This is a genomic window from Streptomyces sp. A01, from assembly GCF_059026195.1.
The window spans coordinates 230686-344741 of sequence record NZ_JBWLKN010000002.1; the positions used below are offsets into that span (position 1 = coordinate 230686).

General features: G+C 71.6%; 92 protein-coding genes, 5 tRNA genes, 2 pseudogenes and 1 riboswitch (1 of these 100 running past the window's edge). Of the genes and pseudogenes, 43 read left to right on the forward strand and 56 right to left on the reverse strand.

The genetic code is table 11. From position 1 onward, the window contains the following. Positions 1-52 precede the first annotated feature (52 nt). Entirely contained in the window at positions 53-961 is a 909-nt protein-coding gene (locus AC5P1B_RS03365; protein ID WP_493884650.1) for a LysR family transcriptional regulator, read from the forward strand. Positions 962-1582: 621 nt separating this feature from the next. Here the strand turns inward: AC5P1B_RS03365 and AC5P1B_RS03370 are convergent. Further along, positions 1583-3007, reverse strand: a complete 1425-nt coding sequence (locus AC5P1B_RS03370; protein ID WP_493884651.1) for a S28 family serine protease — start codon at positions 3005-3007, stop codon at positions 1583-1585. A 168-nt stretch (positions 3008-3175) separates the two neighbouring features. On the opposite strand from AC5P1B_RS03370, the gene AC5P1B_RS03375 reads away from it, so the two are divergent. Beyond that, the gene (locus AC5P1B_RS03375) at positions 3176-3634 is read left to right on the forward strand and encodes a hypothetical protein (protein ID WP_493884652.1); all 459 of its coding nucleotides are present in this window, start codon (positions 3176-3178) and stop codon (positions 3632-3634) included. A gap of 106 nt (positions 3635-3740) precedes the next feature. On the opposite strand, the gene AC5P1B_RS03380 is transcribed toward AC5P1B_RS03375, so the two are convergent. Continuing rightward, positions 3741-7910 carry an ABC transporter ATP-binding protein gene (locus tag AC5P1B_RS03380; RefSeq protein WP_493884653.1) on the reverse strand — a complete coding sequence of 1390 codons (4170 nt, stop codon included), beginning with the start codon at positions 7908-7910 and terminating at the stop codon, positions 3741-3743. A 172-nt stretch (positions 7911-8082) separates the two neighbouring features. Here AC5P1B_RS03380 and AC5P1B_RS03385 point away from each other — a divergent pair, with 172 nt between their 5' ends. Further along, the gene (locus AC5P1B_RS03385) at positions 8083-8445 is read left to right on the forward strand and encodes a hypothetical protein (RefSeq protein ID WP_493884654.1); all 363 of its coding nucleotides are present in this window, start codon (positions 8083-8085) and stop codon (positions 8443-8445) included. Positions 8446-8544: 99 nt separating this feature from the next. Here AC5P1B_RS03385 and AC5P1B_RS03390 read toward each other — a convergent pair whose 3' ends face one another. After that, positions 8545-8880 carry a helix-turn-helix domain-containing protein gene (locus AC5P1B_RS03390; protein ID WP_493884655.1) on the reverse strand — a complete coding sequence of 112 codons (336 nt, stop codon included), beginning with the start codon at positions 8878-8880 and terminating at the stop codon, positions 8545-8547. Positions 8881-9004: 124 nt separating this feature from the next. Between AC5P1B_RS03390 and map the strand changes: the two genes are divergently transcribed. Continuing rightward, positions 9005-9772, forward strand: coding sequence for a type I methionyl aminopeptidase (gene map, locus AC5P1B_RS03395; RefSeq protein WP_493884656.1), 768 nt, complete (start codon positions 9005-9007; stop codon positions 9770-9772). Positions 9773-10070: 298 nt separating this feature from the next. On the opposite strand, the gene AC5P1B_RS03400 is transcribed toward map, so the two are convergent. Both AC5P1B_RS03400 and speB read right to left on the reverse strand, forming a co-directional pair. Continuing rightward, on the reverse strand, positions 10071-12980 hold the full coding sequence (locus AC5P1B_RS03400) for a discoidin domain-containing protein (RefSeq protein ID WP_493884657.1): 2910 nt from the start codon (positions 12978-12980) through the stop codon (positions 10071-10073). A gap of 180 nt (positions 12981-13160) precedes the next feature. After that, positions 13161-14132, reverse strand: coding sequence for an agmatinase (speB, locus tag AC5P1B_RS03405; RefSeq protein ID WP_493884658.1), 972 nt, complete (start codon positions 14130-14132; stop codon positions 13161-13163). 323 nt (positions 14133-14455) lie between these two features. On the opposite strand from speB, the gene AC5P1B_RS03410 reads away from it, so the two are divergent. Next, on the forward strand, positions 14456-15265 hold the full coding sequence (locus AC5P1B_RS03410) for a phosphatase (protein ID WP_493884659.1): 810 nt from the start codon (positions 14456-14458) through the stop codon (positions 15263-15265). A gap of 102 nt (positions 15266-15367) precedes the next feature. On the opposite strand, the gene AC5P1B_RS03415 is transcribed toward AC5P1B_RS03410, so the two are convergent. From AC5P1B_RS03415 to AC5P1B_RS03425, 3 genes are all read right to left on the reverse strand, one after another. Beyond that, positions 15368-16270, reverse strand: a complete 903-nt coding sequence (locus tag AC5P1B_RS03415) for an acyl-CoA thioesterase (RefSeq protein ID WP_493884660.1) — start codon at positions 16268-16270, stop codon at positions 15368-15370. Between the two features lie 21 nt (positions 16271-16291). Then, positions 16292-17449: an acyl-CoA dehydrogenase family protein gene (locus AC5P1B_RS03420; RefSeq protein ID WP_493884661.1), complete on the reverse strand. Its 1158-nt coding sequence runs from the start codon at positions 17447-17449 to the stop codon at positions 16292-16294. 369 nt (positions 17450-17818) lie between these two features. Further along, positions 17819-18412 carry an SACE_7040 family transcriptional regulator gene (locus AC5P1B_RS03425; RefSeq protein ID WP_493884843.1) on the reverse strand — a complete coding sequence of 198 codons (594 nt, stop codon included), beginning with the start codon at positions 18410-18412 and terminating at the stop codon, positions 17819-17821. A gap of 262 nt (positions 18413-18674) precedes the next feature. Here AC5P1B_RS03425 and AC5P1B_RS03430 point away from each other — a divergent pair, with 262 nt between their 5' ends. The 7 genes from AC5P1B_RS03430 to glmS all read left to right on the forward strand — a co-directional run bounded on the left by AC5P1B_RS03430 (position 18675) and on the right by glmS (position 28463). Continuing rightward, complete coding sequence (locus AC5P1B_RS03430) at positions 18675-20321, forward strand: carboxyl transferase domain-containing protein (RefSeq protein ID WP_493884662.1); 1647 nt, start codon at positions 18675-18677, stop codon at positions 20319-20321. A gap of 247 nt (positions 20322-20568) precedes the next feature. Then, a complete protein-coding gene (locus tag AC5P1B_RS03435) occupies positions 20569-22878 on the forward strand; it encodes an acetyl/propionyl/methylcrotonyl-CoA carboxylase subunit alpha (protein ID WP_493884844.1) in 2310 nt (769 codons plus the stop codon). Continuing rightward, positions 22875-23825 (forward strand): hydroxymethylglutaryl-CoA lyase, encoded by a 951-nt coding sequence (locus tag AC5P1B_RS03440; RefSeq protein ID WP_493884663.1) that lies wholly within the window; start codon positions 22875-22877, stop codon positions 23823-23825. The genes AC5P1B_RS03435 and AC5P1B_RS03440 overlap by 4 nt, the downstream gene beginning before the upstream one ends. A 2-nt stretch (positions 23826-23827) precedes the next feature. Then, entirely contained in the window at positions 23828-24994 is a 1167-nt protein-coding gene (locus AC5P1B_RS03445) for an acyl-CoA dehydrogenase family protein (RefSeq protein ID WP_493884664.1), read from the forward strand. Between the two features lie 269 nt (positions 24995-25263). Continuing rightward, on the forward strand, positions 25264-26142 hold the full coding sequence (locus AC5P1B_RS03450) for a DUF4429 domain-containing protein (RefSeq protein ID WP_493884665.1): 879 nt from the start codon (positions 25264-25266) through the stop codon (positions 26140-26142). An 85-nt stretch (positions 26143-26227) separates the two neighbouring features. Then, positions 26228-26527 (forward strand): hypothetical protein, encoded by a 300-nt coding sequence (locus AC5P1B_RS03455; RefSeq protein WP_493884666.1) that lies wholly within the window; start codon positions 26228-26230, stop codon positions 26525-26527. A 115-nt stretch (positions 26528-26642) separates the two neighbouring features. Beyond that, positions 26643-28463, forward strand: a complete 1821-nt coding sequence (glmS, locus tag AC5P1B_RS03460) for a glutamine--fructose-6-phosphate transaminase (isomerizing) (protein ID WP_493884667.1) — start codon at positions 26643-26645, stop codon at positions 28461-28463. 531 nt (positions 28464-28994) lie between these two features. On the opposite strand, the gene AC5P1B_RS03465 is transcribed toward glmS, so the two are convergent. After that, positions 28995-29516, reverse strand: a complete 522-nt coding sequence (locus AC5P1B_RS03465; protein ID WP_493884668.1) for a universal stress protein — start codon at positions 29514-29516, stop codon at positions 28995-28997. Positions 29517-30726: 1210 nt separating this feature from the next. Here AC5P1B_RS03465 and AC5P1B_RS03470 point away from each other — a divergent pair. The 4 genes from AC5P1B_RS03470 to AC5P1B_RS03485 all read left to right on the forward strand — a co-directional run bounded on the left by AC5P1B_RS03470 (position 30727) and on the right by AC5P1B_RS03485 (position 33706). Beyond that, the gene (locus tag AC5P1B_RS03470; protein WP_493884669.1) at positions 30727-32025 is read left to right on the forward strand and encodes a helix-turn-helix domain-containing protein; all 1299 of its coding nucleotides are present in this window, start codon (positions 30727-30729) and stop codon (positions 32023-32025) included. A 5-nt stretch (positions 32026-32030) separates the two neighbouring features. Further along, positions 32031-32636 carry an oligoribonuclease gene (orn, locus tag AC5P1B_RS03475; RefSeq protein WP_493884670.1) on the forward strand — a complete coding sequence of 202 codons (606 nt, stop codon included), beginning with the start codon at positions 32031-32033 and terminating at the stop codon, positions 32634-32636. Between the two features lie 101 nt (positions 32637-32737). Beyond that, a tRNA-His gene (locus AC5P1B_RS03480) sits at positions 32738-32810 on the forward strand. A 428-nt stretch (positions 32811-33238) separates the two neighbouring features. Beyond that, positions 33239-33706 (forward strand): DUF6233 domain-containing protein, encoded by a 468-nt coding sequence (locus tag AC5P1B_RS03485; RefSeq protein WP_493884671.1) that lies wholly within the window; start codon positions 33239-33241, stop codon positions 33704-33706. Positions 33707-33916: 210 nt separating this feature from the next. On the opposite strand, the gene AC5P1B_RS03490 is transcribed toward AC5P1B_RS03485, so the two are convergent. The 4 genes from AC5P1B_RS03490 to AC5P1B_RS03505 all read right to left on the reverse strand — a co-directional run bounded on the left by AC5P1B_RS03490 (position 33917) and on the right by AC5P1B_RS03505 (position 36979). Then, positions 33917-34138 carry a hypothetical protein gene (locus tag AC5P1B_RS03490; protein ID WP_493884672.1) on the reverse strand — a complete coding sequence of 74 codons (222 nt, stop codon included), beginning with the start codon at positions 34136-34138 and terminating at the stop codon, positions 33917-33919. A 76-nt stretch (positions 34139-34214) separates the two neighbouring features. Then, entirely contained in the window at positions 34215-35267 is a 1053-nt protein-coding gene (locus AC5P1B_RS03495) for a LacI family DNA-binding transcriptional regulator (protein ID WP_493884673.1), read from the reverse strand. A gap of 220 nt (positions 35268-35487) precedes the next feature. Next, the gene (locus tag AC5P1B_RS03500; RefSeq protein ID WP_493884674.1) at positions 35488-36426 is read right to left on the reverse strand and encodes a spermidine synthase; all 939 of its coding nucleotides are present in this window, start codon (positions 36424-36426) and stop codon (positions 35488-35490) included. Positions 36427-36499: 73 nt separating this feature from the next. Then, positions 36500-36979, reverse strand: a complete 480-nt coding sequence (locus AC5P1B_RS03505) for a hypothetical protein (protein WP_493884675.1) — start codon at positions 36977-36979, stop codon at positions 36500-36502. 246 nt (positions 36980-37225) lie between these two features. On the opposite strand from AC5P1B_RS03505, the gene AC5P1B_RS03510 reads away from it, so the two are divergent. Then, complete coding sequence (locus AC5P1B_RS03510) at positions 37226-38788, forward strand: NsdA family TPR-like regulatory protein (RefSeq protein WP_493884676.1); 1563 nt, start codon at positions 37226-37228, stop codon at positions 38786-38788. Positions 38789-38839: 51 nt separating this feature from the next. Here AC5P1B_RS03510 and AC5P1B_RS03515 read toward each other — a convergent pair whose 3' ends face one another. Further along, positions 38840-39457 (reverse strand): histidine phosphatase family protein, encoded by a 618-nt coding sequence (locus AC5P1B_RS03515; RefSeq protein WP_493884677.1) that lies wholly within the window; start codon positions 39455-39457, stop codon positions 38840-38842. Positions 39458-39730: 273 nt separating this feature from the next. Here AC5P1B_RS03515 and AC5P1B_RS03520 point away from each other — a divergent pair, with 273 nt between their 5' ends. The 7 genes and pseudogenes from AC5P1B_RS03520 (at position 39731) to AC5P1B_RS03550 (ending at position 48427) form a co-directional block, all read left to right on the forward strand. Further along, complete coding sequence (locus tag AC5P1B_RS03520; protein WP_493884678.1) at positions 39731-40894, forward strand: phosphatase PAP2 family protein; 1164 nt, start codon at positions 39731-39733, stop codon at positions 40892-40894. Next, complete coding sequence (locus AC5P1B_RS03525) at positions 40809-42215, forward strand: hypothetical protein (protein ID WP_493884679.1); 1407 nt, start codon at positions 40809-40811, stop codon at positions 42213-42215. Before AC5P1B_RS03520 ends, AC5P1B_RS03525 begins: the two co-directional genes overlap by 86 nt. Next, positions 42206-43861, forward strand: a pseudogene (locus tag AC5P1B_RS03530) (hypothetical protein); the annotation flags it as partial. The gene AC5P1B_RS03525 and the pseudogene AC5P1B_RS03530, both read left to right, overlap by 10 nt. Before the next feature lie 359 nt (positions 43862-44220). Next, entirely contained in the window at positions 44221-45597 is a 1377-nt protein-coding gene (locus tag AC5P1B_RS03535) for an AAA family ATPase (RefSeq protein WP_493884845.1), read from the forward strand. A 191-nt stretch (positions 45598-45788) separates the two neighbouring features. Continuing rightward, the gene (locus AC5P1B_RS03540) at positions 45789-46154 is read left to right on the forward strand and encodes a DUF8844 domain-containing protein (protein ID WP_493884680.1); all 366 of its coding nucleotides are present in this window, start codon (positions 45789-45791) and stop codon (positions 46152-46154) included. A 944-nt stretch (positions 46155-47098) separates the two neighbouring features. Further along, positions 47099-47464, forward strand: a pseudogene (locus AC5P1B_RS03545) (hypothetical protein); the annotation flags it as partial. An 889-nt stretch (positions 47465-48353) separates the two neighbouring features. Then, positions 48354-48427: transfer RNA gene (locus tag AC5P1B_RS03550), tRNA-Lys, on the forward strand. Between the two features lie 91 nt (positions 48428-48518). Here AC5P1B_RS03550 and AC5P1B_RS03555 read toward each other — a convergent pair. Further along, positions 48519-49712, reverse strand: a complete 1194-nt coding sequence (locus tag AC5P1B_RS03555) for a M6 family metalloprotease domain-containing protein (RefSeq protein WP_493884681.1) — start codon at positions 49710-49712, stop codon at positions 48519-48521. A 442-nt stretch (positions 49713-50154) separates the two neighbouring features. Here AC5P1B_RS03555 and AC5P1B_RS03560 point away from each other — a divergent pair, with 442 nt between their 5' ends. Next, positions 50155-52260: a putative bifunctional diguanylate cyclase/phosphodiesterase gene (locus AC5P1B_RS03560; RefSeq protein WP_493884682.1), complete on the forward strand. Its 2106-nt coding sequence runs from the start codon at positions 50155-50157 to the stop codon at positions 52258-52260. Positions 52261-52765: 505 nt separating this feature from the next. Here the strand turns inward: AC5P1B_RS03560 and AC5P1B_RS03565 are convergent. The 3 genes from AC5P1B_RS03565 to AC5P1B_RS03575 all read right to left on the reverse strand — a co-directional run bounded on the left by AC5P1B_RS03565 (position 52766) and on the right by AC5P1B_RS03575 (position 55865). Further along, entirely contained in the window at positions 52766-53854 is a 1089-nt protein-coding gene (locus tag AC5P1B_RS03565) for an LLM class flavin-dependent oxidoreductase (protein ID WP_493884683.1), read from the reverse strand. A 240-nt stretch (positions 53855-54094) separates the two neighbouring features. Next, positions 54095-54811, reverse strand: coding sequence for a maleate cis-trans isomerase family protein (locus AC5P1B_RS03570; RefSeq protein WP_493884684.1), 717 nt, complete (start codon positions 54809-54811; stop codon positions 54095-54097). A 163-nt stretch (positions 54812-54974) separates the two neighbouring features. Next, positions 54975-55865 (reverse strand): maleate cis-trans isomerase family protein, encoded by an 891-nt coding sequence (locus AC5P1B_RS03575; protein WP_493884685.1) that lies wholly within the window; start codon positions 55863-55865, stop codon positions 54975-54977. 213 nt (positions 55866-56078) lie between these two features. Between AC5P1B_RS03575 and AC5P1B_RS03580 the strand changes: the two genes are divergently transcribed. Then, complete coding sequence (locus AC5P1B_RS03580; RefSeq protein WP_493884686.1) at positions 56079-57026, forward strand: D-2-hydroxyacid dehydrogenase; 948 nt, start codon at positions 56079-56081, stop codon at positions 57024-57026. Between the two features lie 123 nt (positions 57027-57149). After that, positions 57150-58550: an amidase gene (locus tag AC5P1B_RS03585; protein WP_493884687.1), complete on the forward strand. Its 1401-nt coding sequence runs from the start codon at positions 57150-57152 to the stop codon at positions 58548-58550. A gap of 245 nt (positions 58551-58795) precedes the next feature. Here the strand turns inward: AC5P1B_RS03585 and AC5P1B_RS03590 are convergent, their stop codons facing one another. After that, entirely contained in the window at positions 58796-59338 is a 543-nt protein-coding gene (locus tag AC5P1B_RS03590; RefSeq protein ID WP_493884688.1) for a DUF3830 family protein, read from the reverse strand. Between the two features lie 126 nt (positions 59339-59464). On the opposite strand from AC5P1B_RS03590, the gene ehuB reads away from it, so the two are divergent. From ehuB to AC5P1B_RS03620, 6 genes are all read left to right on the forward strand, one after another. Then, positions 59465-60370 carry an ectoine/hydroxyectoine ABC transporter substrate-binding protein EhuB gene (gene ehuB / locus AC5P1B_RS03595; RefSeq protein ID WP_493884689.1) on the forward strand — a complete coding sequence of 302 codons (906 nt, stop codon included), beginning with the start codon at positions 59465-59467 and terminating at the stop codon, positions 60368-60370. Then, positions 60367-61101 carry an ectoine/hydroxyectoine ABC transporter permease subunit EhuC gene (ehuC, locus tag AC5P1B_RS03600; protein WP_493884690.1) on the forward strand — a complete coding sequence of 245 codons (735 nt, stop codon included), beginning with the start codon at positions 60367-60369 and terminating at the stop codon, positions 61099-61101. The genes ehuB and ehuC overlap by 4 nt, the downstream gene beginning before the upstream one ends. Next, complete coding sequence (gene ehuD / locus AC5P1B_RS03605; RefSeq protein ID WP_493884691.1) at positions 61098-61748, forward strand: ectoine/hydroxyectoine ABC transporter permease subunit EhuD; 651 nt, start codon at positions 61098-61100, stop codon at positions 61746-61748. The genes ehuC and ehuD overlap by 4 nt, the downstream gene beginning before the upstream one ends. Before the next feature lie 22 nt (positions 61749-61770). After that, the gene (gene ehuA, locus AC5P1B_RS03610; protein ID WP_493884846.1) at positions 61771-62541 is read left to right on the forward strand and encodes an ectoine/hydroxyectoine ABC transporter ATP-binding protein EhuA; all 771 of its coding nucleotides are present in this window, start codon (positions 61771-61773) and stop codon (positions 62539-62541) included. 241 nt (positions 62542-62782) lie between these two features. Continuing rightward, entirely contained in the window at positions 62783-63544 is a 762-nt protein-coding gene (locus tag AC5P1B_RS03615) for an IclR family transcriptional regulator (RefSeq protein WP_493884692.1), read from the forward strand. Between the two features lie 163 nt (positions 63545-63707). After that, positions 63708-63781, forward strand: a tRNA-Lys gene (locus tag AC5P1B_RS03620). Between the two features lie 77 nt (positions 63782-63858). Here the strand turns inward: AC5P1B_RS03620 and AC5P1B_RS03625 are convergent. The 6 genes from AC5P1B_RS03625 to AC5P1B_RS03650 all read right to left on the reverse strand — a co-directional run bounded on the left by AC5P1B_RS03625 (position 63859) and on the right by AC5P1B_RS03650 (position 70504). Further along, entirely contained in the window at positions 63859-64947 is a 1089-nt protein-coding gene (locus tag AC5P1B_RS03625) for an ABC transporter substrate-binding protein (protein WP_493884693.1), read from the reverse strand. 138 nt (positions 64948-65085) lie between these two features. Then, the gene (locus AC5P1B_RS03630; protein WP_493884847.1) at positions 65086-65619 is read right to left on the reverse strand and encodes an ABC transporter permease; all 534 of its coding nucleotides are present in this window, start codon (positions 65617-65619) and stop codon (positions 65086-65088) included. A gap of 618 nt (positions 65620-66237) precedes the next feature. Then, positions 66238-67968, reverse strand: a complete 1731-nt coding sequence (locus AC5P1B_RS03635; protein ID WP_493884694.1) for a GMC family oxidoreductase — start codon at positions 67966-67968, stop codon at positions 66238-66240. 291 nt (positions 67969-68259) lie between these two features. Continuing rightward, positions 68260-68646 carry a hypothetical protein gene (locus tag AC5P1B_RS03640; RefSeq protein ID WP_493884695.1) on the reverse strand — a complete coding sequence of 129 codons (387 nt, stop codon included), beginning with the start codon at positions 68644-68646 and terminating at the stop codon, positions 68260-68262. A gap of 310 nt (positions 68647-68956) precedes the next feature. Further along, positions 68957-69550: a lytic polysaccharide monooxygenase auxiliary activity family 9 protein gene (locus AC5P1B_RS03645; protein WP_493884696.1), complete on the reverse strand. Its 594-nt coding sequence runs from the start codon at positions 69548-69550 to the stop codon at positions 68957-68959. 216 nt (positions 69551-69766) lie between these two features. Beyond that, on the reverse strand, positions 69767-70504 hold the full coding sequence (locus AC5P1B_RS03650) for a nucleoside/nucleotide kinase family protein (protein ID WP_493884697.1): 738 nt from the start codon (positions 70502-70504) through the stop codon (positions 69767-69769). 145 nt (positions 70505-70649) lie between these two features. On the opposite strand from AC5P1B_RS03650, the gene AC5P1B_RS03655 reads away from it, so the two are divergent. After that, positions 70650-70723, forward strand: a tRNA-Lys gene (locus AC5P1B_RS03655). A 125-nt stretch (positions 70724-70848) separates the two neighbouring features. Then, complete coding sequence (locus AC5P1B_RS03660; protein ID WP_493884698.1) at positions 70849-71532, forward strand: FadR/GntR family transcriptional regulator; 684 nt, start codon at positions 70849-70851, stop codon at positions 71530-71532. 213 nt (positions 71533-71745) lie between these two features. On the opposite strand, the gene AC5P1B_RS03665 is transcribed toward AC5P1B_RS03660, so the two are convergent. The 4 genes from AC5P1B_RS03665 to AC5P1B_RS03680 all read right to left on the reverse strand — a co-directional run bounded on the left by AC5P1B_RS03665 (position 71746) and on the right by AC5P1B_RS03680 (position 75430). Beyond that, on the reverse strand, positions 71746-72918 hold the full coding sequence (locus AC5P1B_RS03665) for a glycoside hydrolase family 6 protein (protein ID WP_493884699.1): 1173 nt from the start codon (positions 72916-72918) through the stop codon (positions 71746-71748). Positions 72919-73523: 605 nt separating this feature from the next. Beyond that, entirely contained in the window at positions 73524-74183 is a 660-nt protein-coding gene (locus tag AC5P1B_RS03670) for a class F sortase (protein WP_493884700.1), read from the reverse strand. Between the two features lie 21 nt (positions 74184-74204). Continuing rightward, positions 74205-74864, reverse strand: coding sequence for a hypothetical protein (locus tag AC5P1B_RS03675; RefSeq protein WP_493884701.1), 660 nt, complete (start codon positions 74862-74864; stop codon positions 74205-74207). Positions 74865-75097: 233 nt separating this feature from the next. Beyond that, positions 75098-75430, reverse strand: a complete 333-nt coding sequence (locus tag AC5P1B_RS03680; protein WP_493884702.1) for a hypothetical protein — start codon at positions 75428-75430, stop codon at positions 75098-75100. Positions 75431-75772: 342 nt separating this feature from the next. Between AC5P1B_RS03680 and AC5P1B_RS03685 the strand changes: the two genes are divergently transcribed. Then, positions 75773-76513, forward strand: coding sequence for an HAD-IIA family hydrolase (locus AC5P1B_RS03685; RefSeq protein WP_493884848.1), 741 nt, complete (start codon positions 75773-75775; stop codon positions 76511-76513). A gap of 154 nt (positions 76514-76667) precedes the next feature. On the opposite strand, the gene AC5P1B_RS03690 is transcribed toward AC5P1B_RS03685, so the two are convergent. The 9 genes from AC5P1B_RS03690 to AC5P1B_RS03730 form a co-directional block, all read right to left on the reverse strand. Further along, on the reverse strand, positions 76668-77750 hold the full coding sequence (locus AC5P1B_RS03690; RefSeq protein WP_493884703.1) for a 2-aminoethylphosphonate ABC transporter substrate-binding protein: 1083 nt from the start codon (positions 77748-77750) through the stop codon (positions 76668-76670). A 107-nt stretch (positions 77751-77857) separates the two neighbouring features. After that, positions 77858-78655 carry an ABC transporter permease gene (locus AC5P1B_RS03695; RefSeq protein WP_493884704.1) on the reverse strand — a complete coding sequence of 266 codons (798 nt, stop codon included), beginning with the start codon at positions 78653-78655 and terminating at the stop codon, positions 77858-77860. Then, a complete protein-coding gene (locus tag AC5P1B_RS03700; protein WP_493884705.1) occupies positions 78642-79634 on the reverse strand; it encodes a 2-aminoethylphosphonate ABC transporter permease subunit in 993 nt (330 codons plus the stop codon). Before AC5P1B_RS03700 ends, AC5P1B_RS03695 begins: the two co-directional genes overlap by 14 nt. Continuing rightward, positions 79627-80814 carry an ABC transporter ATP-binding protein gene (locus tag AC5P1B_RS03705; protein ID WP_493884706.1) on the reverse strand — a complete coding sequence of 396 codons (1188 nt, stop codon included), beginning with the start codon at positions 80812-80814 and terminating at the stop codon, positions 79627-79629. The genes AC5P1B_RS03700 and AC5P1B_RS03705 overlap by 8 nt, the downstream gene beginning before the upstream one ends. Then, positions 80811-81569 (reverse strand): phosphonatase-like hydrolase, encoded by a 759-nt coding sequence (locus tag AC5P1B_RS03710; protein ID WP_493884707.1) that lies wholly within the window; start codon positions 81567-81569, stop codon positions 80811-80813. Before AC5P1B_RS03710 ends, AC5P1B_RS03705 begins: the two co-directional genes overlap by 4 nt. Before the next feature lie 56 nt (positions 81570-81625). Next, a complete protein-coding gene (locus tag AC5P1B_RS03715; protein ID WP_493884708.1) occupies positions 81626-82747 on the reverse strand; it encodes a TIGR03364 family FAD-dependent oxidoreductase in 1122 nt (373 codons plus the stop codon). Positions 82748-82994: 247 nt separating this feature from the next. Beyond that, the gene (locus AC5P1B_RS03720; RefSeq protein ID WP_493884709.1) at positions 82995-83762 is read right to left on the reverse strand and encodes a GntR family transcriptional regulator; all 768 of its coding nucleotides are present in this window, start codon (positions 83760-83762) and stop codon (positions 82995-82997) included. A gap of 207 nt (positions 83763-83969) precedes the next feature. Continuing rightward, positions 83970-85121, reverse strand: a complete 1152-nt coding sequence (locus tag AC5P1B_RS03725; protein WP_493884710.1) for a hypothetical protein — start codon at positions 85119-85121, stop codon at positions 83970-83972. Positions 85122-85294: 173 nt separating this feature from the next. Continuing rightward, a complete protein-coding gene (locus AC5P1B_RS03730) occupies positions 85295-86689 on the reverse strand; it encodes an ROK family transcriptional regulator (RefSeq protein WP_493884711.1) in 1395 nt (464 codons plus the stop codon). 48 nt (positions 86690-86737) lie between these two features. Here AC5P1B_RS03730 and AC5P1B_RS03735 point away from each other — a divergent pair, with 48 nt between their 5' ends. After that, positions 86738-87880 (forward strand): Gfo/Idh/MocA family oxidoreductase, encoded by a 1143-nt coding sequence (locus AC5P1B_RS03735; RefSeq protein WP_493884712.1) that lies wholly within the window; start codon positions 86738-86740, stop codon positions 87878-87880. 92 nt (positions 87881-87972) lie between these two features. On the opposite strand, the gene AC5P1B_RS03740 is transcribed toward AC5P1B_RS03735, so the two are convergent. The 8 genes from AC5P1B_RS03740 to AC5P1B_RS03775 all read right to left on the reverse strand — a co-directional run bounded on the left by AC5P1B_RS03740 (position 87973) and on the right by AC5P1B_RS03775 (position 96545). Then, a complete protein-coding gene (locus AC5P1B_RS03740; protein ID WP_493884713.1) occupies positions 87973-88767 on the reverse strand; it encodes an SDR family NAD(P)-dependent oxidoreductase in 795 nt (264 codons plus the stop codon). Positions 88768-88862: 95 nt separating this feature from the next. After that, positions 88863-90680, reverse strand: coding sequence for a choice-of-anchor A family protein (locus AC5P1B_RS03745; protein ID WP_493884714.1), 1818 nt, complete (start codon positions 90678-90680; stop codon positions 88863-88865). A gap of 226 nt (positions 90681-90906) precedes the next feature. Continuing rightward, positions 90907-91764 (reverse strand): fumarylacetoacetate hydrolase family protein, encoded by an 858-nt coding sequence (locus AC5P1B_RS03750; protein ID WP_493884715.1) that lies wholly within the window; start codon positions 91762-91764, stop codon positions 90907-90909. 186 nt (positions 91765-91950) lie between these two features. After that, positions 91951-92688 carry a YidC/Oxa1 family membrane protein insertase gene (locus AC5P1B_RS03755; protein WP_493884716.1) on the reverse strand — a complete coding sequence of 246 codons (738 nt, stop codon included), beginning with the start codon at positions 92686-92688 and terminating at the stop codon, positions 91951-91953. Between the two features lie 90 nt (positions 92689-92778). After that, on the reverse strand, positions 92779-93087 hold the full coding sequence (locus AC5P1B_RS03760) for a DUF6412 domain-containing protein (RefSeq protein WP_493884717.1): 309 nt from the start codon (positions 93085-93087) through the stop codon (positions 92779-92781). Positions 93088-93174: 87 nt separating this feature from the next. After that, positions 93175-94725, reverse strand: coding sequence for a sodium:solute symporter family protein (locus AC5P1B_RS03765; protein WP_493884718.1), 1551 nt, complete (start codon positions 94723-94725; stop codon positions 93175-93177). Further along, a complete protein-coding gene (locus AC5P1B_RS03770; RefSeq protein WP_493884719.1) occupies positions 94722-94937 on the reverse strand; it encodes a DUF3311 domain-containing protein in 216 nt (71 codons plus the stop codon). The genes AC5P1B_RS03765 and AC5P1B_RS03770 overlap by 4 nt, the downstream gene beginning before the upstream one ends. A gap of 114 nt (positions 94938-95051) precedes the next feature. Continuing rightward, positions 95052-96545, reverse strand: coding sequence for a DUF445 domain-containing protein (locus AC5P1B_RS03775; RefSeq protein WP_493884720.1), 1494 nt, complete (start codon positions 96543-96545; stop codon positions 95052-95054). Positions 96546-96780: 235 nt separating this feature from the next. Here AC5P1B_RS03775 and AC5P1B_RS03780 point away from each other — a divergent pair, with 235 nt between their 5' ends. Beyond that, a complete protein-coding gene (locus AC5P1B_RS03780; protein WP_493884721.1) occupies positions 96781-98103 on the forward strand; it encodes an SGNH/GDSL hydrolase family protein in 1323 nt (440 codons plus the stop codon). Between the two features lie 277 nt (positions 98104-98380). On the opposite strand, the gene AC5P1B_RS03785 is transcribed toward AC5P1B_RS03780, so the two are convergent. The 4 genes from AC5P1B_RS03785 to AC5P1B_RS03800 form a co-directional block, all read right to left on the reverse strand. Next, a complete protein-coding gene (locus AC5P1B_RS03785) occupies positions 98381-99133 on the reverse strand; it encodes a DUF1707 SHOCT-like domain-containing protein (RefSeq protein ID WP_493884722.1) in 753 nt (250 codons plus the stop codon). 462 nt (positions 99134-99595) lie between these two features. Beyond that, positions 99596-100567 (reverse strand): ABC transporter ATP-binding protein, encoded by a 972-nt coding sequence (locus tag AC5P1B_RS03790; protein WP_493884723.1) that lies wholly within the window; start codon positions 100565-100567, stop codon positions 99596-99598. Between the two features lie 118 nt (positions 100568-100685). Further along, complete coding sequence (locus AC5P1B_RS03795; protein WP_493884849.1) at positions 100686-101450, reverse strand: ABC transporter permease; 765 nt, start codon at positions 101448-101450, stop codon at positions 100686-100688. A 172-nt stretch (positions 101451-101622) separates the two neighbouring features. Further along, positions 101623-102423: an ABC transporter permease gene (locus AC5P1B_RS03800; protein ID WP_493884850.1), complete on the reverse strand. Its 801-nt coding sequence runs from the start codon at positions 102421-102423 to the stop codon at positions 101623-101625. A 1075-nt stretch (positions 102424-103498) separates the two neighbouring features. Here AC5P1B_RS03800 and AC5P1B_RS03805 point away from each other — a divergent pair. Beyond that, complete coding sequence (locus AC5P1B_RS03805) at positions 103499-105994, forward strand: transglycosylase domain-containing protein (protein ID WP_493884851.1); 2496 nt, start codon at positions 103499-103501, stop codon at positions 105992-105994. A gap of 355 nt (positions 105995-106349) precedes the next feature. Here the strand turns inward: AC5P1B_RS03805 and AC5P1B_RS03810 are convergent, their stop codons facing one another. The 3 genes from AC5P1B_RS03810 to AC5P1B_RS03820 all read right to left on the reverse strand — a co-directional run bounded on the left by AC5P1B_RS03810 (position 106350) and on the right by AC5P1B_RS03820 (position 107817). After that, positions 106350-106670: a DMT family transporter gene (locus AC5P1B_RS03810; protein WP_493884724.1), complete on the reverse strand. Its 321-nt coding sequence runs from the start codon at positions 106668-106670 to the stop codon at positions 106350-106352. Positions 106671-106704: 34 nt separating this feature from the next. Continuing rightward, a riboswitch (guanidine-III (ykkC-III) riboswitch) is annotated at positions 106705-106764 on the reverse strand. 267 nt (positions 106765-107031) lie between these two features. Then, complete coding sequence (locus AC5P1B_RS03815; protein ID WP_425581558.1) at positions 107032-107334, reverse strand: GroES family chaperonin; 303 nt, start codon at positions 107332-107334, stop codon at positions 107032-107034. A 162-nt stretch (positions 107335-107496) separates the two neighbouring features. Next, a complete protein-coding gene (locus AC5P1B_RS03820; protein WP_493884725.1) occupies positions 107497-107817 on the reverse strand; it encodes a DUF3618 domain-containing protein in 321 nt (106 codons plus the stop codon). 134 nt (positions 107818-107951) lie between these two features. Between AC5P1B_RS03820 and bcp the strand changes: the two genes are divergently transcribed. After that, complete coding sequence (gene bcp / locus AC5P1B_RS03825) at positions 107952-108419, forward strand: thioredoxin-dependent thiol peroxidase (RefSeq protein ID WP_493884726.1); 468 nt, start codon at positions 107952-107954, stop codon at positions 108417-108419. 264 nt (positions 108420-108683) lie between these two features. On the opposite strand, the gene AC5P1B_RS03830 is transcribed toward bcp, so the two are convergent. Beyond that, the gene (locus AC5P1B_RS03830; protein WP_493884727.1) at positions 108684-110021 is read right to left on the reverse strand and encodes a sensor histidine kinase; all 1338 of its coding nucleotides are present in this window, start codon (positions 110019-110021) and stop codon (positions 108684-108686) included. Then, on the reverse strand, positions 110021-110566 hold the full coding sequence (locus AC5P1B_RS03835; protein WP_493884728.1) for a hypothetical protein: 546 nt from the start codon (positions 110564-110566) through the stop codon (positions 110021-110023). The genes AC5P1B_RS03830 and AC5P1B_RS03835 overlap by 1 nt, the downstream gene beginning before the upstream one ends. 307 nt (positions 110567-110873) lie before the next feature. Here AC5P1B_RS03835 and AC5P1B_RS03840 point away from each other — a divergent pair, with 307 nt between their 5' ends. The 3 genes from AC5P1B_RS03840 to AC5P1B_RS03850 all read left to right on the forward strand — a co-directional run bounded on the left by AC5P1B_RS03840 (position 110874) and on the right by AC5P1B_RS03850 (position 113530). Next, complete coding sequence (locus tag AC5P1B_RS03840) at positions 110874-112361, forward strand: MFS transporter (protein ID WP_493884729.1); 1488 nt, start codon at positions 110874-110876, stop codon at positions 112359-112361. A gap of 187 nt (positions 112362-112548) precedes the next feature. Continuing rightward, a complete protein-coding gene (locus AC5P1B_RS03845; RefSeq protein WP_493884730.1) occupies positions 112549-113385 on the forward strand; it encodes an HNH endonuclease signature motif containing protein in 837 nt (278 codons plus the stop codon). A 61-nt stretch (positions 113386-113446) separates the two neighbouring features. Then, positions 113447-113530 (forward strand) — tRNA-Leu (locus AC5P1B_RS03850). Between the two features lie 145 nt (positions 113531-113675). On the opposite strand, the gene rdgB is transcribed toward AC5P1B_RS03850, so the two are convergent. Beyond that, on the reverse strand, positions 113676-114056 hold the 3' portion of the coding sequence (rdgB, locus tag AC5P1B_RS03855; RefSeq protein ID WP_493884731.1) for an RdgB/HAM1 family non-canonical purine NTP pyrophosphatase. The gene runs 222 nt beyond the window's last position; the window shows 381 of its 603 coding nt (coding positions 223-603); its start codon lies off the right edge, out of view; it ends in the stop codon at positions 113676-113678.

Consider the following 114056-nt stretch of genomic DNA (forward strand, 5'->3'; position numbering starts at 1 on the left):
ACTTCATGATTGGATGAAGCAGCGCTACAACCATTCGCCTGTGGGGGGAAGCATGCTGGATCTGGCCCGGTTGCGTGCGCTGCACGCGGTATCCGTGCACGGCTCGGTCAGCGCGGCCGCCGTCGCCCTCGGCTACACCCCCTCGGCGGTATCGCAGCAGATAGCGAAGTTGGAGCGGGAGACCAAGACGGCGCTGCTCGAACGGCAGGGCCGGGGCATCGCCTTGACCGACGCCGCCCAGCAACTCGCTCGGACCGCTGAGCAGTTGCTGACCATCGTCGAACGCGCCGAGACCACCCTGGAGGAGCGGCGCGGGCAGCCCTCCGGGCGCCTGGCCGTAGGGGCCTTCGCGTCGGCTGCGCGCGGCCTGCTCCCCTCCGTGCTCGCCGAACTCATCGAGAAGCACGCCGCGCTGGACGTACGGCTGACCGAGGTCGATCCGCACTTGTCGCCCGATCTGGTGGCGCGCGGGGTGATCGATCTGGCGGTCACCCACGACTGGGACATCTCGCCACTGCCCGCGCCGGAAGGCGTGGAGCGGGCGGTGATCGGCGACGATCCGTCCGACATTCTCGTGCCGAGCGGCGGCCCACTCGCCTCGCGTACGGTGCTGCGCCGCTCGGAGCTCGCCGGACAGCGGTGGATCTGCCAGCCGCCCGGGTCCGTGTGCCACGACTGGCTGGTACGGACGCTGCGCGCGTCGGGCCACGAGCCGGAACTGGCGTACCAGGCCTCGGAGTACGACACCCAGCTCGCCCTGGTCGCCGCCGGTCTGGGCATCGCGCTCGTGCCGCGTCTCGGGCGCGGGCCCCTGCCCAAGGGCGTGACCGTGGTGCCCCTTGAGCCGACGCCGCTGCGGCGGCTGTACGCGCTGTGGCGGCCAGGTGCCGCCCGCCGCCCCGCCATCACCGAAGCCGTACGGGTCCTCCAGGACCACTGGCCCCGCCGCATGGCGGCCTGAGCCGGACGCGCCGCCGCCCCGGCGGCCTCCTGGCGACTGGCGGCCGACGCGCCCGCGCCGGCCTCCGGGGCGCCGAACCGGGCCCTGCGTGGCGAGCGACCACCTTCTCAATTCCCCGACCGGGCGCGCGTACAGGAACCTGTCGGACGCGCGGAACGTCCAATGGACAGACCGCTGGAGAGTCTCCGCAGAGCGGTGTCGGCCGCGCTGCTGGCTGCGTCGCCGACTACCCCTCTCCAACCGCCTGCGGCCAGCGGCGGACCGCCGCCGACGCGTCCCCCTCCGACAGCGTCGGCGGCGGCGCCCTTCCGCCCGCGCACCGCCGGATGGCCCACCCCCGCCCCACCGGCCGCGCACCGCGGGGCGCGTCCGCGGCGCCCCTGTACGTACCGTCGAACACGTATCGGACATACGCCGCATGACCAGGCGCCGCCCGCGCGCCTACGCGATCCTTCCCGCGACTCCCAGCCCGTCCCTCCCGGACGGCTGACGCCAAGGCCACGGCGCCCGGAAAGCCGGGCGGACACGCGAGAGGCGCCCGGTGGCCAACCGGGCGCCCCTCATCACGTCAACCAACCCGCATGGCTCATTCAGTGGGACGAGCCTGGGCGGATCACCGCACTACGGGCGCAGTATGTTCTCCCTCCGCACGTCGCGGCGGTCGAGCTGCTTGTCGAACGGAGCCAGCGGCTTCGCCGTCTCCTGGCCCGAGCTCACGGACTTCGGCTGAACGCCCGCCCAGTCCAGGACGCGCGCGGTCGCCTTGGCCTTCGTGTCAGCGGGCAGCTGCGCGATGTTCGCGCCGTGGTTGGCACCGGGGACCTTGTACACGTACGAGTCCTCGGCGCGCTTGCCCAGCCGGAACGGCTCGGCGGCCCACGGGTCGTTCCCACCGTTGACGAAGAGCATCTGCTCGGCGTTGTTCCGCACCCACCGGTCGATGTCAGGCATCGAGCGCGGGTCGAACCTCATGGGGATCTCCCGCGGCACCGCGTGCCGCGGCGCGTCGATGCCCGGGTACCGGAGGAGATCCTTCAGCTGCGAGTACTTGACCGTCGGCCAGCCCAGCTGGGTGCCCGCCTGGTAGTAGTACGGCGTGTACGCCTCCAGGCCCTGGTCGGTGGCGGAGTCGAAGCCGGAGATCTTGTCGACGTACTTGTACAGCACGTCGTCTGAGGCCGAGGCGGGGGGCACATCCGCGCAGTCCTTCGCCAGGCTGTACTGCCAGAACGCCCAGGCCAGGCTGATCACGGCGTTCTCGTACGCCTTGTCGGCGCTGCCCATCACCTTGAACGTCTTGCCCTCGGCGTCCGCCCACTTCTGGTAGCGGTCGACGAGCTTGCCGCGCCGCTCCAGCGCCGCGCGCTGCACGGCGGTCAGCTTGGCGCGGCACTCCTTGTCGCCGACCTTCGCGAAGAAGGCGTCGTACGCGGAGTCCTCCTTGTTCACGACATCGTTGGGCGCGACGTACGCGACGGTGCCGTCCATGTCGTTCGGGTAGAAGCGGCGGAAGTACGTCGCCGTCATGCCGCCCTTGCTGCCGCCGGTGGACAGCCAGTTCTTGCCGTAGATCGGCTTCAGCGCCTTGAAGAGGCGGTGCTGGTCGCTGGCGGCCTGCCAGATGTCGAGCTTCTTCCAGTCGGCGGGCTGCGGCCGCGACGGGGTGAAGAAGCGGTACTCCATGGACAGCTGGTTGCCGTCGACGATCTGGGTCGGCTCACTGCGGCGTGGCGTCGTGTTGACGTTGTAGCCGGAGGTGAAGAAGACCGTCGGGCGGTCCACGGACTTGTGCAGCAGGGTGATCCGCTGCTTGAAGGTTCCCTTTGACGGGTGCCGGTGGTCAATCGGCTGGGTGTAGTTGAGCACCAGGAATCGGTAGCCGTCGTACGGCTTCTCTTCGACGAAACTCATCCCCGGTATCGCGAGGACGCGTTCCTTGATGTCGTCCGGCGACGCGGCGGTGGCCGATCCTGCGGAAACGCCGCCCACACCTATGGTGCCGATGAGCACCACAAGCGCGAGCAGCCATCTGAGCGACTTGTGCATTCGCCCTCCCCTGGAGTCCATGATGGTCGCCGTGAACCTATAGGGGCACGTGCAGAGGCCGCTAGCCCCAGTTCAGGCTGGGGTCGGGGACCGTAGGCCGCAAGCCGAATCCCGTTACGCTACGTCGACCCCCTCCCCTCTCCGCGTGAGATGACCCATGCTGTCGGCATGGACCGAGAGGAACGCCGGGGACCAGACAGCCCCGAGCCGAGTGAACGGGCCGAGCGACTGCGCCGGTATTTGAGCGAGCTCGCGGAACGCGTCGATCCGCGCTCCCTCGAACTGCTGATGCGGCTGCTTCGCGAGCTCAGCGTCTCACCGGCCGCGCGAGGCGGCACGTACGAACTGGGCATGGGGCCGGAGGAGCGGGAGCTGTTCACCCCCGCTCTCCAGGCCGAGCTGCTCGTGCTGTTCGGATTGCTCACCTCGCAGGACGAGCGGGTCGTCGTCGATCTGGGGGACAGTCCGCACGCCAAGGGCATGAAGGTGCTCGTGCCTCATGAGCGGGCGCACGACCCCGAGTTCCTCCAGCGGCACAAGCAGCGCGTCGCCGCCGAGGCCGCCGAACGCGAGGCCGACCGCCGCGAGGTGGAGGCCATCGCACGGGCGAGCGGCATGGAGCCGTGACACGTCACCGTGACCTGACGCGTCACCGTGACGTGACCGTGGTCCCGACGGTCACCGTCACCGTGACCATCAAGACCACGGTGTGACGGCGTCTCCCGTCGACCGGTCACGCCACGGCGGCGGTCTCCCCCGAGAAGGCGCGCCACAACCGGGCGTAGCGGCCGTCGGCGGCCAGCAACTCGTCATGTGTGCCGTCTTCGACGACCCGCCCGTGGTCGAGGACCACCACCCGGTCCGCGCGGGCGGCCGTCGTCAGCCGGTGGGCGACAACGAGGGTGGTGCGCTTCCCGGCCAGCCGGTCGGTGGCCTGGTTGACCAGGGCCTCGGTGGCAAGGTCAAGGGCGGCGGTCGCCTCATCGAGCAGCAGTAGGTCCGGGTCGACGAGCTCGGCGCGGGCCAGGGCGATCAACTGCCGTTGACCAGCGGAGAGGTTGCGCCCGCGCTCGATGACCTCGTGCAGATATCCGCCACTGAGTGAGGCGATCATGTCGTGCGCGCCGACCGCCCGCGCCGCCGCCTCCACCTCCGCGTCGGTGGCCTCAGGACGCCCGTACGCGATGGCATCCCTGACCGTGCCCTGGAACAGGTAGGGCTCCTGCGGGACGACGCCGAGCCGGTGCCGGTACCCGGCGAGGTCCAGTTCCCGCAGGTCCACGCCGTCCACCGTGACCCGGCCCGCCGACGGATCGTAGAAGCGGGCGACGAGCTTCACGAGCGTCGACTTGCCCGCGCCGGTCTCGCCGACGAACGCGACGGTCTGTCCGGCCGGAATCCGCAACTCGATCCCGGACAGCGCCTCCTCGGGCTCGTCCGCAGGGCCGTAGTGGAAGTGCACATCCTCGAACGCGATGTCGCCGCGCACCTCGTGTACCTCGCGCGGGGCTTCGGCGACCGGTGTCGACGTCGGCTCGCGCAGCAGCTCCTGGATGCGGCGCAGCGAGACCGTGGCCTGCTGGTAGCCGTCGAAGACCTGCGAGAGCTGCTGTACGGGGGCGAAGAACAGGTCGATGTAGAGCAGGTAGGCGACGAGCGCGCCCGCCGTGAGCGTGCCGTCGCTGACCCGCCCCGCGCCGACGATCAGCACGAGGGCGGCGGCCACGGACGACAGGAGCTGCACGAACGGGAAGTAGACCGAGATCAGCCACTGGCCGCGCACCCGGGCCTGCCGGTAGCCGTCACTGCGCTCGGTGAACCGCTGCTGGCCGCTGGGCTCGCGCCGGAACGCCTGCACGATGCGCAGACCGGCGACGTTCTCCTGGAGGTCGGCGTTGACTCCGCTGACCCGCTCACGGGCCAGCTCGTACGCCTTGACGCTCTTCCGCCGGAAGAAGAACGTGCCGATGATCAGCAGCGGCAGCGTCGCGAAGACCACGAGGGCGAGCTCGATGTCGATCACGAGGAGCGCGACGAGGATGCCGAAGAACGTCAGCAGGCTGACCAGCGCGGTCACCAGACCGGTCTGCAGGAACGTGGACAACGCGTCCACATCCGTGGTCATCCGGGTCATGACCTTGCCGGTCAGCTCGCGCTCGTAGTAGTCGAGTCCGAGCCGCTGGAGCTGTGCGAAGATCTTGACGCGGAGGGAGTAGAGCACGCGTTCGCCGGTCCGGCCGGTCAGCCGGGTCTCGCCGATCTGTGCCGCCCACTGGCCGAGCACCACGAGCAGCGCCAGGCCCGAGGCGATCCACACGGCGCTGAGCGCCGCCTCCTGAACACCCTCATCGATGCCGTGCCTGATCAGGACCGGCAGCGACAGTCCGGCGAGCGCGTCGAGCGAGACGAGCAGCAGGCTCAGGGCGAGCGGCTTGCCGAAGCCACGCAGCAGCTGCCGGAGCCCGTACGACGACTCGGGGCGCGTGGCCTGGTCCTCGTCGATGTCGGGCGTATCGGTCGCGGGCGGCAGCGCCGCGACCTTCGCGAGCAGCTCGGGGGTGGCGGGCATCCCCGTGACCCCGCTCGCGGGGGTGGGCGGTGCGGTGGGCGCGGGCTCGCCGGAGGCGGTCTTCGCCGCAGGACCGGCCTCGGCTCCGCCCGGGTCGTTGTCGGTGGCACGGACCCACAGCTCAGGTGTGACGCCCGCCGGGCGACGCGCGTCGGCGGCGTCGCCTTGCCCCTTGCGCTCACCCTTGCCGGGCATACCGCTGCCCGGTATGCCGTCGCCGGGTACGCCGTCGGGCACGCGGGCGCCGGGGATGGCCAGGCCCGTCGCGGCGGACTCGCCGCCCAACGACGCGGCGAGCGAGCGCGCTCCTGGGGCCCGCCCGCTGGCCGGTCCGGCTCCCGCGCGAGAACCGGAACCGGGATGGGAACCGGGATCGGAACCGGCGTCCGCGCTGCCGTCCCGACCCGTGACGGGCACGTCCCCGCTCCCGTCGGCGTTATCGCTGTTCTCGCTGTTCTCGCTGTTCTCGCTTCTGTACGAGAGACCCGCCTCGTCACGCGGGACGTCACCCAGCTCGTCGGGGTCGGTCAGCAGCCGGCGGTAGAGCGGGCACCGCTCGGTCAGCTCGTCGTGCGTGCCGACGTCGGCGAGCCGGCCGCCGTCGAGAACGGCGATCCGGTCGGCGAGGGCGAGGGTGGACTGACGGTGGGCGATCAGCAGCGTCGTACGCCCCGCCATCACCCCGCGCAGCGCCTCGTGGATCTCGTGCTCGACACGCGCGTCCACAGCCGACGTGGCGTCATCGAGAAGCAGCAGCCGCGGATCGGTCAGGATGGCCCGAGCCAGCGCTACGCGCTGCCGCTGACCACCCGAAAGGCTCAGGCCCTGCTCGCCGACCTCGGTGTCGTAGCCCTCCGGCAGGTCCGATATGAAGCCGTCGGCCTGCGCGGCACGCGCGGCTGTGCGTATCTGTTCATCGGTAGCGTCCGGCAGGCCGTACGCGATGTTCTCGCGGACACTGGCGGAGAAGAGGAAGCTGTTCTCAGGGACCAGACCGATGGCGGCCCGCAGCGAAGCGAAGGTCAGCTCGCGCACATCGTGGCCGCCGACCGTGACCGCACCGCCCGTGACATCGTAGAAGCGCGGCAGCAGCAGCGAGAGTGTGGACTTGCCGCTGCCGGAGGCGCCGACGACCGCCAGCGTCTCGCCAGGTTCGATACGCAGCGACACATCGTCCAGGACGGGGCGCAGCCGTGCGCCGCCGTGCTGGTCCGCACCCGCGCCCTTCTGCCCTTCACCCTTGCCGTCGTCCTCATCCGCCGCGGCGGCGTAGCCGAAGGTGACGTGGTCGAACTCGACCGTCGCGGGCGCGTCGTCCGGGAGCTGATGCGCGTCGGGACGCTCGGCTATCGCCGGGTCGGTGTCGATCAGCTCGAAGACGCGCTCGACACCCGCGCGGGCCTGCTGCCCCACGGTCAGCATCATGGTGAGCATCCGGACGGGGCCGACGAGCTGCGCAAGATACGTGGAAAAAGCGACGAAGGTACCGAGGGTGACCTGGCCACGGGTCGCCATCCAGCCGCCGAGGGCGAGCATCGCGACCTGGCCGAGCGCGGGAACCGCCTGGAGGGCGGGGGTGTAGCGGGAGTTGAGGCGCACGGTCCGCAGTCGGCCGGCGAACAGGCGGCGGCTGACCGCGCGCAGCTTGCCGGTCTCCTGCTCCTCCTGCCCGAAGCCCTTGACCACCCGCACGCCGGTGACGGCGCCCTCCACGACGCCCGCGACGGCCGCGGCCTGCCCCTGGGCGTACCAGGTGGCGGGGAAGAGCCGGTCACGACTGCGGGAAGCGATGAACCACAGCGCGGGGGCGACGGCCAGAGCCACCACCGTGAGCAGGGGTGAGAGCACGGCCATCACGATGAGCGAGATGATGAACAGCAGCACGTTCCCGATCATCATCGGGACCATGAACAGCAGGCTCTGCACCAGTTGAAGATCGCTGGTGCCCCTGCCGACGACCTGTCCGGTGCTCAGCTCGTCCTGCCGCTTGCCGTCGAGGCGGGATATCGACTGGAACATCTCGGTGCGCAGGTCGTGCTGGACGTCGAGGGCGAGTCGTCCACCGTAGAAGCGCCGTACGTACGTGAGCCCGTAGACGACGACGGCGGCCACGATCAGCAGCGTGGCCCACGGCGCGAGCGGCCGCTCCTGATCCACGATCACGTCGTCGATGATGAGCTTCGGGACGAGCGGGACGAGGGCCGTCACGGCCATGCCCCCGAGCGACGCCCCGAGAGCGAGCAGCACGTTGCGCCGGTACCGCCAGCAGTAACGGGTCAGTCTGCGCGCCCAGCCCTCATTCACTGCGCTGGTCGTCGCGGCTGTCGCTGTCACTCCCGGCCTCCCCGCCTGATGGTCATTACCGGAAGGCTGGAACGCTCTGGCGTGCGGATTTCATTCCGCTGTGACAATCCGACGAGCGAGGAACCGCCGAAGGTCGCAGGAACCTCGGGCCGCGGACCTAGGTCCGGTTGACGCCCGGTGGCGCTGAGGCCGTCTCGGGCCGATGCGGGTGGTCCGGTCGCCCTTCACGATCCGGCTGGCCCGCCAGTCGCCGGACGAGCCGGACCAGCGCCGCGCGTTCCGCCTCGGGGCCGGGCGCGCCGAAACCCCGGCCCCAGCCGCCACCCCCGCGCACGCGCCGGGGCCGCCGCCCAAGCACCACATGGCGCTCATGATCTGGCTGTCGGTCTTTCCCACCCTCACCGTGCTGGAACTGCTCTTCCACCGGTGGCTGTGCCACCTCCCGCTCGTCCTGCGGACGCTGATCCTCAGCGCTCTTGTGGTGCTCACGGTGGTGTACGCGCTCATGCCCAGGCTCCAGCGCGTGCGCGCACGCCTGATGGGGCGCCGCCGCGCCCCGGCGTAGGCGGCTCGGCAGGCGGCTCAGCGTAGGCGCCCCGGCGCAGGCAGCTCGGCACGGCGACGCGCGGGACGGCGACCGCCCCATGACCGTGGGGACCGGCGATCAGGCCGCCACGCCAGCCCCCGCGTGCAGCACCCCGCCCGCGGCACCGACGCCGCCTGCGCTGCCCGTGCCGCCGGATTCCTCCGGCAGCGTCACCGCGGCGCAGACCGCGGCCACGTCGTCCAGGCGGAGGCCGAGCGCGACGGCCAGCGCGGCGACGGTGAAGAAGGCAGGAGTCGGGGCCCTGCCGGTTTCGATTTTGCGAAGGGTCTCGGCCGAGATTCCGGCCCGGCCGGCGATGTCGGCCATGCTGCGCTCGCCGCGAGCCTGCCGCAGCAGGGCTCCGAGATGACGGCCGCGTTCGCGTTCCAGCGGAGTGAGAGGGGTACGCACCATGCTCGTGATACTAATACCGGTATAGTAATGACGGTATAAGAATTGCTACGACACTCACGCCGCCCATGCCCTCACCGGCTGGGCAGGCGTCGTGCGCGTCAACGGCAAGGAAGGCTGTGGGCAGATGGTGGAAATCAAGACGGACAGCTCGCTGGATGCCATGCGCGAGGCGGGCCGCGTCGTCGCGCACGCGCTCGCCGCCGTGGAGAAGGCGGCCGCGGTCGGCATATCGCTGCTTGAGCTGGACGAGGTGGCACGGGAGGTGCTGCGCGAGGCGGGGGCCGAGTCGCCCTTCTTGAACTATCAACCGCACTTCGCGAGTACGCCGTTTCCCGCCGTGATCTGCGCTTCCGTCAATGACGCGATCGTGCACGGCATTCCCAACGGCTACCGGCTGCGCGACGGCGACCTGGTCAGCATTGACTGCGGGGCGCTGGTCGACGGCTGGGCCGGGGACGCGGCCACCACCTTCACCGTCGGCACGCCGCGCCCCGCCGACCTGAAACTGATCGAGACGTCGCGGCGCGCGCTGGAGGCGGGCATCGCCGCGGCCGTGCCCGGGGCGCGGATGGGCGACATCGGGCACGCCATCGGGAGCGTCGGCCGAGCCGCGGGCTACGGCATCCCCGACGGCTTCGGCGGCCATGGGATCGGGCGGCGGATGCACGAGGACCCGCCGGTCCCGAACGAGGGCCGTCCTGGCCGGGGCTTCCGACTGCGGCACGGCCTTGTGCTGGCGCTTGAACCGATGTTCCTCGCGGGCGGCTCGGACGCGTACACGCTCTGCCCGGACGGCTGGACACTGCGGACGGTGGACGGGAGCCGGGCCACCCACAGCGAGCACACGGTGGCCATCACCGACGACGGGCCGCGCGTACTGACCGCCCTCTGACCGAACCGGCACGCGTACGCGCACCCGCGTGCCGACACCGGAACCGGAACCGGAGCCAAGCCCCTGACCCGCCCTCGCCTCCGGCCTCACTCGGGGCGAGCCCTGCCATCCCTGCCGAGCGGGCCCGTACCAGCGCGTCTACCGCGTGGTACGGGCCCGCTCAGGACTCGCATGGGAAGGGACCGATTCGGCTCAGCCCCCGCCGACCGCCAACTGTCGACCGCCAGGCACGCAGGCAGCCCGCCAGCCAGGCAGTCGGTCAGGCAGTCAGCCGGGCCCGACCGGGCCTGGCCGTTGCTCAACGGCGGCCACGCTTCTCCCCCTCCGCGGCCGTCACTGTCAGCTCCGAGATCCCGGCGCGCTTCTCCTTGCCGGGCTTCTCGGTCTCCTTGGCGTCCGTGCGCAGCGATACCCGCACGTAGCGGGCGGTCCGCGACGCCTTGTCCGACTCGTCGCCGGAGCCGTTGGAGCTGCCGGAGCCGCCGGTCGCGGACGATCCGTCGGCGCGCCAGGTCCGCCAGTGCCTCCCGTCGAGGGAGGTCCGCACGGTGTACGCGGTGGGCTTGACGTCGGTCCAAGTGGGGGTGATGCGGGCGACGCGCTCGGGCTTGCCGAGGTCCGCGGTGAGCGTTCCCGAGGTGCTGTCGGGCACCCACGAGGTCGCGGCGCTGCCGTCGAGGGCGGCACCGGCGATCATGCCCGGCTCCTCCGAACTCGCGCGCGCCGACTCGCACCTGGCCAGGTTGCTGGTGGCTGCCAGGTCCGGGCGGCGGGTCTTCAGAACGGCGGGCGCCGACTCGCTGACGAGGTGCCTGCCCTGCGGCGTGTCGATCTCGAACGGCTTGCCGCCGGTCAGCCGGACGGTCGTGTGGTGCGCGCCGATCGCGACGTCGTACGTCCTGCCCTGCCAGCGCAGGCCGCGCAGGGTGACGCCGTCCTTGAGCTGCGGAGGCAGCATCGGGTCGAGCCGTACCCGGTCCTCCTCCATCCGCATCCCGGTCAGGCCGTGGGTGAAGACCTGGAGGAAGCCGCCCTTCCCGGTGAGGAAGTCCTGGGCGGGCGAACCCGAGAGGGGGTCCGCCGCCCCCGCCTTGTCCCCGCGCGCCTCGGAGAACTGCGCGAACGGTCCGCGCATGAACGGCTTGCTGGCGCGCTGGAGATACGTGTACGCCGAGCAGCCCGGTTCCCCGGTCTGCGCCGCGGCGATCGCGTGCACGGAGTCCGTCATGGCGGGGCCGTCGGGGTCGGTCCTGGCGGCGTAGTAGTCAAGGGTGTTGGTGGCCGCCTGCTTCGACATGGGCCATTCCAGGGGGTACATCAGCAGCACGGTGTCCGCCTGCTTGATCATTGATCCCTTGTACCCGTCGTACTGCTGGAAGACCTGCTTCTCCTTGTCGAACGGGATGCGCAGCCGGTCGGCGATCCGCTTCCACCCGGCGGGCGCCGACTCGCCGAGGACGGCGGCCGCGCGTGCGGCGTGTCGCAGCGTGGTGGCGGCGCCCGCGTTGGTGAACACGCCGTCGTTGACGCCGTTGCTGTACTCGTCGGGTCCGGCCACGTTCTTCACCGAGTAGCTGCCGTCGGCGTTACGGCTGGCGCGCCCGGCCCAGAACTCGGCGATCCCCTTGAGCAGCGGCCAGCCGCGTTCGCGCAGCCAGGTCTTGTCGCCGGTGGCCTGGTAGTACTGCCAGACGGCCAGCGCGATGTCGCTCTGGAGGTGGTTCTGCGTCTTGCAGTGCGGCGGGTCCCAGCTGTGGCACTCCTTCCACAGGTCGCCCTTGGAGCCGCTGGTCCAGGAGTAGAAGAGGCCGGGGTAGCCGAGGCGCCGCGCGTTGGAACGGGCGCCCGCCCGGGTCTTGTAGCGGTACTCCACGACGGACTTGGCGAGTTCGGGGTGCGTGGCGAGCAGCCCCGGGTACATCCAGGTCTCGGCGTCCCAGAAGATGAGGCCCGCGTAGTTGTCGCTGGTCAAGCCGGTCGGGGCGATGCTGTTGCGGGAGCCTTCGCGCGTGTTGGAGAGCAGCCCGTACTGGGCGGAGCGCACCCAGGTCCGGAGTTCCGGCTGCCCGTCCACGTCGATGCCGGTGCGCCACAGCTTGTCCCAGGCGGCGGTGTGCCCGGCCAGTGTGGTGTGCCAGCCGCGCTGGGCGGCCTGCCGGGAGGCGGTGATCGCGTCGGCGCGCGGTGAGCGGGAGGTGAGGGCGGTGTCGACGCCCACGTACTTGGTGAACTCGTACGCCCGGCCGCGCTGCGCGGGGAAGGACAGGGCCTGGCGGGCGCTCAGCCCGCGTTCCGTGCCCGCTCCTGCGCGGCGCGTGTCCGCGGCGCGCACGCCGTCACCCGCGCGCAGTGTGGATGCGAGCGCGCCCTTGGTCTTCGTACCGTCCGTACGGAACGACACCGCGACCGTCCGCCCGCTGGTGGGGGAACCTTCCCGCTGATCGTGTGCGGCACCGTCCTTGTCGGCGGCACCGTCCTTGTCGGCGGTCATCCGGCGTGCGCCACGGCCGTCGAGGAGGTCGGTGACGGTCGCGCGGCCGCTCCAGTGTGGGGTGACGCGCAGCCGTACGGCGCCGACGTGGGCGTGCGCCCGGTCGGCGATGACGTCGTAGACGAGGTCGGTGGCGCGGCCGTCGGACGCGGTCCAGGTGAGGGACGTACGCACCAGGCCGCAGCGGAGGAAGACGGTCTGCCGGTAGTCCGAGACGCGCCCGGCGGGCGTGCGGGAGTCGAAGGTTTCGGCGTTGTCGCCGCCGGTGCTGACGTTCAGCCCCGTCCAGGTCGGCAGTGCGGCAGCTGCCTGGAGGTTCTTCGCCGTCTTGCGGTTGTGGGCGTAGAGGCCGGAGACGAAGGCCCCGTCGTAGCGCGGCGTGTACAGCGGCCAGCCCGTCTTGTCCTTGGTCGCGGCGTAGCCCGTGCCGTTCGGCGGTATGCGCTGGCCGAGGTATCCGTTGCCGACGTAGGCGTGGTGGCTGTCCTCGGGGTCGATCCGGGTGGAGCTGAGTGCCCAGCCATCGCGCTGGTCGCGCCCGCAGGAGGCGGCGGTGGGCGGGGTTTCGGGGGCGTGGGCATCACGGCCGTCGCGGGAGTCGGCGGCTACGGGCGGCACGACGGCGACGAGGGTGCCCGCGAGAAGCGGCACGATCAGCCGCGCCGAGCGGACGCCGAAGGGTGGGCGGGCAGCCCGGGACAAGCGGGAGTACGTCATCGTTCTCCGTCGCATGGTGCCAGTGGGGGACGTGAGACAGCTGCGACCATAAATACTTGAACGCGCCCCGTCAATGATCGACGCAGCGCGTTCAAGAGATAAACAGATGACGTTGTCGGCGGATGGACGGGCGGCGTACCACCGCCCGACTCGGCGGCTCCGCTCAGCCCGCGCCTCCGCTCAGCCGCGAGCCTCCGCGATCTGCCGGGACATGATCGTCGTCAGCTCGTACGCCGTGTGCGAGGCAGCGACCGAGGTGATCTCCGCGTGGTCGTACGCCGGGGCGACCTCGACCAGGTCCGCGGAGACCAGGTGACAGTCGGACAGACCGCGCAGGATCTCCAGCAGCTCGCGCGAGGTGAGACCGCCGGCCTCCGGGGTGCCGGTGCCGGGCGCGTGGGCCGGGTCGAGGACGTCGATGTCGATGGAGATGTACAGCGGGCGGTCGCCGATGCGCTGCCGCAGCTGATCGGCCACCTCGTCCACGCCGCGCCGCATGACATCGGCGGAGGTGACGATGCCGAAGCCCATCTTCGCGTCGTCGTCCAGGTCCTTCTTCCCGTACAGCGGGCCACGGGTACCCACGTGGGAGAGCGCGGAGGTGTCCAGGATGCCCTCCTCGACCGCCCGGCGGAACGGCGTGCCGTGCGTGTACTCCGCACCGAAGTAGGTGTCCCAGGTGTCCAGGTGCGCGTCGAAGTGCAGCAGCGCGACCGGGCCGTGCTTACGGGCGACCGAACGCAGCAGCGGCAGCGCGATCGTGTGGTCTCCGCCCAGCGTCATCATGCGCGCGCCGGTGTCCAGCAGATCGTCGGCGGCGGCCTGGATGGTCTCGACGGCCTCGTCGATGTTGAACGGGTTCGCGGCGATGTCACCGGCGTCGGCGACCTGCGCGAGCGCGAAGGGCGACGCGTCCTGCGCCGGGTTGTACGGGCGCAGCAGCCGCGACGCCTCACGTATCGCGTTGCCGCCGAAGCGCGCGCCCGGCCGGTAGGAGACGCCGCTGTCGAAGGGAACGCCGACCACGGCGACGTCGGCCGTGCCGCCGACCTCATCGAGGCGCGGCAGCCGCGCGAAGGTCGCGGGTCCGGCGTAGCGCGGAATGCGGGACGAGTCGACGGGGCCCACAGGCTCCCGGGGCGCGGTGCTCATGCGACGGCCTTCCAGGCGATGCGGCGCCGCTGCCGGAGATCGTGCCGACGGCAGCGGAACGGGGCGGAGGACGACCCGTAGTGCGGCGGCGCGACGGCGGTGGCCTCCCGGCAGCGGCGTACAGGTGTCACTGGAGAGTACGAGCCTGGCGGACCAGTACGACATATACGTTCCGGGGCAGGCTCGGCCCTCGTTTTAGCCACCCTGTCCATGACGCTCATCACGGTGCGCGTACGCGGGGGGGCGTGAACGTCGCGCGGAGCCGAAGGCTTGCATCCATCGTTGATCAGACGTTCAGCCCATCTGGGGCCGCGCGCGGCACAATGGTCAGCATGCCGATACCCAGTCCCGTGCCCGACCGAGCCGAATTGGCCGATCACTTGGCACGCACCCGCATCGCGGGCAATGTCGCCACCCCTCGCGAGAACAACCTCGCCCACTACCGCAAGCTCGCGAACGGCGACCGGAACTTCTGGTTCGGCCTGGAGCTCGGCGACCGCTGGCGGGACGAGCAGGACGTGCTGGCCGTGATGGCGGAGCGGTGCGGCGTCATCGACGACCCGGAGTACCGCGGTGGCCAGGACACGATCGACCCCGAACTGACGATCGCCGCGCTCGACCGGATGGCCTCGGTGCTGCGCAAGGCCGCGGAGAGCCAGAGCCGGGTGCTGTTCGCCACCGGGCACCCGGGCGGTCTGATCGACGTGCACCACGCGGTGGCGGCGGGGCTGCGCGCCGAGGGCTGCGAGATCGTGGAGATCCCCGGTGGGCTCCAGGCCGACGAGGGGTTCGTGTTCCAGTTCGCCGACGTCGCGATGCTGGAGCGCGGCGCGACGCTGTGGCACACCCACTCCCCCGAGCCGATGGCGGCGATCCTCGACGGGCTGGCCCAGGAAGGGCGCCCGCTGCCGGATCTGGTGGTCGCCGACCACGGCTGGGCCGGGTGCGCCGGGCAGCGCGGCATCGACGCGGTCGGCTACGCGGACTGCAACGACCCCGCGCTGTTCATCGCTGAGGCGGAAGGCACGCTGGCGGTCACCGTGCCGCTCGACGACCACGTGACCAACCCGCGCTTCTACGACCCCATGACGGCGTACTTGCTGGACGCGGCCGGGCTGGTGGCACTGCCGTAACGGGCCGTCGTCACAGGCAGCCGTACCGGGCCTGCCGTACCGGGCCTGCCGTGACGGGCTGCCGCAGCGGGCTGCCGTAACGCCGTCGCGTCCGGCCCCTGTCTAGCCGTCGCCGGACGTCCGGGCGCGCGGGACGCGGATCATGCCCTCCTGGATCACCGAGACCGCCAGCCGCCCGTCCGAGGTGAAGATGCGGCCCTTGCCCAGGCCGCGGCCGCCGGACGAGGACGGGCTCTCCTGGTCGTACAGCAGCCAGTCGTCGGCGCGGAACGGGCGGTGGAACCACATCGCGTGGTCCAGACTGGCGCCCACCACGTCGCCGATGACCCAGCCGCCCCTGCCGTGCGCGAGCAGGATCGAGTCGAGCAGCGTCATGTCGGACACGTAGGTCACCAGGCAGATGTGCAGCAGCGGGTCGTCATGCACGCCGTCGAGCTTGCCGTTCGTACGGAACCACACCTTCGACCTCGCCTCGCGCGGCCGACCGGCGCTGACGAACGGCGGGTCGTCCACGTACCGCAGATCGACCGCGGCCCGCGCCTTGATCAGCCGGGGGATGACGTCCGGGTCGGGGAACCGGTCGGCATACCGGTGCAGCGTCTCCTCGGTGGTCGGCAGGGTCAGCGGGTCGGGCGCCGCGGGCATCTCCTCCTGGTGCTCCATGCCCTCCTCGTCCAGCTGGAAGGACGCGGAGAGGTGGAAGATCGGCCGCCCGTGCTGCACGGCGACGACCCGGCGGGTGGTGAAGGAGAAGCCGTCCCTGATGCGGTCGACGGTGTAGACGATGGGCGCCCCGGGGTCGCCTGTCCGCAGGAAATACGCGTGCAGGGAGTGCGGCGGCCGGTCGGGCGGCACGGTGCGGCCCGCGGCGACCAGCGCCTGGGCCGCGACCTGGCCACCGAAGACCCGCGGCACCAGCGAGGTCCGGCTGGTGCCGCGGAAGATGTCCCGGTCGATCGTCTCAAGGTCGAGCAGATCGAGCAGGTCCTCAAGTGCTTCGCTCATGGTCGGCGCAGTCTCGCAGACTCACAGGCCCATGGACTTGGCGATGATGGAACGCATGACCTCGCTGGTCCCGCCGTAGATGCGGGTGACGCGGGTGTCCGCGTACAGGCGCGAGACCGGGTACTCCTGCATGTAGCCGTAGCCGCCGTGGAGCTGGAGGCACTTGTCGATGACGACGGCCGCGCGCTCGGTGGTGAAGAGCTTGGCCGAGGCGGCGTCGGCGGCCGACAGCTCGCCGAGGTCGTGGGCCTCCAGCGCCCGGTCCACCACCGCCTGCATGGCGTCCACCTCGGACTTGCAGTCCGCCAGTACGAACTTGGTGTTCTGGAAGGAGGCCACGGACTTCCCGAAGACCTCGCGCTCCTGGACGTACTGCTTCGCGAACCCGACGGCGGCGGCCGCCTGCGCGTACGCGCTGAACGCGATGCCCAGGCGCTCCTGCGGGAGGTTCTGCCCGAGGTAGGAGAACGCCTCGCCCTCCTCGCCGAGCCGGTCCTCGACGGGCACCTTGACGTCGGTGAAGGACAGCTCGGCGGTGTCGGAGGTCTTCAGGCCGAGCTTTTCCAGCTTTCGGCCGACCGCGTAGCCCTCGGACGTGGTGTCCACGACGAGCAGCGTGATCCCGGCCCGGCGGTCCTCCGGGGACGGCGGCGCGGTGCGCGCGCAGACGATGACGCGGTCGGCGAGCACGCCGCCGGTGATGAACGTCTTGGAACCGTTGAGGACGTAGTGGGTGCCGTCCTCGGAGAGCCTGGCGGTGGTCCTCATACCGGCCAGGTCGGAGCCGGTGCCCGGCTCGGTCATCGCGATGGCCGTCATCATGTCGCCCGTCACGAACGGCGGCAGCCAGCGGCGCTTCTGCTCGTCGTTGGCGTACGACAGGAAGTACGGCAGGCAGAGCGCGGTGTGCACCCCGGAGCCGCCGAAGCTGACTCCGGCCCGTGCGCACTCCTCGGTGATCACGGCGTTGAACTTGAAGCTGGTCTCCCCCGCGCCGCCGTACTCCTCCGGCACCTCGATGCCGAAGACGCCCAGCTCACCGAGCTTCTTGTAGAACTCGCGAGGCGCCTGCCCAGCCTCGATCCACTCGTCGTAGACGGGGACGACCTCGGCGGCGATGAAGTCGCGGATCGTCTCGCGGAATGCCTCGTGGTCCTCGTTGAACACCGTACGGCGCACGGCACCTCCTCTTCGCGGCCGGCCGTCCCGGGCCCCTCGCCCGGCCTTCGGCCGGGAGGCGCCCCAGAGAAACCCCCCGCTGCGCGGAGGCGGCGCTCGCCGTCTGGGTTCGTCAATGGATGGTCGCGGTCCACGCCCCAACCACCTAAGCGCTTGCTCAGTGAAAGCTACCCGCGCGTTGACAAAGCTGTCCAGAGTCGAACGACACGCGGCGCCGGGGCAGCACGGAGCGCACCCGGCCCATTCGGATACGTGTTCGCCGGGCCACGCTCGACGCGGGGCGGGGCGGGGCGGAGCGGAGTGGCGAGCGAGGCCCGGCGCGGGGCCACGAGGGGCTCGGGCCACCGCGCCGGGGCAGGGGCGAGGGGGTCAGAGCGCGCCGAGGGCGCCGTGGGCCAGGCGGCGCAGCAGCGCCGCGGTCGCCTCACGGCCGGGCAGGATGCTGGAGTGCCCTATGTGAGGGGTGGAGTTCAGCAGCCCGAACACCGCGTGGACGGCCGCCCTGACCTGCGTTTCCGAGGCGTCGGGGCGCAGCTCACGCACCACCTCGACCCACAGCTCGACGTACTGCCGCTGAAGCTGGCGCACCAGTTTTCGGTCGGTGTCGCGCAACTGGCCGAGCTCGCGGTCGTGGAGGGTGATCAGCGGTCGGTCATCGAGGGCGAACTCGATGTGCCCGTCGATGAGCGAGTCGAGCACCCCCGCGGGGCCATCGTCCGCTTCGGCCGCTTCGGCGACGCGGCGCTTACCTCCGGCCAGCAGTCGGCCGCTGATGCCGACGAGTAGCTCGGCGAGCATCGCGTCCTTCCCGGCGAAGTGCCGGTACAGGCCGGGGCCGCTGATGCCCACGGCGGCTCCTATCTCATCGACGCCCACACCGTGGAAGCCGCGCTCGGCGAACAGCCGCGCCGCCTCGCTCAGGATCTGCTCGCGGCGGGTGGGTGCGGGAGCTTGGGTGCTCAGGACTGGTTTGCTCACACATTCATTCTAGACAGCGGCGTTAGTGGTCGTTAACCTGATGGCAACAGTTAACGCTCATTAACTGCGTGCCGATCAGTCATGCCGGTCGGTCAAGCCAACCAGCCATGCGACTGATCATCCGGATATCCGGCCACCCGCTGTCCGGTCACAGACATCCAAAGACCCGGACAGCGAGGACCCGGACAGCGAGTCGTCCAGTCAGTCATCAACCAGTCAGTCATCAATCGCAAGGGAGCCCGACGGTATGGGGCAGGCACCAGCGCTGACCAGCGGCGCCGATCCGGCGTCCGACGCATGGCGGGCCAACGAGGCCGCGCATCGCGAGCTGGCGGCGCGGCTCCGGGAGAAGCTCGCGCAGGCGCGGCTGGGCGGCGGCGAGCGCGCCCGCGCACGGCACGCGGCGCGCGGCAAGCTCCTGCCGCGCGAGAGAGTGGACGCGCTGCTCGACCCGGGCTCGCCGTTCCTTGAGCTGGCGCCACTGGCCGCCGACGGGATGTACGACGGGCAAGCACCGGCCGCGGGCGTGATCGCCGGTGTGGGCCGGGTCTCGGGGCGCGAGGTCGTCGTCGTCGCCAACGACGCCACGGTCAAGGGCGGCACGTATTACCCGATGACGGTCAAGAAGCATCTGCGCGCCCAGGAAGTCGCCCTGGAGAACCGGCTCCCCTGTCTCTACCTCGTCGACTCCGGCGGCGCGTTCCTGCCCATGCAGGACGAGGTCTTCCCCGACCGCGAGCACTTCGGCCGGATCTTCTACAACCAGGCCCGCATGTCGAGCGCGGGCATCCCGCAGATCGCGGCGGTCCTCGGGTCCTGCACGGCGGGCGGCGCCTACGTCCCCGCCATGAGCGACGAGGCCGTGATCGTGCGCGACCAGGGCACGATCTTCCTGGGTGGTCCGCCGCTGGTGAAGGCCGCGACCGGCGAGGTCGTCACGGCGGAGGAGCTGGGCGGCGGCGAGGTCCACTCCAAGGTCTCCGGGGTGACCGACCACCTCGCCGAGGACGACGCGCACGCGCTGAGCATCGTCCGGACGATCGTCTCGACGCTGCCGGAGCGCGGCGATCTGCCGTGGTCGGTCGGGCCTGTGGAAGAGCCCGCGGTGGACCCCGCCGGGCTGTACGGGGTGGTGCCCGCGGACTCCCGTACCCCGTATGACGTGCGTGAGGTGATCGCGCGGGTGGTCGACGGCTCGCGGTTCGCCGAGTTCAAGTCCGAGTTCGGGACGACGCTGGTGACGGGCTTCGCGCGGATTCACGGCCACCCGGTCGGCATCATCGCCAACAACGGCATCCTGTTCTCGGAGTCCGCCCAGAAGGGCGCCCACTTCATCGAGCTGTGCGACCAGCGCGGCATCCCCCTGGTCTTCCTCCAGAACATCTCGGGCTTCATGGTCGGGCAGCAGTACGAGGCGGGTGGCATCGCCAAGCACGGCGCCAAGATGGTCATGGCCGTGGCCTGCGCCCGGGTGCCGAAGCTGACCGTCGTCGTCGGCGGCTCCTACGGTGCCGGCAACTACTCGATGTGCGGCCGGGCGTATTCGCCACGCTTCCTGTGGATGTGGCCCAACGCCAAGATCTCCGTGATGGGCGGCGAGCAGGCCGCCTCGGTGCTGGCGACCGTCAAGCGGGACCAGCTGGAGTCGCGCGGCGAGGAGTGGTGCCAGGAGGACGAGGAGGCTTTCCGCGCCCCCGTCCGCGCCCAGTACGAGACCCAGGGCAACGCGTACTACGCCACAGCCCGGTTGTGGGACGACGGGGTCATCGACCCGCTGGACACCCGGACCGTGCTCGGCCTGGCCCTCACCGCCTGTGCGAACGCGCCGCTGCCGGGCACCCCGGGGTTCGAGCCCGCGGGCGCGGCCCCCGGCTACGGCGTCTTCCGGATGTGAGAGGCGCACCATGACAAGTACGGATCCCACAACAGACCGCCTGACGGCAGACCGTGTGACGACGGACCGCCTGACGGCGGGCCCGCCGGTGACGGCCCCCCTGACGAGCGGCGGCACGAGGGGAAGCACGACGAACTACGCGCCGGACAACACGACAGCCGACCCGACAGCCGATCCGGCAGCCGACATGGCGGGCCAGTCGGCGGGACAGATGACGGAGCAGGTGACGCAGCAGGTGACAGCGGCGATGTTCGACACCGTCCTGGTCGCGAACCGCGGCGAGATCGCGGTGCGCGTGATCCGCACACTGCGCGAACTCGGCGTGCGTTCGGTCGCCGTGTTCAGCGACGCCGACGCGGACGCCCGGCATGTGCGCGAGGCGGACACGGCGGTCCGTATCGGCCCCGCCGCCGCCTCGGAGAGCTATCTGTCCATCGAGCGGCTGCTCTCCGCCGCCGCGCGGACGGGCGCCCAGGCCGTCCATCCCGGCTATGGCTTCCTCGCCGAGAACGCCGCATTCGCCCGGGCCTGCGCCGAAGCGGGCCTGGCCTTCATCGGTCCGCCCGCGGCGGCGATCGAGCTGATGGGCGACAAGATCCGCGCCAAGGAGACGGTGCGGGCCGCCGGTGTGCCCGTGGTGCCCGGCTCATCCGGCAGCGGGCTGACCGACGCTCAGCTCATCGAAGCCGCCCGTGAGATCGGCGTCCCCGTGCTGCTGAAGCCCTCAGCGGGCGGCGGCGGTAAGGGCATGCGGCTGGTGCGCGACGAGGCGCTGCTCGGCGAGGAGATCGCGGCGGCCCGGCGCGAGGCACGCGGCTCCTTCGGCGACGAGACGCTGCTGGTCGAGCGCTGGGTGGACCAGCCCCGGCACATCGAGATCCAGATCCTCGCCGACACCCACGGGAACGTCATCCACCTCGGCGAGCGCGAGTGCTCGCTGCAACGTCGCCACCAGAAGATCATCGAGGAGGCCCCGAGCCCTCTCCTCGACGAGGCGACCCGGGCGGCCATGGGCGAGGCAGCCGTGCAGGCAGCGCGCTCCTGCGGATACACCGGCGCGGGCACGGTCGAGTTCATCGTCCCGGGCAGGACCCATGACCGGGGGCCCTCCCGTGAGCCCGGCGACTACTTCTTCATGGAGATGAACACCCGCCTCCAGGTGGAGCATCCGGTGACCGAGCTGATCACCGGCCTGGACCTGGTCGAGTGGCAGCTGCGCGTCGCCGCGGGTGAGCGGCTTCCCTACGAGCAGCGTGATGTCACGCTGAGCGGGCATGCCGTCGAGGCCCGTATCTGCGCGGAGACCGTGCGCGCCGCGGGCGCCGGTGACCGGGTCGACTTCCTCCCGTCCGCCGGGACCGTGGTCGCGCTGGGCGAACCGACCGGTGACGGCGTCCGGGTCGACTCGGGACTCACCGCCGGCACGGAGGTCGGCACCGCCTACGACCCGATGCTCGCCAAGGTCATCGCCCACGGCCCGGACCGGCCCACGGCCCTGCGGCGGCTGCGCGCAGCCCTTGCCGAGACCACGATCCTCGGCCTCGACACCAACACGGGCTTCCTGCGGCGGCTGCTGGCCCACCCGGATGTGGCCTCCGGCGCGTTGGACACCGGCCTCGTGGACCGGGCTGCGGCCTCCCTCACCCCGTCCACCATCCCGGCCGAGGTGTACGCGGCGGCGGCGCTGCTGCGGCAGGCCGCCCTGGAGCCGGATGCCGGGCAGGCGGCGGGCAGCGCGGGCCCGGGCTGGACCGACCCCTTCTCCGTGCCCACGGGCTGGCGGCTCGGCGGGCTGAGTGCTCAGACGGTGCACCACGTGCGCGTTCCCGGCCATGACCCGGTGGCCGTCCGGGTGCGTGGCCGCGCGGACGAAGCGGAGGTCGGCGTCGCGGACGCGGCGCCGGTCGCCGCCCGGCTGACCGCGACGGGCAGCACGGCGGGCACACCCCGGGTGCTGCTGGAGTGGGAGGGCGTGACGCATGTGTTCGCCCACGCCAGGGACAGCGCCGCAGGAGGCTACTGGCTCGCTCGCGACGGCGACGCCTGGCATGTCGCCGACCACGACCCGGTGGAGGCCGCCCTGCGCGGTGGCGCGGGAGGCGCGCACGCGGGCACGCTCACCGCGCCGATGCCCGGCACGGTCACCGTGGTCAAGGCCGCCGTCGGAGACGTGGTCACGGCAGGCCAGAGCCTGCTGGTCGTCGAGGCGATGAAGATGGAGCACGTCATCTCGGCCATACACGACGGCACGGTCACCGAGCTGGACGTCACCGCGGGCAGCACCGTCGCCATGGACCAGGTGCTGGCCGTGGTCACTCCGCACGAGACGGCGGGTGAGCCGGCAGCGGAGGCGCCGGGCGGCGCCGGCAGTACGACCGAAAGCGCCGACGGCCCCGGCCCGAGCGGCGGCGCGGACGGCAGCGGCAGCGCGGCAGTGGACGGTGTCGCGACGCGGGCCGCCGCGGCGGAGACCGTCGCCCCGGCCGGTGTGCCATCCGCCGCGCGGGAGTCCGCCCCCGCCGCCGGTCAGCATGGGCGTGAGGAGGGCAAGCGATGATCGATGGACGCCCCATGGCCGTCCACGCTCCTGGGCTCCCTGCCCGGGTCCGCATCCACGAGGTGGGCGCCCGCGACGGCCTCCAGAACGAGAAGACGGTCGTTCCCGTCGAAGTGAAGGCCGAGTTCATCCGGCGCCTCGCCGACGCCGGGCTCGGCACGATCGAGGCGACGAGCTTCGTCCACCCCAAGTGGGTCCCGCAGCTCGCCGACGCGGAACAGCTGATGCCCATGCTGGACGACGTCGGGGAGCGCGGCGTCCGGCTGCCGGTCCTCGTGCCCAACGAGCGCGGGCTCGACCGCGCGCTGGCCCTCGGTGTGCGCGAGATCGCCGTGTTCGGCAGCGCCACCGAGTCCTTCGCGAAGGCCAACCTGAACCGCACGGTGGACGAGGCCCTGGCCATGTTCGCGCCGGTCGTCGCCAAGGCCGTCGAGGCCGGGGTGCGGGTGCGCGGCTATCTGTCGATGTGCTTCGGCGACCCGTGGGAAGGCCCTGTGCCCGCCGAACGGGTCGCCGACGTCAGCCGTCGGCTGCTCGATCTCGGCTGCGACGAGCTGAGCATGGGCGACACCATCGGCGTGGCGACCCCGGGGCATGTCATGGCATTGCTGAGCGCGCTCAACGAGGCGGGCGTGCCGACCGGCAGGATCGGCGTCCACTTCCACGACACCTACGGCCAGGCCCTCGCCAACACGCTCGCCGCCCTCCAGCACGGCGTGACCACCGTCGACGCCTCCGCCGGTGGCCTCGGCGGCTGCCCCTACGCGAAGAGCGCCACCGGCAACCTCGCCACCGAAGACCTCGTGTGGATGCTCCACGGCCTCGGTATCGAAACCGGGGTCGACCTCGGCCGTCTCACCGCCACCAGCGTGTGGATGGCCGACCAACTGGGCCGACCCAGCCCCTCACGCACCGTTCGTGCCCTCTCCCACAAGGAGGAGTCGTAGCCATGTCGCTCGACCACCGTCTGTCCCCCGAACACGAGGAACTGCGCCGGACTGTCGAGGCGTTCGCGCACGACGTCGTCGCACCGAAGATCGGCGAGTACTGGGAGCACCACGAGTTCCCGTACGAGATCATCCGTGAGATGGGCCGCATGGGCCTGTTCGGTCTGCCGTTCTCCGAGGAGTACGGCGGCATGGGTGGGGACTTCCTCGCCCTGTGTCTGGCCATCGAGGAGCTGGCGCGCGTGGACTCCTCCGTCGCCGTCACCCTCGAAGCCGGGGTCTCCCTGGGGTCCATGCCGATCTACCTCTACGGCACCGAGGAGCAGAAGCGGACCTGGCTGCCGGGCCTGTGCGCCGGGGAGACGCTGGGCGCCTTCGGCCTGACCGAGCCCGGTGGCGGCTCGGACGCGGGCGGCACGCGCACCACGGCCCGCCTCGACGAGGACACGAACGAGTGGGTGATCAACGGCACCAAGTGCTTCATCACCAACTCCGGCACCGACATCACCTCGCTGGTCACCGTCACCGCCGTCACCGGCCGCAAGCCCGACGGCCGCCCGCTGATCTCGTCGATCATCGTGCCGTCCGGCACCCCGGGCTTCACGGTGGGCGCCCCGTACTCCAAGGTCGGCTGGAACGCCTCCGACACCCGCGAGCTGTCCTTCGCCGACTGCCGCGTCCCCGCGGCGAACCTGCTGGGCGAGAAGGGCCGCGGTTACGCGCAGTTCCTGCGCATCCTCGATGAGGGCCGGATCGCCATCTCCGCGCTCGCCACCGGCCTCGCCCAGGGCTGTGTGGACGAGTCCGTGTCGTACGCGAAGACCCGTGAGGCGTTCGGCAAGCCGATCGGCGCGAACCAGGCCATCCAGTTCAAGATCGCGGACATGGACATGCGCGCGCACACCGCCCGTACGACATGGCGGGACGCGGCCTCCCGCATGGTGCTGGGCGAGCCGTTCAAGAAGCAGGCGTCCCTCGCCAAGCTCTACTCCTGCGAGGTCGCCGTCACCAACGCCAGGGAGGCCACCCAGGTGCACGGCGGCTACGGCTTCATGAACGAGTACCCGGTGGCCCGCATGTGGCGCGACTCCAAGATCCTGGAGATCGGCGAAGGAACCAGCGAGGTCCAGCGCATGCTCATCGCCCGCGAGCTGGGCCTGGAGGACTGACCACCCCGACCGCCCCCGCAACCGCACCCGCACCCGCTGCCGCGTCCGCACCCGCACCCGCCACCACCGCTCCGGCCGGGGACCCGGCACCCGGAGGCCCCGCGCCGAAACCGCAGCGGGCGGGGCGGCAGCCCCACCGGGGCCGTCCCGCCGCTGGGGCGGCCACCGGCGAGTGGTTCAACACGCGTGCTCCGCGCGGGCGCTGACGCGCGGCTGACGGGGCGGGCAGGCCCCGCTCCGCTCCGGTGGCGCGTGGAAGAATCTGGGCCATGACGGAGATCATCCAGAAGGACGGCACGTGGACCTTCGACGGGGACGTCGTACGCGTCGTGCCGGGGCGGGACAAGGGCGTCAGCCTCGCCCGGCAGGCGCTCGGTGAACTCGTGGTGCCGTTGCAGGCGCTGGCCGGGGTGGCGTTCGAGTCGGGCCGCAAGACGGGGCGGCTGCGGATGCGGCTTCGTGAGGGCGCGGACCCGCTGCTGCAAGCGGCGGGCGGACGGCTGCCGGACGCCGCCGACCCGTATCAGCTGTCGGTCGAGGCGGACCGCTCCGGCGTCGCCGAGTACTTCGTGGATGAGCTCCGCAACGCGCTGCTGCTCGACCAGGTGCCGTCCACCCCCTGCGACCGGTACCTGCTGCCCGGTCCCTCGGTGCCGATGACGGCGTCGGCGGGCGACGGCACGGCCTCCTTCGACGGCGAGACCATCCGGCTGGAGTGGAACTGGAAGACGGAGGATTCCAAGAAGTCCGCCGGGACCCAGGTCTTCTCCGTGGCGGACGTCGACGCGGTGGAATGGCTCCCGGCCGTGGGCCTGGAGAACGGTTACCTGCGCTTCGTCGTGGCCAAGGCCGGGACGAAGGCACCGCCGAAGTACGACCCGCGCTCCGTCGAGCTGTACGGCTTCAAGAAGGACCCGCTGATGGCGCTGATCGCGGCAGCTGTCACCGCCCGGATGCCGCACCCCAGCGCGCCGCCCGAGCCCGCCCCCGCCCCGTCCGCCCTGTCGTCCGGCGGCAAGGACAGCGGTGGCGGCGACCACGACGCCCTCCTGCGGCGGCTGCGGGAGCTGGGCGACCTGCACCGCGAGGGGATACTGACCGACGACGAGTTCAGCACGGCGAAACAGGCCCTGCTGCGCCGCTTCTAGCCAGAAAATCCGCACATCCGCTCATCCCTGCCCGGTATCGGGCAGATTTCTTGCGAAACTCTCCGCATCCACGCACTATCGACGGGTGCTCGAACGCCGCAAGCGAAGTGATGGTGCCAGCCACGCTTCCCATGACGACCTCGTCGACCACCTGGTGCGCAGCTCTCCACTCAGTCGCGGTGAGGCCACCCGGGTGGTGCTCGACGTACTGGCGTACTTCGACGAGACGACGGAGGAGTACGTCCGCCGCCGCCACCGCGAGCTGCAGTCCGCAGGGCTGACCAACGCGGACATCTTCGAGCGGATCGCGGCCGAGCTGCCGCACCGCGCGGTGGCGCCACCGGACCTCTCACTGCGGCAGCTGCGCCGGATCGTCTACGGCTGAACGAGCCGCCTGCGGGCCCGGTCAGCCCCCTGCACGGCTCATCAGGCCGAGCAGGCGCCCACCACGTCGCCTCAGGCAACCGAAGACCACACACACCACGCGGGAGGGACTGCTCATGTGCGGGATCGTTGGATATATCGGAAAACGCGACGTCGCCCCGCTGCTGCTCGAAGGGCTGCAGCGGCTGGAGTACCGGGGGTATGACTCGGCCGGTATCGCCATCCACGCCAGCGCCAAGGGCGGCGGCCTGAAGACCGCGAAGGCCAAGGGCCGGGTCCGCGAGCTGGAGTCCCGGCTGCCCAAGCGCTTCGCCGGTTCGGTCGGCATCGCGCACACCCGGTGGGCCACCCACGGCGCCCCCAACGACGACAACGCCCACCCGCACACGGACGCGGACGGCAAGGTCGCCATCGTCCACAACGGCATCATCGACAACGCCTCCATGCTGCGCGCCAAGCTGGTCGCCGACGGCGTGGAGTTCACCTCGGAGACCGACTCGGAGGTGCTCGCGCACCTGATCGGCCGCTCCGAGGCGGCGACCCTGGAGGAGAAGGTCCGTGAGGCGCTCCGCCTGATCGAGGGCACGTACGGCATCGCGGTGCTGCACGCGGACTTCCCCGACCGGATCATCGCCGCGCGCAACGGCTCGCCCGTGGTGCTCGGCATCGGCGAGAAGGAGATGTTCGTCTCCTCCGACGTCGCCGCCCTGGTCAGCCACACCCGCCAGGTGGTCACCCTGGACGACGGCGAGATGGCCACGCTGAAGGCCGACGACTACCGCACGTACACCACCGAGGGCAGCCGCACCTCCGCCTCCCCGACCACGGTGGAGTGGGAGGCCGAGTCGTACGACATGGGCGGCCACGACACGTACATGCACAAGGAGATCTGCGAGCAGGTCGAGTCCGTGGACCGGGTGCTGCGCGGCCGCATCGACGACCGTTTCTCCACGGTCCGCCTGGGCGGCCTGAACCTCGACGCCCGTGAGGCACGCGGGGTGCGCCGGGTGAAGATCCTCGGCTGTGGTTCGGCGTACCACACGGGCCTGATCGGGGCCCAGTTGATCGAGGAGCTGGCCCGCATCCCCGCCGACGCGGAGCCGGCGAGCGAGTTCCGCTACCGCAACGCGGTCGTCGACCCGGACACGCTCTACATCGCCGTCAGCCAGTCCGGCGAGACGTACGACACGCTCGCCGCCGTTCAGGAGTTGAAGCGAAAGGGCGCACGCGTCCTCGGCGTGGTCAACGTCGTCGGCAGCGCCATCGCGCGCGAGACCGACGGCGGCGTGTACGTGCACGCGGGTCCTGAGGTCTGCGTGGTCTCCACCAAGTGCTTCACCAACACCGCCGTCGCCTTCGCCCTCCTCGCTCTGCACCTCGGCCGCATCCGCGACCTGTCCGTCGCCGACGGCAAGCGGATCATCGCGGGCCTGCGCAAGCTCCCGGAGCAGATCGCGGAGGTGCTGCGCGGCGAGGAGGAGATCAAGAAGCTGGCGGCGCTGTACGCGGGCGCGAAGAGCATGATGTTCATCGGCCGTGTGCGCGGTTACCCCGTGGCCCGCGAGGCGTCCTTGAAGCTCAAGGAGGTCAGCTACGTGCACGCCGAGGCCTACCCGGCCTCGGAGCTCAAGCACGGGCCGCTCGCGCTCATCGAGCCGGACGTGCCGACGGTGGCGGTCCTGCCGGACGACGACCTGCTGGAGAAGAACCGCGCGACCCTGGAGGAGATCAAGGCGCGCAGCGGCCGCATTCTCGCCGTCGCCCACCAGGAGCAGGAGAAGGCCGACCACACGATCGTGGTGCCCCGCAACGAGGTCGAACTCGACCCCATCCTGATGGGCGTCCCGCTGCAACTGCTCGCCTACCACACGGCCCTGGCGCTCGGCCGGGACATCGACAAGCCGCGCAACCTGGCCAAGTCCGTCACCGTCGAGTAGAGCCCCCGGATCGGACAGCCGCACCGGGGAGCGGTGGGTGACTTCCCGCGCGTGCCACCACGCGCGCGGGAAGCCACCTCCCCTGTGCCGGCGTCGCCCTTACGCCGGCGGTGCGGCCAGCCCGCGCGGGAACCGTCACTCCCGCGCGGGTGGCGCGTCGCGCTTCGCTGGCGCGTCCGCGCTGCCACGTGACTGGGGTGTACCCCTCACAAACGCACAATCCACCTTTGCGGGCAAACAAACTTACCGACCGTCAGACCCCGGATGAATTCCGCCCGTTGGCCACCCGACCCGGTCTCTTCAGGCGCGCCCGCAGACGTCCACACGGCGGTCCCCACGAGCGCCCTGGCGGCGCTCAGCCGGTCCGGGAGCACGATGAGTCGCGGAGCGCGCCAGCGGGCGCCTGGGGCATCAGGCTCGTACGTCTCAGGCTCAGACGTCCCAGGCACACACATCTCAGGCTCGTACGTCCCAAGCCCGCACGTCCCAGGTCGGGCTGACCAGACTCGTACGTACCGCAGGACAGGTCGCCTACGGGATGACGATGACCGGGCGCTGCGCGCGGCGTGCCAGTCGTCCGGCGACGGAGCCGAAGATGCGGCCGACCAGCCCGTGCGTGGAGCCGACGACGATGGCGTCAGCCGAGTACTCGCGGCCGACCTCCTCCAGTTCGTGGCAGATGTCGCCGCCCCGTTCGACGAGAATCCACGGCACCTCGGAGAGATGGTCGGCGCAGGCGAGCTCCAGGCCGAGCACTTCGGTGCGGTGGTCGGGCACGTCGACGAAGACCGGTGGCTCGCAGCCCGCCCAGACGGTGGTCGGCAGCCGGTTGGCGACGTGGACGATGATCAGGCCGGAGCCGGAGCGGCGCGCCATGCCGATGGCGTACGCGAGGGCGCGCTCACTCGACATGGAGCCGTCGAAGCCGACCACTACGCCGTGCTGGAACGCCGGGTCGCAGGATTGGCGCATCTCTTCCGCCGCTTCGGGGTGCGCCGTCTGATCGGCGACCCGCTCGCGGTCGGCGGGTTCGGGGATTTCGTGACCGGCCATCTGTGTCTCGGCGAAGAAAGTCCTGTTGCGGAGGGGTGCGACGGGGGCGGCTTGCGGTTGGCGACGGACTGTGGACGCTGGATCGGAAGGGACGGAATTCGTCCGGGATTCATCTTTCCAAGCCCCTCCCCCTAAGGGTACGGCGCCCCGCCGGGGCTGCCCAGGGGCCGCCCTGGCGGGGCGGGCCGCGCGAGCTTCATCGGAGCATGCCGGAGGGGCGCTCTGAGCGCAATGCCCCAAGTGGCCCTTCGCCGGACACCTGGCAGTGACCCTGTGGCGAACACGGCGTTGTAGTACCCGCCAGCCGTCACCTGGAGGGAACGCGTCGTGCCCCGACTCAGCGAGTACACCCCCGGTGACGCTCCGCCCACCCGGTCGGCCACGGCTTCGGCCTCCGCGCCCGCGGGACGGCCCGGCCGGCAACCGCACCTCGCGCCCAGTTCCACGGCCACGGCGGCCCACCGCGCGGAGACGCGGCTCGCGGCACGCCCTGAGCCCGCCGCCGCCCGCCACCGCTCATGTCCGGCCCCCTCCCACGCGAGGCCGGCCGCCGCGCCACAGCCGGACCCGGCGAGCGACGTGATCCGCTGGGGCACCTTCAGCTGCGCCCTGGTGCCCGTCGTCCTGGTGGCGTGCGGCTCCTCGTTCGGCGGCGCGGTGGGCACCGCGCTGGGGCTGACAGCCGTGACCGCCGCGTGCCGGGCGTTGCTCCGGCAATCAGAGCGGCGCGCGGCTCACGCGGCCGCCGAACGGGCCTCGCAACCGCGCACATCGCGTGCGTACGGCGCTCGCCGAGGCGGCTGGTAGCCACCTCTTCCAAGAGGCGTACGCCGGTCGGCTGACCCGCTCGTACGTTTGCGGCCAACGGTTTTCAGCCAACTTCGGAACAAGTTGTCCCTGTTGGCAAACACCCCCCCAATCCCCCGTCTGACCAGCTAGGAAAGGAGTGTTGGGGGTGCGTACCCCCTACGGGGAGTGGGCGTGGGCGAAAGGCGCACTTCCCAGCGGGCGCTCCGAGTGCAACGCTTCGTGATCGAATGCTTTACGCCAAGTTGTCATGTCGACTTACGGGCGGGTGGTGAACTGGTCACGGTGACCACACGCGACGCAGTAGATTCGATCTTGGCCATGACCGGCGGGGGAACCGTTCAGGACCGAGGGGAAACGTGCAGGACCGAGAGGACGCGACCACCCAGGGGGGCTTAGTTCCATGAGCCAGGACTCCACAACCGTACCGGAGGCCGCCCGAAAGCTCTCCGGACGCCGCCGCCGGGAGATCGTCGCAGTGCTGCTCTTCAGCGGCGGCCCCATTTTCGAGAGCTCCATACCGCTCTCTGTCTTCGGCATCGACCGGCAGGACGCCGGCGTTCCTCGCTACCGATTGCTGGTGTGCGCGGGCGAAGACGTACCACTGCGCACCACTGGCGGACTCGAACTGACCGCGCCGTACGGCTTGGAGGCCCTCTCACGGGCCGGCACCGTCGTCGTACCGGCTTGGCGGTCGATCACCCAGTCTCCACCCACGGCCGCGCTTGACGCGTTGCGCCGCGCCCACGAAGAGGGCGCCCGCATCGTCGGCCTGTGCACCGGAGCGTTCGTACTGGCTGCCGCCGGACTGCTCGACGGCCGCCCCGCGACGACGCACTGGATGTACGCGCCGACGCTCGCCAAGCGCTATCCGTCCGTCCACGTGGACCCGAGAGAGCTGTTCGTGGACGACGGCGACGTGCTGACCTCAGCGGGCACAGCCGCGGGCATCGACCTGTGTCTCCATGTCGTACGTACCGACCACGGCGCCGACGCCGCGGGGGCGCTTGCCCGCCGCCTCGTCGTCCCGCCGCGCCGGTCCGGCGGTCAGGAGCGCTACCTCGACAGGTCATTACCAGAGGAAATCGGCGCCGACCCGCTGGCCGAGGTCGTCGCGTGGGCGCTGGAGCATCTGCACGAGCAGTTCGATGTGGAGGCGCTGGCGGCTCGCGCCTACATGAGCCGCCGGACCTTCGACCGGCGATTCCGCTCACTCACTGGGAGCGCTCCACTGCAGTGGCTGATCACCCAGCGGGTGCTGCAGGCGCAGCGGCTGCTGGAGACCTCCGACTACTCCGTCGACGAGGTCGCCGGACGCTGCGGCTTCCGCTCACCAGTCGCACTGCGCGGCCATTTCCGGCGGCAGCTGGGGTCCTCCCCCGCCGCCTACCGGGCGGCCTACCGGGCGCGCAGGCCACAGAGCGGCCCACCGGACCGCATCGACCGGACGGAACGCCACGAACGTGCCGACCGGGCCGAGCTGATGGAGCAGCGTCCCGGCGAGCCGGTGCCGGTACGCCGGGCACCGGTGGCGGCGGCGGCCGCGCACGGCGGCTCGACAAGCACGTCGGCCTTCGGGCACGGCGGCGCCGAACCCGGGAAACCGGAGTCGGACGCGTACGCCCCGCGCCTTCCCGAGCAGTCCGGCCGGGGCGTCGGTCGCGCCAGCCTGCCCGGCCAGCGGGAACGCCCCGTAGGGTGAAGCACATGAACGATCGCATGGTGTGGATCGACTGCGAGATGACCGGCCTCTCGCTGTCCGACGACGCGCTCATTGAGGTGGCCGCGCTGGTCACCGACTCCGAACTGAACATCCTCGGCGACGGTGTGGACATCGTGATCCGTCCACCCGCCGAAGCGCTCACCACCATGCCGGAGGTGGTGCGCGAGATGCACACCGCTTCCGGGCTGCTCGACGAGCTGGACGGCGGCACGACGCTCGCCGACGCCGAGCAGCAAGTCCTGGCGTACATCAGGGCGCAGGTGCCGGAGGCGGGGAAGGCACCGCTGTGCGGAAACTCGGTCAGCACCGACCGTGGTTTCCTGCTGCGCGACATGCCCGGCCTGGAGGGTCACCTCCACTACCGGATCGTCGATGTCTCCTCCATCAAGGAACTGGCCCGCCGCTGGTATCCGAGGGCGTACTTCAACAGCCCGGAGAAGAGCGGCAACCACCGGGCGCTCGCCGACATCAAGGAGAGCATCGCGGAGCTCCGCTACTACCGTGAGGCGGTCTTCGTGCCGCAGCCCGGTCCGGATTCGGCGACCGCCAAGACGATCGCGGAGAAGTACGTACTGCCCTCGTCGCCCTAGTGACGCAGCTCGCTCCCAGCTCCCAGAAAAGCTGGGAGCGAGCACCCCTTCAGACCCTGTACACTTTTTCTCGGCCGGTACGGAAAGCACCGGACAACGTGGTGGGTATAGCTCAGCTGGTAGAGCACCTGGTTGTGGTCCAGGATGTCGCGGGTTCAAGTCCCGTTACTCACCCTTAATGATCAAGGGCCTGACCTGCGAAAGCAGGGCAGGCCCTTCGTCGTGCCGAAAATTTGGGAACACGATGGGAACACAGGCCGGTGTGTCCCCGCGCGACCGCTGAAGCTTCGGTGCCCGCAGCGCCCCTGACACGACGTCACGCCACATCACGGACTACCGCCGCCCTTCACCGTCCCATCACCGCTGTGTCGTATTACTCCCACATCGACCATTCGCCACCATGCCGCCCATGTCGGCTACGCGGGGTACGACCCCCTTTCCCCTCTCTCGGCCACCCTCCCCACCGCCCCCTCGCCCCAGCGTGGCGCACGTCACTGAACAGGAAGCCGCACCGGTGGCGGGCCCGGGCTCGCCGGGCTGGAGTGCGACGTCCGGGCCGCCGAGGGCCAGCCCAACTCGATTATCGAACTATTATTCGATACGTGGAAGCGGAGCAGTGGCGGACGAAGGTGGGGCCCTGGGCCCGGGCGACCATGCCCGACGGGCAGGAGCTCGACGTCATCGTGACGAGCCGCATCCGCACGGCGGACGGCCGCTGGTGGTTCGAGTGCGAGGCGATCCTGCCGAGCCGCTACGAAGGGGACGGCGGCCTCACCCGGCCCGCCGGGGCGCCGACGCCGATCAGCGTGCACTCCGAGAAGATCGCTCCCATCCCCGGCGAGGACTACAGCGCCGTGCCCACGCTGGGCGCTGTCGCGGGCCGGCAGTGGGTGGTGGAGCCGCTGCGCCAGTTCGGCGAGGGACCATGGCAGCGGCTGCACCGGCGGGACTGCTGGCAGGCGCGGGACGCGCACGAGCGGGTGACGACGGCGGACGCGGCGGGGTTGCTGCGTACGGGCGCCGCGTCCGGGTGCGAGGCGTGCCACCCGGAACGCGCGCTGGGGCCCTGACGCAGCCTGGCGCTCACACCGCCTGGCGCTCACGCCCCGACGCCGACGCCCTGACGCCGCCCGCGTTCAGCAGATCATCACGCCCGGCCGCAGCGCCCTGGACACCTGCCCCCTGTCGTGCGCGTCGCCTGTCGTACGTGTCCGCCCGCCTCCGCGCGCGGGCGTACGCGTGGCCCGTGCGAGGCGCCTCGTACGGGGCCGTACCGGCGGCTAGCCAACAGGAGGCGGCCAGTGGTCCATGTCGCCGCCGCGCCACTCGATCTGGGCCGGGTCGTCGAGCGGGACCTCGTCCGGGTCGGCCCCGGCCCGGCGCAGGAACTCCGCTACGTCTCCCCGGCCGTGCGCGAGGCCGACGATCACGCCGCGGATCGTGACGCGACGCCCGCCCGACGGCGAGGGCGGGTGGACGATCACGGGAGGGTGGTCAGCCATGCCTCCAGCGTGCGCTGGAGACGAGCGCACCGCACATCGACGGCCCCGTCCCCGCCGGCATCGCCGGGGGCGGGGCTCAGGACGAGGCGCGGCAGACCAGTTCGGTGGGCAGCACGAGTCCGGGGTGGGGGGCTGGGGCGTCGTCCGCCGGGTGGTCCTTGATCTGTTCCAGCAGCGCCCGGGCCATGGCCCGGCCCATCTCCTCCGTCGACTGCCGGACGCTGGTCAGCGGCGGGTCCATGTGGCGGGCTATGGGCGAGTCGTCGAAGCCGACGAGGGCCACGTCGTCAGGCACCCGGCGCCCGCTCGCCCGCAGCGCCTGGCGGGCGCCCGCGGCCATCACGTCGGAAGCGGCGAACACCGCGTCCAGGTCGGGGTGCCGGTCGAGGAGGGCGGCCATCGCGCGCCTGCCGCCGTCCTCGGTGAAGTCGGCGTGCTCAGTCAGCCCGGGGTCGCGGGGCAGCCCGGCACAGTCCAGGGCGTCGCGGTAGCCGTCGAAGCGGCATTGGGCGACGTACATGTCGAGGGGTCCTGTGATGGTGGCGATGGACCGGCGGCCACGTTCCACCAGATGCGCCACGGCCGCCCGCGCGCCGCCGATGTTGTCGGAGTCGACGTACGGGACCGTCTCGCGGGCGGTACGGCGGCCCCCGAGTACGGCGGGCATGTCGATGCGCTCCAGCAGGTCCGGCAGCGGGTCGTCGGCGTGGACGGAGACCAGCAGCACGCCGTCGACGCGGTGCGCGGCGAGGTAGTCGCCGAGGCGTTTTCGCTCCTTGGGGGTGCGGACGAGGGTGAGCAGCAGTTGCAGATCGGTGTCGGCGAGTTCGGTGCCGACGCCCCGGATGATGTCGGAGAAGTACGGCTCGGCGAACAGCCGGGTCTCCGGCTCGGGGATGACCAGGGCGACGGCGTCGGCCCGGTTGGCGGCCAGCGCGCGGGCCACCCGGTTGGGCACGTACGCGAGGTCGGCGACCGCCTGCTCGACGGCGGCCCGGGTCCGCTCGCTGACCCGGGGCGATCCGTTGATCACCCGGGAGGCGGTGCCACGGCCGACTCCGGCACGCGCGGCGACCTCTTCCAGGGTGGGCCTGGCCCGCCCCGTCCCGTGCCGTCTGGTCGCCGCCATAGCCACCTCCGCCTCATGCGGCGTACCTCCGCCGCGCCGACAATCGGGGGACATTCAACAGCAGTCGGGTGACGCCGGCGCCGCCTCGCGCGTTGCTTTCCGGTGCTGGTCAGCGCCGACGCTTCAACTCTTCACCCGATGGGCGTCCTTGGGAGCCTTCCGCGTTCACCCACCGCACTCAGGAGCGGGCCGCGCACCCGGCCCGCGGTGCCCGCGTCGCTCACTCGAAGACGGCCGCGGGCGGCGCCGGGGACGGTGTGGCGCCCGCGTCGGTGGTGGGGGCCGCGCCGCCGGTGAAGTCGGCCAGCGCCCGGCCGTGTTCGACGCGGCCCAGGTGGGGGTCGCCTGCCACGCGCCGGGTCAGCTCGGCGACCGGCAGCGCCTCGTCACCGGCCAGCAGTACGGCGTTGCCGAAGCGCCGCCCGCGGAGCACCGCCGGGTCGGCGGTCAGGCACACCTCCGGAAAGACCGCGCGGGCGGTGGCGATCTGGGAGCGGAGGTACGCCAGCGGCGGGCCGTCGGCGATGTTCGCCGCGTACAGCCCGCCGGGCCGCAGCGCGCGGCGGACCTCGGTCAGGAATTCGGTGCTGGTCAGATGCGCGGGGGTGCGGGCGCCGTGGAACACGTCGGCGATGATCAAGTCGGCCCAGCCGTCCGGCACCTTGCCGAGTCCGGCACGGGCGTCGCCCCCGCGCACGCGGATGCGCCAGCCGCCCTCCAGGGGCAGCTCACGCCGGACGAACTGGACAAGCGCGGCGTCGAGTTCGACGATCTGCTGGGTCGAACGGGGCCGGGAGGCCGCGATATAGCGGGCGAGGGTGAAGGCGCCGCCGCCGAGGTGTACGGCCTGGAGGGAGCGGCCCGGCGGCGCGGCGAGGTCGGCGATGTGCCCGAGTCTGCGCTGGTACGCGAAGTCGAGGTACCCGGGGTCGTCGAGGTCCACGTGAGACTGCGGGGCGCCGTCGAGCAGCAGGGTCCAGCCGCGCGGCCGGTCGCGGTCGGGTATGAGTTCGGCGAGCCCGCCCTCGACGGGAGCGGTGACCGGCTCCGCGGCACGCCCGCGCGCACGCGTGCGCCGCGCCCCGTCCTCTTCCGGGGCCCGCTCGCCGCCGCCTGGCCGTTCGCCCGTTCGCTTCTTCCCGCGCATGCCCTTCGCCACCTGACCAGTATCGCCGCCGACCGGGCCGCCCCGGGACGGCGATGAGCCGCGCCCCGGGGCGCGCGGTACGGCGTCAGCGGCAGCGGTCGAGCGCCTCGATGACGCGGGCGGCCTCGCCGAGCGCGGCGCGCAGCATCACGGGGTCGGTGGCGGTCGTGTAGGCGGCGGTGGGCGGCACCAGCCAGCCCGAACCGGCGAGGGGCGGCGGTTCGACGGGGACGCCGCGCTCCGCGCGCGCCCCCCGCCCGTGCACCTCCGTACAGGCGCTGCCGGGCACGTCCCAGCCGTCCGCCGTCCCGGCGGGCACGACGAAACCGAGGGTGTCACAGGCACCGTCATGGAGGACCGGGCCGACGCCGCCCGTCTCGCGCAGCCGCAGGATGTCCACCGCCTCGAACCCCTGCCGGGCGGGGACGGTGACGAGGTCGCAGGGTGGCGCTCCACACACATCGTCCGGCGATCGGCTACGGTCGCCGTCCAGCCGGTGGAGAAGCTGCGCGGGCACTCGCGATCCGCTGGTGTCTGCCCCGGTCGCTGTTGCGGCCTCCGGCATGGTGGCCCCTTCCTCCGCGCGTCGTTGCGTCGTTCACCCGGCTCAACGCGACGCCGCGTCAACAGCTACGGCGACGGGCCGCTGCAAATGATGGCACTTCATGGCAGATCGTGGGCGAGATATCCGGTTTGTTGCTAAACCCTGGGTGCTTGGACCGTTACAGCCGGTACGGTCGTGCCGCCGACACGGCAGCAGTTCCGCCCCGTGGCAGCGTCCGGGGCGCGGATCGCCAGGAGGGGCACGGCCATGGCGTCGACGCCGGGATCTTTGTCGCCGCAGTCGAACACGGCTTTCCGGAGGTTGCGCGGGCAGCTCTCCCCCGGTGAGTTCGCGGCGATCGTGCGACGCGCGGCCCGCGAGATCGGTGAACACGTCTCGTGCGACGCCCGGTATATCGGACGCGTCGAGTCCGGGGCGATCCGCTGCCCCAACTACGCCTACGAGCGGGTGTTCCGGCACATGTTCCCCGGCCGTACGCTCACCGACCTGGGATTCGCGGACCGCGAGACGGTACGCGGACACGGGACGCGCGGGGGCGCGGGCGTACCCCGGCAGGCCGCTCCCCCGGATCTCCCCGGCTCCCCCGGCTCCCCGGCAGGTCCGCTCCGCCAGCCGCCGCCTCCCCAGGTCCCGCTCGCGGAAGCCCCTCTCCGCGCGGGCACCGGCCCGAACGACAGATCCACCCGTAGCGACGAGGAGAGCGATGTGCTGCGGCGCGCGTTCATGACCATCGGCTCAGCCACGATCGCCGCCGCCTCCCTGGAACTCAGCTCGGCGTGGGCGTCCCCGGGCCCCGGCGGCGCGGACGGCACCGGCGGTACGGCGGCCGGGGGGCGCGCGGCGCGAGTGCCCCGCCCGCCCCGGTCGGCGCCGTCCCCGCTGCCGTACGTCCCCCGGCCGCGCGGCCGGGTCGGCGCCGCGGAGGCCGAGGCGCTGGAGGAGGCGGTACGCCACATCCGGCTGCTCGACGACCGGCACGGCGCGGACGACATCTACCGTGACGCCATGCAGCCGCTCAGCGCGGCGTACCAGTTGCTCGACGCGGGCGTCCGCCGCCAGTCGGTCACCGACCGGCTGTGCGCCGGCGCCGGGGAACTCACCATCTCCGTGGGATGGCTGGCACACGACTCCGGGCAGGTGTGCGAGGCCCGCTCGCACTACGCGGAGGCGCTGGCCACCGCGCGGGTCTCCAACGACCTGGCGCTTGAGGCGCACGCCTTCTGCAACGCGGCGTTCCTCGCGCGCGACGCGGGCAGGCCACGCGAGGCCGTGCAGTCCGCGCAGGCCGCGCAGCGAGCGGCGCGGCGGCTGGCTTCCCCCCGGCTGATGTCGCTGCTGGCGCTGCGCGAGGCGGGCGGCAGGGCCGGGCTCGCGGACCGGACGGGCTGCGAGAAGGCGCTGCTCAGGGCGCAGGCGCTGTTCAGCAGGGGGCCTTCGGACGACGATCCGGAGTGGATGACGTTCTACGGCGCCGCCGAGCTGGCGGGGCTGGAGGCGCAGTGCTGGTCGGCGCTGCGCGAGTGGGATCGCGCGGCCGAGCACGCGCGTCACGCGGTCGCCCTGCAAGACCCGCACTTCACGCGGAACATCGCCTTGTTCACCGCCGAGCTCGCGGGCGACCTGGTCGGCGGCGGCGCCCCCGACGAGGCGGCCGCGGCGGGCGAACAGGTGCTTGACCTGCTGGAAGAGGTCCACTCTTCACGTATCAGAGGCATGGTCGACAACGTGGCACGCGCATTACGCCCGTATCGGCGCAGCGCGGTCGTCGCCCGCTTCCTCACCCGCTACGGGGCCGCCCGCCGCGCGTGAAGCGGGCCTTACGGGAACGCGCGTAGCCGCCTGCCGGGGACCGGCACTCGGTCAGCCGAGGTGGCCCGTGTCGTTCCAGCGCTCGATGGCGGGCTCGCCGTACGCCCAGCCGAGGGTGGACAGGGAGGTCGGGTCGAGCCGGACGCGCGCGGCGAAGGACAGCTCGAAGCCCAGCCAGCGCGCGGCGAGCGAGCGCAGGATGTGGCCGTGCGCGAAGACCAGCACGTCGCGGTCGGCGGACCGGGCCCATTCCACGACCGTATCGGCCCGCGCCGCGACCTCATCCAGCGTCTCGCCGACGCTCACGGCCCCGGCGGCGCCCGTGGGCACGCCGTCGCGCCAGATCAGCCAGTCGGGCCGCCGCGCCTTGATCTCGGCGGGCGTGAGCCCTTCGTAGGCGCCGTAGTCCCACTCCTGCAGCGCGTCCCACTCCGTCGCCCGGTCGCCGAAGCCCGCGAGCTCGCAGGTCTCCTTGGCACGCACCAGCGGACTGGTGCGGACCTCCGTGTCCGGCAGTCCGTCCCAGGGCGCGCGGTGCAGCCGCTCGCCGAGCAGTTTGGCACCGCGCCGCCCCTCGTCCAGGAGCGGGACGTCCGTGCGGCCCGTGTGCTGACCGGCCAGCGACCACTCCGTCTGTCCGTGGCGGGCCAGCAGGATGCGGGGGGCCATGGGGGAGAGCCTTTCGCTCGTTCTGGGGAGGTTCGGGGGCAGATCCGGTGGACCGGACGCCCCTCGTCCATCATCGCTTACAGGTTCGGGACGCAACCCGTCGGGCGGTCTCGACGTCTTCCCTCCTGCGCACACGCCTGAGGGGGATGACAACACCAGGTGAACACGGGCTTTCGCTCGGCTCTCCGGGGGTGGTGCGCGGACCACTCCGCGGAGACCGTACGGTTGACTGCGCGCCTGTTGGCCGCCTGATCACATTGGGAGAGCGTCCGGATGCCCCACACCGCGCCCCGTACCGGGACACCACAGCGCAATCAGCCCCGCTGGTGGGCGGAGTTGCCGCTGATCGCTTTGGTGTACGTCGCGTACTCGGCTGGCCGACTGCTCGCACGCGGTTCCGTGGACAGCGCGGTCGACCACGGCCTGGGAATCCTCCGGTTCGAGCAGGCGCTGCACATCGACTTCGAGACGCCGCTGAACGATCTCTTCACCAGACACGCCTCGCTCGGCATACCGGCCGACTTCGCGTACGCGTCACTGCACTACGTCGTCACGCCCGCCATCCTGGTCTGGCTGTGGAAGCGCCGCCCGGCCAGCTACCGCGTGCTGCGCACCTGGCTGATGCTCTCCACCCTGATGGGTCTCATCGGCTTCATCACACTGCCGACCTGCCCGCCCCGGCTCCTCGCCAGCGGCCACGGGTTCGTGGACACCATGGCGCAGTACGGCTCGTACGGCTGGTGGGGCGGCGAGGCGAGCGCGCCGCGCGGGCTCGGCGGGCTGACCAACCAGTACGCGGCGATGCCCAGCCTCCACGTGGGGTGGTCGCTGTGGTGCGGCATGGCGCTGTGGCGGTACGGCCGGTCGGCGTGGACGAAGGCAGCCGGAATCGCCTATCCGCTGCTCACCACGATCGTGGTGATGGGCACCGCCAACCACTACTTCATCGACGCGGTGGCCGGTGCGGCCGTGATGGGCATCGGTCTCCTGCTGGCCCGTCCCGCGCTGCGGGTGGCCGACCGGGCACGGGACCGCTTCCTCTCGCGGCCTGCCCGGTCCGGTTCGGCGGCCCAGGACGAGGCGACCGCCACCACGGCCGGGGCGACGGCCGGGACGGCGGTCGGCGCGGCAGTCGGTACGACGGCGGCTGGGGAGAAGGCGAAGCAGGCGGCGGCACCGACGGGCGGCACGCCCGGGCCCGTGCACGTGTCCGCTCCCGACGCGACAGCGAGCGCGGACGCCACCCCGGACGCCACGCGCGACATCGCGGTGGCCGCCTCGACCAGCACTTTGCCCGCCGCGGCCGAGGCGACCGCGCCGATTGTCAGTGACGGGTGCGAGACTTCGCCAGGTGAACGCATCCCCCAACAGCCGACCCGGGGGTCCGACCGGGACGCCACCGCGCCAGCGGACGGCGCTCCGGCAGCGGCTCGCTGAGCTGCGGGGCCCGCAGGTCGCGCCACGTCCACTGGACGCCCGCGCGCTGGCGGCGCTCGCGGCCAATCCGGGCTGCCGTCGCCGCGCCCTGCTGGACGGCGTGGGAGTGGACAAGACCGCGCTCGCGCGTGCGCTCGGCGCCCCCGCGCCGTTCGGCCAGTCGCAGTTCGCCCACCAGCGGGGCAACATCTTCGAGGCGCGCGTCAAGGCGGACCGCGGCGAGCAGCTGGTCCAGCTGCTGCGGGAGCGGCTCAGCGACCCAGGGCCGGGCCCTGAGCCGGGCGGCATCGACAGGCCAGAGCTGACGGCCGACGGCCCCGAGGGCCGGGCGGCGCGCACCCGGCTCGCCCTCACGGAGGCCACCGCCGCCGGACGGTGGGCGCTCCTCGACCACCCGATGGTGAGCGTCGACGTGGCCGGGTCGCCCGCCTATCTGGAGCCCGACGCCGTGGTGGTGCACCCGGACGGCAGCTGGACGACCGTGGAGATCAAGTCCTTCCCGATGCTCGACGGGTCAGCCGACCCGGCGAAGGTGGGAGCGGCGGCGCGGCAGGCCGCTGTCTACGTGCTGGCCCTCAGCGACCTGGCGGACGCGGCGGCGCCGCCCGCACGGCCCGTACGGGCGGCGCCGCCCGGTGAAGGGCTCCCGGCCCCCGACGGGCCCGGGAGCGGCGGGCTCAGCGGCCCGGTGGACGGCAGGGTCGGCGCGGCCGGGCTCGTCCGCCAGCGCGCGCTGCTGGTCTGCCCGAAGGACTTCTCCAACCTGCCGACCGCCGAGCTGATCGACGTACGCAAACAGCTGTCCGTCACCCGTCGGCAGCTGGCCAGGCTGACCCAGATCGAGGAGATCGCCGCCGCGCTCCCCCAGGGCGCCACGTTCGATCTGCGGCTGGCGGACGACGGCAAGACCGTGACCCGGCCCGCCGAAGAGCTGGCCGCCGTCGTCGAGGCCGTCGAGGCGGCCTATGCCCCGGAGTGCCTGGCCGCCTGCGAGATGGCCTTCCACTGCCGGGAGCGGGCCCGCGCCGCGGGCGCTGTCGAGACCCTGGGCCGGGGCATACGGGGCGAACTGGGCGGCCTGGCCACGGTCGAGTCCGTCCTCACGGCCGCGCTCGGCTCCACGGAGGAGCCGACCGCCCCCGACGACGCCGCGGTCCTCGCCCTGCGGCGCGCGGCGGCGCTGCGCGCCGAGGCACTGGCCGCCGCACACGGCGGTACGGGCACGGGCACGGGCGCAGGCGTGGGCGTGGGCGGGGATTGCGGGCAGCCGTCGGCGGGCGGCGATCGGGCGGGCCGGCTCGGGGAGGTCTCATGTCGCTGATGACGACGCTCGCGCGGATGGAGGCCGTGCGCGGCGGGCAGGCGACACCCAGCGCGACGGTGCGGCACCGGCAGCTCACCGCGCGGCCGATGGCGTTCGTGCCGCTGACGACCGCCGGTGAGGCGGGCGCGCCGCTCGGGGCGCTCGTCGGCACCGACCGGGACGCGCCACGGCTGCTGGTCGTGCCGCAGCCGCGCGACCGCGACCTGCGGTTCGGCTTCCTCGCCGAGCTGGCCGAGGCGCTGCTGCCGCATTTCGACGCCTACGCGGACGACGTCGAGCTTGAGGAGCGCAAGGAGACGGACCCGGAGACCGGAAAGAAGGTCCCGGTCCAGGTCGAGCTGTGCGCGGACGCCCCGCAGTTGCTGGTCCCCAGCAGTCCCGGCATCGACTTCGTACGGCTGCTCGGCAGGTCCATGCGGTTCCGCAGGGCCGCCGAGCAGGAGCCGGAGGCCGCGGCCACGCCCGGCGCGCCCGCGAGCGCCGTGCTGTCCGGCCTGGACGCGGACTCCCCCGGAGCCGGAGGCGGCGACGGCAGCCTGGCGGACACGGATGGTGCGCCGCAGGCGACGCGGCTCTCGCCCGCCCGCGTCCCGCTGCTCGGCCGCTGGCTGACGCACTACGGCGAACGGGCCCGCGTTCCCGGGTCCTCGCTGCTGCTCGCGCTGACCGATCTGCTGGGGCGGCACTGGGCGACGGGCCAGAGCAGGCTGGAGGACCAGCACCTGGGGGCGCTCCTCGCGTGGATCGATCCCCCGCAAGGTCTGTCCGGCGCCGCGGCGGCCCTGCGCGCCGAGGCGGGCCGCGACGCCGCCGGGCAGTTGCTGTGCCCGCCCGCCGGGCCCGCTACGGACCCGGCGTTCGACAACCGGCTCCTCGCCCCGGCCATGGCGCGGTACGACGCGGCGCGCGGCAGGGGCAGGCCCCGGGAGATCGCGGCGGCCGAGCAGGAGGTGCGCGACCTGGTCGCCTCGCAGCTGCGCCCCACCTGGGACGCCCTGTGGCACGCCGTCGACCTGCTGCGGCAGCTTCCGGAAGGTGGCCACGTCGCCGATCGCTGGAAGCGGGACCGCTGGTCGTACACCGGCCACAGGGACCGGGTCCGCGCTGGTGAGCCGCCGCAGCCGAAGTGGGACGACGCGGTGACGGCGGCGCGGAAGCTCGCGGCGCGCGAGACGGCGCAGGCCCAGCTGGACGCGCAGGAGGCCCTGGACGACCCGCTGGTGATGGCGGGCCGTCGGCTCGCGGGCGAGGCGTTCGCCGGGGAGATCACCGAGGTGGTCATGGCGTACTCGGAGGCGAAGGTGCCGCGCCCGCGCCCGCTCGTCACGGTGCGCACGGCCGACCGCCCGCTGCTCGACGAGAACGCGAAGGTTTACCGCGCGCTGCCCGACGGCCGGACGCAGACGGCCGAGTTCGTGACATACGAGACGACCGCGCCGCACGGGGCCGATGCCTCACAGGGCCCGGGTCCCGCCCTTGTGCTGCGGATCACGGGCGGCATGGGCAGGGGCAAGGTCCCGGAGCCCGGTTCGGTTCCCGAGCCCGGTGACCATGTCTGCTGGACGTTGTTCGAGCACGCGCCGCGCGGCGGCCCGGAACTGCCCGATCCGGAGAACACGCCGTGGACGCATGGCGGCCCGCCGCTCTCCCTGATGTCCAGCACCGTCGCCAGTGCGGAGGCCGGGAGCGCCGGTGACCGCGCGGACATCGCAGGCGCCGGTGACCGCGCCGGTGCCGGTGGGCCTTCCGGCGCCCCGAGTGGCCTCAGGCTCGTCGGCTCCGGCTCCTCTGGAGCACCGGGCGCCGCGTCCGCCCCCGGCGCGACACGCGCGGCTCCCGGCGCCGCCGAATCCACCGCCCCCGCCGGTCCCCGTGTGGGCACCCGTGTGGGCGGCACCCGCTTCGGGGACGGCTCAGACGGCGATCCCGCCTTCAGCCCCGACCCCGTGACCGACGAGGACTTCCTGTGAGTGACGTGGGCGACGCGAGCGACGTGAGCGGCATGGGAGCCACCAGCGACGCCATCCGCGCGCGGCAGCCGTCCGCCGGGCGCACCATCGATCCCGGGGCCGCCGCGTCGGCGGCCACCGCCGCCATCCTGCGGGACACGCTGCACGGCACGCAGCGAGGCGTGGTCGTCGACTCGCCGCCCGGTGCGGGCAAGTCCACGCTCGTGGTGCGGGCCGCGCGCGAGCTGGCCGCGGCCGGACGGCCGCTGATGGTCGTCGCGCAGACCAACTCCCAGGTGGACGACCTGGTCGTCCGGCTGGCCAGCGCCGACCCCGAGCTGCCGATCGGCCGACTGCACAGCAGCGACGCCACCGCGTACGACCCGGTCCTCGACGCGTATCCCTCGGTGCGCAAGTCCGCCAAGGCCGCCGACCTCGGCGGGCTCGACGTCGTCATCTCGACGGCGGCGAAGTGGGCGCACACGAAGAACGTGGAGCCCTGGGAGCACGCCATCGTGGACGAGGCGTACCAGATGCGTTCGGACGCGTTGCTGGCCGTGGCGGGCCTCTTCGAGCGGGCCCTGTTCGTCGGCGACCCCGGCCAGCTCGACCCGTTCAGCGTCGTGAGCGCCGACCAGTGGTCTGGGTTGTCGTACGACCCCTCGGCCAGCGCCGTCGCGACGCTGCTCGCGCACAATCCGCAGCTGCCACAGCACCGGCTGCCGGTGTCGTGGCGGTTGCCCGCCTCCGCCGCCCCACTCGTCTCGGACGCCTTCTACCCGTTCACCCCGTTCCGCAGCGGCACGGACCACGGCGACCGGCGGCTGTCGTTCGGGGTGCCGTCCGACGGGTCGGGGGCGGACCGGGTGCTGGACGAGGCGGCGGCCTCGGGCTGGGGGCTGCTTGAGCTGCCCGCACGGCACACGCCGCGTACGGACCCGGAGGCGGTGCACGCGGTGGCGCTCGTGGTGCGCCGACTGCTGGACCGTGGCGGCGCGGCCACGAGCGAGCGGTCCCCCGACCCGGTGCCGCTGACGGCTGACCGGATCGCCGTCGGCACGGCCCACCGCGACCAGGCCGCCGCCGTGCGCGCCGCGCTCGCCGGTCTGGGCGTGTCGGGGGTCGCCGTGGACACGGCGAACCGCCTCCAAGGCCGTGAGTTCGACGTGACCGTGATGCTCCACCCGTTGTCGGGGCGGCCTGACGCGACGGCCTTCCACCTGGAGACGGGTCGGCTGTGCGTGCTGGCGTCCCGGCACCGGCACGCGTGCGTCGTGGTGTGCCGGGCGGGGGTGGCCGAGCTGCTGGACGAACATCCGTCGACGGAGCCGGTGCGGCTCGGCGTGACGGTGAAGTTCCCCGACGGCTGGGAGGCGATGATGGCCACCTGGGACCTCTGGTCCAGCCACCGCGTTCCCTGGCGCCCATGAGCCCGCCGACGACGCCTGCGAGTCGGCCCCCGCCGCCGGGCGGCCGGGTCTGGGCGGCGGGGCGGCCCGGGGCTGGGCAGGCGGCGGCGTGGCCTGGCAGGCGTGGCGGACCGCCGTGTCGGCCGCTCCGGACAGCGCTCTTGCGCGCAGCGGGACAATAGAACGCGGTACTCGATCCTGGAGGTACGTACATGTCCGAGCCGCAGTCGGCTGGCGACCCGCGCAGTGGCAGCGCGCGGCGTCTGAAACCCGCGCCCTTGCTCTTCGAGCCGTCCGAAGCCGTCGCGGACCCCGAGCATTTCTTCGACCTGGAATCGATAGAGGACCCGCGAGAGCTGCTGGCGCGCTCGACTGAGCTGACGCTCGCCTTCCGGTCGGCGGCGGAACGGGCGACGGAGTACCAGGCGATGGCAGCAGCCCAGCTGGCTGACCCCAAGCGCTTCGACCGGCTGTCCATGGCCATGATCGCGGAGCGTGCGGAATGGACCGAGGACTACGCGAAGAAGATGGTCGAGTTCGGCCGTGAGCTGCTAGGGGACGGCGCCGTGGCGGACTGACCGGGCTGGTGGCCACGCCGGTGGCACGGGCCCGGCCGCATGCCCCGGTCCGGCCGGACCGGGGCAGACGCGTGTCCGCATGGCGGAGGAGCCCGGTTGTGGCGGGCAAGATACTCCGCGCCGCCCCACCCCGTCATGGTTTCCGGGATATGCCCGAAACGGAGCCTGATAGCCCACTAGGCATATGCCTCATGAGCAGCACGAGCGCGAGGCCGAGCGGCGACAGGCACGAGATGCGGGACGGAAGGCTCACTGGCGAAGCAGGGGCCACGAGCACCACAAGAGCCACAGCCGGGACGGAGAACACGCGCCGTAGCGGCTTTTCCCAGGCGCCCGGTGCCGGTAGCCCCGGTGCCGGGACTTCCCCGGCCGAGTCGCCGGTCGCCGGACGCCCCAGAGCCAGGACGTCCAGGTCCACGGCCTCCGGAGCGAAGACCTCCGGCTCCGACCGCACCCCGGGGCTCCGCGTCCCCAGCCCCCGCTCGCAAGGGGCACACTCCAGCGAGCCCGGCGACCAGGCCCCCCGCGCGCGACCCCCGCGTTCCTCGGACGAGGGCCGTCCACAAGAGCGGGACCGCCCGCAAGACTGGCACCATCCGCAAGAGCGCGACCACCCGCAAGGCCACGGCCGGTCTCAGGAACAGAGCCGCCGCCAGGGCCAGGGCCGGTCCCAGGAGCTGGGCGCCCCCGAGGACAAGAGCCGCCTCCCGGAGCGAGGCCGCCCGCTGGTCGGCCCGCTGGTCGCCCCCCTGGTCGCGCGGTCCCGGCGGGACGGCGATCCGCCCGGTGAGGAGCGGCATGACCGACCGGAGGCCGACTCCGCGCGGGGCACTCGCACCGGGCCCTTACGCGGCCGCGAGCGCTCGCGGTCACCGCGCCGCGCCCCGGTCGTCAGCCGCCCGCGCGGGCCTCAGGAAGCGCGGAGCGCGGACCGGACCGGACCGCGCCACGCGGCGGCCCACGTCACGCGGGAGGGGGCGGACTGGCTCGCCTCCGCCAGCGCCTTTCCACGCAGCGTGCACGCGCTCTGGTCGGCCCGCCCCACCGCCCCGAGCGTGCTGCCGTGCGGCACCGCCTTCGACGTGGTGAGCGCGCCCGCCCTGTTCGGGCGCCGGATGGTCGACCAGCTGTGGTCCGTGGGCCCGGGATCAGGCCCCGTCGCCATGCAGCGCGGACGCGTCCTGATGTTCACCCGGCCGGGCGTCGCGCAGCGGCTGCCTTCCTTGCTCAGCTGGGAGGAGTGGAGCGCCGGAGTGCCGCCACTGCTGTGCCATGGCCTCGGCGACGCGGTGACCATCCCGCCCCTGTACGACCCGGAGCCCCTGGCCCCGGCGGCGTACGCGGAAGCCCTGTTCGCCGACAGCCCTCTCACTGACCCCTTCCTGGCCGACACCGGCCCAGCGGACCTGGTGGGCCCGCCCGCCCGTACCTACGCGGCGTACCCGGCGGACGCGCCTCCGGGACCGCCGGTGCCCGCCGCCGACCTGGCGACGGGGACAGGGACCGCCAGGGCAGGCACGGCCGTCCCGGGTGCGGCCTCGCCGGTCCCCTTCGCCGCCGACGGAGCCCTCAGGGACACGACCCTGTCGGGCACGTTCCTGGACGCGCCGATGGGCCCAGCGGAAGCCGCCGCGTACGGGCGGGACGGCGCGTACGAGCAGACCTCAGGGCACGACCTCGCCGGCAGGTACGCGCGGAGAGGCGAGGACACACGCGGCGACAGCTCCGGACAGGCCACCCCCTCCGGACAGGAACACCACCCCCGGCAGAACGTCGGACAGAACGACAGCCACAGTCATGAACAGAGCCACGAACAGCACCACGCACACGACCGCGAACCTGGGCACGTCCAGGGCCACAGTCACCACCACGAGCGCCTACGCGGTCAGCCCGCTCCCCATGACCGGACCGACGGACACGAGCAGGCAGGCGCGTACGGTCAGGCCGCCGCGCGCGAAGCCGCCGTACGGGGCGGCGCCGCGCCCGCGACCGTCTCCCGCTGGCTTGTCGCTCCCGAGGTCAGGCATCCCTGGCTGCCCGGGCCCGACGTGCTGCTGTGGGCCTGTGTGCGGGCCGCCCGTACGTCCTGATCATCTTGGCCCCGTACGCCCGTGACCAGCACGAGCACCGTCACACGTCCCCGACGGCTATCGATTTTCGCTCCTCCGGATCAGGGTGCTAAGGTCTCTACGTCAGCGCGCGCCGCTAGCTCAGTTGGTTAGAGCAGCTGACTCTTAATCAGCGGGTCCGGGGTTCGAGTCCCTGGCGGCGCACGTAAGAAAGGCCCCCTCACTTCGGTGCGGGGGCCTTTCGCTGTGCGCGCTGCCCGCTGGGACGGTTCACCCCCGGGCGCGCGGGGAGCTCTCACGCGCCCGGGGTGCCGGCGACCTTCACCGTCCAGGTGGCGCCCTCGCCCTCGGTGTCGCCGCCGGCCATGGTCATGTCCTCGACACTGATCCGTACGCCGTCCTCGTCGGAGACGTAGCTCTCACCGACATCGAGCGGCGCGTCAGCGAGCGGCGGGTAGACCGACGCGCTCTCGCACGCCCCGGTGTCGGGGTGGCCGTCGATGACCTTGACCGGTCCGTCGCCGGAGGCGGTCTCGCTGTGGACGCGGTAGATCAGCACGCCCTCGGTGCAGGACCCCGCGTCGTTGCCGTACGCGCCGCGCGCCTCGATGGCGAGCGCGCTGGCGGGGCCGGTGCGGACCACGACGAGCCGGGTGCGGCCGCCGATGCCGGAGATGCCGGGCGCGCCGAGGGGGTCGAGGGTGTGCAGGCTGGTGCCGGCCCGGTGGACGCAGGTGACCTCCCGGGTCGGGAGCCAGCCGAGCTTCCACTTGTGCCAGCCGAACGGGTCGGGTGCCATGCCGAACTGGCTGCCCATCAGGTCCCAGTCGCCGACGTGGGTGTCCCAGTCGCCCTGGCTGTCACCGGGGCGGTGGTAGAGGTCGGGGAGGTCGAAGACGTGCCCCGTCTCGTGGGCGAGGACGTTGTGATCGGGTGGGTGCCGCTCGAAGACGGTGACGAGGCGGCGCAGCCGGGTGTCGTCGACGGCCAGCGGGTGGTCGAGGTTGACGACCTTGGTGGCGTCGGCGTCCACGCCTGGGGCGTCGGGGTCGGCGACGAGGTAGACGAGGTCGTAGCGGTCGAAGTCGACGGCCGGGTCGGCGGTCGCGAGGGCGTCCCGCAGGTAGGCGCCGCGCCGGTCGCTGTCCCAATCGCGCTGGATGGCGTACGAGCGCGACGTGCCCGGCATGGCCAGCCACCGCTTGACGGGGTGCACGCGCAGCTTGAACTGCCCGTACGAGGCGCGCTCGAAGAACTGGGAGGTGGCGGGGAAGTGGTCGGCGGCCAGCTCGGTGGGGCTGAGCCCGGGGACGGAGTCCGGGAAGGACAGGAAGACCATCACCGCGTCGAGGCTGCGGGCCGGGCGCGGGTAGTGGTCGTTCCAGCTGTCGAGGCCCTCGGAGTGGTGGGCGTCGGTGCGCTCCAGGGCGCAGGGGCCGCCGGCGCCCGCGGCGTTGGCCGGGCCCGCGACGACGGTGGTCGCGATCACGGCGCTGAGCGAGGTCACAACGGCTGCCGCACGGCGCAGGGGGTTCGCGCTGGCGGGTACACGGGACGGCGCCACATCGACCTCCCCGGAGAGATTGGGGGCATCTCAACCACCCTGGGGGAGTTTGATCGGGAGCGTCCTGTTCCACTCGGCCAGTCGAGTGACAAGGCGGCCAGGCGGGTATGTAACAGAAAGTCACAGCCGGTCAATAGGAAGCCAAGATCGTGCACGGTCCGCCAAAAACAATCAATCTCTTGATCACGTTCGAAGGTAACGTCGTTGATCACGGCGGCGTCGCTGGAACGGCCGAAGTACAAACCTCTATGATCGCCACATTTCCAGCGCGGATTCCCCTCTCGGGTCGCCGCCCCCCGGCTGCCCAACGCCCGGTTACGGACTGACCCAGACCCTGTACGAGACGAGCGCCTTGCGGGAGCGAGCGGTGAGCGGATCTCTCGACGGCCAGAGCGGCGCGACCAGCGCGACCCTGCCGACGATGACGGAACGTAACGCGCCACTGAATGAGTACCGCGCCGCCTTTCATGCCGCGCATGTCGCGATGGCCATCGTCGACCACGAGGGGCTGGTGTTCGCCGCCAACTCCGCGCTCGGCGTGCTGCTGGGCGCCGACCCGGAGCGGCTGCGCGGCGCTGTCGCCGCCGACCTGGCCGATCTGCGCGAGGACCCGCGGCTGTGGAACGCGTACCGCGAGGTGCTGCGCGGCCGCCACGACCGGCTGCGCTGTACCCGGCGGCTGCGCGACAGCGAGGGCCGCGTCCTGTGGGCCGAGGTCACGGTCGAACCGCTCGGGAACGGCCGCTTCGGCAGCGACCGCCCCGACGGCCATCCCGGCGGTCGCGCGGAGCGGCATACGGAACGGCATACGGAACGACGCACGGACTGCCGTGCGGACTGTCATGCGGAGGGTCGCGCCGAGGCTCATGGGCAGGGCGGCGCGGAAGCCTGCGGCCTGCTGCTGACCATCGTGGACGTCAGCGAGCAGCACGACCTCCAGGCCCGGCTGCGGCACCTCCAGATGCACGATCCGGTGACCCGGCTGCCCAACCGCAGCCTGTTCTTCGAGCGGCTGGCCGGCGCCCTGGAGGCCGCCACCGTGGTGGCCGGGCGCGGGCAGCAGCCGTACGGGCCGGGCGGACCCGGCGCGCCGTTCGGGCCGGGCGCCCAGCGCCGATCGGCCGACGGGCCCACCGGGCTGACCGGCGGGAGGCCAGGGGCGTCGGACGGGCGGCCGAACCCCGCCGAGGGTCACCGGAGCCCCGCGGAGGGGCACCGGAACGCGGCGGACGGGCAGCGCGGCGGCGCGGCCTCGCCGAGCGGGCGGGTCGGGCTCTGCTATCTCGACCTGGACGGGTTCAAGGCGATCAACGACACCCTCGGCCACCGGGTCGGCGACGAGCTCCTCGACGCGGTCGGCCAGCGGCTGACCGAGTGCGCCGCGCCCGGCGGCCACCTCGTGGCCCGGCTCGGCGGTGACGAGTTCGCCCTGCTCGTAGCGGACTCCTCAGGCACCGAGGAACTGACGGAGCTGGCCCGGGGCTTACTGGCCGCCTTGCAGCGGCCGTTCGACGTCGCGGGGCACCGGCTGACGGTCTCGGCCAGCATCGGGGTCGTCGAGCGGCTGGCGGCGGGGACCCACACCACCGCGCTGATGCAAGCCGCCGACACCACGCTGTACTGGGCCAAGGCGGACGGCAAGGCCCGCTGGACCCTCTTCGACCCGGAGCGCAACGCCCACCGGATGACCCGTCAGGCCCTGTCCAGCACGCTCCGGCAGGCCGTGGAGCGCGGCGAGTTCGTACTCGACTACCAGCCCCTGGTCGGCCTCACGGACGGCGTGGTGCGGGGGGCTGAGGCGCTGGTCCGGTGGCAGCACCCGCAGTTCGGACTGCTCGCGCCGAACCGGTTCATCGGACTCGCCGAGGAGAACGGCGCGATCGTGCCGCTCGGCCGCTGGGTGCTGACCACCGCCTGCCGCCAGGCCCGGAGCTGGCAACTGGCCTACCCGGAGCAGCCGGTGCGCGTCAGCGTCAACGTGGCCGTACGGCAGGTCTGGGATTCCGACCTGGTCGCTGACGTCGCGGCGACGCTCGCTGAGACCGGTCTGCCGCCACGGCTGCTGCAACTGGAGCTCACCGAATCGGCCGTCATGGGCTCGGCGGGCCGCCCTTTGCAGGCATTGCAGCAGCTCAGCGACATGGGCGTGGCCATCGCCATCGACGACTTCGGCACCGGGTACTCCAACCTCGCCTACTTGAGCAGGCTGCCGGTCTCCGCGCTCAAGCTCGACGGGTCCTTCGTCCGGGGGTTCCGGACGGAGGAGCACCCCAATCCCGCCGACGAGACCATCGTGGAGGCGCTGGTGCAGCTCGCGCACCGGCTGGGGCTCACGGTGACCGCCGAGTGCGTGGAGAGCGCCGAGCAGGCGGAGCGCCTGGGACGGATCGGCTGCGACACCGGGCAGGGCTGGTTCTTCTCCCGCCCGGCACCTCCCGAACGGATCTCCGATCTGCTGCGCGAGGGCGGCTGAGCCGGGGACGGCGGGGCTGTGGACGGCTGAGCCAGGGATGACGGGGCCGGGGACAGCGGGGCCGGGGCGGCCCGGCTTCGCGGGACGCGCGCGTGAGCGCGCGTCCTTGCCACGGGGCGCGCACCGCGCGGCCGGGACCACGGGGCGCGGGCGGTGGCTCAGCGCTGCGCTCCGGGGCGCGGGCCGGTCGCTGCCGCCCGCGCCCCGGCGCGGACCGCCCCGGCGCGCGGGTTCCAGGCGCAGCTAGGCCGGGTCCGGCGAATCATGCTGGGGAAGCCCCTGTCCGTGCGTCGCGGACCGCGGGTGCGTCGTGGCTGGTCGCGCAGTTCCCCGCGCCCCTGACGGTGCACATCCCTTGCACTGTGCACGCATGATCCACCGGACATCCCCTGGAAGGCCGATGAAGATCTCACTCCGGCCGCCCGACCCGCCCCGAATTGCCGATAGACGCCAATCGACTCAAAGTGGAGCAATCCGGGCGCGACTTCAAGATCTTCGGGTACTTCTAGCCGGCCGTCTTCGGCAGCTCGTAGGCGTCCGCGATCAGCTCGTACGAGCGGAGCTTGGCGGCGCTGCCATGCGCATTGGCCGTGATCACCAGCTCGTCCGCTCCGGTGCGCTTGACGAGAGCGTTCAGTCCGTCGCGTACCGCGTCGGGCGTGCCGTGGACGACGTTGGGCAGCCAGCTGCTGACGAACTCCGCCTCCGCCGGGCTGAAGTCGTACCCCTCAGCCTCCTCGGGTGTCGGCACGAGCCCCGGCCGCCCCAGCCGCAGCCGGACCATGGCGAGGGCCCCGGTCATCACCTGGCGCCGGGCCTCGCGCTCGTCATCGGCGGCGAAGGCGGAGACCCCGATCGACGCGTACGGGCGGTCGAGCACCTCCGAAGGGCGGAACGAGGAGCGGTACAGGTCGAGCGCCGGGACGGTGTTGGCAGCCGAGAAGTGGTGGGCGAACGAGAACGGCAGGCCGAGGGCACCGGCCAACTGGGCGCTGAAGCCGCTGGAGCCCAGCAGCCAAACGGAAGGGCGGTCGGCAGCCTGCACCCCGCCGGGGACCTTGCCCTGGATGGGCCCGGGGATGGCGTGGATGCGCGCGTAGCGGTGGCCGTCGGGAAAGCCCGCGTCGAGGAAGCGGGTCAGCTCGGCGAGCTGCTGCGGGAATTCGTCCGCGCCCTCCGCCAGCCGGTCACTCCTGCGCAGGGCGGCGGCGGTCGCCCCGTCCGTGCCGGGTGCGCGGCCGAGGCCGAGGTCCACCCGTCCGGGGGCCATGGCCTCCAGGGTGCCGAACTGTTCCGCGATGACCAGTGGCGCGTGGTTGGGCAGCATCACGCCGCCGGAGCCGAGCCGGATGCGCTCGGTGTGCGCGGTGAGGTGGGCGAGGATGACCGCCGGGGAGGAGCTGGCGACGCCCGGCATGGAGTGGTGCTCGGCCACCCAGTAGCGGTGGAAGCCGCGCCGCTCGGCGAGCTGGACCAGCTCGACGGAGGTGCGCAGGGCGTGGCTCGCCGTGCGTCCGCTGCCGACGGTCGCCAGGTCCAGTACGGACAGCGGTACCGGGGCGTTTCCGCTCGCCGTGCCTCGAATCGTGTCCACCGTCGTCGTGCCTCCTGAAGTCGCTTACGTGCCGCAGAAGACAACCGGAGCAACACTCCGCTTATTCCTGGCCGGGGCGGACGCCGTAGAGAAAGGCCGGCTCCGACGGCCCCCGGCCTGGACCTGGCCCGGGGCTCTGGGCTCTGGCAGAGCGCACCGGACACCCCGCGCGCCTCTCCCACGCCCCCTCGCCTCTCTCCCCCCTCGCCCCTCACTCCTTATATACGCACCCCGCTCCCGCTACTTCCCCGCGAAGAGTGTGCCGAGGGCCGGGTGGACGACCGAGCGGTCCAGCAGGCGCAGCCCTTCCCAGACCGTGACCTGGTTCGCGGTGAGGACCGGCTTGCCGAGCGCCGCCTCCAGCGCGGGCAGCCAGGCCACCGTGTGCAGCGCGGTGTCGGGGAGCAGCACGGCCTGCGCGTCGGGGTGGTCCCCGGCTCTGGCCAGGCTCAGCACCTCTTCCTCTCCCCAGGTGCCGACCTCCGCCGCGGTGATGATGCCGCTGCCGCGCGTCGAGACGACCTCGGCGCCCGCGGCCTTGAGGAAGGCCGTGAAGTGGGTGGCGACGTCCTCCGGGTAGGTCGCCGCTACGGCGACGCGCTCGACTCCCAGGGCCCGTACCGCGCGGGCGAAGGCGAAGGAGGTGCTGGAGGCCGGCACGCCCGCCGTGGCCGCCAGTTCCCGCACCTGCTCCGCCGCGCCGTCCCAGCCGAAGACGAAGCTGGCGCTGGTGCAGGCCCACACGACGGCCTCGGCGCCACGCTCCTTGACCTCCTCGACCCGGGCGGCGAGCCGGGCAGCCGAGCCCATCTCCAGCAGGGCGTCCACGCGATGCGCGTCCTCACCGATGTCGGTATGGACCAGCGGCAGCCGGATATCGCCACCCAGCAGGGCCTCAAGGCGCGGGTAGTCGTCTTCGGCTGAGTAGCCGGGGTAAAGGAATCCGACCGTCGTCACGCACTGTCTCCTCTTCGCTGTTCTCCCTCGCCGTTCACGCGGGAGCGGGCTCTGTGGGCGTGCACTCGGTGCGTGCCCTACGTCGGAGCGCGTCACGCACTCCGTTCGCGCGCCCCAACGCGCCCCGTGACCGGGGCGCGGAACTGTCGGGACTGTCGGGGTTTCAGGTGCCGTAGGGCGGCTGCCCGCCGAAATCGTCCGGGAACACCGGCGGGTCGAGCCCGTCCACCGCCTCGGGTTCGGGTCCGCCCGGCTGCCCGGCGAACGCCTCCTCCGGCTCCGGTGGCGGCTGGGCGGCCATCGCCGCCGGGCCTCTCCGGGCCGCGAGGTCGATCAGTGCCTGGTACGGGCCGACCGCGTCGGCGCCGATCGCCCGGAGGGCCGCCCACATCGTCACCTGGTTCGCGGACAGCACGGGCATCCGCAGCTCCGCCTCAAGCTGCGGGATCACGTCGTAGGTGGGGAGGTTGGTGCAGCTGATGAACAGCGCGTCGACCGATCCGACGACGGCCTGCCGCGCCATATCGACGACGTCCCGGTAGGGCACTCGCCAGATTTCCCTGGTCAGCCCCAGATAGGCGCGTCCGGTGACGGTGATACCCGCCTCCGCCAGATACTCCTCAAGCGCGTCAGTGACGGACTTCGTATAGGGCGTGACCAGCGCGATGCGCCGCGCGCCGATCTCTTCGAGCGCTTCGAGCACCGCTCCCGAGGTGGTGAGCGCGGGAACGTCACCCGCCTGCGCCATCGCCGCGCACATCGCTCGTTCCCCTGGCACCCCGCCGACGAAGCTGCCGGACGCGCAGGCGTACGCGACGACCTCAGGGGAGACCGCGCACAACGCCTGAACGGCCGAATCCAGCGTCTCGTGCTCGCTGACGATCCGTGCCAGATCGAGGCTGACTTCGACGGGGACGAACGGGGTCCGCGTGAGATGCAGGGAGACCTCGTCGGGCACCCAGCGCCATAGTTCTCGGTCCAGCGCGAAATCGAAGGGAGCTACGACGCCCACACCGCGCTGATGCTGTGGGCCACCCAAAAAAGAGACGTCCATTACGAGCCCCAATACGAAACGGAGGGCTGGGCCATTGGCCAGAGGAAAGGAGAGCCGGCTAATGCCGGGGACGTCGGGATAGAGCCGTTGTTGACGACGGTAGTTTCTGCTGCCTAGCGTGGTCAATCAGGTCGGCAATTCTCATATCTCCGGCGACTTGCGGCTCGTCACGCACATCCAAGCGGATCAACGTTTCAGATCGGTTTCCCGCCTATGTCTGAAAGCACCGTCGTCGTCCTCGGCGATTCTCCCCCCGTGCGGCTCGACCGGCTCGCAGGCCGGGCCCGCGTCCTCGTCAGCGATGCGGAGTCGCTGCCCGAACTGCTGCCCGCCGCCGATGTGCTGCTGGTGTGGGACTTTCTCTCCGACGCTGTACGGGACGCCTGGCCAGGCACGGGACCCCGGCCGCGGTGGGTGCACACGGCGAGCGCCGGGGTCGACCGGCTGCTCTCGCCCGAGATCGTCGCCGCCGACGTCATCCTGACCAACGCACGCGGTGTCTTCGATCAGCCGATCGCCGAGTACGTCGCCGGTCTCGTCACCGCGTTCGCCAAGGACCTGGCGGGCACCTGGGAGCTGCAACGGCAACGCCGCTGGCAGCACCGGGAGACCCGGCGGCTGGCCGGCACCCGGGCGGTGGTCGTCGGGGCGGGGCCCATCGGCCGGGCGATCGAGGGCACGCTGTCGGCGCTCGGCGTGCACGTGGAGCTCGTCGGCCGGACCGCGCGCCCCGGAGTGCGTGGATCACATGAGCTGAACGCCCTGCTGGGTACGGCCGACTGGGTGGTCTGCGCTGCCCCGCTGACCCCGGCGACACGGGCGATGTTCGGCCGGGACGCCTTCCGGCTGATGCCGCCCACCGCCTACTTCGTCAACGTGGGACGCGGCCCGCTGGTGGTCGAGGAGGAGCTGCGGGCGGCGCTCGCCGAGCGACGGCTCGCCGGGGCGGCGCTGGATGTCTTCGAGCAGGAGCCGCTGCCCGGCGACAGCCCGCTGTGGGACACCCCCGGGCTGCTGATCTCACCGCACATGAGCGGCGACACCCTCGGCTGGCGCGACGATCTGGCCGAGCAGTTCCAGGACAACTTCGACCGCTGGCTGGCGGGCGAACCGCTGTTCAACGTGGTCGACAAGCGGCTCGGCTACGTCCCGGCGGACTGAGCGGGCCGCGAACCACCCCACCCACGGACCACCCGGGTGACCCCCGGCCCGGCGCGCGCGGGGCCGGACGGCGAGCCCGGGGCCGTACCGGCATCACTCGCGCCAACTCGCCCGGAGGGCTGGATGACCGATCTCTGCGACCTGACAGCTGTTCAACTCATGACGGCCTACGCGGCGGGCACCGCCTCCCCCGTGGAGGCGACCCGGGCCGCACTCGACCGGATCGAACGCGTCCAGCCCGAGATCAACGCCTTCACCCGGGTGGACGCCGAGACGGCGCTCCGGCAGGCGGAGGCGTCCGCGGAACGCTGGGCGCGGGGCGAGCCCGGTGGACTGCTCGACGGGGTCCCGGTGACGGTGAAGGACCTGCTGCCCCTGCGCGGCGGCCCGACGCTGCGCGGCTCGCTGACGGTCGAAGCGGACGGCAGGGCCTGGCCGGAGGACGCGCCCGCGGTGGCCAGGATGCGCGAACACGGCGCGGTCTTCCTCGGCAAGACGACGACCCCGGAGTTCGGCTGGAAGGGCGTGACGGACAGCCCCCGGCACGGCGTGACCGGCAATCCGTACGACCCGGGGCGCACCGCGGGCGGGTCGAGCGGCGGCAGCGCGGCGGCGGTGGCGCTCGGCGCCGGGCCGCTCAGCCTGGGCACGGACGGCGGCGGCTCGGTGCGCATCCCGGCGTCGTTCTGCGGGATCTTCGCGATGAAGCCGACGTACGGGCGGGTGCCGATCTTCCCGGCGAGCCCGTTCGGGACGCTGGCCCATGTCGGGCCGATGACGCGGGACGCGGCGGACGCGGCGCTGCTGATGGACGTGATCACCGGCCCTGACTGGCGGGACTGGTCGCAGCTCGCGCCGCCCGCCGAGAGCTTCCGGGAGGCGGCCACCGGCGGACTCGACGGGCTGCGGGTCGCCTACAGCCCCACCCTGGACGGGGCCGGGGTCGATCCCGAGGTGGCGGCGGCGGTGCGCCACGCGGTGGACCTGCTGGTCGAGCTCGGCTGCTCGGTGGAGGAGATCGACCCGGGGTTCAGCGACCCGGTGCGGGCGTTCCACGCGCTGTGGTTCAGCGGGGCGGCGCGCGTCGTACAGCCGCTCGGCGAGAAGCAGCGGGAGCTGCTCGACCCGGGGCTGCGGGAGATCTGCGCCGAGGGTGCCGGTTACAGCGCCCTGGACTACCTCGCCGCTGTGGACGTGCGGATGGCGCTCGGGCAGGCCATGGGCCGTTTCCATACCGTTTATGACCTGCTGGTCACTCCGACGCTGCCGATCACCGCCTTCGAGGCGGGGGTGGAGGTGCCGAAGGATTCGGGCCACCGCCGGTGGACGGGCTGGACGCCGTTCACGTACCCGTTCAACCTCACGCAGCAGCCCGCCGCTTCGATGCCCTGCGGGCTGTCGTCGCAGGGCTTGCCGATCGGGGTGCAGCTGGTGGCCGCACGCCACGCGGACGGGCTGGTGCTGCGGGTCGCGCACGCGCTGTACGAGGCGGGTCTCGCTGACGGGGTACGGGTGCCCTCGTAGGCCGTGTCCCGCGTGGGCCCTGTCCGGCGGATCGTGCGGAGGGGAGCGGGGGTCCGTGTCCGTGCGTCGCGGAGTACGGGTGCGTTGTGGCTGGGCGCGCAGTTACCCGCGCCCCTGGCGGGGCACATCCGTTCACCGCGCCAGGGCGACTGGCGTCTTTGTGTCCCGGCCATCGATCGCCGGACGGGCTCTCCGTCGAACCCGCCCGGAGGATCAAGCCCGGGCCTGGAGGCTGCCGGCGGGCGTCAAGCCCGGCGGAAGTTGAGGGTCTCGCCGATGGCTCCGGCGCGCCACAGGTCCTGGCAGGCGTCGGCCATCCGGTCGAGGCCGTCGACGACGGCGCCCCACACGATGCCTGGCACCCATCCGGCGTCTCCGTTGATCAGGAGGTTGTTGCGTTCGTAGAACAGCGCGAGGTCGATGACCTGGTGCTGCTCGGGGCGTTTGAGTGTCTCCCGGGGCGCGGCGGCCGCCGGTGACAGCGCGGCGTCGGCCGCCTCGTAACCGTAGGAGGCGGTGCCCAGCTGTGTCCCGGTGAAGGTGAAATAACACAGGTCGCCGGGGATGGGGGTGATCGTCGGGTTCTCCAGTGGCGGCTCCTGCGGGGCGAAGGGCGGCAGCAGGGTGTAGATCTCGTTGCGCGCGTACTTCGCGTGGTAGACGTCGTTGCCCAGGGGCAGCGCGTTCCACACGGCGTCGCAGGTGATGGGGGCGCGGTCGTCGAGCAGCTTCGCCGTGCAGCTCACTCCGCGCTTGTCGAGCGAGACTTCAATGAATCGGTCGGTCACCGACTGCTCCTCTCGTCGTTCCTCGTCAATCCTGCCGCAAGCGGAACGCAACGGTCTCAGCATCGCCTACATCAAGGGCTGGAAACGATCCGCATAACTTCATGAGAGCCGGGTAGCCGCGCGCCCATGGCTCCACCACGAGGGAACGACAACGGGAAAGAGATCGCGCGACGCTCGCTTCTTGCGGGCGGCGCGGCTCTGGGCTTGCTCGGAGCGGTCGGCTGCAGCCGCGTCTCCAGCGCTGACGCCAAGGACGGGGGCAATCTGCTGGAGCGGCTGAAGTCGCAGGGAACGGTGCGGCTCGGAATCGCCAGCGAACCACCTTTCGGGTACATCGATAAGGACGGTGAGATCACCGGCGAGTCGCCGGAGATCGCGAAGGTCATCTTCAAACGACTCGGCGTGCGCAGCTTTCAGCCCGTGCCGACCGAGTTCGGTTCGCTGGTACCCGGGTTGCGTTCTCAGCAGTTCGACGTGGTCTCGGCGGGCATGTACATCACTCCCGACCGGTGTGAGCAGGTGATCTTCACTGATCCCGAGTACCTCATGCCCGACCGGTTCATCGTCCGCAAGGGCAATCCGAAGAACCTCAAGAACTACGACGACATCGTCAAGTCCGGGGCCAAGATGGCCAGCGGCACCGCCTACGCGGAGATCGAGTACGCGGTGGCCGCGGGGGTCAAACGCGGTGAGATCACCGTTCTTCCCGACCAGCTGGCCGGCCTTCTCGCGGTGGAGCAGGGCCGGGTGGACGTCTTCGCCGGTACGAGCCTGACCGTGAGCCGCGTGGTGGACCAGAAGAACAGCCGCAAGGCCGAGGCGACCGAGGCGTTCCAGCCCGTCGTCGACGGCAAACCCGCCTACGGAGCGGGGGGTTTCGCCTTCCGGCCCGAGGACACCAAGCTGCGCGACGCCTTCAACGTCGAGCTGCACAAGATGAAGAAGAGCGGCGAACTGCTGCGCATCATGCGCCCGTTCGGTTTCACCAAGGCGGAGATGACCGACCTCACCGCAGAGGAGCTGTGTAAATGACAGCGGGACTGTGGGAACACTGGCTTCTCCCCGGCATCTGGATCACCATCCAGCTCACCCTGTACAGCGCCGCACTGGCCACGGTCATGGCCTTCGCCGCCGGTCTCGCCCGCACCCACCGGCTGTGGATCGTCCGGTTCGTGTCCGGCTTCTACGTCGAGGTCTTCCGCGGCACCTCGGCCCTGGTCCTGATGTTCTGGTTGTTCTTCGTGATGCCGCTGGCATTCGAGATCCAGCTGGTGCCCATGTGGGCAGCGGTGCTCGCGCTCGGACTCTCGTACGGCGCGTACGGCTCCGAGGTCGTGCGCGGGGCGGTCGCCGCCGTCGCCCCGGCCCAGCGTGAGGCGGGCATCGCGCTCAGCTTCTCGCCGTGGCAGCGGATGCGGCTGGTCATCCTGCCGCAGGCGATCCCCGAGATGATCCCGCCCTTCAACAACCTGCTGATCGAGCTGCTGAAGGGCACGGCGCTGGTCTCCGCGGTCAGCGTCGCCGACATCACCTTCGCCGCGCAGCTCTCCCGGCTGGCGACGGGCGACAGCCTGGAGATCTACACGATCGTCCTCGTTCTGTACTTCGTGCTCGCCTTCATCCTCACCCGGCTGATGCGGCTCCTTGAGCGGCGCGCCAAAGCGAACATCGGGCAGGCGCCCGAGAAGGGCGCCGGCGTCATGCGCAGGCTCGACATCCGCCAGCAGACCGACGTCTCCTCCAGCGCTGGAGGTGCCGTATGAGCTGGGACTGGGAGGTGGCCAAGGACTTCTGGCCCGAGCTGCTCGACGGCCTTCTCATCACGCTGCAGGCGACCGCGCTCGGTTCGGTGCTCTCCTTCGCGCTGGGCCTGGTGTGGGCGATGGCGTTCCGCTCGCCGAGCCGCTTCGTGCGCTGGCCGGTGGTGGCCGTCGTCGAGTTCATCCGCAACACCCCGCTGCTCGTGCAGCTGTTCTTCTTCTTCTACGTGCTGCCGACCTGGGACATCAAGTTCTCGGCGCTGACGACCGGCATCCTCGCGATCGGCCTGCACTACTCGACGTACACCGCCGAGGTCTACCGGGCCGGTATCGACGGCGTGCCCAAGGGCCAGTGGGAGGCGGCCACCGCGCTCAGCCTCCCCCGCGGCCGCACCTGGCTCGCCGTGATCCTGCCGCAGGCGGTCCGCCGGGTGATCCCGGCGCTGGGCAACTACGTCATCTCGATGCTCAAGGACACTCCGCTGCTGGCCCTGATCGGCACCGCCGACATGCTGCAGAACGCCCGCCAGTACGGCTCCACCTCCTTCCAGTACATCGAGCCGTACACGATGGTCGGCATCGCCTTCATCCTCATCGCCTATCCGGCATCACTTCTCATGCGAGCCTTGGAGCGTCGTCTTGGCCACTGAAGCCATCAACCCGAACCCCGCCGTGGACGGCGCCGAACTGATCCGCTTCGATCACGTGACCAAGCGATTCGGTGCCAACACGGTCCTGGACAATCTCGACTTCACCGTCGCCTCCGGCAAGCATGTGACACTGATCGGCCCGTCGGGCTCCGGCAAGACGACGATCCTGCGGCTACTGATGACCCTGCTCAAGCCGGAGGAGGGCACCATCAAGGTCGACGGGGACTACCTCACCCACGAGACCAAGAACGGCAAGCTGGTCCCGGCGGGCGAGAAACACACCCGCGAGGTGCGCAAGAAGATCGGCATGGTCTTCCAGCAGTTCAACCTGTTCCCGAACATGCGGGTGCTGCGCAACATCACCGAGGCGCCCGTACAGGTGCTCGGGATGAGCAAGGACGAGGCCGACCAGCGGGCGCGCGAGCTGCTCGATCTGGTGGGCCTCGGCGACAAGTGCGACGCGTACCCCACCCAGCTCTCCGGCGGGCAGCAGCAGCGCGTGGCGATCGCCCGCGCGCTGGCGATGCGGCCGCAGGTGCTGCTGCTCGACGAGGTGACCTCGGCGCTCGACCCGGAGCTGGTCGCGGGCGTACTCGATGTGCTGCGCGACCTCGCCCACACGACCGACATCACGATGCTGTGCGTGACGCACGAGATGAACTTCGCGCGCGACATCTCCGACGATGTCCTGATGTTCGACGCGGGCCGCGTGATCGAGTCCGGGCCGCCGGAGAAGATCTTCACCGAGCCGGAACACGAGCGGACCCGCGAGTTCCTGAGCGCGGTGCTTTAACGGCTGAAAATATCCGTCACCACGTCGGTGACATGACGGTGGCATATGCCACAGGTGACGTGCCCCTGCATATCGGCATGGGGTGCGTCACCAATTCGTTCAACACCCGCGCCACATCCACCGCTTGGCGGCTATCGTGGTACGAAGCTCAGCTGCCAGGAACGCGGTACGGACTGTCCCTCGCCCGTGACCAGCAGCGACAGCGACACCGCAAGCGGTCACAACCTGGTAGGGGGAAACCGTGGCGCCGAAGCCCGAGCCGACCGCACCACTGCATTCGGTGCAGTACGCCCTCCGCGTGCTGGAGATGGTCTCCAGCCATTCCGATGGTGTCACCGATGCCCAGATCGCACGCCAGACCAGGCTGCCCACCGGCCACCTGGCCCACATGCTGGCGATGCTGCGCCGCGAGGGCTATGTGGAGCAGGTCAGCGACGGCTCCTATGTGGCCGGCGAGGCGCTGCTCCTCCTCGGGGCGAGCGGCGGCGACCGCACCAAGGCCATCCACGACAAGCTCCAGCGCACCCTCACCGCGCTGCGCGACACCGTGGGCGCCGCCGTCTACATCAGCCGGTACATCGACGGCGAGGTGAAGATCACCCAGTATGCGGACGGGCCGCATACGCCCAAGGTCAACGAGTGGGTGGACTTCCGGTCCGCCGCCCACGCCAGCGCGGTCGGCAAGTGCCTGCTCACGCAGCTCGACCACGACGGGCGCCGCGATCACCTGTCGCGGCACAAGATCGTGCGGCTGACCTCGCGGACCACGACCAATGAGCGCGTCCTGTTCAGCAAGCTGGACAGCCAGCCCGCCACCGTTCCCGTCCTCGATCTCCAGGAGTACGCGGTGGGCACGGTGTGCGCCGCCGTCCCGATCACGGCGGGCCGGTCCGTGGGCTGTCTCGCGCTGTCGATGCCGATCGAGAACGCGCACCGGCTGCGGCAAGCGGCGTACGCGCTCAATCGCGAGGCCGCGCCGGTCCTGCTGTCCCTCACGCTCTGAGTCCTGCCGTCCCTCACGCTCTGAGACCGGCCCCCGCTCCCCCGGCCGGTCCGCCCTGGCCGGTGGGCACCCACCGGATGGCTGCCGGCTGCCGGGACAATGGCCGGAAAGTGCATGGTCAGGAGCACTCCCGCGGACCGGGTAGTATTTACGTCGTCAGCAGGCGCCGCTAGCTCAGTTGGTTAGAGCAGCTGACTCTTAATCAGCGGGTCCGGGGTTCGAGTCCCTGGCGGCGCACTTCGTATGACAGAAAAGCGAGACCTCCCCGAAGAGATTCGGGGAGGTCTCGCTTTCGTCGTTCCGCCGTTTCGTCGCTACTTCTTCTTCCCGGCCCGCCCCGACGTCCCAGGGGCCGGGAGGTACGCGTTGTCGTACGCGTCCTTGGCCGGGAGGGGCTTCTCCAGCAGGCCCGCTTCCTTCATGAAGGCGGCCATCCGCTGCCAAGCCTTCGGGTCGTTCTCACCGAGCGCGCCGTCCTCGTCGCGCAGCAGCGGCGCGGTGGCCTTGAGCACGGCGCGCGCGGTGTCCCGGCGCTTGGCGTCGGCCAGACCGGGCACAAAGGACTCGCTGTCCTTCACGGCCTGGTCCGGGTGGTCGATGGTGTATTGCACGCCGCGCATCGTCGCCGCCAGGAACTTCTTCATGTCGCCGGGGCGCTTGTCCAGGGTCTTCTCCAGGGCGCCGAGGCCGACGCCCACCAGGGACTGGCCGCCGCCGCGCGCGCTGAGCGAGACGGCCCGCACGGGCAGCCCCGCCCGGTCGAAGGTCACCTTGTCGTTGTTGACGTAGCCCATGACGCCGTCGACCTTGTCGCCCTTGAGCGCGGCCTGCTGGGTGAAGCCGATGTACTGGACGTCGGTGTCCTTCTTCGTCAGCCCGGCCTCCTTCAGCAGGGCGAGCAGGCCGAAGTACGTCTCGCCGAACGGGCCGGGCGTCCCCACCTTCTTGCCGCGCAGGTCGGCGGCGCTGCGGATCGGGGAGTCTTCCGGGACGAGCAGGGCCACCGGGTACGAGTGGTAGAGCGTGGCGACATCCACCACGGGCAGGTTCTTCGCCCTGGCCTGGAGCATTTCGTCCCCGCCCGCGTAGACCACGTCCTCCTTGCCGGCCTTCATGGCGCTGAACAGGTCCTCCGCGGCGCCGTGGTGCCGCAGGTCCACATTGATCCCGGCGTCCTTGTAGAAGCCCTGCTTCTGGGCCACGTAGAACGGCGCGAACTGGATGTTCGGGGTGTACGTGAGCCCGACCTTCACCGTCGGGGCGCCCTTCACCCGGTTCTCGGTGGGGTCATCGGCGCATGAGGTCAGGGTGGCGGCGGCCACCACGGGGACGAGTACCGCCCCCGCGAGACGACGGCCGCGCGCCCGCCCCGCTCCCCGCGTGAACGGCCTCAAGGTGCTCACCACGACGTACTCCTCACATCTGTCGGCAGTTGCCCAACACGTTCTCTGAGCTCTCTGAGTTCTCTGAAACACTTGGCCACCGGCCGGGGCGCCCCCCGTCGGCGCCTGGTGGCGGGGCCCGGCCCGCGGTGCGCCCGGCTACCGCCGCACATACCGTTCGAGCAGGCCGACCAGCCCGTACAGACCGGCGGCGAGCAGCGCGAGCATCACGAGGGTGGAGAACAGGCCGAGGGTGTCGGCCTCCCCGCGCTGCACGGACAGCAACTGGCCCAGGCCCTCGCCGCCCATGACGAACTCACCGACCACCGCGCCCGTGATGGACAGCGTCAGCCCGTTGCGTACACCGGCGAGAATGCTCGGCAGGGCCAGCGGCAGCTCGATGTGCCAGAGCATCCGCGCCCAGCCCACGCCGTCCACCCGGGCGGCGGCCAGCACGTCAGGATCGAGGCCGCGCAGCCCCAGCACGGTGGTCACCAGGATCGGGAAGAAGACCAGCAGCGCGCAGAGCACCGCGATCGGCAGCAGCCCGTAGCCGAGCCACAGCGCGAGCAGCGGCGCCAGGGCGACGGCCGGGATCGCCTGGGAAGCGGCGAGGTAGGGCTGGAGTGCGGCGGCGGCCAGCGGGCTGCGGGCGATGAGATAGCCGAGCGGCAGGGCGACACCGATGCCCATGGCGCTGCCCACCGCGCTCTCCCACACGGTCTGCCGGGTGTAGTCGAGCAGCGTGCCGTGCAGCAGCTCGTGGGTGAAGTGCCGGGCCAGCGCGCCCGGTGAGGGCAGGAAGAAAGCGGAAACCGTGCCGGTACGGGTCACCACGTCCCAGGTGGCGAGCAAGGCGAGCCCGAGAACGAGGGGCGCCAGCACCGCGCGGTAGCGCGTGCCCGGCGCCGCTGTGCGTGCCCGCCGTCCGGCCTCGCGGCCGTCCCCCTCCGCACCCGGCCGCTGTGCGGCCGTCTTCACCGGCTCGGGTCCGATGCCGACACGCGACATCGCGGTCCCACCCCTCTCCACCTGCGCCGCCTTACGGCGTCCTGCCCAAAGGAACCCTACGCCCACGGGGTGGATCACCTCCGGGCAGTTCCGGCAGGGAACAGGGTGATGTGACGGAAGTCCCTCCGGACCGCCAGGCCATGGGGCCCCGGCGGTACCGCGCGCGGCGCGGCGCGCACGCCGCGTGCGGCGGTGCCGGGGCCGCAGGTCACAGGTGGGCGCGTCCGGGCGGCGGGGCGGTGGAAGCGCAACGGGGCGCGGGGGCCGTGATCCGGGCGCCGACCGTGGTGCGCCCGGCGGTCATCCGGTGGCCTCGGGCTCGCGGTTCAGGCTCGCCCCCTCCAGACGGGCCTCCTGGATCAGGTCCGCCGCCCGCTCCGCGATCATCACGGTGGGGGCGTGGGTGTGGCCGCGTGTGATGACCGGCATCACGGAGGCGTCCACGACGCGCAGCCCGGAGACGCCGCGTACCCGCAGCTCCGGGTCCACGACGGCGTCGTCGCCGGTGCCCATGCGGCACGTACCGACCGGGTGGTACAGCGTTTCCGCGATGTTCCGGACGGTCTCGGCGAGCTTCTCGTCGCTCACCGTGCCGGGCCAGGGCGGCAGCGGCGCGCCGACATGCGGGCGCAGCGCCTCCGTGTCGTACAGCTGCTCGACGAACCGGAGGCCGGTGATGATGGCGGTCAGGTCGGCGTCGGAGGACAGATACCCGGGGTCGATCCTCGGTGCGACGGCCGGGTCGGCGCTGACCAGGCTGATACGGCCGCTGCTCGCGGGCTGGAGCAGGACGAGGCCGAGGGTCACGCCGTGCTCGGTGGGCGGGGTGAGGCCGTGGTTGATGTAGGGCACCGGAGCCCAGACCACCTCCAGGTCGGGGGCGGCCAGTTCCTCGCGGGACCGGATGAAGGCGACGGCCTCGGCGACGTTGGACGTCAGGGGACCCCGCCCGGTGAACAGCAGGCGGAGCAGGTTGGGGAAGGTGTCGGCCCCGGTGAGGGTGACGGGGCGGTTGGCGCGCATGGGCACCGGCACGGACAGGTGGTCCTGGAGGTGACGGCCGACGTCGGGCAGCTCGGAGCGCACGCTGATGTTGAGCGCCCGCAGCTCCTCGGCGTCACCGATGCCGGACAGCATGAGCAACTGAGGCGAACCGATGGCGCCCGCGCTGAGGATCACCTCACGGCGGGCGGTGATCCGGCTGCCGCCGCCGGTCTCCACGCCGATGGCCCGCCCGGTGCCGCCGCCCCGCAGGCCGCCGCTCGTCTCCCGTACGGCGTCGTCGAACAAGATCCGCTTGACCTGGCGGTTGGTGAAGACGGTGAGGTTGCGGCGGCGCCTGGCCGGTCGCAGATAGGCGTCGGCCGCGCTCATCCGGCGCCCGAGCCGCTGGTTGACCGGGTTGACCGCGTAGCCGCTGTGGTCGGGCCCGTTGAACTCGGTGACGTGTTCCAGGCCCCTTTCCGCGCAGGCTTCGAGGAACGCGGGGGTGAGCACATTGAGGTCACGCGGCGGGGAGACACACAGCGGTCCTTCGGTGCCGTGCGCCCCGCTGTCCTCCTCCTTGCCCATCCACCGCTCGGCCCGCCGGAAGTAGCTCACGATCTCGTCGTACGCCCAGCCCTTGCCCGCCCGCTCGGCCCAGGCGTCGTAGTCGTCGCGGTGGCCGCGTACCCACATCTGGGCGTTGAGGGACGAGGACCCGCCGAGGGTGCGGCCGCGTGGCCAGTACAGTTCACGGCCGCCGAGGTGCGGTTGCGCGCTGGTGCTGAAGTTCCAGTCGTACGCCGTCTTGAACAGCTTGGGGAAGGCGGCCGGAATGCGTATCTCCGCCTTGCGGTCGGACCCGCCCGCCTCGATCAGGGCGACCCGCACGGTGGGGTCCTCCGAGAGCCGGGAGGCGAGCACGCAGCCCGCCGAGCCCGCCCCCACGATCACGTAGTCGAAACCGCCGGTCCGGCGGCCACCCTCGTGGCCGCCCCCGCCCTGGACGCTGTTGCCACTTTCTCCGTCGCTGCTGCCACTGCCCATCACGCACACTCCTGGGATACGAGGGATGAAGGCATGTACCACCGAGGGCAGTCGGGTCCGGTCGGCGAGCACGCCGCGCCGGGCCCGGTCCACCCCGGAACTGGCCGGCGCCCCCGCGAGACCAGCGCCTCGGCGCGAGCCGTACGGCAAGGACGTGACCAGAGGACGAGACCTGGGGCTGCACCTGGGCCTGATTCACCGAGACCGGGTCAACGAGCTGGGTGTCAAGGGGCTGGTTGCCAACGAGCTTGATACCAACGGGCTTGCCAACGGGCCGGGCGTCGACGGGCGTTACCGCGGTGGCGCTCCGAAGGTGAGGGGCCCGGTGAAGTCCCGGCCCTGGATCACCGGGCCGGTCACGTTGCCGGACACGGAGTTGTGCACACCGCCGCTTCGCGCCTGCTCCGGCGCGTGCCGGCGCAGCCAGTCGGCGAGGTCGCTGCCGAACCGCGGGTCTTCCTGGGCCCGCAGGACCAGCAGGTCGGCGAGGTCACGCAGCCGCGCGGGATCACCGGCGGCGACGGTGACCGGCTCCGGTCCACCATCGTCACCGCGCCGGAGCGCGCGGCGGGTCAGGGAACTCAGCGCGTCCATCGCGCGCCTCCCCGCATCGCCCGCCGCACCGTTGCCCATCGCGGTGATCGCCGCGATCAGCACACCCGTTGTCACCGGCTCCATATGCCCTCCCCAAGTCGTCGTGAGCGTCACCGTAGCGAGGATGCCCGTCCGCGTCACGACGGCCTGAAGGGCCTCTCCGGGTGTGTGGGAGAGGCCCTTGCGGTTTCCGCGAGGTGGCGGGCGGCCGTGGCGTACGACGTCCGGAGACCGGTCCGCCCTGCCTGAGCTGCCCGGCGTGCCGCCCATGAGCTGAGCGGCCGGCGGCGGCACGCCGGGCCCGCGCACCGCACCGTGAGGTCACGGCGTCAGCGCGCGGCGGCCGAATTCGATCGTCGGAACCCGCCACCGGGGGCGCACGACGGGAGCCGCGTCAGAGCTGGATGTCCGAGCAGGCGTAGAAGGCGTTGCTCGTGTCGGCGACGTTCCAGACGGCGACGATGAGGTGCTTGCCGCTCTTCTGCGTGGGGACGGTGCCCTGGTGCACGACGGTCGCCGGGGGCTGCTGACCGCTGTAGGGGACGGTCAGGAAGGGCTGGGGCTCCAGGTCGGCACGGGTGACCGGCTTGCTGGGGTCGTACCCCGCCTTGGTGATGAAGTAGCGGAAGTCGGTGGTGGAGTGGCGTGCCGTCAGCCGCCACGTGAAGCTGTAGCCCTGCCCGGCGCTGAGCTTGGTGGCGGGCCACTTGCCACCGCGCGGGTCGTCGAGCTGGGCGAACCGGCTGTTGCCGCCGCTGCATATCTTGCCGTCGGCGGGTCCTCCACCGGGGAAGCCCTTGGGTCCTTCGACGCTCTGCGGCTCCCACTGGATGGCTCCGCAGTCCTTGACCGTGCCCTTGGCGCACAGCGCCTGGCGGCTGGGGGGCGCGTCGCTGTAGCCGTGGCCGGTGGCGGCTCCGCCGGTCACCAGGACGGACGCTCCCGCGATACCGAGCCCGACGAGGGCCGCACTGATCTTTTCGCGCATGCTTCACTCCTGAAAGCGTGGGGGGGGACGCGTGGGAGAGGGGTGGGGGGTTGGTGTGGTGACGCGTGTGGGGATGCGTGTGGGGATGCGTGTGAGGTGCGCGCGTGATGGGGGGTGCGTGATGGGGGGGGTTCGTGGGGTCTTGCATGGGGACGTACGCGGGGTCATACGTGCGGTCGCATGCGGGGTCGTACGCGGTCTAGACCAAGGCGCAGACTAGTCCTGCGGATTGGTCATGTCCATACCAAGCGGCGCGAGGACGCGGTCACAGTTCGCCCGGGACCGCTTGACCTGTTCGGCATTGGGCTCGTCGTTCCCCGCCACCCAGGCGCGCGCCGCCGCACCGCCCCTTCCCCCCGCCAATTGGCGCTCGACCAGCCGCTTCCGCCGCACCTCATCCGGCGTCTCCAGGTACCACACGGCCGCCATCGCCTCCCGCGCCTCCCGCCAGCCCGGCTCGTCGCACGCCAGGTAGTTCCCCTCCGTGATCACCAGCCGGGCCCCGGGTGGCACCAGATGCCGGGCCGCCACCGGTTCGTGCAGGGTGCGGTCGTAGTCGGGCACGTACACCTCCCGGTCCCGCTCCACGCGCACCCGGCGCAGCAGATCGGCGTACCCCCATACGTCGAAGCTCGGCGCCGAGCCCTTGCGCTCGGTCAGGCCGAGGCGCGTGAGCTGCGCGTTGGAGAGGTGGAAGCCGTCCAGGGGCAGGTACGCGGCGCGGCCCTCGCCGTGCGCACGCTCAAGCTCGGCGACGAGCGCCCGCGCGAGCGTCGACTTCCCCGCTCCCGGCGCCCCCGCGATCCCCAGCACACACCGCGCCGGTCCGGACCCCTCCCCCTCGGGGTCCCGCGCCCGCTGGGACGCCCGTCCCAGCCATTCCCCCTGGCCGCGCCGCTGCTCGTCGCGCGTGGCCAGCGCCCAGGCCTCGTCCGCCAGTCCCATGATGTCCATGCGCCCGCACGATAGCCCCGACCGCGGCGATCCGGGCGGGCCCGCATCGCGCTCCCTCCACGGCACCGCACCGTGCGGTCACCGCGGGGAAAGGCGGCGGTCAAAAGCACGCTTTTGCGTCGGGTAAGATTTTCAGTGTCAGCGCGCGCCGCTAGCTCAGTTGGTTAGAGCAGCTGACTCTTAATCAGCGGGTCCGGGGTTCGAGTCCCTGGCGGCGCACGTCACACTGTGGGCCTTCTCGTCTTCGACGAGGGGGCCCACAGTCGTTCCGCAGGGATGCCAGGTCACCCCCGTCAGCGGCCAGGGGATGGTCAAATCGGAGGTGGCGGGTGCACAGTCGCGGAATGGCGAGCGACATCCAGGAGCGGATCAAGCGGATCATCATCGACGGGCGGCTGCCCTCGGGGGCCCCGCTGCCCACGGAAACCGAGCTGATGGAGCTGCTCGGCGTCAGCCGGAACTCCGTCCGCGAGGCGCTGAAGGCGCTCCAGGCGATGGGAATCGTGGAGATCCGGCACGGTTTCGGCACCTACGTGGGACCGATGTCGATGGCGCCGATGATCGAGGGCCTGACCTTCCGTACCGTGGCCGGGCACTACCGCGGCGAGGACAGCCTGCTTCAGCTGCTGGAACTGCGGGAAGCACTGGAGACCGGGCTGCTGGCGCGCCTGGTCGGCCGGGTCCCCGCGGCAGACCTCGCCGAACTCGACACGCTGGTGAAGCGCATGGAGGCGGAGGCCGCCGAGGGTCCCGTCGGCGCCGACACGGACCGGGCCTTTCACGCCGCGCTCTACAGAGGGCTGGACAACCTGCTGCTCAGCGAGGTCCTTGAGGCGTTCTGGGACGCCTTCCACCGGGTGCGTACGGATCTGGTGGACGGCCACCCCGACCCGAAGGTCACCTACGAGCAGCACCGGGAGATCCTGGCGGCGGTCAGGTCGGGCGACACCATGCGGGCGGAAGCCGCCGTACGCGACCACTTCGACAACATCCGGACCCGGCTGCGCTCCTCGGCCCACCACAACTGACTCCGGCCCGCGAGAGGCCCACAGGCCCCACCACGGCCACTGCGGCCACCGCACCCGCCGCCCCCTCCCCCGGTCATCAGCCTGCGACGCGCCTTTTCGCCCTCGCGCGGACGACGCGACGCCAACCGGGACCGGCCCTGTGGGGGCAGCCATGACGCGTACCGCGGTGGCGTCAGCCGGGACCGGGGACCCGAGCCGACGACGGCACGCGTCTCACTTCGCGTTGCGTGCCAACTCCAGGGCGTATTTCGGCCACCACTTGCCGGCCTTGGGGCCGCCCTTGCACGGGCCGTCCGACTCACCCGGCCGCTTGACCCACAGATACGCGTCGACCAGTTTCTCGTCGGTGTCCGTCGTGGGTGGCTCGCCGAGCGCGCGGCCCTTCGGGTTGCACCACGCCTGCGGGTCCTCCTTGCCGGGCGCGGGCCCTCTGCCGTTGCGGCTGGTGTCGATCACGAAGGGCTTGCCGCCGACCATCGCCGACAGCTTCTTGCCGTATTTCCTGTTCTCCGCCGTTGTCTGGTAGTTGGACGTGTTCAGCGCGAAGCCGTCGGCCAAGTCGATTCCCGCCCGCCGCAGCGACCCGGCCATCCGGCTCGGGTCGGTGATCCAGTGCGGGTTGCCCGCGTCGAGATACACCTTCACGCGCGGGCGCGCCTTGAGCTTGCCGACCGCCTCGGTGAGCAGCGCGTACCGCTCCTCGTGGAACCGCCGCGGGGTGCAGCCGTCCTCCACATGGGGCAGCGCGTCCGGCTCAAGGATGACGGTGGCGGGGCGGTCCCCGATGCCCTTGAGCACCTTGTTCAGCCAGGCCCGGTAGGCGTCGCCGTCGGCCGCGCCGCCCTTGGAGTACTGGCCGCAGTCACGATGCGGGATGTTGTAGAGCACGAGCAGCGCGTCCCGCTTCGCGTTCACGGCGGCGTGGGTGAAGCCACGCGCCTGGCGCTTCGCGCCCTCGGCGCCGATCCACTCGGCGACCGGCTGGGCGGCGATCTTCTCGATCAGCTTGGCGTCCTTGACCCGCCCGTCCTCGCGGTACGCGGCGGCCTGCTTGGCCGCACCGCCGTCCGGGTTGACCCAGTACGGCACGACGGACTCCGGCCGCTGGCCGGGCGGCGCCGCACGCTTGCCGGGGTCCTTGCCACCGCCGTCCTTGCCACCGCCGTCCTTGCCGACGTCCTTACTGACGGCCCTGCTGACGTCTTTTCCGCCGTCCTTACTGACGTCCTCGCTGACGGCCCTGCCGACGTCGCTACCGCCGTCCTTGCCGCTGTCGTCGGCGGAGCCGGAGGAGCCGAAGCACCCCGAGAGCAAGCACAGCGCTCCCGCCGCCGCCAAGGACACGCGGACGAACGCTCGCTGACGGCCGGTATGACTGCCGTACATCCGCTCCCCCTTGGGTGTCTGTCGCGGGGTCTCACGGACACTCCACAGGATAAAACTGATTAAATCAATCCATACACACCTTTTCGGGCGCACAGGTGTCTGTCGGCAACCTGTACCCCGGCTTCGCCGCGCTACGGTTTCGCGACTTGGCGTCATCTCGCCCTATGTCCCGCTGGTTCACGGTTCTAGAGTCAGCAGACGACCCCAGTCCCCGGTCGTGGCAGCCTCCCGCAGCGCCGGGCCTCTCCCGCAGCCCTGGCGCCCGCGGTCGAGGCCGGCCCGGCCGGTGTTCCGGGGGGAGCGGCGTACCGGCCGGGCCCGGTTGCCGCCAGGCCCCCGCGTACCCCCGCGTACCGAACACAGCGCCCACCGAAGTGTGCGCCACTCCTGCGTGCCGCGCTGGAACCGGCGCGGACCGCCACCGCCGCACTCTGATGCGGCGTCAGCGACTACGCCCTACGCGCCGCATGGACCACTACCGGAGGGACCGGCGCACGGACGACGACGCTTCGGCGGACCCACCACGGCGATCCGTGCCTCGGCGTGCGGGCGGAACCATGACAGGGGTGCGGCGCCGCGGGCCGCGGGCGGCGTGCTGCCCGGGGTCAGCCGTGCCGCACGCCGGTCAGGTAGGCGGAGACGACGACGTTCGCGGTGTAGGAGCGGCTGGCCCGGTCATACCTTCCGCCGCAGGTGATCAGCCGCAGCTCCGCGCGGCCCTCGGTGCGCGGCCCGTAGACCCGCTTCGCGTCGAACTTGTCGCGAGCGACGACCTTCACGTCCTCCACGGTGAACTCGGCGACCGAGCCGTCGGACCGGGTGACCCGCACCCGCTCCCCCGGCTTCACGCTGCTGAGCCCGTAGAAGACGGCGGGTTCGGTCTTCGTGTCGACATGGCCGACGAGGACCGCCGCGCCCGCCGCGCCCGGCTGCGGGCCCCCTCGGTACCAGGCGACGTCCCCCGCCTCGCTGTACGGCGGGGGGTCCACCGCCCCGGTCTCGTCCAGCCCCCTGCCGACGACCTTGGCCCGTACGTCGGCCGACGCGATGTCCACGAGCTCAGGGCCGGAGGGGACCAGCGGTGCGTGGGGCGGGGGCAGCGAGGGCGTGTCGGGGCGGCCGACGGCGGCGACATCACCGGTCGTCGGGGCCGCCAGCACGCCGTCACCCGCCTGCCGTCCCCACAGCCACAGCGCTACGAGCAGCACTGCCCAGGCGAGTCCGATGAGGAGTCTCGTACCGTTGGAAGAACCCGCCTTCGTCATCTGCCGTCGCTCCCGTGCCGCTCAGCCGGCCGACCGGTCGGCTGGGTGCCTGCGCCGGTACAGGGCGAGCGCGGCGAGCGTCAGCGCGGTGCCGCCCGCGAGGGACAGCCCGTACGCCTCGGCGACGCCCACCTCACCCGAGGCTGTGTTCTTCTCGGCCTCCTCGGCCCTCTCCGCCCGCTCGGCCTTCTCCTCGGCGAGCTCCTTGGCGGCGGTGCCACCGCCCCCGGCCCGGACGGGCGCCATGGGAGGCACCTCCTCCGTGGCGGGCTTCTTCTTGCCGTCGTGCTGCTGCGCGTCGCCCTTCTGCCCCACCCCGCCGACGTGGATCTGCGCCTCGGCGACCTTGTCCCTGTCATCACAGCGCACCGTGACGTCGTACGTGCCGCCTGCGGCCGCTGAGCGGACCATCACTTCGGCGTAGAGGCCGCCGCCGTCGGCGCCGGCGCCGGGTGCCAGCCGGGCGTCCACGACGAACGCCTTCGACACGGCTTCGCCCGTCCGCCCCTCGCAGCCCCAGGCCCGCAGTTCGACCTCGTCGCCTGGCTGCGCGTGGGCCGGGCTGATGAAGAGCGTGCCGGGTGGCAAGGGGTTGTCGGCGGCGGATGCAGAGGCCGGTGCGGTGACGGCCGCACTCGTCGCGGCCAGTGCCGCACACAGGGTGAGGGTTGCAGAGCGCATAGTGAACCTCCTGTGTTCTCAGGGTTCGGTCCACTTACCCGGCCCGCATCCGCTGCGGGCCCGCGTTACTCCGTTCGGTGGCCGATCGGAGTGCCCGGACCCGCCCGGCCCGTCCCCGACGCGGTCCACGAGGTCGGCGGTCGGGTCCCCGCCCCAGGAGGCCGGAACGGGTGCCGGTCGACCTTCTTCGGTGCGCGCGAGGCCAGTGAGGACCAGCAAGGTAAGTGCCGTGCTCAGCGTGTCTTCAGGCCCCGGTCCCGGAGTTCGTCCCCGCACTCCTCCGGCACCGCTACGATCTTGAGGTCGGCTGTGCCCCGATGCCGAGGCGTCGCGGAGGGGTTGAGCGCTTCCTGCCGCTCACGTCTGGCCTTGGCGCGGTTTCGTTCGATCTCGTCGGCGATCTCCTGGCAGTCGACGGCGTACGTGCCCGTCACCACCGGCGTGGGCTCCTCGGCGGGGGAGTCCGACGTGTCCGTGGGGGACCCGCCGTTGAGGGCGGAGGTGGCGGCGATGCCGGCCAGGCACAGCCCCGACCACACGGCGATGATCCGCCAGCGGGCGCTCACCTTCCCGCCGTCCCGGCGGCGGGGCCGACGCAGGCGAGCACGGTGGAGGTGAGTAACGCGGAACGCCCGACCTTCATCGAAAGTCCTCTCTCGCAGGGGCCGGTGCGGCCCCTGCGCTGTGCCAGGTCTGCTTCCCCTGGGCCTGGTGGTCCGGGTGCCGTGCGCAGCCCGTTGCCGTGGCGGGTGCACCGCCAGGTCCTCGGTGAATGGGGACCGGCTTTCGTCGCTGGCTAGGCTGGGGGCGTCGCGGCACACAGTCGTCCCGGCGCCCCAGCAAGCCCTTGCGTACAGGAGACCGGCAACATGGCAGAGCGTAAGCCCATCGAATCGTGGCTCACCGACATGGACGGGGTGCTGATGCACGAAGGCGTTCCGGTCCCTGGGGCGGATGCCTTCATCACCAAGCTGCGTGAGTCGGGCCGCCCGTTTCTGGTTCTCACGAACAACTCGATCTACACCGCGCGGGACCTTCACGCCCGGCTGAACCGCATCGGTCTCGACGTGCCCGTGGAGAACATCTGGACCTCGGCCCTGGCCACCGCCCAGTTCCTGGACGACCAGCACCCTGGCGGCAGTGCCTACGTGATCGGTGAGGCCGGCCTGACAACGGCTCTGCATGAGGCGGGCTACGTGATGACTGACGTGGAGCCCGATTTCGTGATCCTGGGGGAGACCCGCACGTACTCGTTCGAGGCCCTGACCAAGGCCATTCGCCTGATCAACAACGGCGCCCGGTTCATCGCCACCAACCCGGACAGCACCGGGCCGTCGCCGGAGGGCGCGCTGCCTGCCACTGGATCGGTAGCCGCGCTGATCACCAAGGCCACCGGCAAGGAGCCTTACTTCGTCGGAAAGCCCAACCCGCTGATGATGCGCACCGGCCTGAACGCGATCGGTGCGCACTCCGAGAGCAGCGCCATGATCGGCGACCGGATGGATACCGATGTCCTGGCGGGTCTGGAGGCGGGCATGGAGACCTTCCTCGTCCTGACCGGGCTCACGGGCAAGGACGACATCGCGCGCTACCCGTACCGGCCGACCCACGTCGTGGACTCGATCGCGGACCTGGTCGACCTCGTCTGACCGTCGCTGGCTCTGGCTCTGGCTGCGCGGGCGGACTGCCACGCGGCCGGAGCCAGCCAGCTCTTCAAGCCCCAGAGCCCCAAAGGCCCATGGGATCGGCGCTTCCGAAGGCCAGGCCCAAGACGAGCCCTGGTCCACGGGGAGAGCCCTGCCGTCAGTTGCCCGTCGCGGACTTCCAGGCGTCGATGTACTCCTCGTAGTTCTCGTCGATGTCCTTCCAGTCCGGCCTGAAGACCTCGACGCCCTTCATGATCCTGGTGAGGGCAGCGGCGTTCGCGTCCGTCGCCTTGATGTCGCCGCGCGCCGAGAAGCCGCCGCCGACCTCGCTGACCTGCTTCTGCGCGGTCTCGCTGAGCAGGTAGTCGAGGAACTTCTTCGCGTTGGCGGTGTGCGGCGCCTTGTTGACCAGGCCGGCCGCGTACGGCAGCGCGAACGTGGTCGGCTTGCCGCCCTCCTTCGCCGGGAACCAGATGCCGAGGTTGGGCATGGACTTGGACTGCGCGAAGTTCATTTGGACGTCGCCGTTGGCGGCGTGGATCTCGCCCTTGTCGACCTTCGGGGCGAGCTTGCTCGTCGAGCTGGACGGGCCGACGTTGTTGGACTGGAGCTTCTTCAGGTAGGCCATCGCCGGGTCCTTGCCGCCGAAGTCGTGCATCGCCTTGATGACGACGGCCGTGCCGTCGCCCGCGACACCCGGGGTGGAGTACTGGATCTTGTTCTTGAACCTTTCGTCCAGCAGGTCCTCCCAGGCCTCCGGGGCCTGCTTCAGCTCCTTCTTGTTGTAGACGAAGCCGAAGTAGTTGTTCACCACGGACGTCCACCTGCCGTCCGCGTCCTTGTCGCCCGCGGCGACCTTCTCCGCGCCCTGCGGCGTGTACTCCTGGAGGAGGCCCTTGCCGTCGGCCTGTTGGATGAACGGCGGCAGCGTGATCAGCACGTCGGCCTGGGTGTTGGACTTCTCCCTGACAGCGCGCTGGACCATCTCGCCCGAGCCGCCCTCGACGTACTTGACCTTGATGCCGGTCTTCTTCTCGAAGTCCTTGAAGACCGTGTCGTACCAGCCGTCGCCGCCTTCCCCCTTGAGTCCGTCGGCGCTGTAGACGGTGACGACCTTGGCGTTCTTGTCGGCGGTCGTACCGCACGCCGTCAGCGATCCGGCGAGGGCGAGGAGGCCGCTGACGGCGGCGACCGGCTTGAGGTACGTGGAGTAGCTGCGCATGACGTGTCGTATCTCCATGACGGGGAGGGGCGGGGTAAGGCGCGTGGGACCGAGAGGCAGACGTGGGGATGTAGGGGATGTAGGGGATGTAGGGAGGCCGGTGGCAGGGAGGTGAGGGGCCGGGGTCAGCGGTAACCGGCTTTCGTACGGATACGGGAGACCGCGAGCAGCGCCAGCAGCGTCGTGCCCATGAGGACCACGGCGAGGGCAGAGCCGGTGAACAGCGAGCCCCGGTCGGTGGCCGTGAAGATCCGCACCGGCAGCGGCATCCAGTCGGGCGGGTAGAGCATCATCGTGGCGCTCAGCTCGCCCATGGACAGCGCGAAGCACAGCCCGGCGGCGGCGTTGAGGCTCGGCAGCAGCAACGGCAGCCTCACCCGCCACAGCACCAGCCGGGGGCGGGCTCCGAGGCTGGCCGCGGCCTGCTCGTACGCCGGGTCCAGGCGGCTGACCGCTGCCGAGACCGACTGGTAGGCGAACGCCGTCACCAGCACCCCGTGCGCCAGGATCACGATCCAGCGGGTGCCGTTGAGCAGCATCGGCGGCTTGCTGAAGGCGACCAGTACGGCGAGGCCGACGACCACCGACGGGACGGCCACCGGCAGCATGAACAGCGCGTCGAGCACGCGGCGGCCGCCCTCGCGCAAGCCGGAAGCGGCCAGCGCCGCCCAGGTGCCGACGGTCAGCGCCAGCACGCTCGCGGTGAGCGCCGTGACCAGGCTCGTGGTCAGCGCCTCCAGCGACTCGCCGCGTACGGCCGCGCTGTAGTGCCCGGTGGTGGGGCCGGACGGGAACGTACCGCTCCAGTGGGTCGCGAACGACGCGCCCACGATGACCAGCAGGGGCAATGCGAACAGCGGCAAGAAGAGGACGAAGAAGACGGCCCAGGTCGCCCAGCGGCCGGTTCGGCTATGCACCAGCACGGCTGGCCTCCTTCGCGGGGCCCGCACGCCCGGTGCGGGCCACCAGGACCCGGTACAGCCCGAACAGGCCGACCGAGAGGGCGATGTTGACGACAGCGACGACGCAGGCGGCCGGGTAGTCCGACTCCAGGATCGTCTCGCTGTAGACGAGCATCGGCAGTGTGGTGACACCCTTGGCGCCGGTGAACAGGACGATGCCGAACTCGTTCAGGCACATCACCAGGACCAGGCTGCCGCCCGCCGCGAGTGCGGGCAGCGCCTCGGGCAGGATCACCTGTCGGATGATCCGCGCCGGTCGCGCGCCGAGCGACGAGGCCACCTCCAGCTGGGCGGTGTCCAGCTGCGAGAACGCGGCGAGCAGCGGGCGCGTCACGAACGGCGTGAAGTAGGTGATCTCGGCGAGCAGCACGCCCCAGGGCGTGGTGAGGAAGTCGAACGGGCCGCTCGCCGCGCCGGTCGCGTTCGTCCATACGCCGTTGGCCATGCCGACCGTGCCGTAGACGAACAGCAGAGCGAGCGTGATGAGGAAGGACGGGAAGGACAGGAAGACGTCGATGAACTTGGCGACCGCCCGCCCGCCGGGGAACGGCACGAACGCGATGACCAGCGCGAGGACGAAGCCGAGTACGAGGCACCCGGCGGTGGCGGCGACGGCGATCCACACGGTGGTCCACAGCGCCTCGCGGAACGCCTCCGAGGCGAACACCTCGCGGTAGGGCGCGAGCGAGGTGCCGCCCTCGTCCGGGGTGAAGGACTGCTCGATGACGAGCCACAGCGGATAGAGGAAGACCAGACCGAGCACGGCGACCGGTGGCAGCGCCCACAACCAGCGGGCCACCGTCCGTCCGCGCGGGGGCTGTCCCCCGGGAGCCGCGGTCCCCCCTCCGGCCCGCCGCGCCCCTGCCCCCGTGTCCTGGCCGCCGCCCGCCGCCCCCGGCGCCGCCTGCCCGGGGCGTGGGGCGGGGCTCGCGCTAGCCATGCGCGCCACCGCCCCCCGCGCTCGCGCGACCGGCGCCGACGGGCACCGTGCCGCGTACGGTGGCGGCACCGGGCCCCGGCCGCGCCGTCTCCCCCGCGCCCGCCGGGAGCAGCACCGCGTCCCGCGCGGCGAAGCGCAGCGCCACCCGGTCGCCCAGCTGGGGCGTCTCGCGCAGCTCGCGCACATCGGCCGTGACCCGGTGCCCGTCGACGTCGACGGACAGCCGGTGCGTGGAGCCGCGCCACTGCACCTCGGTGACGGTGCCGCGCAGCGTGTTCTCGCCCGCGCCCTCGCCCTCGCCCTCGCCGAGCCAGACCAGGTGCGGCCGTACGCACAGCGTCGCCCCGGCACCCGGCGCCGCGTCCCCGGTGGCCGCCGTGAGGTCCGTACCGCCGAACCTGACGCCGCCCTCCCGCACCGTGACCGGCAGCAGGTTCGCGTCGCCGACGAAGGACGCCGTGAACTCCGTACGCGGCCGCCGGTAGAGGTCCTGCGGGGTCCCGCAGTCCTGGAGGCGCGCCTTGTCCATCACGGCGATGCGGTCCGCCAGGGTCAGCGCCTCGACCTGGTCGTGTGTGACGTACAGGATCGACACCTCGGGCAACTCCCGGTGCAGCCGCGCCAGTTCGGCGAGCATCCCGGAGCGCAGCTGGGCGTCGAGCGCGGACAGCGGCTCGTCGAGCAGCAGCACTCCGGGCCGGATGGCCAGCGCCCGCGCGATGGCGACGCGCTGCTGCTGGCCGCCGGACAGCTCCCTGGGGTAGCGCTTGGCGTACGCGGCCATGCCGGTCATCTCCAGCGCCTCGGCGACCCGCCCGGCGATCTCACCGCGTGGCACGCGCTGCGCCTTCAGACCGAAGGCCACGTTCTGCTCGACCCGCATGTGCGGGAACAGCGCGTACTGCTGGACGACCATCCCGATGCCCCGCCGGTGCGGCGGCACCCCGGTCACGTCGCGGCCGCCGATGAACACCCGGCCCGAGACGGGCTGGACGAACCCGGCGACGGCCCGCAGCGCGGTGGTCTTGCCGGACCCCGACGGCCCGAGCAGGGCCATCACCTCACCGGGCCCGACGGTCAGGTCGAGCGAGTCCAGCGCGGTGGTCTCGGCCTTCTTCCCGTACGCCACCGAGACCCGCTCGAAGCGGATGCCGCCGGCAGGCGCCCTCCCCCCGCTCACGGCGCGGTCCCCGGAGTGCCGTCGCCGCGCTCGTACGCGGCGATGAGGGCGGGCAGTCCGGCGACCGAGCCGAGCACGTGGGTGGCGCCCGCCTCGGTCAGCTGACGCGCGTCGTGCGCGCCGGTGAGCACCCCGGCGACGAGGCTCGCGCCGGAGCGGCGGCCGGAGAGCATGTCGTAGGCGGTGTCGCCCGCGACCGCGATCTGCTGGACGCTCTCGGCGGCGTGGGTACGCAGGAGGGCGCTGAGCACCATGTCCGGATACGGGCGGCCACGGCCGCCCGCGTCGGCGGGGCACAGCGTGAGCGCCACGAGGTCCTGCCAGCCGAGCGCCGCGAGGATCGCGTCCTGTGTGGGCCGGGCGAACCCGGTACTCAGAACGACCGTGCGGCCCTGCGCCGTCAGCTCCTCGATGGCCGCGCGGGCACCGGGGACGGGGGCGCACCGTCCGCCGTCGACGAGTTGGCCGTACGCCGCCTCGAACGCCTCGTTCGCGCGCCGCGCGTCGCCTTCCGCACCGAACAGGTGCCGGAAGACGGAGATCTTCGACTCGCCCATGGTGGCGCGCACGTAGGCGAGCTTTTCGGCGTGGTCGGCGCTGCCCGGTTCGACGCCGAGGTGCTGGGCGGCGGCGCTGAACGCCTGCTCGACCAGGCCGCCGTCGGTGACGGTGGTGCCCGCCATGTCCAGCACGACGAGCTTGATGCTGCGGGGCGCGGGAGCGGAGCCGGGAGTCCGGGGTGTCGCGGGGGTCATGGCTGTCGCGGGTGGCGATGGCGTGGGTGGCGTGGGTGGCGTGGGTGTCATGGGTGTCACCAGCCCAGTTCGTTCGCTGTGGTTTCGGCGATGGCCGGGGAACAGGTCATGCCGCGCCCGCCGGGCCCGGTGACCAGCCACACGCCGTCGGCGACCCGCTCCCGGTGGACGACGCGCGTGGTGTCCACGCACTGCGCGTACACCCCGGCCCAGCGGCGGCGGGCGGGCGGCACGGGTCGGCCCAGGAGGCGCTCGACGACGCCCGTCAGATGCTCGTACGGGTCCTCGACCACGTCGAAGGAGAACGGCGCTTCGTACTCGTGGGTGTCGCCGATGGTCAGCCCGCCGTCCGCGCGCTGCACCATCAGCAGCTGCGTCCTGTGTTCGGCGGCGACCGGCGGCTGCCGCTGGGCGGCGGCCAGCGCGGTGAGCGCGGCGCCGCCGTACGCCGGGTAGTAGCGGAAGCTGTCGGCGTCGGCGACCGAGGTGGTCAGCTCCTCGCCGAGCGGAGCCGTCTGCATCATCTGGAGCCTGACCCGGCGCACCGGCAGGCCCGGCGCCAGCTCACGGACCAGGCCGCCCAGCCAGGCGCCGGTGCACAGCACGACGGCGTCGCCGGTGTGCGTGTCGCCGTGGTCGTCGCGCACCGCGCCGGTGCCGACGACATCGCGGACCTCGCGGCCGCCGAGGAAGGTGTAGCGGCCGGAGGCCAGCAGCGCGTTCTTCAAGGCCCGCTGCGCGACGCGGGGTTCGACGGCGCCGTCACGCTCGCACCACAGGGCGCCGAGGAGTTCGCCGCGCAACGCCGGATTGACGGCCCGCGCCTCTTCGGGGCCGAGGAGCTTGTAGCCACGCGCGGCGGCGTCGGGCAGGCCGAGCGCCGCCTCGGCGACGGCCAGCTCCGCCTCGTTGGTGACGACCGTGAGCGAGCCGTTGGGGCGGAACCCCAGCCCGGGCACGCGCGCGCCGATGCCCTCCCACAGCTCGCGGGCACGCAGCGCGGTCTCCAGTTCCTCGCCACCGGCCCGGCCGCTGACCCAGACCAGACCGAAGTTGCGGACGGAGGCTCCACGGGCCTCGGCTTCGCGCTCGATGTGTACGACCTCGTGGCCGCGTTCCACTGCGTGCCAGGCGTGCATGGTTCCCACTACGCCGGCTCCGACGACTATGACTCGCATGGCCCTGACGGTCCTGGTGCCGGGTGGCGCGGGCGCATCCGTACGGCGGCGCCGTGGTGAACAGGCCCCGAAACGTGGCCTAGACCCGTTATCTGCCCGTGATCATATGTGGGTGCGTTTGGTTGGCTTACGACCCCCGTTGTCGCTTTTTCGCAGCGCGACCGGGGTGCGTTCGAGCTGCTGCGGTGGCGGGGTGGTCGGCGACCAGCACTCGCGGGGCGGAACGGACTGCTCCGCCGGTCTGGACCTACTTCGCGCCGCCCTTCAGGTGGGTGGTGAAGCTGAACCGGTCGCCACGGAACAGCGACCGCACCCGCTCCAGCGGCCGCTCGCGCGTATCCCGCGAGACCCGGTGGATGAGCAGCATCGGCAGGGCGGGCGGCGTACCGATCAGCAGCGCCTCGCGCGGCGTCGCCAGCACGGTCTCCAGGCGCTCGTCCGCGTCACCGAAGCCGATACCGCACCGCTCGTGGAGATACGCGTAGAAGGACGAGTCCGGTGTGAAGTCCGTGTCGAGCTGAGGCACCCGCGCCACCTCGACATAGGTGCTCTCCAGCCCGACCCGCTCGTCATCGGCGAGCAGCACGCGCTCCATGTGCCAGACCGGAACGTCCCGTTCGAGGCCGAGCTCCGTGGCGAGGCCCGGTGGACACGGGAAGCGGTCAAGGCTGATGAGCGCACGGCCGGGGCGACGCCCCTGCCGCCGCACACCCTCGGTGTAACTGGCCAGCGACAGCGGCTGCTCCAGCTTGGGCCCGGCGACCACCGTGCCGCGCCCCATCCGCCGAAGCCGTCCCTCAAGCAGCAGTTCGCGCAGCGCCTGTCGCAGGGTCTCCCGCGAGACCTCGAACCGCACCGCCAGATCCCGCTCCGTCGGCAGCAGCTCCCCCTCCCCCAACTCCTCTATCAGGGCGGACACGCGCGTCTTCACGGCGTAGTACTTGGGGACGCGCCCATGCTCGGGCACGCCCGCTCTGACCGGTGCGCCAGGTGCCTGGTCGTTCGGGTAGTCCACGCCGTGATCCTCGCATCACCCAGCGGCACGGGAGCAACGAGCCGCTGGCCAACGGGCTGCGGCGGGCGGGCACGGGTATCGCGTGGCGGATGGCTGGTTTTCCGTGGGCGTCCGGGGTGACGGTGACTGCGGCGGGGGCGGGAGCGCTACGGCGGCGGGGTGGCCCATGGCCGGGGGCAGGGCCGGGGCAGGGCGGCGTCCCGGCGGTCAGCCGCCCCGGCGGACCAGGCGCCGTGCGCCCACCACCAATGCCCCGCCGCCGATGAGCAGTACGGCGGAGAGGGCGCCCAGCCACCACAGGGTGCCCGAGCCGGTCTCGGCGAGCTGCGCGGGGCCGTGGGAACGCCCACTGCCGTGGTCGCTCCCGGCCCCCGCGCCGTCCTCACCGCCGTCCCCACCGTCACCGCCACCACCGCCATCACCGCCACCGCCATCACCGCTGGCACGGCCGTGATCGCCGTCGGCGGCCCGGGCGTCTCCCTCGGTCTCCTTGCCTTCGCTCTCGGCGCGGTCGCCGCCGTCCCGCGTCGGGCGGGGCTTGATCGTGAACGCGTACGCGCCCGACTGGCCTACCCAGTTCCCGTCGTCCAGCTGCCGCTGCACCGTGGTCACGGCCGCGTTCGCCGGGCCGCTGGGGGCGTCGGCGGTGAACCGCGCCCGCATCGTCACGGTGACCTTCTTGTGCGCGGGCACCGCGAAGCCCTTGAACCCACCGGCGAAGACGCCGACGTTCTCGTCCCGGTCGGTCGTCTCGAAGCGCACCGGCCGCCAGCGCCGCTCGTACGGGTCGCGGAACTCAAGCCGCACATGCCGTGGGCGCAGCTCGTGTGCCCGGTCGGTGATCACGGCGACGGGGTGGATGTCGTCGCAGGTGACGCGGGTGGAGTTCCGCAGTTCGAGCCGCCAGGTCCGCCAGCCGCCACCGCTCTCGTACGCGGCGGGCCCACCACGCAACCGCGCACCGAGGGGAAAGCCGGTGTCACCCGGATCGCCGCACGCGGGAGCACGCGCCGGGAGACGGGCCGCACCGGGCTGGTGTCCGCCGTACCGGGCCGACTCGACAGGCTGCCCGGCCGCGTGCGTGACGGCGTCATGCGCGACGGCGTCGGCGACCATCCGGGGGGTGACCTGACCAGCCGCCTGAGCAGGCGCGCCGGAAGCCAGCAGCGCCGCCACCACACTGGCGACACCGACGGCACGGGTGGTGCGTGCGGTAGCGGTGGCGCGTACGGCACGGGCGGCGCGTACGGCATGCGGGGGGCGTACGGCAGGCAGCGGCCGGGGCGGGCCAGAAGGGCGGGCGGCGGCGGGAGAAGCCGGGGCGGGACGAGTACGGTGCGGAGCGCTGGGCGGACGCATAGGTGGCCTTTGCTGCTGGGCTATCCCTCGGTCCCAGCAACATGCCATGCCGCACCGGCCGTCCCGCGCGGCACGGCCGGTCCTCTGCGGCACCTCGCCGAAATCCCACCCGATCGGCCTATTTTCTGGTGATCATCTCGCCTACGGGCCTACGGGCCTACGGGCCTACGGGCCTACCGGCCGAAGAACGGCGCGAGCACCAGATGCGCCGCCCCCTCGACGACGATCCGCTCGCCCCGGTCAACGACGGCGACGGGGATCACTTCGCCACCGCCCCGCACCACCGCCGCTGCCAGCGCCCCGGCGACTCCGCGCTCGAACACGCCTGGCCCGGCCAGTACGGACTGGCCGCCGAGCAGCACCCGGTCGATGTCAAGCAGCCGCACGAGGTTGGCCGCGCCCACGCCCAGCAGCCGCGCCGCGCCGCCGCCGTCCCCCTCGGCCACGGCCGCCAGGCACAGCGCCTCCAGACAGCCCCGGTCCCCGCAGGCGCAGCGTGGCCCGTCGAGCTGGACCACCTGGTGCCCGAACTCACCGGCTCCGGTCCGCACCCCCCGGCGCACCCCGCCATCCAGCACCAGTCCGGCGCCCAGGCCGGTTCCCAGATGCAGATACGCGAAGGACTCGGTGGCGGGGGCGCACACCGCGAGGCGGAGGGCGGCGCAGTTGGTGTCCTTGTCGAGGAGGACGGGGAGGCCGAGGCGTTCGGCTAGCGCGTCGCGCAGCGGAAAGCCGTCCCATCCGGGGTAGCCGGTGACGCGATGCAACACCCCGCTGCCGTGGTCGAGCGGCCCTGGGCAGGCGAGGCCGACCCCGAGCAGCACCCGCCCCTGACCCCGCCCCCGTGCCGGGCTTCCGGACCGGCCCGGTGGCCGGCCCCTCCCCTCATGCGCCGACTCAGACCCCGCACCATCCGGCACACACTCGCCCAGCGCCTGGCCCCCCGACGCCCCGTCAGGCCGCGACTGACGCGTCAACGAGCGGTCGCCCGACGGCGACTGACCACCCGGCACCTGGCCACGCAGCGCCGTCACCGCGGCGACCGCAGGCCCGAGGAGTGCGTCCACGTCCCCGCCGAAGTCGCACGGCGCGGAACGCTCGGCGACCACCCCTCCGGTGAGGTCGGTGAGCACGGCCGTCAGGCCGTCGCGGTCCAGGTGCAGCCCGATCGCGTATCCCGCGTCGGGCACCAGCCGGAGCACCGTACGCGGCTTGCCGCCGGTGGAGGCGCGTCGGCCCGCCTCGGCCGCCAGGCCATCGCCCCGCAGCCGCGCGGTGATCTTGCTGACGGCCTGCGGGGTGAGGCCGGTCCGCTCAGCCAGCTCAAGGCGGCTCACCCCGGCCGCGCCCGCGTCGCGCAACAGCCCGAGGACGAGCGCGGCATTATGGCCGCGCAGTACGTCGAGGTTGGCGCCGCGAGGCCCGGCGGCACCGCCGCCTCCGCCTCCGGCGCTTCCCACGCCACCCCCGGCGTCTCCCGGCCCTGCCCCGGCCCGCGCGTACGAACCTGAGCCGCCCCTTCCGTACGGACCGGCCGACCCGTTGTTCTCACTTCTCACACTCGCCATTGTGCGCCCTGCTTGCACTTTCGCAACAGCATTGCCAAAGTGGCTCCCATGGATGGAACCACCGGCAATCTCCCTCCTCGTCCGCCCGTGACGCGCAGTGGCCCCCTTCGCGTCGGCCTCATCGGTTACGGCCTCGCAGGCTCGGTCTTCCACGCCCCGCTGATCACCGCGACCGAGGGGCTGACCCTCGACACGGTCGTCACCTCGCGCCCCGAGCGGCAGCAGGAGGCCCGCGACGCCTACCCGGGCGTGCGCACGGTCAGCACCGCGGACGAACTCCTCGACCGCGCGAGCGAGCTGGACCTGGTCGTCATCGCCTCTCCCAACCGCACCCATGTGCCACTCGCCCGTACCGCCATCGAGGCCGGGCTCGCCACCGTCGTCGACAAGCCGCTCGCGGCGACCGCCTCCGAGGCGCGGGAGCTGGTCGCGCTCGCCGGAACCCGGGAGGTGCTGCTGAGCGCGTTCCAGAACCGCCGCTGGGACAACGACTTCCTTACTCTCTGCGACCTCGTCGGCGCGGGCGCGCTCGGCGACGTGCAGCGCTTCGAGTCCCGCTTCGAGCGCTGGCGCCCCCGCCCCAAGGGCGGCTGGCGGGAGTCCGGCGACCCGGCGGACATCGGCGGGCTGTTGTACGACCTCGGCAGCCACCTCGTCGACCAGGCCCTCACCCTCTTCGGGCCGGTCGGCTCCGTCTACGCCGAATCCGATGTGCGCCGCCCCGGCGCCGAGGCGGACGACGACACGTTCCTCGCCCTGAGCCACACCAACGGCGTCCGCTCCCACCTGTGGATGAGCGCGACCACCGCCCAGCTCGGCCCCCGCTTCCGCGTCCTTGGCAGCACAGCGGGCTATGTGAAGTACGGGCTCGACCCGCAGGAGGCGGCGCTGCGCGAAGGCCGCCGCCCCGGCGACGACGGCGACGGTGACGGCGCCGGATGGGGCGTCGAACCCGAGTCGGCATGGGGACGGCTCGGCTCCGGAGAGTCCCCGCTGTCCGGTGGCGGCGAGGCGATCCCCACGGTGCCCGGCGACTACCCCGCGTACTACTCGGCCATCGCGGACGCGCTCCGCACCGGCGGCCAGCCGCCCGTCACCGGCCCGCAGGCCGCCGCCGCGCTCGATGTGCTGGAGGCCGCGCGCCGCTCGGCCGCCGAGTCCCGCACGGTCCAGGTCGAACCCGCGCCCTGAGCGCGGCGGGGGCGAGCGAGGGAGAAGCCGGGGTTCGAGCGAACGGGGCAGCCGGAGGAGGCAGCGAGCCAGGCGGGCAGCGGACGGGACGCTTACGGAAGGATGGAGTCCACGTAGCCTCCATCCACCCGGAGCGCTCCGCCGGTGGTCGCAGACGCCTGGTCCGAGCTGAGATAGACGACCATGTTCGCGATCTCTTCCGGTTCGATCAGGCGTTGCAGCAGCGACTGCGGCCGGTGTTGCCGCATGAAGACGCGCTGCGCCTCGTCCCAGGGCAGGTCCGTGTCGACCAACTGGTAGACGAAGTCCTCGACCCCGCCTGTGTGCGTCGGCCCGGCGACGACGGAGTTGACGGTGACGCCACTCCCCGCGGCCTCCTTGGCGAACCCCCTGCTCACCGCCAGCAGCGCGGTCTTCGACATGCCGTAGTGGATCATCTCGGCGGGAACGACCACCGCCGAGTCACTGGCGATGTACTGGACGCGGCCCCAGCCCCGCTCGGCCATGCCCGGCAGATGCGCACGGGTCAGCCTGACGGCCGACAGGACGTTGACCTCGAAGTAGCGCCGCCACTCCGCGTCGCTGATCTCCAGGGCGGGCCGGGAGCCGAAAATCCCCAGGTTGTTGATGAGGATGTCCACGTCGGGCAGCGCCTCGACGGCGCGCGCGGCCCCCTCCTCCGTCGTGACGTCGGCCGCCACGGAGACGAACTCCGCGCCAGGGGCGTCCTTGCTCAGCCGCCCCACGGCCTCATCGACGCGCCCGGCGTTCCGCCCGTTCACCCCCACCCGGGCACCGGCACGCGCCAGCCCCAGCGCGATGGCCGACCCGATGCCCTGGGTCGATCCGGTGACCAGCGCGTTCCGCCCCGCCAGGTTCAACCGCATCAGCACGCTCCTCGCCGCGTCATGCCGCGCACGCGCCCCTCACGGGTGCGGCGCTCCTCGTGCTCACGGTGCCCCCTCCCCCGCGGCTCTGGCGGCTAACTCCGGCCCCGCGTGCGGAACATCACCATCAGGGCGAGCCCGACGCCGGCCGCCGTCAGAGCGGCACCGGCGACGGCCAGCCCAGCCATCGGTGTTCCGGAGTCGGCCAGCGCACCACCGGTAGCGGGAGGCCCTCCGGCTCCCGGTCGGCTGTCCGCACTCGATGAGGAAGAGGTCGGCTCCTGCGTGGCCGAGTCCGACGGAGACGGCTCATCGGACTCGTCCCTGGACTCGGGCACGGATGGGGACGGCGCGGGGGAAGAGTCCTCCGACGCGGAGGAAGAGGGGGAGGCGCCCGCCGACGTGGACTTCGGCTTTGACGCAGAGGGGGACGGGGATCGCGGCGCACCCTCGCGCTCCGGCCCAGCGGCCGGCTTCCCCGACTTCGATGTGGGCCGTGACGCTGAGGGAGCTGGCTTCTTTGCTGCGGGCTTCGCCTTCGCGGGTGCGGGAGAAGGCTTCTTCGAGGCGGATGCCGACTCCGGGTGGGACACCGACGCCGACCCGCTATCCGCGCCCCCGTCCGCGTCCGCGTCCGTACCCACCTTCGTACCCGCGGCCGCGTCCATATCCGTATCCGCATCCATGTCCGTATCCGTATCCGAGGGAGAAGGGGTCGGCGTCGACGTCGAGAACGGTGTCGTCGCCTGCGAGGCGGACGTGTCCGCGCACTCAGGAAGGGCGCCGTGGAAGGCGTAGGCGTGGGATTCCCGGTGGTCGCCCCCGCTCTTCCGTGCGGCGGGGCGGGGGGCGGCGTGGTGGAGCGAACCGGAGGTGAACAACCGGTCGTTCATTTCCGGGAGGGTCACCGTGGTCGTACTGACCGGGTTGCCGACCAGCACCGTGCCGTGGAGTCGGCCGCTGCCCGCCAGCGACACGGTGGCGGCTTCGGGGATGTTCCACAGCAGACGCTCGCGCAAGCCGCGTGGCAGCGCGCCGGTACGGGGGCTGATGACGCGTCTGTCGCCGGTGACGTTGACGACTACGGTGGCGTCGGCCGGGACGCGCCGGAAGGTGAGGCCCTGCTGGCCGTCGCTGGGGCTGGTCAGGTCGAAGTCGACGTGGAAGACCTGGATCGCCGAGGTGCCGTCACCGGTGAAGACCGTCGCGTCGCCCCGGTTGACGGCGGTGCCGGTGGGCTTACGGGGCACGCCGTTCTCGTACGCGTAGCAGCGGCTCGCCTCGGTGAGCCCGGGCCGCAGCCCGCGGTAGGCGTCGGCCGCCCCGGGCTCGGATACGGCGGTCGGCCTGACGGTGCCGGACAGCCTGCCGCCATGCCGCACCGCTCCGGCGGCGCTGCCCTCCTTGGTGAGCAGCCGCTGGCCTGGCGCGATGGTCACCTTGCCGCCGGTGGTGAGGGGCCCCGTCTCGCCGGTCTGCGGCCGGGAGCCGGCTTCGGGGACGCGCACGGTGTAGAACGGGGCGACGCCAGAGCGCTTGTCCATGTCGAAGCCGCCGAGGACGACGGCCTTGCCCACCGCCCCGGCTGCCGCCTCCCGCACCCGGAAGTCGCCGCCGACGAAGAGATGGATACCTCTGTCCCACCCGGCGGCCGCTCCGTCGCCGACCTCTCGGTGCCCGTCACCGGCCGCCGGTTGCCCGCTGTTGACCGCTGGGAGCCGGTCCGGACAGCCGCCCGGGGCGCCGCAGCGCTCCGGTCCGCCGGGCAACGGCTCGGCGGAGCCGGAGGCGGCGAACACCCCGACAAGGAGTGCGGCTCCCAAGGACGTGGCGGTCGCCGCGCCCCAGCGCAGCCGCCGGTCGTGGAGCACGGTCTGCGACGGCTCAGCCGACTGAGCGGATACCTCGTACATATGTGGAAATATGTGGGCACATCGCTATAGACCGGCGCGGACACGCCCGCACCTCACACCAATGCGTACGACCGGTCCCCCGATGGACTCACCCTGCCCGCCCCACCGGCACCAGCTGAACCTGGAGCCGCACCCGACCAACATCGAAACCAAAGCCGAAGCCCATGCCGAAGCGCAAGAGGCACCGACACGCACGCGCGGGAGCCGCGCCGGAGGCGATACGTCGTCAGGCGGGCGCCAGGCGCTGGCGCTGGCGGCCGAGTCCGTCCACCTCAAGCTCCACGACGTCGCCCGCGCGCAGATACGGCTTGGGTTCGGGCTGGCCCATCGCGACGCCCGCCGGGGTGCCGGTGTTGATGACGTCACCGGGGTACAGCGTCATGAACTGGCTGATGTACCTGACCACCTCGGCCACCGGGAAGATCTGCTCGGCGGTGGTGCCGTCCTGGCGCAGCTGACCGTTCACCCACAGCCGCAGGCCCAGCGCCTGCGGGTCGGGCACCTCATCCGCCGTCACCAGCCATGGGCCCAGCGGGTTGAACGTCTCGCAGTTCTTGCCCTTGTCCCACTGTCCGCCGCGCTCGATCTGGAACGCGCGCTCGGAGACGTCGTGGGCGACCGCGTATCCGGCGACGGAGGCGAGCGCCGCCTCGTCCGACTCCAGGTAGCGGGCCGTACGTCCGATGACGACGGCCAGCTCCACTTCCCAGTCGGTCTTCACGCTGCCGCGCGGCACGAGCACCGTGTCGTCGGGGCCGACGACCGTGTCCGGCGCCTTCATGAAGAGGATGGGCTCGGCTGGAATGGCGGCACCGGTCTCGGCGGCATGGTCGTGGTAGTTCAGCCCGACGCACACCACCTTCCCTATCCGAGTGACCGGCGGGCCGACCCGCAGGCCCGTCGCGTCGATGGCGGCCAGCTCGCCGGACGCGGCAGCGGCCCGTATCCGGGCGAGCGCCGCCTCGTCGGCGAGCAGCGCGCCGTCGATGTCGGTCACCAGGCCGGACAGATCGCGCAGCGTCCCGCCCTCGTCGAGCACCGCCGGGCGTTCCGCCCCAGGGGTTCCGACACGCAGCAGCTTCATCCGTACAACTCCCGTGGTCGAAGGTCGGTCCAGGCATGGCGCGCCAACGTCGGTCGCGCCGCCGTGGACTGGCCGATGAGGGACGGTCATCGACGCCGGTCATCAGGGGCGCCCGCAGCGCCCCGAGTTGGTTGATCGTCCAAGAACGGGGTCCAGTCCGCAAGACCCCGTTCACAGACTGGACCGTTACCGTGAGGTAGCCAGCGGCTGCGGGGCGGGCAGCGGGATCAGCAGCGCCCGCTCCACCGCCGTCCACGTCGTTGTCGTCACCAGGTAGAGCCCTGCTGCCAGCGGGACCACGGCCGCCGTGACAAGAGTGCCGAAGGACAGCAGTGGAAGGATCTTCACCAGCCCCGCCATGCCCGGGGCCGCACCGGACGACGCCTGCGGGACGGGGGTGACGGCGGCGGCCCTGCGGGCGCGCGTGTAGTTCCAGGTGGCGACGGCGGCGATCATCGCGAACAGCACCAGGTACACCAGCCCGTGCGGCCCGGCCAGGCCGCCGTCACCGAGCGCGTCAGCCCAGCGGCCACCGAGCGGGGCGCCGAGCAGCGTGTGGTCGAGGAGGTCCCGGTCGCCGGTCGAGAAGAGGTGGTACATGACGAAGAAGAACGGCAGCTGGACCAGCGTCGGCAGGCAGCCGGCCAGCGGTGATGCCTTCTCCTTCGCGTACAGCTCCGTCATGGCCCGGCGCAGCCGCTCCGGGTCGTTCTTGTGTTTGCGGTTCAGCTCGGCCATGCGCGGGGCGAGCTCGGACCGGGTCCGCTGACCGCGGGCCGCGGCCCTGGCCATCGGATGCAGCGCGAGCCGCACGCCCAGCGTGAAGACGACGATCGCGGCGGCGGTCGCCGAGGCGCCGAACAGCGGGTCGAGGGCGTCGGCCAGGTGGGACAGCAACGCACCGAGGGATGCGAAAACAGACATGCGGGGAGCCCTCCACGGGTCTCGTCGTGCCGGAGTGGTGAATCGGCGTGACGAGCCGCGCGGGCGCGGAGCAAGAAGCTGGGAAAGCGCCTACGCGGCCGTCAGGAGGAGACGGCCAGGCGCTCGGGGCCGGGGACGGCCGGAGGCATCGGGATCACGCTGCGGCAGGAACGCCGTCCGGCGCTCCCTGTCACGTATCGCTGTACGGACGCGGCCTGGCGGGCCCGGCCTGGCGGTGGCCCGCGTCGCGAGCACGGCACTGGCCAACATGGCCGCGGCGAACGCGGTGGTCGCGGTCAGCGCGACCGCACTCAGCGGCCCGCCCTCCACCAGCAGCTGGGCCAGCGAGAAGAGGAGCACGCCCACGTGCGTACGCACCGTACCGATGAACTGACCCACGCGACTCCCCCCTCCCAAGATCACTCAGGAACCCCCGCAGACTGCCGCGGACACCGCCGTGCGGGTGCGGCCCTCGTGGCAAAGATGCTAACCCCGCCCACTGACAGCCGGAGCGTCCGCCCCCGAGTCCTGCCGGCTCCCCGGGTCGGCGCTCCCCTCCGCGTCCTCCCAGCCCTCGTCCGTCGCCAGCACCTCCGCGTCCGGCCGGTCGTCGCGCTCGCGCGGTCCGAGCCAGCTGACGGCCAGCGCGACCGCCACGTTCACGACGAGCGCGACGAGTCCCGCGTTCACGCTCCACAGCGGGTCACGGTCGGTGAAGACCAGCACGCTGACCAGGGTGGCCCCCACCACCAGGCCGCTCACCGCGCCGTACAGCGTCAGCCGTCGCCACAGCAGCCCCAGCAGCAGCATCGGTACGAGTTGCGCCATCCCCTCGTACGAGATGAGGGACAGCCGCACCAGGGTGTTGGGGGCGGTGTAGGTCAGCAGCAGTGCCACCGCTCCCGCCACCACGACGACCACCTGCGACCCCAGCTTCTGCCGACTCGCCAGCCGTGGCACGAGGCCCAGCACACTGCGGCCCCACATCGTGCCGATGACCAGCATGAACACCGCCATCGGCACGATCGACGACAGCGCGGCGGCGACCCCGATGACCCCGACAGCCCAGGCGGGCAGCGAATCGACCACCAGCTTGAACAGCGCGAGATTCGAGTCGGCCCCGGCCAGCCCCGGCACGACGAACAGCGCCGCCATGCCCAGCAGCATCGGCACGAACAGCAGCACGTTGTACACCGGCAGCGCGATGGCGTTGCGGCGCAGCGTGTCCGCGCTGCGCGCGCCCAGGTACCCGGCGACGGTCGTCGGGAAGATCACGACAGTGAGGGAGTTCAGGAAGCTGGTCGAGATGAACCAGCCCTGCCCCAGACCGCCCGACGCGTGCCCGGGGAACGTCAGCCACTGCGACTTCTCGTCCACGACCCGGTCCAGGAAGTCCCCGTAGCCGCCGAAGTAGTGCAGCGGCACGTAGACCGCAAGAAAGCCCAGCGTGCCGATGACCAGCACGTCCTTGAGCACCGACACCCATGCGCTGCCGCGCAGCCCGCTGACCACGACGAAGCCCGTGGTCACGGCGAAGGCGAGGAAGTAGGCCCAGTTGAGGCTGATCGCCCCGTAGGAGATGGTCGAGACGACCACGCCCATGCCGGTGATCTGGAGCTGGATGTACGGCAGCAGGCAGACGGTCGCCCCGATGGCGACCACCGCGCCGAGCCAGGGCCGCCCGTAGCGGTGCGCGACCATGTCGGTGATCCCGACGAGCGAGTGCTTGCGCGCGTACGCCCAGAGCAGGGGCCCTACGACGTACCCGACGGCGTAGCCGCAGGACATGTACGCGATGACGTACAGCACCGGCGCGCCGAAGTTGTAGCCCCAGCCGGCAGCGCCGAGATAGCTGAAGCTGGTGTAGCCCTCACCCGCCATCAGCACCCAGATGAACACGGGCCCCATGCTGCGACCGCCCACCGACCACTCGGCGAGCCCGCCTCCGCCGCCGCGCCCGCGCACGGCGAACAGCCCGAGAGCGACGGTGAGGACCATGAAGACGCCGAAGACGGACGTCGCGACAGCGGCGTTCACGCCTGCCCCCGCTTCACGGCCCCATGCCGCTTCTTGTCGCCGCGCCACGCCAGCCACACGGCCACCGGCGTCAGCAGTGTCGCGAGCAGCAGCCAGCAGACGAGGAAGGGCAGGCCGAGGACAGTGGGATGGACCCGGTTCACGAGGGGGAGCGCGCCCAGATAGAGCACGTAGGGCACCAGGAGCCACAGCAGGGCAGGTCGTCGAAGCACGGCGTACGACCCTACGCGGTGTCTCCACCCGCACGCGCCGAACGGTCGCTTGGGCATCCCAGGTCTCGGCCGTCACCGCCAGGCGAGTGGGCCCACAACAGCCGGCAGACCGGCTCAGCCGACCAAGCCGTGCGTCACCGTGTAGATCAGCAAGCCCGCCAGCGCACCGACCACCGTGCCGTTGATCCGGATGAACTGGAGGTCACGCCCGATGTGTGCCTCGATCTTCCGCGAGGTGTGCTCGGCGTCCCAGCTCGCGACCGTCTCCGTGATCAGCGAGGTGATCTCGTTGCGGTAGGTGGTCACCACGTAGACGGCGGCGTCCTCAAGCCAGCCGTCGACCTTGGCCTGGAGGCGGCCGTCCGCCGCCATCCGCGCGCCGAGGGAGAGGATCGCGGCCCGGGCCCGCAGCCGCAGTTCGCTGCGCTCGTCCTCGGCGGCCGCGACGATCATCGCGCGTACGGAACTCCACGCCGAAGCGATCAGGTCCTGCACCTCGCCCCGGCCCAGCACCTCGCTCTTGAGCCGCTCCACCCTGGCCCGGGTGTCCGTGTCGGACTGGAGATCGCTCGCGAAGTCGGCCAGGAAGCGGTCCACGGCACCGCGCGCCGGGTGGTCGGGGATGTCGCGCATCTCGGTGACGAAGCGCAGCAGCTCCCGGTACACCCGGTCGCCGACCTTGCGGTCCACGAACTTCGGTGTCCAGCCGGGCGCGCCGCCGGTCACCGCGTCCATCACCGAGTCGCTGTGCACCACGAGCCAGTCGTGGGCGCGGACACACACGAGATCGACCATCCTGCGATGGCCGCCGTCCGCGACGATCTTCTCCAGCATCGTGCCGAGGCCCGGTGCGATCTCCTGCGCGTCCGCCCGCCGCGTGATGGCCTCTCCGACCACGGCCTGCACATCCGCGTCGCGCAGCACCGTCAGCGCGCCCCGCACGGCGGTGGCCAGCTCGGCGGTAACCCGGTCCGCGTGCGCGGGCTCGGCCAGCCAGGCACCGAGCCTGCCGCCGATACCGACGGCCCGCAGCCGCTCCCGTACGACGTCGCCGGACAGGAAGTTCTCACCGACGAACTCGCCCAGGCTGTGGCCCAGCTGGTCCTTCTTCGTCGGGATGATCGCGGTATGCGGAATGGGCAGGCCCATCGGGCGCCGGAAAAGGGCGGTCACCGCGAACCAGTCAGCGAGCGCGCCGACCATCCCCGCCTCGGCGGCGGCCGCCACGTACCCGGCCCAGCCGCCCAGTCCGGCCGACTGGGCCCATTTGGCGAGCACATAGACGAGGGCCACAGCCAGCAGCAGACCGGTCGCCAGCGCCTTCATCTGCCGTACGCCACGCTGCTTCTCCAGGTCAGCCGGACTGAAGCCGACGACACCACGCACAGCAGGCCCGCCCCCACCGCGCGCCCCGTCGTCACCCGCGGCCCCCACACCCGCGTCGACACCCACACCCACACGCTCATCGCGCGCGGGCGCGCCAGGGCCCGACCCGCCGACCGCGTCCGCACGCGCCCCGCCGCCCAGCTCACCACGCGTCTCAGCGCTCATGTCCCTGTTCGCCCGTTCCATCCACTCCACCCGATCGAGCCGGTCCCTCCAGGCCATTGTCCCTTCCTGGCCTCCTTGTGGAACGAACCACCGGTTCCCGGCGTCTGACCACGCGGGCGAACAGCCGTCCACGCCACGCGCAAGGCACGGCCAGGCCGGGCCACCGGGCAGACGCACCCCCCGCCGTGGGATCATGAAGGGCCGATCTGAGTTTGCGACGGCGCTGCTGATCACCCCGCAGTCCCCGACCTGCGGAGTCACTGGCTCCGCCCTCCCGAGGAGATCCGCGCACATGACCGTGCACCCCATGCCCAGACGTACGGCCTATGCCGTACTCGCTGCGCTGGCGGCCGTGGTGATCCTCGTGTCGACCGCCATATTCATCGGTGTCGGCCACAGCAGCGGCGACGTGGACACCCCCGCCCGCAAGGGCAACGAGCCCGCCGAGCCCGCCTCATCGGGCAACTGGGTCGGCTCCTGGTCCACCTCACCCGCCGCCGCGGAGCCGAAGAGCATGAACGGCCTCTCGGGCATGTCCATACGCAACGTCGTGCGCCTCAGCGTCGGCGGCAACCAGGTGCGCATCCAGCTCTCCAACCTCTACGGGCACCGGCCGCTGACGATCAGCCACGCGTCCGTGGCCCTGGCGGCGGCCCCCAGCAACCCGACCGCGGCGGCGGACAGCATGCGGCGGCTGAGCTTCGGTGAGCGCGGCGCCGTGACCATCCCGGCCGGACAGCAGGTCACCAGCGACCCGGCCAGGCTCAGCGTCCCGGACGCCAGCGACCTGCTGGTCACGACCTACTCCCCGGCCCCGTCCGGAGCCGTCACCTACCACCCGCACGCCCGCCAGATCTCCTACCTCGCGCGCGGCGACCGTACGGAGGACACCGCCGGTCTTGCCTACACCGAGCAGAGCCCCTACTGGCGCTACCTCACCGGCGTCGACGTCTGGACGAACAAGGCACGGGGTTCCGTCGTCGTGCTCGGCGACTCGATCACCGACGGCATCACCTCCACCTCCGGAGCCAACCACCGCTGGCCCGACTTCCTCGCCGAGCGACTGCGCACGGAGCGCGGCGCGCCCCGCCTGGGCGTCCTCAACCAGGGCATAAGCGGTAACCGTGTACTCACCGACGGCAACCAGTCGCCACCGGACAACCCCAGCGGCCTTTCCCGCTTCGACCGCGACGTACTCTCCCGCACCGGCGTCCGAGCCGTGATCATCGAGCTGGGCGTCAACGACATCCTGCGCAACCCACACGAGACCAACCCGCACCGCATCGTCGGCGGCCTCAAACAGCTGACAGAACAAGCCCACGCCCGCGGACTGCGCGTCGTCGGCGGCACCTTGATGCCCTTCCACGGCCACCGGGGCTTCACCCCCCGGCTCAACGCGGTACGCGAGGCCGTCAACCAGCAGATCCGCTCCGGCGAGGTCTTCGACGAGGTCGTGGACTTCGACACGGCCCTCCGCGACCCGATGAACCCACTACGCCTGCGCCCCGCCTACGACTCAGGCGACCACCTCCACCCCAGCGACGAGGGCTACCGAGCCATGGCGAAGGCACTGGACCTCCAGCACCTCCGAGGCTCAGCAGCCGCCGAACTCTGACCGCGACTCACCGCGCCCCGCGCACTCCCCCAAACACACCACCGAACAGAGACACCCCACGCGAGGGACAGCCAGGGGACAGCCGAAACAATCCACAACACGCACACCGAGGCCCAGTCCCCGAACACCAGGCACCACCGGGCCGGAACTCACAACGGACACCAACCCCACACCACAAGCCCACAGGACCGGAACTCACAACGGACACCACCGGGCCACGAGGGCCGGAACTCACAACAGACACCAACCCCACACCACAAGCCCACAAGACCGGAACTCACAACTCCTTACGACGCTTCTCGCCCTCGCCCTGGCCCTCAACCTGACGCTCTTGCCGCAGCCGCTTCAGCTCCGCCTTCTCACGCTGCCGCTCCGCCTTCTCCAGCCGACGCTCTTCCTTCTCGCGCCGCAGGTCAGCCTTCCGGCGCTTGCGCTCGACACCCACCCCGCCCCAAAAGGCGAGCCCGGTGACAGTGACCCGGGGCGCCCCCGGCGCTTCCTCGCCACCACCGACCGCGCTGTGATCAAAACCGCCCATGATGCCGATCCCGCTGACCTGCACCTCAACGTCGGGCGGCACGATGATCGACACCCCACCCATGATCGCGAAGCAGCGGATCACCACGTCACGCTCCTCGAACCGCGCCTCACGCAAATCGATCTCGCCGCCGCCCCAGAAGGCCAGCGACGTGAAACTGCGCGGCACGGTCCAGCCACCGGCACGCTGGAACCCTCCCATGACGGCGATCGCCCACCGCGAGGTCGGACGCCCACCGATCCGCTCCGGCCGCGCCGCGTCGCTGTCCACCGCCCGCGCGGGCACACCGGAAGGCACAGCGGAAGCCGGCACCGGCAGGTCGCGTACCAACGGCTCCAGGTCAGCATGCGTACGAGCGGTGTACGCCCGCTCCAGCCGCTCCTCGAACTCCTCCATGTCGAGTCGCCCCTCGGCGACGGCTTCCCGCAATGCCTCAGCGACACGCTCACGTTCAGCATCGGAAGCCCGCATCTCGGGGAGTTCACCGGTCATGGCGAACAGCCTACGCGGGCATACCCGTTCGAGCATGCACCCTCGACCCCACCCAAGCACCCCCAAACCACCCCCCGGTCAGCCCAAAGGGAACGGCCCGCAGCCACCACCAACGAAAGAGACCGAGAACCCGCAGCCACCACCAAACAGAGGGGACCGAGAACCCACCGCCACCACCAAACGGAAGAGACAGAGAACCCGCAGCCGCCAACGAACGGAGGGGACCGGGGCCGCAGGGCGGGGTCCTGGACGCTGACGTGTATTTGTGGCGCCAACGGGAGGCCCACCCCACGTATCGGGTCAACGGCGCCGTAAATATGCGGTCCAGGACCCCGCACCGGAGGTCACGGTCCCCGGCCCACCGGCCACCGGCCACCCGCCACCGGCCACCGGCCACCGGCCACCGGCCCACGCTCGGGCCACGGGCCCACGCCCACGACCCGACCCCACCCAGCACCACGCTCAGCCCACCCGCCCCGCGTACATCTTCGCGATCACGTCCTCGATCTCCGGCTCCCGCACCGACAGGTCGACCAGCGGATAGGCAGCCACGACCGCCGCCACGATCGGGGCCGCACTCGCCGTGGCCGGGAACGCCAGCCACTGCCGAGGCCCCTCGACCTTGACCGTACGGGCGCCCGGCACGCCCTCGATGGGCGCCATCTCCCGCTCCAGGTCGACAACGAGAGTGCGCTCGCTCTCACCGACGGCGTGCAACCCGTCGAGCCCGCCGTCATAGACCAGTCGCCCGTGGTCGATGACCATCACCCGCTTGCACAGCTGCTCGATGTCGGTCAGATCGTGCGTGGTGAGCAGGACCGTCGTACCCCGCTCCGCGTTGATCTCCCGCAAGAACTCCCGCACCTTCGCCTTGCTGATCACGTCGAGCCCGATGGTCGGCTCGTCGAGATAGAGCACGTCCGGGTCGTGCAGCAGGGCCGCGGCGATGTCACCCCGCATCCGCTGGCCGAGCGACAGCTGGCGTACCGGGACCTCCAAAAGCTCGGCAAGGTCGAGAAGTTCCACGCAGCGCTCCAGGTTGGCGTGGTACCGGTCATCCGGAATCCGGTACATCCGCCGCACCAGCGCGTACGAGTCGCGCAACGGCAGGTCCCACCACAACGTGGTGCGCTGTCCGAAGACCACCCCCATCCGCCGGGCCAGCCGCGTACGTTCACGGGCCGGGTCGATCCCCGCGACCCGCAGCCGCCCGGCGCTGGGCACCAGGATGCCGGTCAGCATCTTGATGGTGGTGGACTTCCCGGCGCCGTTCGGCCCGATGTAGCCGACCATCTCTCCACGCGGCACCCGGAAGCTGATGCCGTCCACCGCCCGCACCTGATGCCGCTCCCGGCGCAGCAACCCCGCCTTGCGCCGTACGTCGAAGACCTTCTCGACCCCCTCAAGCTCAATAAACCCAGCCGCACCACCCAACCCATCGGAACGGTCCGAATCACCCAACCCACCGCCAGGGCCCGAACCACCCGGCCCACCGCCAGAGTCCGAACCACCCGAGCGATCCAACCCACCCAAACCCGTCACCACATCCCCCTCAGCTTCCCGTGCTCCGATACCCGCGCAGCCCCGCCCGCCACGCGAACCCGCCCACCGCGCAGCACACCAGCGCCACCAGCGGTGACGCGAAGTCGACCCAGCCGGGCAGCCCGAGCGGATCAGGGCGGCCCAGGATGTACAGCGCGGGCATCCAGTTGACGAAGGCGAGCGGAATGACGAACGTGACGCCGCGCACCAGCTCCTGCGCGAAGACCGTCGGCGGGTACTGCAACAGCGTGTTCCCGCCGTACGTGAAGGAGTTCTGGACCTCGGAGGCGTCACTGGCCCAGAACTGGAAGGCGGCGCCGAGCAGGAACACCGCCCCGAAGATCGCCGCCCCACTGAGCAGCATCACCGGCATCAGCAGCACCCTGCCCGGGCTCCAGTCGATGTCGAGTTCGGTCAGCGACCAGCAGAGCAGCATCACGCCCTGGCTGATCCGGCCGAGGCGGCGCAGCGCGAACTGGTCCGCCGCGACCTGCGCGAGAATCGGCACGGGCCGCACCAGCAGCGTGTCCAGCGTCCCGTCCCGCACACGGCGGCCGACCCGTTCCATGTTGCCGAGGGTGAGGTCGGCCAACCCGAAGGCGGTGCTCGTCGTCCCGTACAGGAAGGCCACCTCGGCGAGGGCGAAACCGCCCAGCTGCTCGACGTGGCCGAACATCAGCATGATGGCGACGAAGTCGAGGGCGGTGGCCGCGAAGTTGCCCGCCGTCATGATGAGGAACGAGGTGCGGTACGCCATCGTCGAGCGCACCCACATGGCGACGATGAGCCCGTAAGCCCGCAGCCCGTGCCAGGCACGCTCCGCCCAGGGCTCCTCACGGACCTCGTGGTGCGCCGCCCCCGACGCCAACCCGGGCGCCGTCCCGGCCGCCAGCCCTCCCGTCGCCCCGGACGCCGCCTCGCTCGTCCCGGTTTCGGCCTGACGCGGCTCAGCCACCTTGCACCACCACCTTGCGGGTGGCCACGGACTGCAGGGCCCTGCCGCCCGCGAAGAGCACGACCGCCCACCCGGCCTGGAAGGCGAGCGCCCCCGCGAGCCCGGCCCCTGTGCGCTCGCCGAGGAACACATCCGCCGGCACCTGGAGCATCGCCGCCCAGGGCAGCACCTTGGCCACATCACCGAGCAACCCGGGGAAGACCGGCAGCGGCAGCAGCATGCCCGACAGGAACATCCCGAGCAGCATGCTGACCATGGCCACTCCACTGCCGTCGAGCAGCCAGAAGGCGGTCAGCGCGACGAGATAGCGCAGAGCGAAACCGACGAGCAGCCCGAGAAGAACCGAGAACAGGAACGCCAGCCAGGTCAACGCGGACGCCGGAAAGCTGAGTTCGAACGCGAGCGCGCCTAGCGCCATCGGCACGATGCCGCGCCCGAGAAGCTGGAACCCCGCCCGCCCCAAGTCCCCGGCCAGCCACCACAGCTGGAGATCAACGGGCCGGTAGAGATCAATGGCGATGTCCCCGGAGCGGATGCGCTCCTGCAACTCCACCTCGAAACCGCCGCCCATCAGGGCGGCGGCGGCCAGCAGGGCCTGCCCGAGCCAGACGAACGTCAGCGCCTGGGAGACGTCGTAGCCGCCCAGATGGGGCCGCTGGTCCCACAGCGCGACAAAGGTGTAGGCGACGATGAATCCGAAGACCGTGTTGGTGAAGACCCCCGCGGCGGTGGCGACCCTGTACGTCGCGTAACGTCGGAACCCGCTCGCCGCGACGGCCATGTAGAGCCGCACCGAGGCTCCCTTCCCGTCGCTGAGCACCAAAGTCCACGAGCTTAGACCGGCGGCTGGGCGGCAAGCCAGGCATTATTCACCCTGTGGGGTGAGCCGCCAGGGCCAACCAGCGGGTCACAGAGCTGTCACAGGTGCGCGCCGCCTCCGCCTAGCGGAACGCATGATGCGACAGTGTTTTGTGGGGCGTACGACGCGAATCGCCCGACACGACACGATTTATTTATGCCGTGACACAACCATGGGCGGCGCCCGAGGAGTCCCTACAGACATGACCGACGAGCCTCAGCAGCCAAGCGCCGAAGGCGGAGGCGACAGCGACGCCGAAGGCGGCGGCGGCAAGCCCGGAGCCGCGGGTGACAAACACCCCGAAGCCGCAGGTGGCCCCAACCCCACGGTGCCAGGTGACGACGTCCCCAAGCCCGCGCGAGACGACGCCCCGAGGCCCCCGCGCGACCGTCCGCGGACGCCGCCGCGTGAGCGCGCGCCCCAGGCGGCGGACGACCGTACCCCCAAGACGCCACGCGGCTCCAAGACGCCACACGACCCCAAAACGCCACGCGATTCCGCGACGCCACGCGACCCCAACGGCAGGCCCCCGGGCGACCCCAGCGGCCAGCTTCCGCGTGACCCCGGGGCTCAGCCGCCGCGCGACCCCAGCGGCCAGCTCCCCCGTGACCCCGGCGCCAGGTCCCCGCAGGATTCCGGCCCCAGGGCTCCGCAGGACCGCGGCGCCAGGGCTCCGCGCGACCCCGGTCTCCAGGCCGGAGGCGGCATGCGGCCGGAGACGGCGGGTGGCATGCGCCCGCAGGCAGCGGGTGCCGGCGCGCCCAAGCCGCCGCAGCGCGACGCCCCGAGGCCCCCGCGCGACAGCGCCCCCAGCACCGGACATGACACGGGCCTCAACGCCGCGCGTGACACGGGCCCCGCGGCGCCGCGCGGCACCGGCCCGCATGCCGCGGGTGGTACGGGCGGCCGCCCGAAAGCCGCGGGTGGCGGCAACGCCCCCCGCCCAGGCCCCGCCGCCGCGGCGGCGGGCCACGGCGGCGCCGGGCCCGCCCCCACCGGCAGCGGCTCCGTGCCCGCGGCAGGCGCGGCAGGCCCCGATGCCACCGCCGCGCTCCCCACCGTGCCCGCGACTGCCGCCGCGAGCGCCGCAGGCACCGGCGCCCAAGGCACTGGCGCAGGCGCCACTACCCCCGACGCCGCTTCCGCTTCCGCTTCCGCCGCCGCTGACGGCAACGCCGCCGGTGGGCCGCCGAAGCCCGGCAAGAAGGCGAAGAAGCGCCGCCCCAAGCGCACCGGCTGGCGCCGCGTCCTCCCGACCTGGCGGATGGTGCTCGGCGCCTTCCTCCTGCTTTTCCTGCTCGTCGGCGGCACCCTGGTCACCGGCTACCTGCTCGTGGACATCCCGGCCGCCAACAAGGCCGCGCTGGCCCAGAGCAACGTCTACCTCTACTCCGACGGCTCCCAACTCGCCCGCGAAGGCGCGGTCAACCGGGAGAACGTGAAGCTGAGCAACGTGTCCAAGAACACGCAGCACGCCGTGCTCTCCGCCGAGGACCGGGACTTCTACTCCGAGTCCGCGGTCAACCCGGCGGCGATGGTCAGGGCCGCCTGGAACACCGCCACCGGCAAGGGCAAGCAGTCGGGTTCGACGATCACGCAGCAGTACGTCAAGAACTACTACCTGGACCAGGAGCAGACGGTCAGCCGCAAGGCCAAGGAGTTCTTCATCGCGATCAAGCTCGACCGCGAGGTCAGCAAGGACGACATCCTTGAGGGCTACCTGAACACCAGCTACTTCGGCCGCAACGCGTACGGCATCCAGGCGGCCTCGCAGGCGTACTACGGCAAGGACTCCGACGAGCTCAACACCGGCGAGAGCGCGTACCTCGCGACGCTGCTCAACTCGCCCAGCGCGTACGACGTCGTCGTCCATCCCGAGTACAAGAAGCAGGCGCTGGCCCGCTGGAACTACGTACTGGACGGCATGGTCAAGAAGGGCTGGCTGGAGAAGTCCGAGCGGGAGGCGATGAAGTTCCCGACGCCGGACGAGGCCAAGCCCGCCTCCAGCATGTCCGGGCAGCGCGGCTACCTCGTCGAGGCGGTCAAGGACTACATCACGAGCAACGACATCATCGACGAGAAGGACCTCGCCGCCGGTGGCCACCGCATCACCACCAGCATCGACAAGAAGAAGCAGGACGCGTTCGTCGGCGCCGTCAAGAAGCGGCTGATGGACAAGCTCAGCGACCAGAACAAGGTCGACAAGTACGTGCGGGCCGGTGGCGCCTCCATCGACCCCAAGACCGGCAAGGTCGTCGCCCTGTACGGCGGTGTCGACTACACGAAGCAGTACGTCAACAACGCCACCCGCCGCGACTACCAAGTCGGCTCCACCTTCAAGCCGTTCGTCTTCACCTCGGCCGTCGAGAACGATTCCGTCACCCAGGGCGGTCAACCGATCACGCCCGACACCCTCTACGACGGCACCAACAAGCGCGAGGTCATCGGCCCCAACGGGCCCACCAACTACTCGCCCGCCAACGAGGACGACGTCGACTACGGGCCGGTCAACGTCACCACGGCCACCGACAAGTCCGTCAACAGCGTCTACGCGCAGATGGCCCAGGACGTCGGCCCCGAGAAGGTCAAGGACACCGCGGTCGACCTCGGCATCCCCGAGAACACCCCCGACCTCACCGCCAGTCCCTCCATCGCGCTCGGCCCCTCCACGGCCAGCGTCCTGGACATGACAGAGGCGTACGCGACACTCGCCAACCACGGCAAGCACGGCGCCTACAGCCTGGTCAACGAGATCACCAAGGACGGCGGGAAGATCGACCTGCCGCGGCAGAGCACCAAGCAGGCCGTCCCGCGCGACGCGGCCGACACCACGACCTCGATCCTCAAGAGCGTCGTCGAAGGCGGCACCGGCACCGCGGCACAGGCCGCAGGCCGCCCGGCGGCGGGCAAGACCGGCACCGCCGAGGAGGACAAGGCGGCCTGGTTCGCCGGTTTCACGCCCGACCTGGCGACCGTCGTCGCCGTCATGGGTCAGGACTCCGACACCGGTGCGCAGAAACCGCTGTACGGGGCGACCGGCCTGCCCCGCATCAACGGTGGCGGCTACCCGGCGGAGATCTGGGCCGAGTACACCGCCGACGCCCTCAAGGGCGTCCCCGCCCGCGACTTCGACCTGCAACTGGAGGACGGCGCCGACACCCCGTCGCTGCCGCCGACCGGCACCACGGAGCCACCGGCCACCAGCAGCGCGCCGCCGACCAGCAGCGCGCCCCCGGAGACCAGCGCCCCACCCACGGACACGCCCACCACACCCACGGACATCCCCACCGTGCCCACCGACATCCCGACGCCGCCGACCGCCACCCCTCCGACCGATTTCCCGGCCGGAGGAGCCACCGGTGAACAGAACGGCGGCCAGAACGCCGGGCCGATCGGCGGCCAGGACGGCGGGCTCCCGGGTGGCGCCCAGAACGGCGGGGGCGGCGGCGGAGACGGCGGAGCGGACGGCGGAGCAGACGGCGGCGGAGCCGGCGGCACTGGCTGACCCGGGGCCGCGTACGGCTCCCGACGACGGCGGCCGGCCACGTCAGGCCAGGTCACGTCAGGCCAGGTCAGGTCACGTCACGTCACGTCACGTCACGTCACGTCACGTCACGTCACGTCACCAAAGCAAGACGGCGGGTCCGCCCCGACCGGCGAGGACACGGAAAGTCCGCAAACTGCTCACCGGCCGGGGCGGACCCGTCCGCGCCTGCCCATACGGCACGGCAACACCCGCACCACCAGCAGCGACCGCCCACCATGGGCCTCTCAGTGCAGACCGGCCCCGACCAGGTCCCGACGAGGAGCCGGGCCGGGCGCGGCCTACGGGCGCGGTGAGGGCAGCGGCGGCGCAGCCGTCAGTGGCCCGACGTCGCCTTCAGGCCGACCACCGCCACCAGCAGCAGCACGACAAAGAAGATCCGGGCGGCGGTCGCGGGCTCGTTCAGCACCACCATGCCGAGCACCGCCGCACCGGCCGCGCCGATGCCGACCCACACGCCGTAGGCGGTGCCGATCGGCAGGGACTTGGCGGCGTGCGCCAGCAGCATCATGCTCGCGACGATGCCCGCACCGGTGAACACGCTCGGCCACAGCCGGGTGAACCCCTCGGTGTACTTCATCCCGATCGACCAGCCCACCTCAAGCAGACCAGCGACGATCAACAGAACCCAGGCCATGACGGCACCTCCGTGAAATGCGTGCTTCAACAGGGGTGCGTCGTCTTTGCGTAACCCGGTACGGCGCGTCTCGTCGGGATATCTACGACCCTAGCAACACGGCAGAAAAAGGGCGGTGACCGAGGTCACCGCCCTGCCTACGACGCATATCAGCGCAGGTCAACGCCGCCCGCCGGGCTCCGATGGCCCGCGCCACACCAGCGGCGGGACGGCACACGGAACCGGGCGCGAGGCGGCACGGACGCAGAAGCACGAGACGGCACGAGGGACGAAGCGCGAGGCTACGGGCACAGCCCGTACACCCCGCAGCCCTACCGATCAGATCCGTACAGCCCACAGGCCGCAGGCCGACAGATCAGCCCTACAGATACAGCCCCGTGGAATCCTCCGAGCCCTCCAGGCGCTCCGCGGCGACGGCGTGCAGATCACGTTCGCGCATCAGCACGTACGCGACCCCGCGCACCTCGACCTCGGCGCGGTCCTCGGGGTCGTACAGCACCCGGTCGCCCGGCTCCACGGTCCGTACGTTCTGGCCGACAGCGACCACCTCGGCCCAGGCCAGCCTGCGGCCGACGGCGGCGGTCGCCGGAATGACGATGCCGCCGGTCGAGCGACGCTCGCCTTCCGGAATGTCTGTTCGGACCAGCACCCGGTCATGCAGCATCCGGATGGGCAGCTTGTCGTGGGACGTCTTGGCACTCACGCCATGACGGTACCTGGCCCGGCCCCCGCCGTACGCCGATGGGTCCGGTGCCATTCAGCCGACACGGCCCGGTCCCCGTCCGTCGTGGCCCGGTCCCCGTCCCTTGTGGCCCACCGCCGCGCGTCAGTCGTGACGCCGCCGCGAGGAGACGGTGAGCAGTCCGATCACGGCCACAGCCACGAGCGCGACCGGCACGATCCGCTCAAGACGCGGCGCACCGTCCGCCGAGACGAACTGGGCCCGCACGTCAGAGACCGCGCGGTTGGCGGCCACGTACGCCTGCCCCGCCGTACGGTCCACAGTCGAGGCCACCTTCGCCTTCGCGTCGCCGATGATCGTCTTCGGGTGCACGCGCACCCCGATCTCGTCGAGCGTCACAGCGAGCTCACGCCGCCTGCGGGCGATATCAGCCTCGATCTGCGCAGGGGTCCTGGCTTCCGACACCGCGCTGCCTCCGTCAATTATCGATGATCCGTGCTGGACAGTCTGTCAGGTCGGTTCGATCTGTGCCCCACGGAATCCCCCATCGCGAACCTGGCTAATGTCAGGGACAGCGGAATCACCCACTAAGGAGAGCTATGAGCGAGCGACTGCAGCCCGGCGACACCGCCCCCGCCTTCACCCTGCCCGACGCGGACGGCAAGCCGGTCTCCCTCGCCGACCACGCGGGCCGCAAGGTCATCGTCTACTTCTACCCCGCCGCCCTCACCCCCGGCTGCACCAAGCAAGCCTGCGACTTCACCGACAACCTCGAATTCCTCACCGGGCACGGCTACGACGTCATCGGCATCTCCCCCGACAAGCCGGAAAAGCTCGCCAAGTTCCGTGACAAGGAAGACCTGAAGGTCACGCTCGTCGGCGACCCGGAGAAGACGGTGCTTGAGGCGTACGGCGCCTACGGCGAGAAGAAGCTGTACGGAAAGACGGTCACCGGGGTCATCCGTTCCACCGTCATCGTCGACGAACACGGCAAGGTCGAACGAGCCCTCTACAACGTCAAGGCCACCGGGCACGTCGCGAAAATCATCAAGGACCTCGGTCTCTGACGACCGTCTCTGACGGCGGCCTCTGACGGCGGACCGGCACAAGCAGAGCGGCAGCAACCCTGCCGCATCTGCTCGCCTCTCACCCCCACCACAACAGCCTCCCGGGACCACCCGGCCCCACAGGCCGACGGGGCCCCACAGGCCGACGGCCCTCCCTGCCCACCGGGAGCCGTCGGCCACTGAGTCCTCCCGGACCACCGGGGGCCGGGCCGCCCGGACGGCGGCCCACCGGCCCCCGGAGCAGGCCCGCCGGACAGCGGGCCTTCACCGGGCCGGGGTGGCCCCGGACCCGGGCCCCGGCCCGGGCCCCGGCGCCAAATCCCCCGGCCGGATGCGCCCTTCCGGCTCCGGCGCCTCCGGCGGCTTCGGTGGTTCGTCCAACTCCGGGAGCGACAGCACCGTTTCGGCGCCGCCCGACGCGGCGGCGCCGAACTCAAGCCGCGCGCCCAGCACCCGCGCCTGCCCCGCCGCGATCGTCAACCCGAGACCATGCCCCGTACCCCGCTCCGGGGCACCCGTACGGAACCGGCGCGGCCCCTCAGCGAGGATCTCCGCCGGATAACCGCGGCCATGGTCGCTCACCACGATCCGCGCGCCCTCCACACGCACCTCCACCGGCGGCCGCCCATGCCGCACCGCGTTCGCCAGCACATTCACCAATACCCGCTCCACCCGCCGGGCGTCCGTCGTGACGATCCGGCCCTCCCCCACAGCCGTGACCCGCACCACCGACTCGGCGATCCCCCGCTGCCCCACCGCGCGCCGCACGATCCCCCGCACCAGCAACGGCAACTCCACCGGCTCCAGCTGCGCGCTCTCCACCCCGGCGTCCAGCCGCGACACCTCCAGCAGGTCCTCCACCAGCCCCCGCATCGCCTGCGCCCGGTCCCGCACCAGCTCAATCGCCCGCTCATGCGGCAACAGCTCGGCGGCGGCCACAAGACCCGCCACCGGCGTACGCAACTCATGCGCCACATCAGCGGTGAACTTGCGCTCCGCCTCCACCCGACCCGCCAGCGAAGCCGCCATGTCATGGATGGAACGCCCCAGCTCGGAGACCTCATCGCGGCCCCGGACCATGAGCGCGGCGGCGTCCGGCGGCTCCCCCGCCGCGATCCTGCGTGCGGCGGCCGCACTCAGCCGCAGCCGCCGCGACAGCCGCTGCGCCACAAACCAGGCCACCACGGCGGCCAGCACCACCGTCCCCACACCGGCGACGATCAACGCCCGGTCCAACGCGTCCTGCGCCGGGTCCGCACGCGGGAACGCCGCCGACACCGACAGCACCTTGTCCCCGCCGACCCCCGTAGCGGCCCAGGCACGCGGATCGTCCCCACCGCTGATGTACGTCCCAGAACCACCACCCGCCACCGCGCGAGCCAGCGGGGGCGGAATCCTGGCATCGTCGAGCTGCGCACCAAGCGCCAGAGAATCGTCCCGCTGATAAATACGCAAAGCGGAACTCAGCCGCTCATCCTGATACTCCCGGGCCTGCCGCTGCCGGTCCCGATCCGCGATGTGATGCACGGAAAGACCCAGCAGCACCACGGCCAAAGCCGTCACAAAGGAAATAGCGAGCGCGATGCGGCCACGAATGCCCATCAGGCGATCGTGTACGTCTCAGTTGCCTCACCGAACGGCGTGGACCCGGAATACATCACCGTCAGCCCGGTAAAAGCAGGCTTGCCGTCCACATTCTTCGCCCCGTACAGCGACAAACGCGCCGGATACGAAGCGGGCGCCGCACCCACCGAGCCTGACACCTGCACCACACCATCCCCCTCCGCGCCCTCAGCGTCGTAGCTCTGCCACTCCAGGTCGCTGGCCACCACCCCCGCGTCCACACACACCAGCGTGATGATCTCCGGCTTCAGCAACGGCTCCCCCTGACCACAGTCCCGCACGCCCGGCAGCCCCACCGCCTTGACCGCCCCGGACTTCGACCGCTCGACCGCCGCCGTCTTCGGGGCCTTCTCCACCACACCGCCCCGGTCAGCCGCCTGGCTCCACCACACCCCGCCGCAGGCGACCGCGGTCACCACCACAAGCGTCACCACGGCGGCACGCACACCGGCCCGGCGCGCACCAGCCGCGGACACGGCGGGCCGACGCAGAACCGGGCGGCGCAGAACGGGACGGACAGCCATCGCACTCACATCTCCCTACGGAACGGGCGAGAGCCCGCACTCCACGCACCCACCCTTGCGTGCGAGCCACACAGACCCGTTGCCCGTACGACTCAGCCAGCGCGCGACAGCGTAAAGATCTTGTAACAGCGCCTGTCCCACAGCCCCGCCAAGCCCCGAACCGGCATGCCGCCGCACGGCCCAGCCAATGTGAGCAATATCGCGTTAGCTGCTAAAAGGGGTTTGACCGCACTCAACGGGCGCAGCAGCCCTAGTCGTACCGAAACCGCGCCCTACGCGGTCGCAGCAGACGAAGGGAAGGCGAGTCGTGTCAACCGGCACCTCTATCGACGACGCCGCGCAAGACCCCGAGGCGGTCAGACGTCACCGGCCCCTCTTCCGCGCGGTCGCCCGCCGAAAAAACCCCAAGCTGCGCCGGACGGATATCACCGTCACCGACGAGAAGATCGTCAAGCGAGCCGTAAAAGCCGCAGCGCTCGGCAACGCCATGGAATGGTTCGACTTCGGCATCTACAGCTATCTCGCCGTCACCATCGGGCACGTCTTCTTTCCGTCCGGCAATGACACGATGCAGCTGCTGTCGTCCTTCGCCACCTTCGCCGTCGCCTTCCTCGTACGTCCCCTGGGCGGACTGTACTTCGGGCCGCTCGGCGACCGTATCGGCCGTAAATCCGTGCTCGCCCTCACCATGATCCTGATGGCGCTCGGCACCTTCTGCATCGGGCTGATTCCGTCCTACGATTCCATCGGCTTCTGGGCACCAGCCCTTCTCATCATCTTCCGGCTGATCCAGGGATTCTCCACGGGCGGTGAATACGGCGGAGCCTCCACCTTCATCGCCGAATACGCCCCCGACAAGCGGCGTGGCTACTTCGGCAGCTTCCTCGAACTCGGCACCCTCGCCGGTTACGCGAGCGCGGCGGGCCTCGTCGTCGTCATGAACGAGCAGCTCGGCGACGCGACCATGGAGGACTGGGGCTGGCGCATCCCCTTCCTCGTAGCGGGTCCCCTCGGACTCGCCGGCCTCTACCTGCGGCTGAGGCTGGAAGAGACCCCCGCGTTCCAGAAACTCGAAGAGAACAACGCCGCCGAAGGCCATATCAACAGCGAGACCACCGAGCTGAAGGAAATCTTCGTCGCCCATTGGCAGCGGCTCCTGCTGTGCGTCGTGCTCGTCGCCGCGTACAACATCTGCCATTACATGCTGCTCTCGTACATGCCGACCTATCTCACGGACGAGCTCGACTACGACGACTCCCACGGCCTGCTCCTCATCGTCGGCACCATGGTCATCCTCATGTGCCTGGTCAACCGGGTCGGCCACCTCAACGACCGCTTCGGCCGCAAACCGCTGCTCGCGGCGGGCATGGGCGGCTTCGCCGTGCTGTCCCTCCCCGCGTTCTGGCTGCTCCAGCAGGGCAGCTTCCTCGCCGTCGCCTCCGGCATGCTGATGCTCGGCCTGCCGCTGGTCTGCCTGCTGGGCACCATGTCCGCCGTCCTGCCCGCACTCTTCGCGACGAACGTCCGCTACGGCTCCCTGTCGATCGGCTACAACCTCGCCGCTTCCCTCTTCGGCGGCACGACCCCCCTGGTCATCACGGGCCTGATCAGCGTCACCGGCAGCGACATGATGCCCGCCGTCTACGCGATGCTCGCCGCCCTGGTCGGCCTGGTAGCCGTGGCCTGCATGAAGGAAACCGCCCGCCAGCCCCTGGAAGGCTCCGGCCCCTCGGTGGCGACCCAGGAGGAGGCCGTACGCATGGTCGAGTCACAGTCCCCCGACCCCAGGTTCTGACCCCACAGGCGGCGGGCCCCGGCCCGCCGCCTGCCCTGAACGGCGTAACCCCTCGTCCCCCGACTCGTTGAAGAGTTCGAGGCTGCCACAAGCGGCCGCATCCACGAAGGGGCGGCCGAAGCCGCGGCCACGGTGAGCGAACACCGTGGAAGGGGCGTGCCAGGGCCGGGCAGGAGGACGAACCCTGATGACCAGGAAGTATTCCGACGAGGCGATCGGCCGAGCCGTCACCTCCTCGACCACGTTGCGGGAAGTGGCGCGGAAGCTTGGCGCGACGCCCGCCACCGGCACGCTCTCGCACCTCCGCAGGCGCATCGCGGCGGCCGGTATCGACATCAGTCACTTCCCGGGCCTCAACCGTCACGCACCGGAACTGCCGTACGGCCTCGCGGAGCTCGCGGAGGCCGCGGCGTCGGTGAACAGCTTTCGCGCGCTGGCGCGTGCCCTGGGGGCGCCCGACGACGGAAGGACGCGGGCCGCGCTGCGGCGCACGCTCATCGCGCTGCACATCGATGTGACGCACTTCAGCCACTCCCGGCTGCCCCGCCCCGACCAGCAGCTCGCGGAGGCCGTCGCGGGCTCGACGAGCTACGCGGATGTAGTGCGGGCCCTCGGCATGCCGCCGAACGATGTGAGCACGCGTCGAGTCCAGCGCTGGGTGGCCCAACTCCGCCTGGACACCTCGCATTTCGTACGAACATCCCGCCGGGTGGCCCTGGTCGGGCAGTCCGGTCCCGCCCCCGCCGATGTGCTCCGCGTACGGTCCGCCGGGTCACCTCGCGTCAACCGTGACCGGCTGCACCGGGCGCTGAGCGCGCTGGGCGTCCCGTACCGCTGCGCCTTCTGTGGCAACGAGGGCGAGTGGCGTGAGGCACTGATGACCCTGCACATCGACCACATCAACGGAGACTGGCTCGACAACCGGGCGCAGAATCTGCGCTATCTCTGCCCCAACTGTCACGCCACGACCGAGACCTGGTGCCGCAACCGTCGGCTCACCCGTCGCGCCATCGATCCACGGTGATCGGCACAGGATTACCCGCCTGACCGGTGGGTCGTACGCCCGCTACCATTACTGGCGGCTAGCGGCCGTGGCGGAACTGGCCTACGCGCAGCACTTAGGATGCTGTGGGAGAAATCCCTTGAGGGTTCGAGTCCCTCCGGCCGCACACCTTCGTTTCGAAGGGCCGACTCTCCTCTGTGGCGAGTCGGCCCTTCGGCGTCTCCCGGCGGGGACGTCCCGGCCCGGCAGGAGCGTCCCGGCCGAGGTCCGGTGCGGCAGCCTGGGGCCTTACCGGGGCTGGCCAAGGCGCGTCATCCCACCAGCTCCCGCACCACCGGCACCAGCTCCCGGAACGCCTTCCCCCGGTGGCTGATCGTGTTCTTCTCCCGTGGGGTCAGCTCGGCGCAGGTGCGGGTCTCGCCCAGAGGCTGGAGGATCGGGTCGTAGCCGAAGCCGCCGCCGCCCGTGGGTTCGTGGCGGAGGGTGCCTTTCAGGTGGCCTTCCACGACGCGCTCGGTGCCGTCGGGGAGGGCGAGGGCTGCCGCGCAGGCGAAGTGGGCGCCTCGGTGGGCGTCGGCGATGTCGCTCAGCTGGGACAGCAGCAGGTCGAGGTTGGCCTTGTCGTCGCCGTGGCGGCCTGCCCAGCGCGCGGAGAAGATGCCGGGCGCGCCGCCCAGGACGTCCACGCACAG

What these genes read in the sequence shown, in the direction of transcription:
- AC5P1B_RS03815 (WP_425581558.1), bottom strand. Translation starts at nt 107,334, where the DNA reads ATGCTGCATGACCGGGTGCTGGTCCGAACAGACATTCCGGAAGGCGAG.
- AC5P1B_RS03645 (WP_493884696.1), bottom strand. Translation starts at nt 69,550, where the DNA reads ATGCGCGAAAAGATCAGTGCGGCCCTCGTCGGGCTCGGTATCGCGGGA.
- AC5P1B_RS03510 (WP_493884676.1), top strand. Translation starts at nt 37,226, where the DNA reads ATGGCGTCGACGCCGGGATCTTTGTCGCCGCAGTCGAACACGGCTTTC.
- glmS (WP_493884667.1), top strand. Translation starts at nt 26,643, where the DNA reads ATGTGCGGGATCGTTGGATATATCGGAAAACGCGACGTCGCCCCGCTG.
- AC5P1B_RS03810 (WP_493884724.1), bottom strand. Translation starts at nt 106,670, where the DNA reads ATGGCCTGGGTTCTGTTGATCGTCGCTGGTCTGCTTGAGGTGGGCTGG.
- AC5P1B_RS03430 (WP_493884662.1), top strand. Translation starts at nt 18,675, where the DNA reads ATGGGGCAGGCACCAGCGCTGACCAGCGGCGCCGATCCGGCGTCCGAC.
- AC5P1B_RS03775 (WP_493884720.1), bottom strand. Translation starts at nt 96,545, where the DNA reads ATGGCCTGGAGGGACCGGCTCGATCGGGTGGAGTGGATGGAACGGGCG.
- AC5P1B_RS03785 (WP_493884722.1), bottom strand. Translation starts at nt 99,133, where the DNA reads ATGACCGGTGAACTCCCCGAGATGCGGGCTTCCGATGCTGAACGTGAG.
- AC5P1B_RS03390 (WP_493884655.1), bottom strand. Translation starts at nt 8,880, where the DNA reads ATGGTGCGTACCCCTCTCACTCCGCTGGAACGCGAACGCGGCCGTCAT.
- AC5P1B_RS03830 (WP_493884727.1), bottom strand. Translation starts at nt 110,021, where the DNA reads ATGGGCATTCGTGGCCGCATCGCGCTCGCTATTTCCTTTGTGACGGCT.
- AC5P1B_RS03755 (WP_493884716.1), bottom strand. Translation starts at nt 92,688, where the DNA reads ATGTCTGTTTTCGCATCCCTCGGTGCGTTGCTGTCCCACCTGGCCGAC.
- ehuD (WP_493884691.1), top strand. Translation starts at nt 61,098, where the DNA reads ATGAGCTGGGACTGGGAGGTGGCCAAGGACTTCTGGCCCGAGCTGCTC.
- AC5P1B_RS03630 (WP_493884847.1), bottom strand. Translation starts at nt 65,619, where the DNA reads ATGGGCATCGGTGTCGCCCTGCCGCTCGGCTATCTCATCGCCCGCAGC.
- AC5P1B_RS03385 (WP_493884654.1), top strand. Translation starts at nt 8,083, where the DNA reads ATGCGGGTGGTCCGGTCGCCCTTCACGATCCGGCTGGCCCGCCAGTCG.
- bcp (WP_493884726.1), top strand. Translation starts at nt 107,952, where the DNA reads ATGAGCGAGCGACTGCAGCCCGGCGACACCGCCCCCGCCTTCACCCTG.
- ehuB (WP_493884689.1), top strand. Translation starts at nt 59,465, where the DNA reads ATGGCTCCACCACGAGGGAACGACAACGGGAAAGAGATCGCGCGACGC.
- AC5P1B_RS03735 (WP_493884712.1), top strand. Translation starts at nt 86,738, where the DNA reads ATGGATGGAACCACCGGCAATCTCCCTCCTCGTCCGCCCGTGACGCGC.
- AC5P1B_RS03685 (WP_493884848.1), top strand. Translation starts at nt 75,773, where the DNA reads ATGGACGGGGTGCTGATGCACGAAGGCGTTCCGGTCCCTGGGGCGGAT.
- AC5P1B_RS03845 (WP_493884730.1), top strand. Translation starts at nt 112,549, where the DNA reads ATGACCAGGAAGTATTCCGACGAGGCGATCGGCCGAGCCGTCACCTCC.
- AC5P1B_RS03835 (WP_493884728.1), bottom strand. Translation starts at nt 110,566, where the DNA reads ATGGCTGTCCGTCCCGTTCTGCGCCGCCCGGTTCTGCGTCGGCCCGCC.
- ehuC (WP_493884690.1), top strand. Translation starts at nt 60,367, where the DNA reads ATGACAGCGGGACTGTGGGAACACTGGCTTCTCCCCGGCATCTGGATC.
- AC5P1B_RS03445 (WP_493884664.1), top strand. Translation starts at nt 23,828, where the DNA reads ATGTCGCTCGACCACCGTCTGTCCCCCGAACACGAGGAACTGCGCCGG.
- AC5P1B_RS03575 (WP_493884685.1), bottom strand. Translation starts at nt 55,865, where the DNA reads ATGGACGTCTCTTTTTTGGGTGGCCCACAGCATCAGCGCGGTGTGGGC.
- AC5P1B_RS03470 (WP_493884669.1), top strand. Translation starts at nt 30,727, where the DNA reads ATGAGCCAGGACTCCACAACCGTACCGGAGGCCGCCCGAAAGCTCTCC.
- speB (WP_493884658.1), bottom strand. Translation starts at nt 14,132, where the DNA reads ATGAGCACCGCGCCCCGGGAGCCTGTGGGCCCCGTCGACTCGTCCCGC.
- AC5P1B_RS03540 (WP_493884680.1), top strand. Translation starts at nt 45,789, where the DNA reads ATGTCCGAGCCGCAGTCGGCTGGCGACCCGCGCAGTGGCAGCGCGCGG.
- AC5P1B_RS03580 (WP_493884686.1), top strand. Translation starts at nt 56,079, where the DNA reads ATGTCTGAAAGCACCGTCGTCGTCCTCGGCGATTCTCCCCCCGTGCGG.
- AC5P1B_RS03640 (WP_493884695.1), bottom strand. Translation starts at nt 68,646, where the DNA reads ATGGAGCCGGTGACAACGGGTGTGCTGATCGCGGCGATCACCGCGATG.
- AC5P1B_RS03370 (WP_493884651.1), bottom strand. Translation starts at nt 3,007, where the DNA reads ATGCACAAGTCGCTCAGATGGCTGCTCGCGCTTGTGGTGCTCATCGGC.
- AC5P1B_RS03730 (WP_493884711.1), bottom strand. Translation starts at nt 86,689, where the DNA reads ATGGCGAGTGTGAGAAGTGAGAACAACGGGTCGGCCGGTCCGTACGGA.
- AC5P1B_RS03375 (WP_493884652.1), top strand. Translation starts at nt 3,176, where the DNA reads ATGGACCGAGAGGAACGCCGGGGACCAGACAGCCCCGAGCCGAGTGAA.
- AC5P1B_RS03700 (WP_493884705.1), bottom strand. Translation starts at nt 79,634, where the DNA reads ATGGCTAGCGCGAGCCCCGCCCCACGCCCCGGGCAGGCGGCGCCGGGG.
- AC5P1B_RS03740 (WP_493884713.1), bottom strand. Translation starts at nt 88,767, where the DNA reads ATGCGGTTGAACCTGGCGGGGCGGAACGCGCTGGTCACCGGATCGACC.
- AC5P1B_RS03410 (WP_493884659.1), top strand. Translation starts at nt 14,456, where the DNA reads ATGGTCAGCATGCCGATACCCAGTCCCGTGCCCGACCGAGCCGAATTG.
- AC5P1B_RS03780 (WP_493884721.1), top strand. Translation starts at nt 96,781, where the DNA reads ATGACCGTGCACCCCATGCCCAGACGTACGGCCTATGCCGTACTCGCT.
- AC5P1B_RS03650 (WP_493884697.1), bottom strand. Translation starts at nt 70,504, where the DNA reads ATGGACATCATGGGACTGGCGGACGAGGCCTGGGCGCTGGCCACGCGC.
- AC5P1B_RS03750 (WP_493884715.1), bottom strand. Translation starts at nt 91,764, where the DNA reads ATGAAGCTGCTGCGTGTCGGAACCCCTGGGGCGGAACGCCCGGCGGTG.
- AC5P1B_RS03675 (WP_493884701.1), bottom strand. Translation starts at nt 74,864, where the DNA reads ATGCGCTCTGCAACCCTCACCCTGTGTGCGGCACTGGCCGCGACGAGT.
- AC5P1B_RS03535 (WP_493884845.1), top strand. Translation starts at nt 44,221, where the DNA reads ATGGGAGCCACCAGCGACGCCATCCGCGCGCGGCAGCCGTCCGCCGGG.
- AC5P1B_RS03660 (WP_493884698.1), top strand. Translation starts at nt 70,849, where the DNA reads ATGGCGAGCGACATCCAGGAGCGGATCAAGCGGATCATCATCGACGGG.
- AC5P1B_RS03415 (WP_493884660.1), bottom strand. Translation starts at nt 16,270, where the DNA reads ATGAGCGAAGCACTTGAGGACCTGCTCGATCTGCTCGACCTTGAGACG.
- orn (WP_493884670.1), top strand. Translation starts at nt 32,031, where the DNA reads ATGAACGATCGCATGGTGTGGATCGACTGCGAGATGACCGGCCTCTCG.
- AC5P1B_RS03715 (WP_493884708.1), bottom strand. Translation starts at nt 82,747, where the DNA reads ATGCGAGTCATAGTCGTCGGAGCCGGCGTAGTGGGAACCATGCACGCC.
- AC5P1B_RS03745 (WP_493884714.1), bottom strand. Translation starts at nt 90,680, where the DNA reads ATGTACGAGGTATCCGCTCAGTCGGCTGAGCCGTCGCAGACCGTGCTC.
- AC5P1B_RS03795 (WP_493884849.1), bottom strand. Translation starts at nt 101,450, where the DNA reads ATGTGGGTGCGCTCGACGATGGCGTACCGCACCTCGTTCCTCATCATG.
- AC5P1B_RS03710 (WP_493884707.1), bottom strand. Translation starts at nt 81,569, where the DNA reads ATGACCCCCGCGACACCCCGGACTCCCGGCTCCGCTCCCGCGCCCCGC.
- AC5P1B_RS03365 (WP_493884650.1), top strand. Translation starts at nt 53, where the DNA reads ATGCTGGATCTGGCCCGGTTGCGTGCGCTGCACGCGGTATCCGTGCAC.
- map (WP_493884656.1), top strand. Translation starts at nt 9,005, where the DNA reads ATGGTGGAAATCAAGACGGACAGCTCGCTGGATGCCATGCGCGAGGCG.
- AC5P1B_RS03520 (WP_493884678.1), top strand. Translation starts at nt 39,731, where the DNA reads ATGCCCCACACCGCGCCCCGTACCGGGACACCACAGCGCAATCAGCCC.
- AC5P1B_RS03635 (WP_493884694.1), bottom strand. Translation starts at nt 67,968, where the DNA reads ATGGGCAGTGGCAGCAGCGACGGAGAAAGTGGCAACAGCGTCCAGGGC.
- AC5P1B_RS03690 (WP_493884703.1), bottom strand. Translation starts at nt 77,750, where the DNA reads ATGGAGATACGACACGTCATGCGCAGCTACTCCACGTACCTCAAGCCG.
- AC5P1B_RS03725 (WP_493884710.1), bottom strand. Translation starts at nt 85,121, where the DNA reads ATGCGTCCGCCCAGCGCTCCGCACCGTACTCGTCCCGCCCCGGCTTCT.
- AC5P1B_RS03585 (WP_493884687.1), top strand. Translation starts at nt 57,150, where the DNA reads ATGACCGATCTCTGCGACCTGACAGCTGTTCAACTCATGACGGCCTAC.
- AC5P1B_RS03490 (WP_493884672.1), bottom strand. Translation starts at nt 34,138, where the DNA reads ATGGCTGACCACCCTCCCGTGATCGTCCACCCGCCCTCGCCGTCGGGC.
- AC5P1B_RS03435 (WP_493884844.1), top strand. Translation starts at nt 20,569, where the DNA reads ATGTTCGACACCGTCCTGGTCGCGAACCGCGGCGAGATCGCGGTGCGC.
- AC5P1B_RS03465 (WP_493884668.1), bottom strand. Translation starts at nt 29,516, where the DNA reads ATGGCCGGTCACGAAATCCCCGAACCCGCCGACCGCGAGCGGGTCGCC.
- AC5P1B_RS03670 (WP_493884700.1), bottom strand. Translation starts at nt 74,183, where the DNA reads ATGACGAAGGCGGGTTCTTCCAACGGTACGAGACTCCTCATCGGACTC.
- AC5P1B_RS03505 (WP_493884675.1), bottom strand. Translation starts at nt 36,979, where the DNA reads ATGCCGGAGGCCGCAACAGCGACCGGGGCAGACACCAGCGGATCGCGA.
- AC5P1B_RS03440 (WP_493884663.1), top strand. Translation starts at nt 22,875, where the DNA reads ATGATCGATGGACGCCCCATGGCCGTCCACGCTCCTGGGCTCCCTGCC.
- AC5P1B_RS03665 (WP_493884699.1), bottom strand. Translation starts at nt 72,918, where the DNA reads ATGTACGGCAGTCATACCGGCCGTCAGCGAGCGTTCGTCCGCGTGTCC.
- AC5P1B_RS03495 (WP_493884673.1), bottom strand. Translation starts at nt 35,267, where the DNA reads ATGGCGGCGACCAGACGGCACGGGACGGGGCGGGCCAGGCCCACCCTG.
- AC5P1B_RS03400 (WP_493884657.1), bottom strand. Translation starts at nt 12,980, where the DNA reads ATGACGTACTCCCGCTTGTCCCGGGCTGCCCGCCCACCCTTCGGCGTC.
- AC5P1B_RS03515 (WP_493884677.1), bottom strand. Translation starts at nt 39,457, where the DNA reads ATGGCCCCCCGCATCCTGCTGGCCCGCCACGGACAGACGGAGTGGTCG.
- AC5P1B_RS03450 (WP_493884665.1), top strand. Translation starts at nt 25,264, where the DNA reads ATGACGGAGATCATCCAGAAGGACGGCACGTGGACCTTCGACGGGGAC.